The sequence below is a fragment of the Nocardia sp. FBN12 genome (genome assembly GCF_054031145.1).
On sequence record NZ_CM132926.1, the window covers coordinates 1072401 to 1184925 of the forward strand.

Below are 112525 nucleotides of genomic sequence, written 5' to 3' on the forward strand. Positions count from 1 at the left end.
CTGGTCCCGGTGTGCTCGACGATGTGCACGATCAGCTGGCGCGGCTCAGCCGCACCGGGCTCGGCGCGCTGCTCGAGCGTCGACGCGTCTGCCCGGCCGATGTCGCCTACGCCAGGCAGGCCGCGGCGCGACGGGCCCGCACCGGGCTGCCGCTGGTCGACTACATCGCCGCCTTCCGCCTCGGCCAGCGGGCTATGTGGAAGACGTTGCTCGCGCACGCGGGCGATTCCGAGACCGGGCAGGCGGCGGTGTTGTCGCTGGCGGGGCCGCTGGCGCGCTATACCGATCTGATCAGCACCCAGGCGACCGACGCGTATCTGGAATTCCAGCAGTACGTGGCCGCCGAATCCGGTCGCGACTCCCAGGCGTTGATGGACGCGCTGCTCGACGGCGCGCTGCCCGCGAGCGGTCCGCATCTGTCGGTGGCCACCGCGCACGGCATCGGGGCCGAGCGCACCACGCCCGTGGTCGTGGTGACCGCGGTGGTACTCGACCGAGCGGAGCGCACCGAGGATTCGACCGAAAAGCTCAGTGAAGCAAGGCAATTGGTGTCCGCGGCGCTGGCGCGGTGCACGGTCAACGGGTTGCGGACGCTGTCGGTGGTGCGCGGCTCGGAGATCGTCGCCGTGCCGGCGCTGCGTCCGGGCGCGGCGGCCGACGGCTTGTGTGAGCGGCTGCGCGCGATACAGGACGAACTGGGCGCGGAGGGCATCACCTTGGCCGTCGGTGTGAGCACCGCGGTCACCGAGGTCGCTCAGATCCCGCGCGCCTACCGGCAGGCCCAAGCCGCGCTCGAACTCCTGCCCGAAGGGGGAGGGGTACTCGCGTTACCGCAGCTCACCCCCTTCAAATACTTGCTCCTGCGCGCCGATGACACCACCCGACAGCTGGTCGACCCGCGCATCGGCAGCGCGCTGGCCGAGGACCGGGTTCGCGGCGGCACGCTGGCGGAGACGATCCGCGCGTTCGCCGCCGCCGACATGAATCTGCGCGAGGCCGCCGACACTCTGCACATTCACCTCAATACCGCCAAGTACCGGCTCGGCCGGATCGCCGAGCTCACCGGTCGCAACGTGCGCAGCGTGAACGACCTCGTCGAACTGCTGGTGGCGATCGAACTGGCTGCTGTTATAAACGAGGCATGAGCCTCGACCCTGCCATCGCCGCCCGCCTCAAGCGCACCGAGGACGGACTGATCGCCGCGGTCGCGCAGGAGAAGGCGACCGGCGACGTGCTGATGATGGCGTGGATGGACGACGAGGCGCTGGCCCGCACGCTGGAAACCCGCAAGGCGACCTACTATTCACGATCGCGTCAGCAGTACTGGGTCAAGGGCGAGACCTCGGGCCACACCCAGTACGTGCACGAAGTGCGCCTGGACTGCGACGGCGACACGCTGCTGCTGATCGTCGATCAGGAAGGCGCGGCGTGCCACACCGGCACCCACACCTGCTTCGACACCGACGTGCTGCTGGCCGCCGATTAGTCGGCGTCGTCGACCAGGGCCCGATTCAGCCGGTCCGACAGCGCTTCGCCGAGCACCGCGAGTTGCGCGGTCTGCTTATCGGTGAGACCGTCGAGAACGAGGCTGCGTACGGCGTCCACATAGCCGGGGGCGGCCTCGATCACCTTCTCGAAACCCGCGTCGGTGAGGACCGCGTACACACCCCGCCTGCCCGCGGTGGTGTCGCGTCGCGCCCAGCCGAGGCGTTCCAGCTTCGACACCACGTGCGACAACCGCGATAGCGACGCATTTGCTTTGTGGGCGAGATCACTCAGTTGCAGGCGATGGCCCGCCTCTTCCGACAGCAGGCTGAGTACCCGGAATTCGAAATGGGTGAGCCCCGACTCGCGTTGCAGCCGGGTGTCCAACGCGCCGGGAATCCGGGTCATGAGCGCGACGATCGCCTGCCATGCGCGCTGTTCGACGGGGTCGAGCCACTGAGTCATCGCCGGAGCTGCCTCGCGGCCGGACGGCGGACATGGTGGAGTGAGGCGCGCACAGCACAGAGTTTGCCACGACGTCGCTGTGACGTCCGCGAGTTGGCGGTGGTCGTGAGGTCACTCACATCACCGCGGGAGTGCCGGTGCGGGTTACCGGTCGCCGGTCATCGGCGGCACGGTGGGCTCCGGCGGCGGTGTCGCGGCCTTGGCGGCCTTGTGACGGCTGAGTCCCCGCTTGCCCATCAGCGCGACCACCACGACGAACAGCACCGCGGCGATGATGGCGCCGACCAGGCAGGCGCCGCGGAAGGCGGGCGCGTCGACATCCAGAATTCGCTGACCGGCGTGTGCGGCGTTGTTGCCACCGAGCACGATCGTCAGAGTCATCAGGTTCGGCAGTGCGCAGGCCAAGGCGATGATCACCGCCGCGCCCGCCATGAACTTGCCGCCCTTGCGTTTCCAGACCCGCACCGCGAATATCACCAGCAGCAGCGGTAGCAGGGTGAACACGATCCCGTACACCAGACCCCACCAGATGCCCGCGCTGAAACTGCCCTGCACGGTGTTGGCCAGCCGCTGGGCCCACCATCGGGGGATGAACGAGGACAGGATGAAATAGGCGATCACCAGGACCGCCACCGTGGCGAGGGCCAAGATGGCCCGGTTACGCCACACGACAGCGGTGGACTTCTGACCGCTCGACTGCACCTCGCCGGTTGTCATCTGCCCAGCGTAAGTGCGCCGGAACGCCGGGCGTCGGTCCGTCGCCCGGCGATTCGCCGACCGGTGTGGTCACTAGTCGAAGTCGCAGCCGTGTGGCCGAGGAGCGATAAATCGCCGCGCCCAGTTCAGGAAGCCGGGGAGTGCCAGTCCTGCTGTGCTGCCCACTGTTCGAGGGACGTCGTGGTCAGGCCGTAGCGGGCGGCGTGGTGGGGGCGTGCGGGGTAGCCGACGCGGTCGGTCCACGTATCACTCCACGCCGTGGGCGTACCGGCGCGTTTTTCCTGCTCCTGCGAGGAGATGAACACGGCAGTGATCTCGCGGCCGGTGGCCTTGGCGAGAATGTCGGCGATTTCGTTCTGCGTCAGCGCGTCGCCGCCGAGTTCGATCTCAGCTTCGTGGAACGTGTCGGGATCGGCCACGGCAGCAGCGACCGCCGCGCCGAAGTCGTCGGTGTTGGTCATCACCAACACCGCCTCTGGGCTCGCCGAGGTGACCAGCTCGCCCTGCGGCAGCTCGGGGAATATGAAAGCGATTTTGGAGGGAAGGAGGTAGTTGTCCATGAAGAAGGCGGGCTTGAGGATGGTCCAGCGCTCCAGGCCTGCCTGCCGGATCGCCTCTTCGGCGGCTTCCTTCTCGTCCCAGTACGCCTCCATCCCGGAGTCGGTGATGTCGATGTCGGGGTATTGAGTGCGCCACCCGGTCGCCGAGACGGAGGTGTGGATGATCTGAGTCACGCCGGCCCGCTTGGCGGCGGTGGCGATATTGCGAGCCTGGCGCTGCTCGGCGCCGGGGTCGGCCGGGTCGACGCCCGGCAGTTGCACGGAGAAGACCGCATCGTGTCCGGCTGCGGCGGCCTCGAGCGACGCGGGGTCTTCCAGGTCTCCGGTCGCGAGGGCAACGCCCTGCGCGGCGAGCGCCTGGGCGGGGGCCGAAGAGGGGTCGCGCACGAACGCGGTCACGGGATGACCGGCGCGCAGCAGCGCCTGGGCAGCGGCGCCGCCCTGCATTCCGGTTGCCCCGGTGATCAGCACTTTCGCCTTGTCGTTGGTCGGCATACCAGGTCCTGCTTTCTGTTGGTCACGATTCATCGGCACGCGGGCGCGAACGGCCATCAACTAGAGACTCTACAGTATCGAGTCTTCGGTGTACCTAGTTGATGGGCATGCCTGAGCGCAGGCCGAGCGACAATCGGCCGAACAGATATGACGTGGAATCGATGAACCGGCGGGTAGGGCCTCAGCCGGTGGAGGTGGTGCCGACGAGGGGCAGCATGACCTGGTCCACCAGGCGCGCTATCCCCTCGACGTCGAGAACGGCACCGAGCAAGTCCTCCTGCAGGACCAGCACGCCGACGGCCGCGGCGATCTCCAGCCTGTGCGGCGCCAGCAGACGCTCAACCCGGTCCGCGGTGATTTCGCCGCGCTCTCGAGCTCGGTGCAGACAGGAGACGATCCCCTCGCGCTGCACGGCGATGTACCGCTCGCGCAAGGTGTCGGCGATCTGTGGGTGAGACGCGGTCGCCGCGGCCAGCACCGCCGAGAAGCGACGCTCCCGGGGCCGCAGGCACGCGGAACTGTTGGTCAGCGTGGCGATGAGGTCCTCGCGCAGTGTCCCGGCGGTCGGCACCCCGGCCGGGACAGCCGGGATCATGATGCTCTCCAGGGCGTCGGCGACGAGGTCCTCGCGCGAGGCCCATCGACGATAGACGGTGGCCTTGGCCACCCCTGCGCGCGCGGCGACCGCACCCATGGTGAGGTCGGCGTACCCGCTCTCGACGATCAGGTCCAAGACCGCTTCGATGATGCGAGCATTCCGGGTCTCGTCACGGACCGGCCCGAAAGCGCCACTGGGACGTTGGCGTCCGGTGGGGCGGGTCGACCTGGTCATACGCACGACGGTACTGCATCCGCTTCGCCCGTTCGGCCGCCATCCTGCCCTGTCCGGGGAGGCCGCGGGGCGGACCATGGACAGGTGTTACTCGGGCGTGGTGCTGCGTTCGCGCAGGAAGGCCAGTGCCTCGTCGGCATGGACGTTGGCACGCAGTTCGCCGGTGACGATCTTCAGGATCGTGCGGTCGGTGTCGATGATGAAGGTGTGTCGCTTGACCGGGGCGAGTTTGCCGAGCAGGCCACGTTTGACGCCGAATTCGGCGGCCACCGCGCCGTCGTGATCGGACAGCACCGGGTAGTCGAGGCGCTGCTTGCTGGCGAAGCCGGCCTGCACCTCGGTGCTGTCGGTGCTGATGCCGACACAGGTGGCGCCCAGCGCGGCGAATTCACCACTCAGGTCGCGGAAGTGGCAGGCCTCGGCGGTGCACACGGGGGTATTGGCGGCGGGGTAGAAGAACAGCACCAGCGGGCCGTCGGCGAGCAAGCCGTCGAGCGAGCGGAGCTGGGCGGACTGATCGGGGAGCTCGAACTGCGGAGCGCGCTGGCCTGGCTGCATGCCCAGACAGTAACGACCGGCGGCCGAGTAGGGAAGATCCCCGCTCGCGGGCGCGAACGGGGACCTGCGGGCCTACTGCCCGAGCAGTGCCGCGACGTCGGGATTGCGGATCTGCATCACGTCGAGGATGCCGTGCGCGCGCAGCAGCGGTTCTAGCTCGCGGATGCGGTCGCTGTGCCCGGCGTACTCGTCGGGGAAGTTCTTCTTGTCGAGATCCTGGATGGCTTTGGCGTAGGTGACGAACGAATTGAGCGCGCTCGTGGCCGACTGCTGGCCGGGGCCGTAGTGCTGCTGCGACGGGATGGCCAGCCGGCCCTCCTGTGCGCCCTGGTGCGAGGGGTACAACATTGCTCCTCTCGGAAAGGGGATAACCGCATGCGACATGGAACGCGCGCGAGTGTAGTGATGCCGGTCACCGCCCGATTCGGCGCGGGGGTCGGGTCCGCGCGCGTCGGCGGCGGCACGCCTGGGATGATGGGGCCATGCAGGGCGCGTCGACACCAACCACCACGACCCGCGAACAGTTCCGGCTGCTCGCCGCCGAGCACCGGGTCGTCCCGGTGACCCGAAAGGTGCTGGCGGACTCCGAAACTCCGCTCTCGGCCTATTCCAAACTGGCGGGCGACCGGCCGGGGACCTTCCTGTTCGAATCCGCCGAGAACGGGCGCTCGTGGTCGCGCTGGTCGTTCATCGGCGCGGGCAGTCCGTCGGCGCTCACCGTGGTCGACGGCGAAGCCGCCTGGCTCGGCACGGTGCCCGTCGACGCGCCCACCGGCGGTGACCCGCTGCGCGTGCTGCACGAGACCCTCGAATTGCTGCGCACCGAGCGGCTGCCCGGCCTGCCGCCGCTCACCGGCGGCATGGTCGGCTATCTCGGCTACGACGCGGTACGCCGGATCGAACGGCTGCCCGAACTCGCCGCCGACGATCTGCAACTTCCCGAACTGGTGCTGATGCTGGCCACCGACCTCGCCGCGTTCGACCACCACGAAGGCGCGATCACCCTCATCGCCAACGCGGTGAACTGGGACGGCACCGACTCCAGGGTCGACGCCGCCTACGACGACGCCGTCGCCCGGCTCGACCGGATGACCGCCGCGCTGGCCACCCCCGCGCCCTCCACGGTGTCGGTCTTCGACCAGCCCGAACCGCGATTCCTGCGCAGGCGCACCACCGAGGAATTCGGTGCGGGCGTGCACCGCCTGATCAAGGAGATCGAGGCGGGCGAGGCCTTCCAGGTGGTGCTCTCGCAGCGCTTCGAAATGGATTACACCGGGTCGCCGCTCGCGGTCTACCGGATGCTGCGAGCCTCGAACCCGAGCCCGTACATGTATCTGATGCACATTCCCGACGGCGAGGGTGGCACCGCGTTCTCCATCGTCGGCTCGAGTCCCGAATCGCTGGTCACCGTGAAAGACGGGGTGGCGACGACACATCCGATCGCGGGCACCCGCTGGCGCGGCGAGAGCGCCGAGGACGACATCCTGCTCGAGAAGGACCTGCTCGCCGACGAGAAGGAGAACGCCGAGCACCTGATGCTCGTCGACCTCGGTCGCAACGATCTGGGCCGGGTCTGCCGTCCCGGCACGGTGAAGGTCACCCAGTACCGTCACGTCGAGCGCTACAGCCACGTGATGCACCTGGTCTCGACGGTGTCCGGGCTGCTCGCCGAGGGCAAGATCGCGCTCGACGCGGTGCGTGCCTGTTTCCCAGCCGGCACGCTGTCGGGTGCGCCGAAGGTGCGCGCGATGGAACTGATCGAGGAGCTGGAACCGACCCGGCGCGGCGTCTACGGCGGTGTGGTCGGCTACCTCGACTTCGCGGGCGACGCCGACACCGCCATCGCCATCCGCACCGCCCTGCTCAAGAACGGCACCGCCTACGTCCAGGCGGGCGCGGGCGTGGTCGCCGACTCCGATCCGGTCTACGAGGACACCGAGGCCCGCAACAAGGCCATGGCGGTACTCAAGGCGATCGCGGCGGCGCAGACCCTGCGCACCTACGAAGGCGGGCACCTGTGACGGCCGAATCAGGAGAAGAACGCACCGGTCGGCCCGTCGGCGCCGAGGAGTCGGCTGCGCCGGAAGTCCACCCTGATGGTCCGAACACGTCCGGCGATACGTCACAGCCTGCCGACCGCACCGACTCCACCGCGGCCACGGGTGTGGCGCCCGCTCCGGCCGCGAAGCCCGTCGTCGCGGTCGTATTGCTCGCGCTGGCGGCAGCCGGGCTGTGGGCCTCCTCGCGGATGACGTGGGTGACGGTGCACTCGGCCGACGGGCTCACCGAACCGCGCACCGACGACCTCAACGGTGGCGTGTGGTTCGGCGCGCTCACCCCACTTGCCCTGGTGCTGGTCGCCTCGATCGCGGCGGTGTTCGCGGTCAAGGGAGTGCTGCGGCAGCTGCTCGGGGTGGTGATCTCGGTGGTCGCCGCCGCGGCCGCGGTACCGGGCTTCGCGCTGGCGGTCGGCGCGGGCAAGACCGCCGAGCGGGCGGGCACGCTGGCCGAACTGCCGGTGCGCGCGGTGGTCAGCGGCGCCGACACCCACCTCGGTCCCGCGATCCTGTCGATCTTCGCGGCGTGCCTGGCACTGGCCGCGGGCATCCTGCTCACCCGCCGCACCGGCGAACGCGCCGAGGCCTCCGACAAATACGACAACCCGGTGTTCCGCCGGGCCGACGCCAGCGCGGCGGTGAGCAAGCAGCACACGGAGACCGGATCGGCGGCGCCACTGTCGGACCGAGTGCTGTGGGACGCGCTCGACGCGGGGACCGACCCGACCGACACCTCCGATACCCCCGGCGCCTACCACGGTCCGGCCGGAGAGAACAAGTGACCAGCAGCACCCCCGCCGCAGTGACACGCGCGGCGGGCATTTATTCTTTACCAGCATCGGTGAGACAGCGCCCGAGGGGACTCTCGGGCGAGAAGTGCGTCTCCCCAGAAAGGATTCGAGCCAGATGACGGTACTCGACTCGATTCTCGACGGGGTCCGAGCGGATGTTGCCGCTCGCGAAGCCCTCCTCGATTTTCAAGCGATCAAAGCTGCTGCCGCCGCGGTCAAGGGGCCGCTGGACGCACACGCCGCGCTGCACGAGGACGGAATCGGTGTCATCGCGGAAGTGAAGCGAGCCAGCCCCTCCAAGGGCGCGCTCGCCGACATTCCCGATCCCGCCGTACTGGCCAAGGCCTACGAAGACGGTGGCGCGCGGATCATCAGCGTGCTCACCGAGGGTCGCCGCTTCGGTGGCTCGCTCGACGATCTCGACGCCGTGCGCGCCGCCGTGAACATCCCGGTCCTGCGCAAGGACTTCGTCGTCGGCCCGTACCAGATCCACGAGGCCCGTGCCCACGGCGCCGACGTGATCCTGCTGATCGTGGCCGCCCTCGAACAGGACGTGCTCGCCTCGCTGATCGACCGCACCGAATCCCTCGGCATGACCGCCCTGGTGGAGGTGCACACCGAGGAAGAGGCCGATCGCGCCCTCGAAGCCGGTGCGACGGTGATCGGCATCAACGCGCGCAACCTCAAGACCCTCGAGGTCGACCGCGATGTGTTCGCGCGGATCGCGCCCGGTCTGCCCTCGGAGGTCATCCGGGTCGCCGAGTCCGGCATCCGCGGTACCGCCGACCTGCTGGCCTACGCCGGTGCGGGCGCCGACGCCGTGCTCGTCGGCGAAGGCCTGGTGACCAGCGGTAACCCGCGTTCGGCGGTGTCGGAACTGGTGACCGCGGGCACGCACCCGTCCTGCCCGAAGCCGGCTCGCCGGAGCATTCGGTGACAGTGCTTCCCCCGGCGAGCGCCGGCGTCGCGCAGCACTCCGACTACGAACCCGACGCGGGCGGCCACTTCGGCGTCTACGGCGGACGGCACGTCCCCGAGGCGCTGATGGCCGTGATCGAAGAGGTCACCGCCGAATACGACAAGATCCGCACCGACCGCGGCTTCCTCGACGAGCTCGACCGGTTGCAGCGCGACTACACCGGTCGTCCGTCGCCGGTGTTCGAATGCACCCGGCTGGCCGCGCACGCGGGTGGCGCGCGGATCTTCCTCAAGCGTGAGGACCTCAACCACACCGGCTCGCACAAGATCAACAATGTGCTCGGCCAGGCACTGCTCGCCAAGCGGATGGGCAAGACCCGCGTCATCGCCGAGACCGGTGCGGGCCAGCACGGCGTCGCCACGGCCACCGCGTGCGCGCTGCTCGGCCTCGATTGCGTGATCTACATGGGCGCGGTCGACACCGCCCGCCAGGCGCTCAACGTGGCCCGCATGCGGCTGCTCGGCGCCGAGGTGATCCCGGTGACCTCGGGTTCGCAGACGCTCAAGGACGCCATCAACGAGGCACTGCGCGACTGGGTCACCCACGCCGACGACACGTTCTACTGCTTCGGCACCGCCGCGGGCCCGCACCCGTTCCCGCTGCTGGTCCGTGATTTCCAGCGCGTGATCGGCCTGGAGGCGCGCGAGCAGATCCAGCTTCCGGCGCAAGCGGGCAGACTGCCCGACGCGGTCGTGGCCTGCGTCGGCGGTGGCTCCAACGCCATCGGCATCTTCCATGCCTTCATCCCCGACGCGGGTGTGCGCCTGGTCGGCTTCGAGGCGGCCGGTGACGGCGTCGAAACCGGCAGGCACGCAGCCACTTTCACCGGTGGCACGCCCGGTGCGTTCCAGGGCGCCTACTCGTACCTGTTGCAGGACGACGACGGCCAGACCATCGAATCGCATTCGATCTCGGCCGGTCTCGACTACCCGGGCGTCGGCCCCGAGCACGCCCACCTCAAGGACATCGGCCGCGCCGAGTACCGGCCGATCACCGACACCGAGGCGATGGACGCGCTGCTGCTGCTCTCGCGCTCCGAGGGCATCATCCCGGCGATCGAGTCCGCGCACGCGGTGGCGGGTGCGCTGAAACTGGGTGTGGAGCTCGGTGAGGGCGCGGTCATCCTGGTCAACCTGTCCGGTCGTGGTGACAAGGACATGGACACCGCGGGCCGCTGGTTCGGTTTGTTCGACGAGGATGCTGAGGAGCACAAGCAGTGAGCCAGCAGTCCCGCCTCGCGAATACCTTCGCCGCCGCGCGTAGCGAAGGACGGGCCGCGCTGATCGGCTACTTGCCCGCCGGTTATCCCGACCTCGCCGGTTCCATCGCCGCGGTCCGCGCCCTCGTCGAATCCGGTTGCGACATCGTCGAAGTCGGCGTCGCCTACTCCGATCCCGTGATGGACGGCCCGGTCATCCAGGCCGCCGCCGAGCAGGCCCTGCGCAGCGGTGTGCGGGTGCGCGACGTGTTCTCCGTCGTCGAGGCGATCACCGATGCCGGTGGTCAGGCCGTGGTGATGAGCTACTGGAACCCGGTGCTCAAGTACGGTGTCGACAACTTCGCCCGCGACCTGGCCTCGGCCGGTGGCGCCGGCATCATCACGCCCAACCTGATCCCCGACGAGGCCGACGACTGGTTCGTCGCCTCCTCCACCCACAACCTGGACCGCATCTTCCTGGTCGCACCCTCCTCGACCGAAGAGCGACTGGTCAAGACCCTGGAAGCCTCGCGCGGCTTCATCTACGCGGCCTCGACCATGGGCGTCACCGGCGCCCGCGACGCGGTCTCCTCGGCCGCCCCCGCGCTGTGCTCGCGCATCCGCGCCCATTCCGACATCCCGATCGGCGTCGGCCTCGGCGTGCGCTCGGGTGCCCAAGCCGCCGAGATCGCCGCGTACGCCGACGGCGTGATCGTCGGCTCGGCACTGGTCTCGGCCGTACCGGAAGGCCTCGACGCGGTCCGCGCGTTGACTGCCGAACTGGCCGAAGGCGTGCGCTCGGCAACCGTTCGGTCCTAGCGGTTCCCGCGATGGGCCCGGCCGCTGATCAGTGGCCGGGCCCATCGCTCGTCACCGGCCCGTCGTCCGCCGTCCGGGTCGCGGCAACACGGCCGTAAGCCTCTCCACTAACGTGGGGCGCGTGAACTCAGTCCTGGCCTATATTCCGAGTCCGCCCCAGGGGGTCTGGCAACTCGGACCCTTCCCGCTGCGGGCATACGCGCTGTTCATCATCCTCGGCATCGTCGTCGCCATCTGGTGGGGTGAACGGCGGTGGCGCGAGCGCGGTGGTCAGCCGGGCGCCGTGCTCGATGTCGCGATGTTCGCGGTGCCGTTCGGCCTGGTCGGCGGCCGGATCTATCACGTCGCCACCGACTGGCAGAAGTACTTCGGCGCGGGTAAGCATCCCGTCGAGGCGCTGTATATCTGGCAGGGCGGCCTCGGCATCTGGGGTGCGGTGTTCTTCGGCGCCATCGGCGCCTGGATCGGCTGCCGGATGTACAAGATCCCGCTGCCCGCGCTCGGTGACGCGGTCGCGCCCGCCGTGCTGCTTGCCCAGGCCATCGGCCGGCTCGGCAACTACTTCAACCAGGAGCTCTACGGGCGCGCCACCGACCTGCCGTGGGGTCTGGAGATCTACGAGCGGTTCGACGCCGAGACCGGCGCGCGCGACATGATGAACGGGGTGTCGACCGGGCGGGTGCTCGAGGTCGTGCAGCCGACGTTCCTCTACGAGCTCGTCTGGAACGTGCTGGTCGTCATCGCGCTGGTGCTGCTCGACAAGCGCTACAAGATCGGTCACGGGCGCCTGTTCGCGCTCTACGTCGCGGGCTACAGCTTCGGCCGGTTCTTCGTCGAGTTGCTGCGCAGCGACGAAGCCACCCACATTCTCGGCATCCGGATCAACTCGTTCACCTCCGCTCTGGTCTTCCTCGGCGCCATGGCCTACTTCGCCTTGGCGACCAAGGGCCGCGAGACGCCCGCGCAGCTGCAGCCCGACGGTGAACCGCGCCCATGGCCGTGGCAGTTCGCCGCGCTGCGCGCCGCCGGTGCGGCCGACAACGCCGCCGCGGCCCCGGCTGCCGAGGCCACGGCCGTCGACGTGACGAAGAAGCCGGATTCGGCTGCGGCCGAAGGTGATTCGACGGACTCCGGCGAAGCGGCCGCGGTGGCGGACGATACCGCCGAGAAGCAAGCCGATGCCGCCGCGCAGCCGACGAAATCAGCGGCGAAGAAGTCCTGATCCACGACGGTTTTCAGGGAATCGACGGGCGCCCGGCAACATCGCGGGCGCCCGTCGCGATATTTCGAATGTGTGGCGAGGCCGGATCGGGTGGTACCCGACAAGACAACGGCGGGCAGTACCGGCAACAATGGCCCGTGATCGTCGCGCGCGCACCGCCGTTCGGCCGATCACCACTGGCCGGGGGCCACGACGGGTACCCGCACGAATGATGGAGGACATGAGTGACCGACCCCTATAACCCCAATCCACAGTACGGCCCTGACCTGAACAAGCCGCAGAACTCCGGTTCGCAGCCGCAGTACGGTCAGCCGGCCTACGGTCAGCCGTCCGATCCGTACGCCCAGCAGCCCGGCTACGGTCAGCCGCAGTACGGTGCGCCGCAGCCGCAGTACGGTCAGCCCGCAGACCCGTACGCCCAGCAGCCGGGTTACGGTGCCGCGCCGTACGGGGCGATGCCGCAGGGCTTCAACCCGAACGACCCGGAGGCGCCCTACGGCCGGGACATGTACGGCGTGCCGTTCTCGGACAAGCAGAAGCTGATGGCCGGTCTGCTGCAGATCTTCCTCGGCAGCTTCGGCGTCGGCCGCTTCTACCTCGGCTACACCGGTCTCGGCATCGCCCAGATCGCGGTCACCTGGCTGACCTGTGGTCTCGGCGCCATCTGGCCGCTGATCGACGGCATCATGATGCTCACCGGCAAGGTGCCCGACGCGCAGGGTCGCCCGCTGCGCGACTGACACGTCATCACACGGGGATGAACGGGTGCTCTGCTCACGCAGGGCGCCCGTTTCGCGTTTCCCCCCGGTATTTGCGATCACGGTGAGCGATACTCTGTGTCGGTCTGTGGTGGCGCCGTAGCGTCGCTTGGCCTGCGCGTGCCCCCTACGCGCAGCGGAGAAAGGGATGTCCGTGCGCAAATTCATTGCCGCCGCCGTACTCGCTGTCGTCGCCGCGACGGGCCTGTCGGCCTGCTCGTCCGCGTCCGACCCGAACGTGCTGAAGGTCGGTACCGAGGGCACCTACGCGCCGTTCAGCTACCAGGAGGGCGGCACGCTCACCGGTTACGACGTCGAGGTCGCCAAGGCGGTCGGCGAAAAGCTCGGCAAGCGGGTGGAATTCGTGCAGACCCCGTGGGACTCGATCTTCGCCGGGCTCGAGTCCAAGCGTTTCGATCTGGTCGCCAACCAGGTCACCGTGAATCCCGAGCGCACGGCCAAGTACGCGCTGTCGCAGCCGTACACGACGTCGGAGGGCGTGATCGTCACCAAGGCCGACAACACCACCATCACCTCGCTGGCGAGCCTGTCGGGCAAGACCACCGCGCAGTCGGCCACCAGCAACTGGAGCAAGGTCGCCGCGGGCGCCGGCGCGAAAGTCGAAGCGGTGGAAGGGTTCGTGCAGGCGGTGCAGCTGCTGAAGGCCGGTCGGGTCGACGCCACCGTCAACGACACCCTGGCCGTGGGCGAGTACACCAAGAAGACCGGTGACACCGGTATCAAGATCGCGGCCGAGACCGGCGAGACCAGCAAGCAGGCCTTCGCCGCGCGCAAGGATGACACCGGGCTCATCACCGACGTCGACAAGGCCCTCGAAGAGCTGCGCGCCGACGGCACGCTGGCCCGTCTGTCGGAGAAGTACTTCGGCACCGACGTCAGCAAATAGCGGATGGATCCGGCTACCTGGGAGCTGATCCGGCACAACCTGGTGCCGATGCTGAAGGCCACGGTGACGATGACGTTGCCGCTCACCGCCATCAGCTTCGTCATCGGCCTGGCCATCGCGGTCGGTGTCGCGCTGGCCAGGATGTCGACGCGGCGGGTGCTGTCGGCGCCCGCCCGCTTCTACATCTCGATCATCCGCGGCACCCCGCTGCTGGTGCAGCTGTTCATCGTGTTCTACGCGCTGCCGCAGTTCGGGATCGTCATCGATCCGTTCCCGGCGGCGGTGATCGCGTTCAGCCTCAATGTCGGCGGCTACGCCGCGGAGGTGGTGCGCTCGTCGATCATGAGCGTGGCGCACGGGCAGTGGGAGGCCGCGCAATCGCTGGGCATGACCTACGTGCAGACGCTCTGGGACATCGTCTTCCCGCAGGCCGCCCGGATCGCGGTGCCGCCGCTGTCGAACACGTTGATCTCCCTGGTCAAGGACACTTCGCTGGCCTCGACCATCCTGGTCACCGAACTGCTGCGCACCGCCCAGCTGGCCGCCGCCCCCACCTTCGACTTCTTCGCCCTCTACGGCGTCGCGGCGCTCTACTACTGGGTGATCTGCCTGATCCTCGGGTTCGGTCAGAGCCGTCTCGAAACAAGACTTTCCCGGCATGTGGCTGTTCGCTAGCAACAGTTTTCGTGAACACAAGTCGAACTAAACGTGCAACCCGACAGGCGAAAAGACTCGGCGCTGCCCGAGTACTAGGCTGGGGGCCGTGATGCGACGGACGAAGATTGTGTGCACCTTGGGCCCGGCCACTGCTACCCAGGATCGTATTCGTGAGCTCGTCGAAAGCGGCATGGATGTGGCCCGGCTGAACTTCAGCCACGGCGACCACGCCGACCACGCCGACAACTACAAGATGGTCCGCGCGGCCTCCGACGAGACCGGCCGCGCGGTCGGCATCCTCGCCGACCTCCAGGGACCCAAGATCCGCCTCGGCCGCTTCGCCGACGGCAAGACCGTGTGGGCCAACGGCGAGCAGGTGCGGATCACGGTCGACGAGGTCGACGGCACCCACGACCGTGTCTCGACCACCTACAAAGAGCTCGCCCAGGACGCCAAGGCCGGGGACCGGCTGCTCGTCGACGACGGCAAGGTCGGCCTCACGGTGGAATCCGTCGAGGACAACGACGTCGTCTGCCGGGTGACCGAGGGCGGCCCGGTGAGCAACAACAAGGGGCTGTCGCTGCCCGGCATGAACGTGTCGGTGCCCGCTCTGTCCGAAAAAGACATCGCCGATCTCGAATTCGCCCTGGAGCTCGGCGTCGACTTCATCGCACTGTCCTTCGTGCGCTCGCCGTCCGACATCGAACTCGTGCACGACATCATGGATCGCGTCGGCCGCCGTGTGCCGGTGATCGCCAAGCTGGAGAAGCCAGAGGCGATCGACAACCTCGAGGCGATCGTGCTCGCCTTCGACGCGGTGATGGTCGCCCGCGGTGACCTCGGCGTCGAGCTGCCCCTCGAGCAGGTGCCGCTGGTGCAGAAGCGCGCGATCCAGATGGCGCGCGAGAACGCCAAGCCGGTCATCGTCGCCACCCAGATGCTCGAATCGATGATCGAGAACTCCCGGCCGACCCGCGCCGAAGCCTCCGACGTCGCCAACGCGGTGCTCGACGGCGCCGACGCGGTGATGCTGTCGGGGGAGACCTCGGTGGGCGCCTGGCCGATCGACGCGGTGCGCACCATGGCCCGCATCGTGACCGCCGTCGAGTCCGAGACGTCGCGGGTGCCACCCCTGACCCACGTGCCGCGCACCAAGCGTGGCGTGATCTCCTACGCCGCCCGCGACATCGGCGAGCGGCTCAACGCCAAGGCGCTCGTCGCGTTCACCCAGTCGGGTGACACCGTGCGCCGCCTGGCCCGCCTGCACACCCCGCTGCCGCTGCTGGCGTTCACCCCGCTGCCGGAGGTGCGCAGCCAGCTCACGCTGACCTGGGGTACCGAGACGTTCATCGTGCCCATGGTGGACACCACCGACGCGATGATCCACCAGGTGGATCAGGCGCTATTGTCGCTGGAGCGTTATCGCAAGGGTGACCTGGTGGTCATCGTCGCCGGCTCCCCTCCGGGTACCGTCGGTTCCACCAACCTGATCCACGTGCACCGCATCGGCGAAGAGGACCACTAGTAGTGAGCAGTTCGATCGACATCGAGACCACCCAGGGCGAGCCGACACCTGATCTGCGGGTGTTGCTCGACCTGCTCGACCTCGAGTCGATCGGCGAGGACACCTTTCTCGGGAACCACCCCGAGAAGGTGTGGAGCCGCACCTTCGGCGGCCAGCTGGTGTCGCAGGCGATCATGGCGGCAGGCCGCACGGCGGGCGACCGGCCGCTGCACGCGCTCAACGCGCATTTCGTGCGTGGCGGCGATGTGAAGAAGCCGATCGAGTACCACGTGCAGCGCCATCGCGACGGCCGCGCGCTCGCCAACCGGACGGTGACCGCCAGTCAGGACGGCCAGGAGCTGTTCGTGATGCTGGCCGCGTTCCAGGACTGGGGCAAGGGCCTCGAGCACGCGCACGAGGGTCCGGACGTGCCCGACCCCGAAACCCTGCCCCGGGTGGAGGAGAGCTTCGCCGGCTTCGAGGACAAGCTGGAGATGTTCATCAAGGCGCCGCACCCGATCGATATGCGCTACACCAACGATCCGTCGTGGATCCTCAAGGGCACCGGGGAGAAGCTCAACCACAACCGGGTCTGGATGCGTACCGACGGCCGGTTGCCCGATGATCAACTGCTGCACGTGGCCGCGCTCGGCTATTCCTCCGACACCACCGTGCTCGATTCGATCATCACCACGCACGGCTTGTCGTGGGGGCTGGACCGGATTCTCGCGGCGACGGTGAACCACTCGATGTGGTTCCACCGTCCGTTCCGGTTCGACGACTGGGTGCTCTACTCCACCGAGTCACCGGTCGCGGCCGGTTCGCGTGGTCTGGCGACCGGCCGGTTCTATTCGCGCACAGGCGAATTGATCGCCACCACCGTGCAGGAAGGTGTCATCCGGCACTTCCCGGCCCGCTGAGGTTCCTCAGCGCAGTTCGCGGTCGAGTTCGGGTGCGACGACATCGGTGCGCTGATGCGCGCGCAACGTGAACGGCACACCGCACGTGGGCTGCGCCTGCGTCGCGCCGTACACGGCCAGCGCGAGACCGTGTTCGAGATCGGCGATGTCGGCGTCGGTGAGTTCGGCCGACTCGCCGACCAGGCTCAGCGCGATCTCGTAGGTGCTCTCCGCGCTCGGGTCGACGCCGGGACAGCTACTGCGCCACTGGGATTCGAGGTGGTGATGGACCGGATCGCTCGTGTCGACCGGCAGGGTGAACCGCCAGGCATAGACGTTGCGGTCGTGTACGTGGTCGTCGAGGACCGTCCGGACACTGGCGACGATGCGGTCGAGGGTCTCCGGTGTCACGTACACATGGAGCGAAACATCCGAAATGCGTTTCGGCAAGTCTGTGGTCCCGTCGTGTGTCGAACCTGCAAGGGGTAACACCCACGTCCGCGCCGAAGTGTAATCCCTGCGCGCCGTGGCGAACAGTCCTACGGGTGGACTCGGCCCGGCTCAGCGTCCGCGCTGGGCGGCGAGGAACGCCGAAAGGGGGCGGGGCCCGCCGGGAGCGATCACCAGGCCGGGACGATCGCCGTCGCCGGAGAGTTTCGTCTGCTCGTGCGGTGCCAGCGCTCCCAGCACGGGGAACAGCAATTCGGCGATGCGGTCGCCGACCTGGAGGAACGCCTCGGCCGAAAGGCCGATCGGGTCGGCGATGTTCTCCCGCCCGACATAGGCCAGGTTGTTGCGTGCGTGATGCAGTGCGGCAATGGATTTCGCGCCGGTGACCTTGGCGATCCGATGCGCCTCGGCGAGGGTGAAGGTGCGCGGGGCGATACCGAAGGCCAGTTCACCGACCTGGTCGCGTAAGGAATCGGTCATCGTCAGCACCAGGTCGGCGCGATCGACCATCTCGGGCTTGAGTTTTCGGGCCTTGAAACCACTGGTGTCGCCGCCCAGGCCCTGGATCGTCTCCACGGCCAGCGGCTCGGGCGGAAAGCCGACCAGTGCCCTGGTGCCCGCGCTCTCCGCGGTGAGGCCGGGTAGACCGTGCTCCGCCGCGAATGCCAGGGTGAGCCGTTCGGCGATCACCGAACGGCAGACATTGGAGTTGCAGACGAAGAGCACGTGCATACCGACACCGTAATCGGGTCGATTGTCACGGAGTAGGCCGGAATTGTAACCATCACAAGCGCGGTACTACTTATTCACCTTTCGGTTGAACGCCGTACATCATTCACGATGCGCAAATCCGTTGTGTGTGACCGTGATACCCACGAGATATGGCGTGGAAACCTCGCGATGATATGTGTCGATCGTCACTCGTTCGGATCATAATAATTCGATTCGGTAATAACCGGTGGCACGCCCGGTGGGGTGCCGTGCACCCGGCCCCTGGTGGAGAACATCGGGCCACGCGCGGGCACGACCGGCGCGAACGCCGCCAGCCCCGTCGCCGCGGACATGTCGTCATAGACCGCGTCGATGCCACCGCGGCGGAAATAGGCCTCGTGCCAGAAACCGGTGCCGCCGGAATCGCGCAGGAATTCGCGCCACCACTGCCGGTGTGGTTCCGAGCGTGTCCAGCGTTCGAGCGAATCCAGATCGCGCCAGTATTGCCGGGCGCCCCAATGCGGCGGCAGCATCGACCACACGACGTCATCGTGGTGCAGCAACCCGTCGGGCCGGTCGGCATGTGAGCGATACAACTTCGGGCCGACGCCGAGCAGTCGCAGCAGCCCTCGCGGCGTGCGCACCCGCATGCCGAGCAGGATCATCACCAGGTCGGGGTAGGCGTCGAGGTCGACCGTGGTCCTCTTTACGCGCATGATCGCAGCCCCTTCCGTGGTGCCCTCTGGGGGTACTACGGGGCAGCTGGGCCTCCGGTTCGACCGGCAGTTCGCTTCCCGGCGCGCCGAGACGCTATAGTGACCGCGGTGCGCCGGGTTGGCGGAACTGGCAGACGCGACGGTCTCAAAAACCGTTGTCCGAAAGGACGTGTGGGTTCGAGTCCCACACTCGGCACCACGGCGGCAGCGCGGCACATGCCGCGCTCCGCGGGGGAGTATCCGGCGCAGGGTGTGCGCGATCTCATCGCAGGCGCATTCTCCGCGCGGAGGTGAAAGGTACTCTTTACAACGCCGGTCGTGGTGTGATCGACGGGCACCGGAATCCAGAGGGGTCGAACCTATGAGCACGAATGCAGCCGGCGCCACGCGTGAGGCCGCGGCCAAGCGGGTCGTCGTCGCCGAGGATGAGGCCTTGATCCGGATGGACCTGGTCGAGATGCTCAAGGAAGAGGGCTACGACGTCGTCGGCGAAGCGGGCGACGGGCAGCAGGCCGTCGAGCTCGCTGAGGAACTTCGCCCGGATCTGGTGATCATGGACGTGAAGATGCCGCGCCGTGACGGCATCGACGCCGCCGCCGAGATCGCGTCGAAACGCGTTGCGCCCGTGGTGATTCTGACCGCGTTCAGTCAGCGCGACCTGGTCGAGCGCGCACGCGACGCGGGCGCGATGGCCTATCTCGTGAAGCCGTTCACCAAGTCCGATCTGGTCCCCGCGATCGAACTCGCGGCCAGTCGTTTTCACGAAATCACCGCGCTGGAAACCGAAGTCGCGAATCTGTCGGATCGTTTGGAGACGCGCAAACTGGTCGAGCGGGCCAAGGGTGTGCTCATGCAGACCCAAGGCCTCTCGGAACCGCAGGCGTTCAAATGGATTCAGCGCACCGCGATGGATCGGCGCACGACGATGAAGGCGGTCGCCGAAGTCGTGCTGGAGAACCTCACTCCGCAGTAACTCGGTTTCGCTCTTACTGTCGCGCGGGCCCAAAGCCGGAAATGTTTACGGAAGCGAAACAATAATGTGAACTATTGCTTGGACAAGAGGCATCCGACATGATGCGAATGTGATGCGGATCTAACAAAGCGGCGATATGTTCTCTGCGGGCTGAACGTGGTCGGCCCCCTCGGTGAACCCGGGGAGCACAGGACATAGAGGTGAGACGTGCTCAGTTCGACATGGCGCAGTCGGTCGACGCGAGGAGTTCTGGTTATCGGAGCTGCCGCGTCGTTGGTGTTGTCCGGATGCAGTGACAAGTCGTCAGATGGCGGCGGTGGCGGCAACACCGATCTCTCCATCCAGCCGGTGGTTCAGCTCGATACCCAGGGCAAGGCCGTCGCGACAACCGATGCCGGTGCGGCCGCGGACCCCGCAGGCGACGGTAAGGCCAAGTGCGCGCCGCTGACGCTCGGCATGGCGGGCCCGCTGACCGGTGGCAACGCCGCCCTCGGCATCAACATCATCATGGGCGTGAAGCTCGCGCTCGACAAGCACAACAAGGCCAACCCGGACTGCCAGGTCTCGGTGAAGCAGTTCGACACCGAGGGCAAGCCGCAGATCGCCAGCCAGGTGGTTCCGACGATCGTCGCCGACCCGAACATCGTGGCACTGGTCGGCCCGACCTTCTCGGGTGAGACCAAGGCGACCGGCCAGATCCTCAGCGAGGCAGGCATGCCCACGCTGACCGCATCGGCCACGAACCCCACGTTGACGGCCAACGGCTGGAAGACCTTCTTCCGCGGGCTCGGCAACGACGATTCGCAGGGTCCGGCCATCGCCAACTACCTCACCGGCGAGAAGGGCTTCAAGAAGCTCTGCGTCGTGCAGGACAACACCGACTACGGCGCCGGTCTGGCGAAGGCGTTCATCACCGCGGCCGGCCCCGCGGCTGACCCGTCCTGCGCGGTGAATGTCAAGGAAGGTGATAAGGACTTCTCGGCCGCCGTGTCGTCGCTGAACGCGGCCAAGCCCGACGCCATCTTCTACGCCGGCTACTACGCCGAGGCCGCGCCGTTCGTGCAGCAGCTGCGTTCCGGTGGCGTGACCGCCACCTTCGTCTCCGCCGACGGCAGCAACGATCCCGAGTTCGTCCGCCAGGCAGGCTCCTCGTCCAAGGACGCATTGCTGTCCTGCCCGTGCAGCCCGGCGCCGGAGAAGTTCTCCGCCGACTACAAGGCGCTCAACGGTCAGGCGCCCGGCGTCTACTCCGTCGAGGGATACGACCTCACGACGATCCTGCTCAAGGGCATCGACTCCGGAAAGGTCACCCGCGCCGAGCTCGTCGACTACGTCCGTAACTACAGCGGAACTGGTGTCGCCCGCCAGTACAAGTGGGGCGAGACCGGCGAACTGGCCAACATCCAGATCTGGATGTACCAGGTCAAGTAGTTCCGATGACGTGTGCGCGGTGCGCGTGGTGATCCCACGCGCACCGCGCGCCTGACGCGAGAGTAACCATGACATCAGCGGCTTCGCTCGGTGTGACCCTGTTGGCCGAGGGGTCCATCGATTTCAACGTTTCCGGGGTGATCGACCAGTTCTGGCGATTGACCGTGGACGGTCTCACCTACGGCTCGATCTACGCCCTGGTCGCGGTCGGCTACACGCTCGTCTACGGCGTGCTGCGACTGATCAACTTCGCGCACTCCGAAATCTTCATGCTCGGCATGTTCGGCACCTATGTGGGTCTGGAACTGCTCGGCTTCGCGCCCAGCGGCAATGTGTACTCCCAGGGTGTCCTGCTGACGGTGCTCTATCTGGGTGTCGCGATGCTGTTCGGCATGCTGGTCTCCGGCATCGCCGCGGTGGGGCTCGAACGGGTCGCCTATCGCCCGCTGCGCAGGCGTGGCGCGAAGCCGCTGGCCTTCCTGATCACCGCGATCGGTATGTCGTTCGTGATCCAGGAGTTCGTCCACTACATCCTGCCCAAGATCAAGCCGGGCCTCGGCGGCTCCAACGCCCAGACCGGCATCCGGCTCGTGGAGCCGAAGGTACAGTTCACCTTCCTCGGCGCGTCGGTCACCAATGTGGCGCTGGTGATCTTCGCCGCGGCCGTCGTGCTCGCGGTGACCACCGAAATCGTCATCAACAGAACCAAATTCGGCCGCGCCATCCGCGCGGTGGCACAGGATCCCGACACCGCCACGCTGATGGGTGTCTCGCGCGAGCGGGTCATCGTGCTGACCTTCCTCATCGGTGGTCTGCTGGCAGGCGCCGCGGCGATGCTGTACACCCTCTACATTCCCACCGGCATCATCTTCTCCGGCGGATTCATCCTCGGTATCAAGGCGTTCAGCGCCGCGGTGCTCGGTGGTATCGGTAACCTGCGCGGCGCGCTGCTCGGCGGGTTGATCCTCGGCATCGCCGAGCAGTACGGGTCGATCCTGTTCGGCAACGAATGGCGTGACGTGGTCGCCTTCGTGCTGCTGGTGACCGTGCTGATGTTCCGGCCGACCGGCATCCTCGGCGAGAGCCTGGGGAGGGCACGCGCATGACAGACCTGACGAAGACTCCGAAAACGCCTGTCGCGCAGCAGGATCGGCGCGGCCTCGGCGATGCTATCCGGACCTGGTGGGACGGGCTGTCGCGGCCGGGCCAGTGGGCCGTCGGCGTGCCGATCATCGCCGCGCTCGCGATCCTGCCGCTGTTCCCGCCCCCGCTGCTCAACACTCCCGGCGTGAGTTTCGGTGGCGTGATGGCGCAGTTCGCCATGTACGCCCTGATCGCCATCGGCCTGAACGTGGTGGTCGGCCAGGCGGGTCTGCTCGACCTCGGTTACGTCGGTTTCTACGCCGTCGGCGCCTATACGGTCGGCCTGCTCACCAGCCCGAACAGTCCGTGGAACCAGACCGACGGCGGGTGGCTCAGTTCGGGTTGGGCGTGGGTGGCCTGCCTGCCGCTCGCGGTCGCGCTCACCGCGCTGGCCGGCCTGATCCTCGGCGCGCCCACCCTGCGGTTGCGCGGTGACTACCTCGCGATCGTGACGCTCGGCTTCGGTGAGATCGTTCGGCTGATGGCCGACAACCTGGGCGAGGTGACCAACGGCAGCCTCGGGCTGTCGAAGATCGCCTACCCCGAGGTTGGGGAATCCGAAGCGCACCCCGGTGGCTTCTTCTCCCCGGGCAACCTCGGCGACACCAGCAGCTGGAACCCCTTCACCCGAGCGAACAACGGCACCTGGTGGTTCTGGCTCGGCATGGTCTTCGTGATCGTGGTGCTGCTGATCATCGGCAACCTCGAGCGCAGCCGGGTCGGCCGCTCCTGGGTCGCCATCCGCGAAGACGAGGACGCCGCCGAGATCATGGGCGTGCCGACCTTCAAGTTCAAGCTGTGGGCGTTCGTGATCGGCGCCTCGGTCGGCGGCCTTTCGGGCGCGATGTACGCCGGTCAGGTCACCTACGTGAACCCCAAACAGTTCGACATCATCCTGTCGATGCTGTTCCTGTGCGCGGTCGTGCTCGGTGGTTCGGGCAACAAGCTCGGCGTGATCGTCGGCGCGTTCCTCATCGCCTACCTGCCGATGCGGTTGCAGTCGGTGCAGCTGGTGTCGAGCGAGTCGACCGGCTACCTGCTGCTGGGCCTCGATATCGCACTGCTGATCGGCCTCTGGCTGCTGTGGCGGTGGAAGAAGGACGCGCTGGGCACGTGGGTCCGGCGGGCGGTGATCGGAACGGCGATCGTCGCCGTGATCCTCGGATTGCTGCTGTTCGGCAGTGTGTTGCTGTTCCGTCCCGGCGGCGCGCAGAACCTCGGTGACCTGAAGTACCTCTACTTCGGCATCGCGCTCGTGGTGATGATGATTCTGCGGCCACAGGGTCTGTTCCCGGTGCGGCAGAAGCTGCTCGCCTACGGCAGACAGGTGTACCAGGCGGTCGTGCGCAAGCCGGCGGCCGAATCGATCGGAGCAGGGCGATGACGGGGCCAGGCGCGGGAGACGCGCTGTTCGACAACGAAGACATGAAGGCCGGCTACCAGCCGCCGCCCGAAGTCGAGCCGACGGGCGACGTCGACGTCACCGCGGTGATGCCCGAACTCGCCGATGCCGAGACCGTCGCCGAGGTGGTCGCGCCGCATCGCGCGATCGAGACCGCGGTCGGTGAGCCACTGCTGCGCACCGATGGTCTGACCGTCAAGTTCGGTGGTCTGACCGCGCTCGACGGCGTCAGTTTCGAGATCCGCCGCGGCGAGATCCTCGGCCTGATCGGCCCCAACGGCGCGGGCAAGACCACCTGCTTCAACGCGATCACCGGCGTCTACAAGCCCGCGTCGGGCAGTGTGCACTTCGATGGTCAGCCGCTGGCCAAGACCAAGCGCAACGAGATCACCCGGATGGGTATCGCGCGCACGTTCCAGAACGTGCGGCTGTTCGGCGAGATGACCGCGCTGGAGAACGTGGTCGTCGGCACCGACGCCCGCCACACCACCTCGGTCCCCGGCGCGGTCTTCCGCACGCCGAAGTTCAAGCGCGAGGAGCGTGATGCCATCGAACGTGGCATGGCGCTGCTCGAGTTCGTCGGTATCGCACCGCGCGCGGTCGAGAAGGCGCGCAACCTGTCTTATGGCGATCAGCGCAGGCTCGAGATCGCGCGTGCGCTGGCCACCGAGCCCAAGTTGCTGTGTCTGGACGAACCGGCTGCCGGGTTCAACCCCAGCGAGAAGTCGGCGCTGATGGACCTGATCCGCAAGATCCGCGACGACGGCTACACCGTGCTGCTCATCGAGCACGACATGCGCCTGGTGATGGGCGTGACCGACCGGATCGTCGTGCTCGAATTCGGGCGCAAGATCGCCGACGGCCTGCCCGCCGCGGTCCGCGAGGATCCGGCGGTGATCGCCGCCTACCTCGGCGTGCCCGACGCGGACACGATCGAGGAGGTTCGCGAGGAATCGGTGGCCGCCGCGGAAGAAGGGGCGACCCCGACGCCGGTGGCCGACGCCGTGGTGGTGCAGTCGCGCGATGAGCCGGAGGCCGTGGTCGAGACCGCGACCCCACTGCTCGAGGTGCAGGACATGGTCGTGAACTACGGCCGGATCGAAGCGCTGCACGGCATCTCGCTCTCGGTCGCCGAGGGCGAACTGGTGACCCTGCTCGGTGCCAACGGCGCGGGCAAGACCACCACCATGCGGGCGATGTCGGGGCTGCTGCCGCTCACCTCGGGACGAATTCTGTTCCAGGGCAAAGACATCACCACGATGAAGGCGCACGACCGGGTGGTCGAGGGTCTCATCCAGGCGCCCGAGGGTCGCGGCGTGTTCCCCGGCATGACGGTCGCGGAGAATCTCGACATGGGTTGCTACGGCAGGCCTTTCGAGAACAAGTCCGAGTACCAGCAGACCTTGGACTGGGTCTTCGAACTGTTCCCCCGCCTGGCCGAACGCCGCAAACAGATCGGCGGCACGATGTCGGGCGGCGAACAGCAGATGCTCGCCATCGGCCGCGCCCTCATGGCCCGCCCGAAGCTGCTGCTGCTCGACGAACCGTCGATGGGCCTGGCGCCCATGGTGATCCAGCAGATCTTCCGGATCATCAGTGAGATCAACCGTCAGGGCACCACGGTGCTGCTGGTGGAGCAGAACGCCCAGCAGGCGCTGACGCGTAGCGATCGTGCCTACATCCTGGAAACCGGCGAGGTCACCAAGTCCGGTCCCGGGGCGGCTTTGCTGACTGATCCTGCGGTGATGTCGGCCTACCTGGGTGTCGACTGAATTGCCGACGGCGCGGGCCCCTCGACGATGCGGCTGGCAGTCGCGGGTGCGAGGGTGACCTGCGTTCGGTAGTCCCAGGCAGGTTTGACGCTGTGTTTATTGGAGCGCTGGCGCGCTCGAGTCGCGGCCCCGAGGGGCCGCCGGTTAGGCACCGGGGCTTGCTCCTTCGTCGCCTACGCCCCGGCGCCTAACCGGCGACCCGGCCGCGACCGGCCACTTCGTGGCCGCCGCTCCCTAAGGGTCGCGGGTGGGGGCTGGGAGTGCGGTCATGGCGGATCGGGGGTAGGGCTTCGTCGCCTACGGCCCGGGGGCTGAGCGGTGACCCGGCCGCGACGGGCCACTTCGTGGCCGCCGTTCCCTTGGGGTCGCGGGGGGGTGACTGGGTTTTTGGAGGGTTGTTGAAGACGGGGCAGTCTGGTTTGGGATGTGGTGATGGCGGTGTTCGTGTCTGTCAGAGGGTGTCCCTAGACTCTGTCGGGTGAGTTCACCGACGACTGCGCAGGCATCGACAACGACCACTGCCCCCGAGGGTGAGCGGCCTACGCTGCTGCTCCTGGACGGGCATTCGATCGCCTATCGCGCGTTCTTCGCGCTACCGGCGGAGAACTTCAAGACCGTCACCGGTCAGACCACCAACGCGGTGTACGGGTTCACCTCGATGCTGATCAATCTGCTGCGCGACGAGAAGCCCAGCCATGTGGCCGCGGCGTTCGACGTGTCGCGCAAGACTTTCCGCACCGAGGCGTACCCGGAGTACAAGGCCAATCGCAGCGCCACCCCCGACGAATTCCGTGGGCAGGTCGAACTCACCAAGGACGTGCTCGGCGCGATGGGCATCCCGGTGATGGCCATCGACGGCTACGAAGCCGACGATGTGATCGCCACCCTCACCACCCAGGCGATGGCCCAGGGCTACCGGGTCCTCATCGTCACTGGCGACCGCGACGCGATCCAGCTGGTCAACGACGACGTCACGGTCCTCTACCCGAAGAAGGGCGTCTCGGATCTGACCCGGTTCACCCCGGCCGAGGTGGAGACCAAATACGGCCTCACTCCCGCGCAGTACCCCGACTACGCGGCGCTGCGCGGCGACCCGAGCGACAATCTGCCCGGCATTCCCGGCGTGGGGGAGAAGACCGCCGCCAAGTGGATCCGCGAATACGGCGATCTCGCCACTCTGGTCGACCGCGTCGACCAGGTGAAGGGCAAGGTCGGCGACTCGCTGCGCGCGAATCTGTCCAGCGTCGTGCTCAACCGGCAGCTCACCGAGATGGTGCGCGAGGTGCCGCTGCCCTACAGCCCCGATCAGCTGATCAAGGCGCCGTGGGACCGCGACAAGATCCACCAGCTCTTCGACGACCTCGAGTTCCGGGTGCTGCGCGACCGGCTGTTCGACACGCTCGGTTCCCCCGAGCCGGAAGCTGAGTCGGGTTTCGAGATCAGCGGTGGTGCGCTCGATCAGGGAGCGGTCGCCGACTGGCTGGCAGAGCACGCGAAAGCAGGTGTGCGCCACGGTCTCTCGATTGTCGGGACCGGAACGCCGATCCACGGCGACGCGCGGGCCCTGGCAATCGCCGCCGCCGACGGTGAGGGCGGCTACATCGACCTGACCGTCCTCACCCCCGAAGACGAGACGGCCCTGGCCACCTGGCTGGCCGATCCCGAGGTGCCCAAGGCGCTGCACGAGGCCAAGTCCGCCGGGCACGCACTGCGTGGGCGCGGCTTCGCGCTGGGCGGTCTCACCACCGATACCGCCCTGTCCGCCTATCTGGTCCGCCCCGGCCAGCGCAGCTTCAACCTCGACGATCTGTCCCTGCGCTACCTCAAGCGCGAACTGCGGGTCGAGACCGGCGACACCGGCCAGCTCTCCCTGCTCGACGACGAGGACACCGTCGCCGCCGACATCGCCCGCGAGGAAATGCTGCGCGCCCGCGCGGTCGCCGACCTGGCAGTCGCCCTCGATACCGAACTCGAGGCGATCGAATCGACCCCGCTGCTCACGGAGATGGAGTTGCCGCTGCTCGGCGTGCTCGGCCAGCTCGAGGAAGCGGGCATCGCGGTCGACGTCACCCAGCTCGAGAACCTGCAGCAGCAGTTCGCCGACCGCGTCAGCGAGGCCGCGAACTCCGCCTACGAGGTGATCGGCAAGCAGATCAACCTCGGCTCGCCCAAGCAGCTGCAGGTGGTGCTGTTCGACGAGCTCGACATGCCCAAGACCAAGCGCACCAAGACCGGCTACACCACCGACGCCGACGCGCTGGAATCACTGTTCGAGAAGACCGGCCACGCGTTCCTGGAACACCTGCTGGCCCACCGCGACGCGACCCGGCTCAAGGTGACCGTCGACGGCCTGCTCAAGTCGGTCTCCGACGACGGCCGCGTCCACACCACCTTCAACCAGACCATCGCCGCCACCGGTCGCCTGTCCTCGACCGAGCCGAACCTGCAGAACATCCCGATCCGCACCGACACCGGCCGCCAGATCCGCGACACCTTCGTCGTCGGCCCCGGCTTCGCCGAACTCATGACCGCCGATTACAGCCAGATCGAGATGCGCATCATGGCGCACCTGTCCGGTGACGCCGGCTTGATCGAGGCCTTCAACTCCGGCGAGGACCTGCACACCTTCGTCGCGTCGAAGGCCTTCGACATCCCGATCGCGGAGGTGAGCCCCGAGTTGCGCCGCCGGATCAAGGCCATGTCCTACGGTCTCGCCTACGGTCTCAGCTCCTACGGTCTGAGCGCCCAGCTGAAGATCAGCACCGCCGAGGCCAAAGAGCAGATGGACGTCTACTTCGACCGCTTCGGCGGCATTCGCGACTACCTGTCCGATGTCGTCGACCAGGCCCGCAAGGTCGGCTACACCCAGACCCTGTTCGGCCGCCGCCGCTACCTGCCCGACCTGGATTCCAGTAACCGTCAGCGCCGCGAATCCGCTGAGCGGATGGCCTTGAACGCCCCCATCCAGGGCACTGCCGCCGACATCATCAAGGTCGCGATGATCAACGTGCAGAACGCGATTCGCGAAGCGGGCCTGGAATCGCGGATGCTGCTGCAGATTCACGACGAACTGGTCTTCGAGGTCGCCGACGGCGAACGTGCGGCGCTCGAAGCCCTTGCGCGCGAACAGATGTCGGCCGCGATCGAACTCTCGGTCCCGCTCACCGTCTCCGTGGGCACCGGCCGCAGCTGGGACGCGGCCGCGCACTGACCTGCTCCACACAGCACGATGGGCACCGACCCGGGGTCGGTGCCCATCGTGGCGTGCGGGGACGCGAGTTACGCGTTGACCGTCACGGCGTCGTCAGCGATGTTGTAGCTGATCGAACCGTTCTCGAAGTGGCTGATCTTGCCGCCTTCGATGTCCTGCTCGTCGGAGGTGGGGTAGCCGAACCGGCCGCCCGCGCCGCCTTCGGCTTCCCATGCCTGACGGATGGCGCCGTAGACGGTCTTGGCTCCGGTCGGGAGCTTGAAGTAGATGACGCCGCCGGTGAATTCCTGGAACTTGCCACCGTTGGGGGCGTCCTGCTCTGCCGAGGTCGGTTCACCCAGCGGGCTGGACGCACCACCGGCTTCGTTGTAGTGATCGCCGATAGCCCCAGTGACTTCGAATGCCATGTAGAACATGTCCTTTCACGCAGTAACAATTGGCCTAGCGGCCGCGACGCTACCGTGCGATCGGTCGTTCTCGGCGGCGACTCGCGGGAGATTCACGATCTGGTCACAATATGTTAGCCAACGATTTGCTCGTGCCCGATCATGGCGACCAGCGCACCGTCAGCTAGCGGAAACGCAGGCGGATGGCTTCGGCGATCGTGGCCGGCTCGTGTTCGGGGATGAAGTGCTTGGCCTCGGGAAGTTCGAGGACCTGGTGATCGGTGAACGTCTCGCGCATTCGCGGCAGGAACGCCGGAGCGCGAAACGCCATGTCCTTCATGCCCCAGACCAGCAGGGTCGGTGTGGCGCCGAGCCGAGCCGGAACGTTCGTGGCCAGCTGCTCGAGCAAGGGCCGGGCCGCCAGGATCTGTCCGGGCATGGCGGCGATGCCGCGCCTGGCCGCCGGCGATGGCTGCACCTTCCGGTAGTGATCGGCCTCGGCGTCGCTGATCGTGTTCCGCAGCTCACCGAGCAGAAATCGCTCGACCAGCAGGTTGTCGCGCAAGATCCGCCGCTGCATCGGCGCACTGGCCATGACCCGGCTGAATGCCTTCTGCGGCCAGGTGTCCGTCGGCCACAACAGGGTGTTGCCGAGAACCAGTCCCCGAACCCGGTCGGCCCGCTCGGTGCCGACCGCGGTGCCGATCGGCCCGCCCCAGTCCTGCCCCATGATCACGAACTGATCCAGCCCGAGGTGGTCGACGAGTTCCCCGACCACGGCGGCGTGTTCGGCGATGGTGTAGCCGTAGCCCGCCGGCCGTTCCGACAGTCCGAACCCCAGGTAATCGACTGCTACGCAGCGGAACCGATCGCGCAGCTCGTCGATGATCTTGCGATAGAGAAAGCTCCACGTGGGGCTGCCGTGACAGAACAGGATGGGGATCCCGGAGCCCTCGTCGATGTAGTGCACTCGGCCTGCGGAGGAGTCGAACCACTGGGATTCGAAGGGGTAGAGCGCTTTGTCCGGTAGGAAATCGATCAGCATCGCGTCCATCCTGTCTGAGGCGTCGAGCTGACCATACGGACGAAAAGAGCTGCGGTTCAACGTCTTCGGTTGACGTTTCGGTGAGATACTCGACACGCCGGAGGGATGCCGCACGACTTCCTCGGTTGCGTGTGTTCGCTCGGCGGCGCGCCGGCCGGGTGGTGCTGTCGGCGCCCGACCGGTCCACGGCCGGTCGGATCGGCCCTGGCGCGGCGAACTGTGGCAGCATCGGCCGTATGACTGCTGACGTCATCGCGACCCCGCTGCCCGACTGCCCCGACATCGAGCAGGCCTTCGCGATGTCGTGGCCGGTGCGGCTGGGCGATACCGACGGCGACGATCGGCTGCGGCTCGACGCGGTCGCGCGGTATCTGCAGGACATCGGGTTCGATCACCTCGACGCGGTCGAGGACGGGGATCTCCATCAGGCGTGGATCGTGCGGCGCACGGTGATCGACGTGTACGAGCCGATCATGTTCGGCGATCGCGTCCAGTTACGCCGCTGGGCCGACGCGCTCTCGAACCGATGGTGCGACATGCGAATTCAGCTTCGTGGAGAGCAGGGCGGGCACATCGAGGCCGCGGCGTTCCTGATCCACATCGACCCGGTCGCGGGCCGCCCCGCGCGGATGAGCGACGCGTTCATGGCGCCGATGCTCGCCAGCACCACCGAACACCGCCTGCGCTGGAAAGCGGCCCTCGCCGAACTCGACGATCCGCACGTGGAGGCAGTGCCGTTCCCGCTGCGTGTCACCGACGTCGACCGGCTGGGCCACGTCAACAACGCCGTCTACTGGGAGGCCGTGGAGGAAGCGCTCGCCGCGCACCCGGACCGTCATCAACTTCCGTACCGGGCGATCGTCGAACACGTCGGACCGGTGATGATGCGCGACAAAGTGGTGTTGCGGACGAGCTCGCGACTCGACAGCCTGCGCGTGCAGCTCGACGTCGACGGTTCGGCCCGCGCCCTCGCCTCGGTAGTTCCGCTGCCGAAGAACTGATCCGAACAGCACTGGCGATGTAGTCGAAAGCTCAGGCGCACTGGGACTTTCGACGAATCCGAGCTGCGAACGGCGTCAGCGCTCGCGGGCGACGAGTCGCGCCGACCCACCTGTCAGATCCACCTGGTCCCGCGGCGGCGCGCCCTCGGACGGGTCCTCGCGATGCATCAGCGTGCTCTGCCGCTGCTCGAACTCGTGATGCTTGGACCCCTGGAACATCGCGGTGAGATGTTCGAAGCCGGTCGCCGCGGCCACCGTGCCCCCACGCTTGCGCGTCCACGGCAGAAATCGTGTCCCGGTCGCGCGATTGATCGCCACCTCGATGAACGCCAACAGGATCAGCAGACACGCGAGACCCGGAATCGTCATCGCCATGAGCAGCCCCATGCCCGCCACGATACCCATCGCCGCGCCCGCGCCGACTGTTACCGATCCTGAGCTGCGGTGATGGTACTCACCGGTAGACACTCCGTGCGGTAAACCAGGTTGCGATCTCGCGACGATCGCCCTATCCTCGACTGCGTGCCGAATCCCGCCCGCTGTGCCGCGCTGCTAGTCGCTGACCGCGACCTCGCGGTCGCTGCTGCGCAGACCGCGCAGGAAGCTTCACGGCGAATTCTTCTCGTAGTAATCCGCCGTAGCGGGGTCTGATTCGGACCAGCCCCTACGCTGCGGGCTGTATCTCATCGTTCTGCTGGTCCCACCTGCCAACGAAGACATCTTCGGGAAGACCTCACCTGCAATGACGCTGACACTGGACCATGCCCTGTTCGCCGCTGCCCCCAAGGGCCTGCGCGCCGAGCTCACCGACCTCGACCCCGCCGCATTCCTCGACCGGTACACCCGCGCCGACGGGTCCATCGCGCTTCGCGAATGGTCCTGTTCCGGAACGGATTTCACCGCCACCCTGGAATTCGCCGACCACCTTCGCACCGTCATCGCCACCGGCAGCCCGGTCGCGGCGATGACGTCGGCGCTCTACGACGAGGGCTACCCCCTCGAGATCCTGCACTTCCATCAGCGCCCGACCACCGACGGCACCGCCACTTTCATGCAGTGCGAGTTCAACGGCAGGCGCGGCTGGGCGGTGGCCACCGCCGCGGGCAGCGCGGAATCGACCGTGCGCGCCATGATCGCCGGCGTCAACCTGCTCGCGGGCTGACACCACCCGAACACGCAAGGGCCCGTTCACCTTTCGAGGTGAACGGGCCCTTGTATGTTCGGCGTTGGGTCGCAGCAGCCTACTCGGCGGGAGAGGACTCCTGCTGCTCGGCGATCTGCTTGCGCACCTCGTCCATGTCCAGATCCTTGATCTGGGTCACCAGGTCCTCGAGCGCGGCGGGCGGCAGCGCGCCCGGCTGGGCGAACACGAGCACGCCCTCACGGAAGGCCATGATGGTCGGAATCGACTGGATATTGGCGGCAGCGGCGAGCCCCTGCTCGGCCTCGGTGTCGACCTTGCCGTAGACGACGTCGGTGTGCTTCTCCGACGAGGTCTCGTAGGTCGGCGCGAAACTGCGGCACGGACCGCACCAGGAAGCCCAGAAATCGACGAGGACCACGTCGTTTCCGGTGATGACTTCGTCGAAGTTCTGCTGGGTCAGCGTCTGGGTGGCCATGACGTCCTCTCCTTGTCGGTGTCCCCGGCTGTAACGCCGCGGCGTTCCTATATCTTCCCCCGGTCGTTCGACGCTCCCGGGCCCACCGTCCGCGCGGGCCGTGAATCCCCACTACAACGGCCAGAAATTCGGTACCGGCCGCGTGTCAGGGCGCACCACGTGCCCGGCGCCCGACGGGCGCGCGCGAAGATAGCGGGGTGAATGCGACGAAGGCGAACCTGCGACTCGGAGTGATCGACGGCGACGGAATCGGCCCCGAGGTGGTGTCCGCGACCAGAGCGGTCGTCGACGAAGCGATCGGCGCGGCCGGGCTCGCCCCGGTGGAGTGGGTGCCGCTGCAGATCGGGCACGACGCAATCGCCGCCTGCGGCGACCCGCTGCCGGAACAGACGCTGTCGGCGCTGGAGGATCTCGACGCCTGGATCCTCGGCCCCCACGACAACGCCTCCTATCCGTCGGACATGCGAGTGGCGCCGGGCGGCGTGATCCGCAAACGCCTCGAGCTCTACGCCAACATCCGCCCCGCCGCCGCGTTCGCCGGGGTGCGCGCGATGGCGCCCGACATCGATCTGGTGATCGTCCGGGAGAACAGCGAAGGCTTCTACGCCGACCGCAATATGTTCGCCGGGTCGGGGGAGTTCCGCCCCACCGAGGACGTGGCGATGGCGGTGGCGGTGATCACCCGCAAGGCGTGCGAGCGGATCGCGCATCAGGCGTTGCGCCTGGCCATGGGTAGGCGCAAGCGGGTCACCGTGGTGCACAAGGCCAATGTGCTGCCGATGACGACCGGCCTGTTCCGTGATGTCTGCTACGAAGTGGCCGAGCAGTATCCGGAGGTGACCGTCGACGACGCACACGTCGACGCGATGGCCGCGCACCTGGTCCGCGCACCCGCCGAGTTCGACGTGATCGTCACCGAGAACCTGTTCGGCGACATCCTCTCCGATCTGGCCGGTGAGCTCAGCGGCTCACTCGGCATGGCCGCCTCACTCAACTGCTCCGACACGCGCGCGATGGCGCAGGCCGTGCACGGCGCGGCGCCCGGTCTGGCCGGGCACAATCGGGCCAATCCCGCCGCGCTGCAATTGTCGGCGGCAATGTTGTTGCGCTGGTTGGCGGTTCGCGCCGAGAACCGTTTGCTACACGATGCCGCCGACCGCATCAGCCACGCTGTGGCGGCCACGCTGGCCGCCGGAATCGCGACCGCGGATCTCGGCGGTCTGGCTTCCACCAGCGAATTCACCGAGCAGGTACGGGCCCGCGTGCACCGGAGGTGAAGGTACCCCTTTCACATTCGCTGATTAATCTTCGGTTACTGTCGCACCACGCTGTGTCCGGTTCGCATACATTGCCAAACAGGCGCTGACACGTGGCCGGCGTCGACGTGAAATGTGGAGGCTCCTTTGTCTGTTCGAACTGTCCTCGGCCGTGGCGCCGTGCGACTGCTGTGTACCGTCGCCGGCGGTGCGCTGGTCCTCACCGGCTGCGCCGACAACACCGAGGGCGACGGCGCCTCGGTGAACAAGGTGTCTGTGGAGAAGGTCGACGCGATCGCGGCGACCCTTCCGGACAAGGTCAAGCAGGCAGGCAAGATCGTCGTCGGCGTGAACGTGCCGTATCAGCCGAACGAGTACAAGGACGCCAGCGGCAAGATCGTCGGCTTCGATGTCGACCTGCTCGACGCTGTCGCGAGCACCCTCGGACTGAAGGTCGACTACGTCGAGTCCTCGTTCGAGAAGATCATTCCGGCCATTCAGGCGGGCACTTACGACGTGGGTATGTCGTCGATCACCGATTCGCGCGAACGCGAACAGCAGGTCGATTTCACGACCTATTTCTCCGCGGGTATCCAGTGGGCCCAGCAAACCGGTAAAGCGATCGATCCGAACAATGCGTGCGGCCTGAAAGTCGCCGTACAGGCCACTACGGTCGAGCACACCGACGAAATTCCCGCCAAGAGCGCCAAGTGCGTCGCCGAGGGCAAGCCCGCCATCGATATGAAGGCTTTCGATGAGCAGAGCGCCGCGACCAATGCGCTGGTGCTCGGTCAGGTCGACGCGATGTCGGCGGACTCCCCGGTGACCGCGTACGCGATCAAGCAGAGCGAAGGCAAGATCGAGTCGGCGGGCCCGCTGTTCGACTCCGCGCCCTACGGCTGGGCCGTGCAGAAGACCTCGCCGCTGGCGGTGTCGTTGCAGAAGGCGCTGCAACATCTGATCGACAACGGCAAGTACGGCGAGATCACCACCAACTGGGGTGTGCAGGACGGTCAGATCAAGACCTCGGTGATCAACGGTGCAGTGAGCTGACGTGACCGACAAGAAAGACACGGTGGAGGTGCCCGGACCGGGCACCGAACCCGAACCGATCAAAGCGGTCCCGCTGCGCAGGCCGGGCCGCTGGATCGCGGCGGCAATCATCCTGATCCTGGTCGGATTGTTCGTCTACGGTGCTGCTACCAATCCCGCCTACCGGTGGGACACCTACGGCAAGTATCTGTTCGACAGTCGCATCACCCAGGGCGCGATCGTCACCCTGGAGCTCACCGTGCTCGCGATGGCGATCGCGGTGGGTCTCGGCACGGTGCTGGCGGTGATGCGCCTGTCACCGAACCCGGTGCTGCGTACCGCCGCGTGGATCTACCTGTGGATCTTCCGCGGCACCCCGGTGTTCGTGCAGTTGGTGTTCTGGGGCCTGGTCCCGTCGCTCTACAAGCAGATCGACCTCGGCGTGCCGTTCGGTCCGCAGTTCTTCCACTTCGACGTGCAGAACCTGCAGGCAGCGTTCATGTTCGCGGTGATCGGCCTCGGTCTCAACGAGGCCGCCTACATGGCCGAGATCGTGCGCGCGGGTATCAACTCCGTCGGCGAGGGTCAGCGCGAAGCGTCGGTGGCGCTCGGCATGTCGTGGACGCAGACCATGCGCCGCACGGTGCTGCCCCAGGCCATGCGGGTGATCATCCCGCCCACCGGCAACGAGCTGATCGGCATGCTCAAGACGACCTCGCTGGTCACCGCGATCCCGTTGAGCACCGACCTGTTCGGCCGCGCCCGTGACATCTACGGCGTGAACTTCCAGCCGATCCCGCTGCTGCTCGTCTGTGCCACCTGGTACCTCGCGATCACCAGCATCCTCATGGTCGGCCAGTACTACTTGGAACGCTATTACTCGCGCGGTGCCACCCGGCAGCTGACAGCCAAGCAGCTGCAGGAACTGGCCACGGCGCAGGCGGCGGTGAAGGCGAAATGACCGAACCAGAAGTGGCAGTTCCGCCGATGGTCCTGGCCGACCGGGTGTGTAAGAGCTTCGGCGCGCTGCAGGTGCTCAAGGGCATCTCGCTCGAGGTGCAGCGCGGCAAGGTGCTCACCCTGGTCGGGCCGTCGGGCTCGGGCAAGTCGACGTTCCTGCGGTGCATCAATCACCTCGAGCAGGTGAACGCGGGCAGGCTCTACGTCGACGGCGATCTCGTCGGCTACCGGGAGAAGAACGGCAAGCTCTACGAGATGCACGAGCGCGATGCCGCGGTCCAGCGTCGCGACATCGGCATGGTGTTCCAGCATTTCAACCTGTTCCCGCACCGCACGGCGCTGGAGAACGTGATCGAGGCACCGATCCAGGTGCGCGGGATCCGCAAGTCCGAGGCGATCGCCAGGGCCGAGGAGCTGCTCGAGCGGGTCGGGCTCTCGGCCAAGCGCAACGCCTACCCCGCGCAACTGTCCGGCGGTCAGCAGCAGCGGGTCGCCATCGCGCGAGCGCTGGCGATGGACCCCAAGCTGATGCTGTTCGACGAGCCGACCTCGGCACTGGACCCCGAGCTGGTCGGTGAGGTGCTCGCGGTGATGCGGGAGCTGGCCGATTCGGGCATGACCATGCTGGTGGTGACCCACGAGATGGGCTTTGCCCGTGAGGTCGCCGACGAACTGGTGTTCATGGACGCCGGTGTGGTGGTGGAGTCGGGACCGCCGCGTGAACTGCTGGCCAACCCACAGCACGAGCGGACCCAGGCGTTCTTGTCACGTCTGCTCTGAGATACGCCGAAACGGCCCCGCGGATTCTTGGGTTCACGCGGGGCCGTTTCGCGTTCAGGGGGTGTCCGGGTTCTTCAGCCGTTCCAGCGAGACCTGCGCCTGGGCGATGCGGCGGATGGCGGCCAGTGCGGTGTCGCCGAGGACGGTCAGTACGACGACCGCGTCGATGATGTCGTCGCGCCCGCCCGCGGACAGGGCGGAGGCCACGTCGGTTTCCGCGACTGCGCGGGTGCTGTCGAAATAGGTGGGCAGGGTGGTGGTTGCCCAGTCGCGGTAGCCGAGTTGCGTGAGGCGAACGATCACTCCGGTGAGCGTGTCGATGGCCTGCGGGCTCGGCTTCATGTCCCAGCCGCGCCGGTCCATCTCCGTGCGCACGGCCTCGTACGCACGGTCCCAGTCGGCGTCATGGGCGGCGGGCACCGGGGTGGACAGGCTGTCCTGTGCCACTCCGAGCACATGGAACAGCGGCATCTCGGGGGAGTCGATCGCGGCGAGAACGTCGGAGACGGTGGCAACCGGGATGCCGCCCACCTCGATCAACGCGCGGATCAAGCGCAGCCGGCGCAGGTGGGTTTCGCCGTAGCTGGCCTGGTTGGGGCTGGTGCGTTCGCCCGGGGGCAGCAATCCTTCGCGCAGGTAGTACTTGATGGTCGCCAGCGCGATGCCGCTGCGTTCACTCAACTCCGAGATTCGCACTCTTACCTCCGATTTCGTTCCTACCCCTTGCCTACGTCACCCATAGCGGATAGTCTAGCTATCCATAACGGATAGTATAGCTATCTATCTCTGGGAGATTCGCATGTCTGTCCTGACCGTCCCTTCGCTGCCCCGCCCCAACGCCCCGCTGCATCGACCGCTGATGTATTTCGCCGCCGTCAACGCTGCGCTCGTAGTGGTCGGACTGATCGGGATGCTGGTCGACGACCGCGTGATCGCCGGGTCGACCGCCTGGTTCAAGCCGACCAAGTTCGCGATCTCGTTCGTGTTCTACAGCGTGGCGCTGGCCTGGTTGATGTCGTTGCGGCCCAAGCCTTCTCGGCTCACCTCGTGGATGGCCACGGTGATCGTGGTGACCGGCGTGATCGAACAGGTGATCATCTTCGGGCAGGTGATCCGCGGCACGCGCAGCCACTACAACATGACCACCGCCTTCGACGGCGCCCTCTGGGTGATCATGGGATCCAGCATCGTCATCCTGTTCCTGGCAACCCTGGTGATCGGCATCGGGCTGATGCGCGCACGTCTCGGCGACGCCTCGGTCACCTGGTCGATTCGTCTCGGCATCGCGATCACGTTGGTCGGGTTGGCACTGGGAAATCTGATGCCGCAACAGGAATCCGGCGTCGAGGGTATCGCGGGCGCGCACACGGTCGGAGCCCCCGACGGCACACCCGGCATGCCGCTGACCGGGTGGAGCACCACCGACGGTGACCTGCGCATCCCGCACTTCTTCGGCATGCACGCCCTGCAGGCATTGCCCCTGCTCGCCGCACTACTGGTGTTCTCGGCGCCGCGGATCCCCTTGTTGCGGTCGGTGCGCGTGCGACTCGGCTTGATCATCACCGCGTCGGCGGGTTACGCGGCGGTCCTCGCCCTGGTCACCTGGCAGGCACTGCGTGGTCAGCCCCTGATCCACCCTGATCAGGCCACCCTCACCGCCGCGGCCGCGATTCTCACCGGAGTCGTTGTCGGAGTATTGATCTCGGTCGCGAGCGCGACCGACCTTCGAAAGGTAGCCACCGCATGAGCACCCTGTTCGATCTGTCGTTCTTCGTCACGGTGCCGTTCTGGGCCTTGATGATCTTCGCCCCGACCTGGCGCTTGACCCGCGCGATCATCTCGTCACCGTGGATTGTGCTGGTGCCCTTGGTGGTGTGGGCGATTGTCGCAGTCCCGGTGCTGGGTGCGCTGTGGTCGCTGGTGACCTCGCCGTCCTTGGCCGCCATCACCGACGCCGTCGCCGACCCCGCTGTGCTGACCGCGCTGTGGGCGCAGATCATCGCCTGGGACCTGTTCCTCGGGCGCTGGATCTACCTCGACAGCCGCGAGCGCAACGTCCACCCACTGCTGATGGGCCCGCTGCTGGTCGGCACGATCCTGTTGTCGCCCATCGCCTTCCCGATCTACCTGCTGGTGCGTGAGGTCACCCAGCGTGGTACTTCACCGGTGCCGCAGACGAGTTCGGTCAGCGCGTAGCATGCCGAAGTGTCGAGCACCGAGGAAGACCTACGAGGCACTGGTCAACCTCGACGGCATCGTCCTGCTCGCCACCGGCAACGCCGCGCTGGTCGCCCACGACGGCGTGGTGACCAGGCCGGTCACCGGCCTGAGCCCGTGCGAACTCGCCCTGGCCTGGCGTCGCGACGACAACCGCCCACTCGTGCGGGGCTATGTGGCAGCGTGCGTACTGGCCACCTCGCGGTGACCAGCCGCTACAACGGCATCAGGCGATGTTTGCGCGGGGCCTGCTCGATGTGTTTGTCGCCGAGCAGGCGCAGTGCCTTGCGGATTTCCAGGCGGGTGGTCGAGGGCTCGATGACCGCGTCGATATAGCCGCGTTCGGCGGCGATCCACGGGGTGGCGACGGCGGCGTTGTAGAAGTCGACCATCTGCTGACGCACGGCGGGCCGCTCGGCCTCGGGGACGGCGGCGAGCTGTTTGCGCTGCGTCAGGCCGACCGCGGCTTCGGCGCCCATCACCGCGATGCGCGCGGTCGGCCAGGCGAGGTTGATATCGCCGCCGAGCTGCTTGCAGCCCATCACCGCGTAGCCGCCGCCGTAGGCCTTGCGAACCACGACGGTGATGATCGGGACGGTGGCCTCGACGACCGCGTAGAAGAACCGGCCGCCGCGTTTGATGACGCCGATCTTCTCCTCCTCGACACCCGGCAGTACGCCCGGTGTGTCGACCACGAACACCAGCGGAATCTCGAACGCGTCGCAGAGCCGGATGAAGTGCGCGGCCTTGTCCGACCCGCGCGCGTCGATCGCGCCGCTCGCCACCAGTGGCTGATTGGCGACGACACCGACACTGCGTCCGTCGACCCGTGCGAATCCGGTGATCAGATTGCGCGCGGCGCCGTCGCCGACCTCGTGGAACTCGCCGTCGTCGAAGATCCGCAGCAGCACCTCGTACATGTCGTAACCCATGCGGTCGGAATCCGGTATGAGCGAATCCAGTTCGCGATCGGAGTCGGTGATCTCGGGCTCGAGACCGGGATTGACCAGCGGTGCCCGCTCGTAGCAGTTCGACGGCATGAAGCTCAAATAGGTTCGCGCCCACTCGAATGCGGCCTTCTCGTCCACCGCCACATGGTGGATGTTGCCGTTGTGCGCCTGGTTGAACGCGCCGCCGAGCTCGTCGAGAGTCACTTCCTCGCCGGTGGTCTCGCGGATGATCTCGGGACCCGTCACGAACATGTACGCGGACTCGGTCGCGATCAGCACATCGGTGTTGATCGGCGAATACACCGCGCCCGCAGCGCATTTGCCCAACATCACCGACACCTGCGGCACCACCCCCGACAGCCGGGTCTGGCGCCTGCTCATCTCCGCGTACCAGGCCAGCGAGGTGACCGCGTCCTGCACCCTGGCGCCACCGGAGTCGTTGATCGCCACGAACGGGCACGCGATATCGGCCGCCAGATCCATCGCCATCGCGACTTTGCGCCCGAACATCTCACCCACCGAACCACCGAACACGGTCTGGTCGTGCGCGATTACCACGACCGGGCGCCCGTCGATCCGGCCGTGCCCGGTGACCACACCGTCACCATAGAGACCGTCGGCCGCACCCGGCTGCTTCACCAATGCGCCGATCTCGGTGAAACTGCCCTGGTCGAGCAGTATTTCGATGCGTTCGCGTGGGCTGGGAATTCCCTTCGCCGCCCGCTTGGCGATCCCCGCGTCCCCCGCGGGTTCCCGCGCGGCCGTCAGATTGTTCCGAAGCTCTTGCAGTTTCGCAGCAGTAGTCGACTCCACCACGCACGCCCTTCCTCGTCCTGGTCGAGCTCTCCTTCATCGGTTCGCTAGAGCGTAGCGCCGAGGGGCGCGCCGCCGTCAGCGGCACGTCGGCGGCGGTACCTGACGAATCATGCCGGATCGTCGCCGGTGTCCGCGGTGTGGCCGCCGAACGCGATGCGCAACTGGCCGAGCAGCACCTTCGCGGCCGGGTTGAGTGGGCGGTCGGTGCGCCACACGAGTGCCAGCCTGCCGTGGATTCGCGGGGCGACGATGTCGAGTGTCCGCACCGCGAAGTTTGCTGCCTCGGCGAGGGTGAGCGCGGGGACGATCGCGGTGCCGAGACCGCGCGCGGCGAGTTCGAGCAGGAACGGTGGAGCGGCCGCCTCGAAGGCGATGTCGGGGGTGAAACCCGCTGCCGTGCACGACCGTTCGAAGACACCACGCAGGCCGGTGCCGCGGGTGAGACAGATGAGGCGCCGGTCGGCGAGGTCGGCCACGGCGATGGTGCCAGCCGACTCGGCGGGATCGACGGGTGCGTCGCGAGCGACCGCGGCGGCGAGGGTGGTCTCCAGGATGACCTCCACGCCGACCCCGGAACCGATTGGGGCGCCGGTCAATCCGGTCAACGCGATATCGAGCTCGTCGTTTTCGATGGCGGCGAGCATCCTTTCGGTGGTGTCCTCGGTGAGGCTGATCCCGACCTGTGGATGATCGTGATGGAAATCGGCGAGTACTCCTGCGACATCGAACATCTCGAACGCCGCACCGGAGATCATTCCCAACCGGACCTGACCCCGCAGCAGCCCCGTGAACTCCTGCACGGTCTCGCCGATCCGGTCGGCCGCGGCCAATGCGGCCCGCGCGTGTTCGAGGACGGCGGCGCCGATTTCCGTGAGCGTCACGGTGCGGGCGCCTCGGTCGAGTAGCGGCTGCCCGAGCTCGCGTTCGAGCTGACGGATCTGGGTGCTGAGACCCGGTTGGGCCAGGTGCAGGCGTTCGGCGGCCCGGGTGAAGCCGCCTTCGTCGACGACCGTTACGAAGTAGCGCAGCTGCCGCAATTCCATAACTATCGATTATACGTATCAGAAGAACTATCTCTTTTACTTACTTATCGATCCCGCGCACAGTCGAAGACATGACCGATATCGCGACGCAATCGACCTTCGCAGGCCCTGTCTTCACTCCCGGCGACACCGGGTACGCCGAGGAGATCGCCGGCTTCCAAACCGCCTATACCCACCGTCCCGCCTTCGTGGTCGGCGCCCTGCACGCCGAGGATGTGCGGGCGGCGGTGGAATTCGCCGCGCGGCACGACCTTCCGGTCGCGGTGCAGGCCACCGGGCACGGACTGTCCGTGGCTGCCGATGGCGGCGTGCTCATCACGACCGGCCGGATGGACGCCGTCACCGTCGATCCCAGGGCCCGCACCGCGCGCATCGGTGCGGGAGTGCGGGCGGGGGCACTGGTCGAGGCGGCCGCTCGGTACGGGCTGGCGCCGTTGAACGGGTCCTCGCCGTCGGTGGGGATGGTCGGGTATGTGCTCGGGGGTGGGCTCGGGCTGTTGGCTCGGGAATTCGGTTATGCGGCAGATCATGTGCGCTCGTTGGACCTGGTGACTGCCGATGGCAGGATGCGCACACTCACGCCCGAAGACGAATTGTTCGGGGCGGTACTGGGTTCGGGCGGGAACTTCGGTGTGGTGACCGGGCTCGAACTCGATCTCGTGCCCGTCACCGAAATCTACGGCGGGCAGCTGGTTTTCGATACGCCGCTGGTCGATGCGGCGCTGGAGGCCTGGCGCATTTGGACCGCGACCGTGCCGAGCGAACTGACTTCCACGATCGCCGTGGTGACCTATCCCGATATCCCGCCCGTGCCGGAATCGTTGCGCGGCCGCCACGTTGCCTCGATCCGGATCGCCTTCGACGGGCCGGACGAGGAGGGGCAGCGGTGGGTCGCGCCGTTGCGGCAGCTCGGACCTCGGCTGAGTGATGACCTGCGCACCATGCCCTACGCCGAATCGCACACTATCCACAGTGATCCGCCTTTCCCGCATGCTTACGCCGCGACCAACGCCTTGCTCTCGGAGCTGACTCCAGAGGGGCTGTCCGCGCTGCGCACGTTGACCGCGCCGGGCGGGTCGGTCGACGCGGTCATCGACATCCGTCATCTCGGTGCGGCTCTCCGGCACGGTGGCGCGGCGTCGATCGATCATCGCAACGCCGACTACATCGTGCGGGTGATCACCGCGCCCGGCGAGGGCGACTCCGCGCCCGAAGGCCTCGCGGCGGTCCGAGAGGTGTTGGCGCCGTGGATGATCGGGCACAGTCTCGCGTTCCTCTACGGCGCGGGCGGTGCGGCCGACGATGCGCAGACCGCGGCCGGATACTCCCCGGACACCTACCGCTGGCTGGCTGCGGCCAAGGCGAAGTACGACCCGCGGAACATGTTCCGCGCCAACCGGAATATCGCTCCCGGCTCCTAGCGCGGCTTGCTCAGCCTCCCGATATCTACTATCTTAGTGATATCACTCAGATATCGGGAGGATGTCATGAAGCTTCGGTCCGCATTCCGCGTCAACGGGTTCGCTGTCTTGCTGGGGTGGCTGGTGTTCACCTTGTTGCTCGGCGCCGCCACCGTTCTCGCGTTCATTTCCGCCACCAAGAACGACGGTGGCGCACTGGCTTGGACCGGCGCGGTAGCCGCCATCGTCGCGATGCTGGTCGTCTCGTTGCTCGCCACCGGGCTGATCATCGTGAATCCCAACGAGGCCAAGGTCGTCACCTTCTTCGGCCGCTACATCGGCTCGGTCAGTGACCCCGGGTTCTTCTCGGTGGTCCCGCTCACCGACCGCAAAACCATCTCGCTGCGGGTACGTAACTTCGAGACCCAGAAGCTCAAGGTCAACGACGCCGACGGCAATCCGGTCGAGATCGCGGCGGTCGTGGTCTACAAGGTGGTCGACAGCTTCAAGGCGGCCTTCGCCGTCGACGACTACGAGGAGTACGTCGAAACCCAGTCCGAGGCGGCGGTGCGCCACCTCGCCACCACCCACCCCTACGATGCCCACGACGACGCCCGCACCAGCCTGCGCGACGGTGCCGAGGTCGCCGAGGAACTCACCGTCGAGCTGCGTGAACGCACCCTCACCGCGGGCATCGAGGTGATCGAGGCCCGCATCACCCACCTCGCCTACGCCCCCGAGATCGCCCAGGCGATGCTCGTGCGCCAGCAGGCCGCCCAGGTCGTCGCCGCCCGGGTCCAGATCGTCGAAGGCGCCGTCGGCATGGTCGCCCTCGCGCTCGACCGCCTCGCCGAACAGGGCACCGTCGAACTCGACGAGGAACGCAAGGCCAACATGGTCTCCAACCTGCTCGTCGTACTCTGCGGCGACCGCGCCATCCAGCCGGTAGTCAACACCGGATCCCTCTACGCCTGAGCCGCCCCGTGACCCAGCCGAAGAAGGACCCCAAAAAGATCCTGCTGCGGCTCGACCCGGCCGTCCATGAGGCAATAGCCAAGTGGGCGGCCGACGACCTGCGCAGCATCAACTCCCAGATCGAATACGCCCTGCGCCTCGCCCTCGACCAAGCGGGCCGAAAACCCAAGCGCGACTAGCGGATCGATCCCGCCGTGTCAGCCGACCCCGAGAACGCGGGAGAGGAGGCGCTGGCGGGTTCGGGTTCCGGATTTGGCCAGGATGGCCTTCACGTGATCGTTGATCGTGTGTTCGGAGAGGAACAGTTCCGCTGCCAGTTCGCGGGAATCCAGGCCGGTGGCCAGGAGGGTGAGGACCTGGGATTCCCGGGCGGAGAGGGCGTGGGCTCGGGCGAACAGGTCGAGGCGTTCGGTGGCGGTGCTCGGTTCGAGGGACACGGCGATGTCGGTGCCGATACGGTCGGCTTTCACGGTGAGCCAGCGGTTGCCGCCCAGGTGGACGCGGGAGGTCGCGGGGCCGACGGGGGTGCCCGCCTCGGTGGCGAGGAGGGCGGCGGCCGCGTTGTAGACCGAGGCGGGGACGGGGGGAATCGGTTCGTCCGGGGGGAGTAGGCGGAGCAGCGAATCCGCGGCGGCTGCCGTTTGGGAGCGCACGCGCAGGGTGTCGTCGAGGAGTACGACGGCGGGACCGAGTGGCGCGAGCCGGGCGTCGGTTTCGACGAAGGTGGCGCCGACAGTGTGGCGCAGGCCGGCGGTGACTGTGGTTGTCAGCGCACTCAGTGCGGCGAGTTCTGCTGCGGTGAAAGGGGATTCGGTGCAGCGGAGAAGTTCGAGGAAGCCCCAGCAGCCGTAACGGTCGGCGAAGGTGATGGTGGCGGAGTCGGTGATGCCGAGATCGCGCTGCGCGGCGCGCCACAGCAGGGAGCGGTCGGGGTCGCCGTCGGTGGCGCCGAGCAACGAGTGGGCACCGGTGCCGCGCAGTGTGTCCCAGCGATTCAGTGGGGTGAGGTAGCGGGCGCGGATCAAGTCCGGCAGGAGCCCGAGATCGAGACCGGGGACATCGGCCAGTGGTGCCGTCGCCACCGCGGTGACGGGATCGGTGAGGGCGAAGACATGACCGGCGAACGGGATCGTCGCGCGGATCTCGATCAGCACGAGTTCACGGAGTCGTTTGGCGGAGTGATCGGTGCGGCACAGACGGCCGATCCGGTCGGCCAAGGTGCTCGGCACTTTCCCAGTCTACGGCGGAAGACCCCCAGGATCAGGGATGTCGGCGATGCATCGGACCGGTCGACCATGGAGATACCCATTCGGCACGACAACGGAGGCCATCATGACCGTCACCCTGCACATCGACAACACCGTGCGCGACTACGACGACTGGAAGGCCGCGTTCGACCAGTACGAGCGCTTCCGTGCCGACAACGGCGTACGCGCCTACCGCGTCGGCCGGCTCGACGGCGCGCAGGCACGCGTGCTCATCGACCTGGATTTCGACGACCGCGCCGCCGCCGAAGCCTTTCGCACCGCCTTGGCGACCGTGCTCGCCACCCCGCGCAGCCGCGCGATGGTGATCAGTCACGAAGCCTTGCTGGTCGACTTGGTCGACGAGCGCGTTTCTCCCCTGATCGGCGCGCCGGGCGCCCCAGGGGGACAACCGAACTCGTAACCGCCGGTAAATTGATCCGGTGCCCATCTCGTTCGACATTCCTGGAATGCAACAGTTGGACGACACGACCTGGGGGAATCCGGCCACTCGTGACGTCGTCGCGCTCAACTATGTCAACGGCACGCCCGATCTGCCCGCCCGCCTGCACGACCTGAAACGGTTGCGCAGGCGGCTGGCCGAGCATCACGCGCGCACCGGCTGCCTGATCGAGGCCTTCGTGGTGTGGGTCGACCAGTTGCCCGCCTTGCTCCGGGTGGAGAAGACACAACTGCCGGGTCCGCGCGGTGAACTCGTTTTCGCCGCGTCGATCGTGGTGCCCAAGGACCGGTGCTCGGCGGTGTTCCAGATCATCTGCCCCGAGACCGGGGTGCCCGGCGCGCGCGAGACCGCGATCGGGCGGCAGGTCCGTCGCACCGAGATGTGCCCGCCGCACCCGTACGCGCCCGGGCTGCGCGGACGGTTGCCGTATCTGTTGTCCGACGACGTTCGTTTCGATGCCGAGTTCCCCGATCACGCGCTGACCAGGGCGCGCCGCTGGATCGCCGACACGGTGCCCAGCGTGCGGGTCGACCCGTCCTTCGCGGTGCTGCCGGAGTTCTAGGGCTTCTCGGCGATGAAGATGGCGGTCCCGGGGAAGATCTGCCCACGCAGGGGCGACCACTGACCCCATTCGCGGTCGAGCCACTCCGGCCAATCCGGTTCGACGATGTCGACCAGGTGCAGGCCGGCGCCGACGATCTCGCGGACCCGGTCGCCGATCGTGCGATGGTGCTCGACATAGGTCGGTACGCCGTCACCGTCGACCTCTACATAAGGAGTGCGGTCGAAATAGGGGATCGTGGCCGTGAGACCCGCCTCGCCGGGGTCGTCGGGGAAGATCCAGCGCATCGGATGGTTCACCGAGAACACCCAGCGCCCACCCGGCCGCAATACCCGCGCCACCTCGCGCATCACCAGCGCCGAATCGGCGACGAACGGCACTCCGCCGAACGCCGAGCAGGCCAGGTCGAACGTCGCGTCGGCGAAGGGCAGCGCCTCGGCGCCCGCCTGGACAAGGGGTACCCGCGGTCCGCCCTGATCCATCGCGGCCACGCCACGCTCCAGCATCCCCATCGATATATCGAGCCCGACCGGGAACGCGCCGTGCCCGGCCAGCCACCGCGAGCACGGCGCCGACCCGCAGCCGATCTCCAAGATGGTCTTGCCGGTCACGTCACCGAGGAACCCCATGTCACCCTCGTGCAGACCCTCCGGGCACCACACGAACTCGCCGCCGGGGGAGTCGACGCCGAGGAAGTCGGCGTGGGTCTGGTGGTACTGCTCGGCGTCGGCGTCCCACCAGCGGCGATTCGCGCGCTCGCTGTCGCGCGAGTCGATCTTGGTTCGGGTGGTCGCTGAGGTACCCAGCAGCGCGTTGGCCTGCGCGTGGCGTTCGTCGTCGGACACGCCGCACAGGGTATCGGCGCGGCGCGGGGGGTGGTTTGCCCGGCTCCGCGCCGGTCGCGTAGGCTGATGCACGCTGTAGAGGGACGCTGAATTTGATCAGCGGCAAGTGCGACGGTCCGTGCGATACTTTACCGGTATCCCTTCGTCGCGTCGTCGCGGTGATCTCGCAGCGTACCGAAAGATCCAATGTCCGCAACCGACCACAATCCGTCCGGAGCAAACCCACATATGCCCACCACCGTCACCTCGCCGCAGGTAGCCATTAACGACATTGGCTCCGCCGAGGATTTCCTGGCCGCCATCGACGCAACGATCAAGTACTTCAACGATGGTGACATCGTCGAAGGCACCATCGTCAAGGTCGATCGTGACGAGGTCCTGCTGGACATCGGTTACAAGACCGAAGGCGTCATCCCCTCCCGCGAGCTCTCCATCAAGCACGACGTCGACCCGAACGAGGTCGTTTCCGTGGGCGACGCGGTCGAGGCCCTGGTCCTCACCAAGGAGGACAAGGAAGGCCGCCTGATCCTGTCCAAGAAGCGGGCGCAGTACGAGCGCGCGTGGGGCACGATCGAGGAGCTCAAGGAGAAGGACGAGGCCGTCAAGGGCACCGTCATCGAGGTCGTCAAGGGCGGCCTGATCCTCGACATCGGTCTCCGTGGCTTCCTGCCCGCCTCACTCGTCGAGATGCGTCGTGTCCGCGACCTCCAGCCGTACGTCGGCAAGGAGATCGAGGCCAAGATCATCGAGCTCGACAAGAACCGCAACAACGTGGTTCTGTCGCGTCGCGCCTGGCTCGAGCAGACCCAGTCCGAGGTCCGCAGCGAGTTCCTGCACCAGCTCCAGAAGGGCCAGGTCCGCAAGGGCGTCGTGTCCTCCATCGTCAACTTCGGTGCCTTCGTGGACCTGGGTGGCGTCGACGGCCTGGTGCACGTCTCCGAGCTGTCCTGGAAGCACATCGACCACCCGTCCGAGGTTGTCGAGGTCGGCAACGAGGTCACCGTCGAGGTTCTCGACGTCGACCTGGACCGCGAGCGCGTCTCCCTGTCGCTCAAGGCGACCCAGGAAGACCCGTGGCGTCAGTTCGCCCGGACCCACGCCATCGGCCAGATCGTGCCCGGCAAGGTCACCAAGCTGGTTCCCTTCGGTGCCTTCGTGCGCGTCGAAGAGGGCATCGAGGGCCTGGTCCACATCTCCGAGCTGGCCGAGCGCCACGTCGAGGTCCCGGACCAGGTTGTGGCCGTCGGCGACGACGCCATGGTCAAGGTCATCGACATCGACCTCGAGCGTCGTCGTATCTCGCTGTCGCTGAAGCAGGCGAACGAGGACTACAACGCCGAGTTCGACCCGTCGAAGTACGGCATGGCCGACAGCTACGACGATGCGGGCAACTACATCTTCCCCGAAGGCTTCGATCCCGACACCAACGAATGGCTCGACGGGTTCGACAAGCAGCGTGAAGAGTGGGAAGGCCGTTACGCCGAGGCCGAGCGTCGCCACAAGATGCACACTGCCCAGATGGAGAAGATGGCAGCCGACGCTGCCGCCGAGGCCGCCGCTGGTGGTCCCGTCGCGGGCAACTACTCCTCCGAGACCGGTGGCAGCGCGCCTGCGTCCACCTCCGGTGCGGCCGAGTCCACGGGCGGCTCGCTGGCCAGCGATGCCCAGCTCGCGGCTCTGCGGGAGAAGCTCAGCGGCAACGCCTGATTCAGCGGCAAACGCCTGAATCGACAGCTACACAACCGAAGGCCCTGGTCCACATGGACCGGGGCCTTCGGCCTTTTCCGGGGTGATCGTGTTCAGCGGCCGACGGTGAAGCGTCGCTGGAGGTGACGCGGGTTGTCGACCTCGTCGAGGAGCGCGACGGCGAGGTCCTCGGCCGAGATATCGGTGTCGGAGTCGAGAAGCTGATCGCCGCCGAGTCGATAGCGACCGGTGCGCGGCCCCGGTTCGATCCGCCCCGAGGACGGGCTCAGATAGGTCCAGTGCCGATTGGACTGACGATAGACATTCAGCGCATCGCGGCCGGCGAGTACGGCTTCGCGATACTCGGCCGGTACTCGCAGTTCCTCGGTGAGCACCCGGGTGAAGTCCGGTGTGTCGACCAGCTGCAGGCCGGGGGCGACCTCCAAGCTGCCGCCACCACCGACGACGACCAACCGGATGTCCGGATGTTGTTGCAGCGCACCGACCATCGCCCGCGCGCCGACGACGAAGTTGCCTGCCTTGGCGATGGTGTCGGCGATGCCGTGCCCCGCGTTGACCGCGCTGATCACCACGTCGAGCCCCTCGATCGCGGCGGCGATGCTGTCGGTGTCGAGCCAATCGGCGGCTCGCCACGTGGTGTCGCCCTGCTCGGCGGGAAAACGGGCGCCATCGCGGGTGAACGCCGTCACCCGGTGACCTCGATGCTGTGCTTCGGCAACCACTCGGGAGCCGATGACGCCGGTCGCGCCGAATACTCCGATGTTCACAATGACCTCGGTTTCTCTTCAGGGTTCGTTTACTACACGCCGTTCAGTAACAGCACGGCTGATAGTAGACGAACGCTGTAAGGTGTCAACCGTGGTCGAGGTGAGGAATCGGCGTGAGCGATTGCGCGAAGAAGCGACAGCGGAGATCAAGGCGATCGCGTTGCGGCTGTTGGCCGACGGTGGTCCCGACGCGATTTCGTTGCGCGCCATCGCCAGAGAGATGGGGATGACCGCCGGGGCGCTGTACGGATACTTCCCGGCTCGGGACGACCTGATCACCACCTTGATCGCCGATGTCTACACCTCGCTCGTCGACCGGGCCGAGGCCGCGCGCGATGCGGTGCCCGAGGCCGATCCGGCGGGGCGGATCGTGGCCTGGGGCGAGACTGTCCGGGAGTGGGCGGTCGCCAATCCCGCTGGGTTCAAGTTGATCTACGGCGATCCGGTCCTGGGTTACCAGCCGCCGTCGGAGGGGCCCGCTCGCGAGGCGGAGCTGCGTGCGTGCAGCGGATTGGTCGGCCTGGCCGCGGCGGCCTGGCCGCACGCGGCGGCCTCGCAGACCATCGGCGCACCGGCGTGGCCGGATTTCGATCCCGCGCTCGTCGATCACGTGCGCGGTGAATTCCCCGATCTGCCACCCGCGGGATTGGCTCTCGCGCTGCGGATGTGGGGGCGCATGCACGGGTTGCTCGCATTGGAGATCTACGGTCATCTCGGGCCTCGGGCGCAACAACCGGACAAGCTCTATCGAGCGGAGATGCTCGATCTGGTCCGTTCACTCGGGTTGCGGGAGTAGGGCACTGGACCCGGCTGCCGGCGGATCACCGGCGGTGCGTTCGCCTCGCGGGCGGTCCTCAGCTCGCGGCGGCGGGTGACCAGTAGCCGGCGGGCATGCTGGGTCGTTTGCGTATCGCGGCGAAGCTGTGTCTGGCGGGGGAGAGCAGGGCGGTGAACCAGGAGCGCCGGTATTCGGCGAGAGTTGCTGCCACAGCGGGGAATTCGATGCAGTGCACGCCGCCCGGCATACCGAGGCGGTGGCGAGCCGCCCGGTGGTTCCTGGTACTCATGATCATCCTGTCGGTAGTCGTGCGGCCTTCTCGCCCGCGCGGAAGATTAATCCACGCGACGCGCCCGGCCCGGGATCTTCCGCCGCTCCGGGCATGGGCGTGTCGCAGGTGCTGCCCCGGCGCGGCGGTTGGGATGCGAGACTGGGCCCATGTTGCGGATCGGCCTCACCGGAGGCATGGGAGCGGGTAAATCCACAGTGGCGCGGACACTGGTCGAGCTCGGGGCGGTACTCGTCGACTCCGACGCGATCGCCCGTGAAGTCGTCGCCCCCGGCACGCCGGGTCTGACGGCGCTGGTCGAGGAATTCGGTGCGGGGATCCTGAGCCCTGACGGCAGTCTGGACCGGCCCGCGCTGGCCGCGGTCGCCTTCGCTGACGATGTGTCGCGCGGCAAGCTCAACGCCATCACCCACCCGCTAGTCGGTGCTCGCCAAGCCGAACTGATCGGTGACGCCCCCGTGGACGCCATTGTGGTGCAGGATATTCCGTTGCTCGTGGAGAACGGGCTCGCACCGCTGATGCAGCTCGTCGTTGTCGTCGGAGCAGAAGAACAGACGCGGCTGCGCAGGCTGGTCGAACACCGCGGTGTGGCCGAAGCGGACGCACGGGCCAGGATCGCCGCGCAGGCCACCGACGATCAGCGTCGCGCGGTCGCCGACGTGTGGCTCGACAACAACGGCGCGCCGGAGATGGTGCAAGCGCAGGTTCGTGAGCTGTGGGAGCGGCGCTTGGTGCCGTTCGAACGCAACCAGCGCGAGGGCGTCCGCGCGCGTGCCGAGTATCGCCTCGTCACCGACCCGGAATGGGATGTGCAGGCGCGCCGGATCATCGCCAGGTTGCACCTGGCCTGTGGTGCGTCGGCGGTGCGCATCGATCACGTCGGATCGACCGCGGTCCACGGACTGCCTGCCAAGGACATCATCGACATCCAGGTCACGGTGGCCGACATGGCCACGGCCGAATCGCTGGCGGACGCGTTGACGGCGGGCGGATTTCCCCTGGCCGCGCACGTGACGCACGACAATCCGAAGCCGAGCGCGAGCGATCCGGCGGGCACCGACCTCGCCCGGTGGGGAAAACGCCTGCACGGCAACGCCGATCCCGGTCGGCCCGCCAATGTCCATCTGCGCGTGCAGGATTCGCTCGGTCAGCGGTTCGCGCTCGATCTGCGCGACTGGTTGCGGGCGAACGAGAGCGCGCGAGCGGAGTACCTGGCGATCAAGCGTGGGGCCGAACTCGCGGCGGCGGATCTGGCCGCCGACGCGGCAGGCGACGCCTACTACGGCGTGAAGGAACCGTGGTTCGACGCGGTCTATCCGGTGGTCACCGAGTGGGCTCGCGCCCGCGGGTGAACCACGCGGAAAACTGTTAAACATCAATGTTTCGGAAAACGGCCGAACGGTGTCGTGCGCTGGGTACATTGTGCGAAGTCACTACCGGGTGACTCGAATCACAGGGGAAAGTTGTAGCGCGTATGACAACACATCACCGTCAGTTCGGCCGTGCGAGCTTCGGCATCACCGCACTCGGTGCCGTCGCCGCCAGTATCGTGCTGGCCGCTCCGCAGGCCTCGGCCTGGGTCGGCAACCTCGGCGTGGCCGGAACCGACCACAAGGTCGGTTGCAGCTACAAGTTGACCGCGAGCGTCGAGGTCGATCGACTGACCTCGGTGAAGTTCACCGACAACGGCGTTGACATCCCGGGCAGTCCGGTCTCGCCGTCGCTGCTGTCGGGCACGGTGAGCATCACCTGGAAGCCGACCACGGCGGGCCAGCACAAGCTCGAAGCGCGTCAGCTGCTGATCAGCGACTCGATCACCGTCACCGTCGGCCAGGCCGGGAGCACCGGCAGCGCGTCGTGTGGCGGCGGCCTCGCGGATCTGTTCCCGAGCCTGTCGGCCGGCTGACTCCGCCAATTCGCACCGCCCGGACCGCTACCGAGGTCCGGGCGGTGCGTCGTTTCGGCGCCAGGTCAGCGTCATGGCGTGGGTGTTCAGCCAGCGCTCGAGTGAATACCCGTGCGCGGCGATCCCGTCGACCGCGGCGGTCGCGTGCTCGATCGCGGCCTGGCATTGCGCGGAGTCGAGCAGGGCGGCACTGTGGGCGGCCATCAGCTCGTCGACATCGACGAGCCGGACATCGCGTCCAGTGCGGACGAGCAGATCGAGGTAGTGGTCGACCCCGCGGATCAGAGTCGGAGACTCCCAGGTGAACGAGCCGACATCGACATAGATGTCCTGCCACTGCTCGACGCCGGGGTTGTAGTGCAGCTTCGACGCTCGCAACGACAGCTCGGGCAGCACCCACGATTCGAGGTAGTGGAAGTGCGCGTGATCGGAGTGACGGCCCATGTACAGGCCCCACGGCTCCACCCGGTAGACCTCCACCGCCCGGACGAACCCCTTGGGATCGGTGTTCGTCTTGGCCGCGACGTCGAAGTACTCGACCTTGGGCGGATGCACGTGCACGGTGGATGCCTGCGTCATGAGCGCAGAATCTACCGGCTGACCGCCAGGGACGCGTCCGATGGCCGCTGGGCTGACGGTTCGTGGAAGCGAATGTGTCAGTGGTCGCGCTTAAGCTTGATCCATGGCATTCGCAACCGAGATCCCGACGGAAGGGTACGAAGAGCGGGGTCACCCGATCGCCCATTCCGAGCACCGCCCCGTCGGCACGATCGAGCGCACGGGCGCGCGCTTCGAGGTGGTCAGCGAGTACTCGCCCGCAGGCGACCAGCCCGCGGCCATCGCCGAGCTGGAGCGCCGGGTGAACGCGGGGGAGAAAGATGTCGTGCTGCTCGGCGCCACCGGTACGGGTAAATCGGCGACCACCGCCTGGCTGATCGAGAAGCTGCAGCGCCCCACCCTGGTGATGGCGCCGAACAAGACCCTCGCCGCCCAGCTCGCCAACGAATTGCGCGAGATGCTGCCGAACAACGCGGTGGAGTACTTCGTCTCGTACTACGACTATTACCAACCCGAGGCGTACATCGCCCAGACCGACACCTACATCGAGAAGGACAGCTCGATCAACGACGATGTCGAGCGGTTGCGGCACTCGGCGACCTCGAGTCTGCTCTCGCGTCGCGATGTCGTCGTGGTCGCGTCGGTGTCGTGCATCTACGGTCTCGGCACCCCGCAGTCGTATCTGGATCGGTCGGTGCAGCTCGAGGTCGGCGGCGAGATCGACCGCGACGCGTTGCTGCGTTTGCTCGTCGACGTGCAGTACACCCGCAACGACATGGCATTCACCCGCGGCTCGTTCCGGGTGCGCGGCGACACTGTCGAGATCATCCCGTCCTATGAGGAGCTGGCGATCCGCATCGAGTTCTTCGGTGACGAGATCGAGGCGCTCTACTATTTGCACCCGCTCACCGGTGATGTTGTGCGCCAAGTAGATTCGGCGCGCATCTTCCCGGCCACCCACTACGTGGCCGGACCGGAGCGGATGGAGCGGGCGGTCGCCGACATCGAGACCGAATTGGCCGCGCGGCTGGCGGAGTTCGAGCGGCAGGGCAAGTTGCTCGAGGCGCAGCGGTTGCGCATGCGCACCGAATACGACCTGGAGATGATCCGTCAGGTCGGCTTCTGCTCGGGCATCGAGAACTATTCGCGCCACATCGACGGGCGTCCGGCGGGTTCGGCGCCTGCCACGCTGCTCGACTACTTCCCCGACGATTTCCTGCTGGTGATCGACGAATCGCACGTCACGGTGCCGCAGATCGGTGGCATGTTCGAAGGCGACATGTCGCGCAAGCGCAACCTGGTCGATTTCGGATTCCGGCTGCCCTCCGCGGTCGACAACCGCCCGCTGACCTGGGAGGAATTCGCCGGACGGATCGGTCAGGCGGTGTATCTGTCGGCGACCCCCGGCAACTACGAGCTGGGTCAGGTCGGCGGCGAGGTGGTCGAGCAGGTCATTCGCCCGACCGGCCTGGTCGACCCGAAGGTCGTGGTCAAGCCCACCAAGGGCCAGATCGACGACCTGGTGCACGAGATCCGAGAGCGCGCCGAGCGCAACGAGCGCGTCCTGGTCACCACGCTCACCAAGAAGATGTCCGAAGACCTCACCGACTACCTGCTCGGCCTAGGGGTGAAGGTTCGCTACCTGCACTCCGAGATCGACACGTTGCGCCGTGTCGAGCTGCTCCGGCAGTTGCGCCTTGGCGAATACGACGTACTCGTCGGCATCAACCTGCTGCGCGAGGGCCTCGACCTGCCCGAGGTGTCGCTGGTCGCGATCCTCGACGCCGACAAGGAAGGCTTCCTGCGGTCGAGCACCAGCCTCATCCAGACCATCGGCCGCGCGGCGCGCAACGTGTCCGGCGAGGTGCACATGTACGCCGACAAGATCACCGACTCGATGCGGCACGCCATCGAGGAGACCGACCGCCGCCGGGCCAAGCAGATCGCCTACAACACCGAGAACGGTCTCGACCCGCAGCCGCTGCGCAAGAAGATCGCCGACATCCTGGACCAGGTGTACACCGAGGCCGAGGACGAGGTGGCCGTCGGCGGATCGGGCCGCAACGCCAGCCGCGGCAGGCGCGCGCAAGGCGAGCCGGGCCGGGCCAGTGCGGGTATCTACACCGACCGCGATGTGAAGTCGATGCCACGTGCCGAACTGGCCGCCCTGGTCACCGAACTCACCGCGCAGATGATGAACGCGGCCCGCGAACTGCAGTTCGAGCTGGCGGGCCGCTTGCGCGACGAGATCGCCGACCTGAAGAAGGAGCTGCGCGGCATGGACGCCGCGGGGCTCAGCTGATTCGGATGTCGAACCGAGCCCCGCGGCACGCGCCGTCAGCCTTGCTCGGCCATCCAGGCCGCGACGCGGCGGTCGGCCTCCTCCTTGGAGACGTCCTCGACGCGGGTGATCACCGCCCAGCGGTGGCCGAAGGGGTCGATCACCACGCCGAAGCGGTCGCCGGTGACGAAGGTCTGCGGCTCCTCGGCGCTGCGGGCACCGTGTTCGAGCGCGCGGGCGATCACCGCGTCCACGTCGGGGCAGTAGTGCACCACCGAGGTGTGCACCCAGTCCGCGGGGGCGCGAACATTGTTGTCGGGGATGGGCATTCCGAGCTGCAGGGTGGAATCACCGATGAGCAGTTCGGCGTGCGCGGGCTGTCCGTCGGGCAGGTCGGCTCGGCTGATCAGCTTCGCCTCGAAGACCGCGGTGTAGAAGTCGATGGCCGCGTTACCGTCCGGCACGGCCAGGAAGCAGGTGATGGAGTGGTAGCCCTCCGGAATGGGCGCAACGGGATTGGTCATGACTACGATCCTCGTCCGCCGATGACGGACCGTCTTGTAAGAACGCGACAGTTCGGCCGGTGATGACAGCGGCACCGGATCCCGGTGATATGAAAGGCATCCTGCACCCGGAGGAGCAGGCCAGGCACCGGTCGCTGAACCGGCTCGGCGTTGGGCCCGCGCTGGCCGAGTTCGCGGACCGGTACTGGGTGGTGCGATGGGATCTGCGTGGTCTGCCCAGCTATTCGGCCGAGGTGCTGTCGTTTCCGTGTGTGAATGTCACCTTCGAACGCAGCACCACCCGCACCGGCGGTTTCGTCACCGGAGTGTGCACGACGAAGTATGTGCGCGAACTCGAAGGGGAAGGCGAGACCTTCGGCATCCGGTTCGCCCCCGGCGGCTTCGGTGCCTTCACCGGCATGGATGTCGGAGCGCTACGCGATGATTCGGCGCCGTTGACGTCGGTGCTGCCTGCGGCTCTCGGGCTGGCTGAACGGGTGTTGGCCGAACCCGACGACGAACGCAGACGGACCATCGTCGAGGAATTCTTCGCGGGCCGCGGGCGCACCGACGATCCGCACTACGCGCTGGTGACCCGCATCGTCACGGCCATGGCGAACGATCAGGAACTGACCAGGGTCGACCAGGTCACCGATCGTTTCGCGATCCCGATCCGCACCCTGCAACGCCTGTTCCGCCGCTACGTCGGCGCAGGCCCGAAATGGGTGCTGTGCCGGTTCAGGCTGCAGGACGCCGCCGACCTGCTCGCACACGGCCGCCCCGACCTCGCGGTCCTGGCCGCCGACCTCGGCTATTTCGACCAGGCGCATTTCAGCCGCGAATTCACCGCCGAGATCGGGATGTCGCCGACGGAATACGCCCGCAGCGCACAGGCGGCTCCCGTCACTGCCAACGGTTGACCCTGACGCAAGGGCAACCCCGCAGCATGGTCGGCATGAATACGACAGCCGATCAATTCACCGTCCGCCACAACGGCGTCACGATCCCGGTGTCTCGCGGCGGCACCGGGCGACCGTTGGTGCTGTGCCCCGGTCTGACTTCGACGCAGGCCGAGCTGCACGAACTCATCGACGCGTTGCGGCGCGACTTCGATGTCGTGACCTTCGACCTACGGGGCCATGGCCTTTCGTCCGCCGCCGACCGATACTCCTTCGAGGCGTTCCTCGGCGATTTCGTCGCGGTGATGGCGGAGCTGAGACGCCGCGGCCTGCCCTCGGCGCCCATCCTCGCGGGCCACTCGTACGGCGCGGACCTGGTCGTGCATTACGCCTGCGAGTATCCCGACTCCGTCGGCGAACTCGTCGTGATCGACGGCGCGAATCCGATACCCGCACCGTTCATCACCGCGGCCGACCTGCCGGATTTCCGGGCGCTCTGGGAGAACCTGGAGACCGTCGATGACATTGCGCGCCAGGTGCGGCTCACCGGCCGGCAAATCCTCGACCTCAATCTCGAGCTCGATGTGCTCCGATCCGGGATCGATCTCGAGCTCGATGTTGTCGGGGCCGGAATCCTCGACCGGTACCGCGGGATCGACCATCCGATCCACATGATCATGTCGACCTCGATGGCCGGCGACAGCGGTGAAGGGCGGGCGCCGCGGCACAATCGGCTCTGGCGTGCCGGCATCGATCGGCTGATCCACGAGCGGCCCGGCCTCTCGATCTCCTGGCTCGACGCCACTCACGCACTGGTCGTCACCCACGCCCCGGAAATCGCCCAGATCATCCGCCGTGCGCAGACTCCCGCCGACCGTGCGACTTCCTGAACCACTCCATGCTGAGGAGACTGGTCCGATGCTGACAATCGGCGAGCTCGCGCGGTATGCCGGCGTCACGGTGCGGGCAGTGCGGCATTATCACGCCAAAGGGCTGCTGCCCGAGCCGGAGCGCGACCACTCCGGCTATCGCAGGTACGACCCGGGCGCCGTGGTCGAGCTGATAAAGATCCGGACCCTCGCCGCAGCCGGGGTCCCGTTGGCGCGCGTGCGGGAGTTGCTCCAGGCAGACGCACAGGAGTTCGCTACGGCGGTCGCGGACATCAACGAGCGGCTACGGGCGGAGATCTGGCAGCGGCAGCGGCACCGCGAGCAGATCGCCCGCCTCACTGCGGGCGACAGTTTGGCCCTGCCACCGCAGGTGGTCGAGTTTCTCGACCACCTGCGGGCGTTGGGTGTCGACGAGCGAATCGTCCGGGTCGAACGCGACGGCTGGATCCCGCTGGCCGCGCACTCACCCGAGCGAGTCTCGGAGCTGATGGCACGCAAATGGGAGGAAATCGCCCATCCGCAGCTCGTGGACTTCTATCTCACCCTCGGCCGCGCCCTCGACCGGACCGACAAGGACCCGATGCTGATCGAGCTGGTCGACAAGATGGCCGTCTATCTCTCGAAGCTGGCTGACGAGCGGGGAGCCGATTACGTCGGCGGCGATATCGAGCCGTCTTTGGCCGAACTGCTCGACGCGCTGGCCTTCGATACCGCGCCGCCTGCCCGTCGGCTGATCGAGTTACTGAAGCAGCGGGGTTGGGCAGGCTGGACCAAGCTCGAGCGCGTGGATCCGAGATAAGTGTCGATGTGAGCAAAGTCCCAGTCGCCCAGCACCGTTGATGATGTTGTGATAGGCCACAAATTCCTCGACCTGCGATCTTATCGACGCAGGTGGATGTTATCGACTGTCGCGAAGGCCACCGTGAAAGCGGATACCCGCGCCAACACTCCCGGTGTGATCTATTGCGAATTGTCGATAAATCGGCCTGATTTGGCGTTAGGGTCGAGCCAATTGCCGCGCTGACGCTCGATTCCCGAGTGATTCGGTGCTGGCACCGACCAAGTTGGAGGAGAGATGACCGCCTACCGGACCATTGTCGTCGGTACTGATGGCTCGGATTCGTCGTACGTGGCGGTGGAGAAGGCCGCGGCGCTCGCCGGGGACGCGGAGGCAACTCTCGTGCTGGCCTGCGCCTACTTCCCGACCGACGACCGCGACGTCGCCGCCGCCGCCGATGTGCTCAAGGACGAGGCCTACCAGGTCCGTGGCTCGGCCCCGACCAACGAGATCCTGCACATCGCGCGGGAGAAGGCCACCGCGGCCGGCGCGAAGAACATCGTCGACCGCGCCATCGTCGGCGAGCCCGTCGATTCGCTGCTCGACCTCGTCAACGAGGTGGACGCCGACCTGCTCGTCGTCGGCAACCGAGGCCTCAACACCCTCACCGGCCGCCTGCTCGGCTCCGTTCCCTCGGACGTTGCCCGCAAGTCCCGCTCGGACGTCCTGATCGTGCACACGGTGCGCTAGTTCGACACAACGAAGGCCCCTGACCGACCGTGGTCAGGGGCCTTCGTCGCGTTTCAGGCCGGTTCGAGCGAGGACAGCACCTCGGGAAGCTCCTCGGTGTGCACCACGGCCAGCCGCTGGGTGGCACGGGTCAGCGCGACGTAGAGGTCGTTGAGGCCGCGCGGGGACTCGTCCAGGATCGCCTGTGGCTCGACGAGATACACGCGGTCGAACTCGAGGCCCTTCGCGTCGTGGACGGTGAGTACCTGAACGGATTCACCTGCCAGCGAAGACAATTCGGGCACAAGGGCCGCGGGCGCGAGTACCGCGGAGGTGCCAGGGCCGTTCTCGGCGTCGAGCAATCGTGCCACCTCGCCCGCGACGTCGGCGGGCGCCACCCGGTGGGCGGGTGGCGGATTGCCGGTCTCACGGACCGAACGCGGCACCTTGGTTCCCGGATCGATCGCCGCGAGAACCTCGGCCGCGACCGCCATGATCTCGGCGGGGGTGCGGTAGTTCACCGTGAGCTCGGTGAGCTTCCAGCGTTGTGCCACATACGGTTCCAGCACGCGCTGCCAGGACGACGCGCCCGCCGGGTCGCCGGTCTGGGCCACATCGCCGACGACGGTGATCCAGCGATTCGGGATGCGCCGCATCACCATTCGCCAGGCCATTTCCGAAAGCTCTTGTGCCTCATCGACGATCACGTGACCGTAGGTCCAGGTACGGTCGCCCGCGGCGCGTTCGGCGGTGGTCTGGCGGTTGCCGAATTCCTGTCGCTGGGCCAGCTGGGAGGCGTCGATCAGGTCGTAGGCCATCAGGATCTCGGGGTCGAGTTCGTCTTCGATGTCCTGCGGTGCGGAGCCGGTGAGAATGTCGAGGGCGTCCTGCGCCTCCTCGATCTGGGCCCGCCAGCGACGTCGCGATCGTTCGCGTTCCTCGGTGTCGTCGACGCCGAGCAGTTCGGCCAGCTCGTCGAGCAGCGGGGCGTCGGCGGCACTGAAGTTGCCGTCGTCGGAGCGAACCAGTTCGGCGCGATCGCCGGCGCTCAGGTGCTTGGCGGCACGGTCGAGGCGGGCCGGGTCGGCGAGGAGGTCGGCGAGCACGTCCTGGGGCGAGAGCACCGGCCACAGCGCGCTGATCGCCGCCTGTACCTGCGGGTCGGCGCGCATCTCGTCGCCGATCTCGCTGAGGTCGGCGGAGCTGAGCAGACTCGTGCCGCCGGACAGGTCGGCGCCCATCGTCGCGGCGAGCTGATCGGTGAGCGCGTCGATCACCGACGACGCGAAGATCGGCCGGGCCAGGTTGTGCGGGCGCCGCGAGGACCGGGCCCGGCCGCGCGCCCGGGTCGCGATCTTACGATCCAGGGTCACCGGATAGCCGTCGAAAGCGAGGCGGACCGGCTCGGACGGCACCTCCTGGCGATCGCGCACCGCCTGCTTGAGCACCTCGAGCATCTCCAGCGAGCCTTTGATCTCGCCCGCGCGCAGCGAATCCTCGCGCACCGCCTTCACACCCGGATACAGGTCGCCGATGGTCGAGAGCAGCACACCGGTCTCGCCGAGCGAGGGGAGCACCTGGCCGATGTAGTCGAGGAAGGTGGCGTTCGGGCCGATGATCAGCACGCCGCTCTTGGCCAGCTGCTGACGGTAGGTGTAGAGCAGGAACGCCGCGCGGTGCAGCGCGACCGCGGTCTTGCCGGTGCCCGGCCCACCCTGCACCACGAGCACGCTCTTGTGCTCGGAGCGGATGATCGCGTCCTGCTCGCTCTGGATCGTCTCGACGATGTCGTTCATGTGCCCGGTACGGGCGGCGTTGAGCGCCGCCAGCAGCGCGCTCTCGCCACCGACACCGTCGTCGGTGCCGACCACACCGTCGCGTCGGGCGGCGTCGAGGTCGAGGTATTCGTCGTTGATCGCGGTCACCGCGCGGTTGCGCGAGCGGATGTGCCTGCGGCGGGTGACGTCCTCGGGATTGGCGGTGGTGGCCAGGTAGAACGGGCGAGCCAGCGGGGCGCGCCAGTCGAGCAGCAGCGGCTCGTAATCGTTGTCCTCGTCGAGGATGCCGAGCCGGCCGATGTAGCGCGCCTGTTCCTCGGTGCCGTCGAGGTCGATCCGGCCGAAGCACAGACCGTGCTCGGCGGCGTCGTACTTGGACAGGTCCTCGCTGTAGAGCTGGGTGAACGACTCGCGCTCACTGCGCGCCTGCGGTGTGCCATCGGCCTCGAGCAGCACGGTCTTGAGCCGGTTCTGCGCGTACTCGCGCATGCCGTCGAGCCGGTCGTAGAGCACCGAGAGGTACTTCTGCTCCTGTTCGATCTCGCGGTTGTGCGCGGCCGGGGAGGCGTCGGCGAGGCGGTCGGGCAAAACAGGACTCCTTTGTCACCGCGTTGAGAACAAGGTTGTCGAGTCTACGTGTCCGCGGGCAGGGCCGCCGCGACCGGGAAGACTTCGTCGCCGTGAACCGGGGTGAAGTGTTCGACCACCGGGAACGGCTCATAGAAGTGGTGCAACAGCGCACGCCAGCGCTGATATTCCGGTGACTCACGAAATCCCACGGTGTGGTCGGCCAGCCGCTCCCAGCGCACCAGCAGCAGATAGGCGTCGGGCCGCTCGACGCAGCGTGACAGCGACAACCCGCCGAACCCCGGCATCGCGGCGATGATCGGATACGCCTGCGCGAAGGCGGCTTCGAAAGCGGCGGCGGCACCGGGGCGAACGGGCAGCAGCACGTGCTCGACAATCACGTCGACCAGTCTGTCAGGAGGCGTGGGTGTTGTTCGAGCGTCGATTCTGACCGAGACCGAGGTCACGATGGGCCGACGGCTTGTCGCGGTACATCGCCAGGTCGGCGTCGTGCAGCACGGCCTCGGGGGTGCGGTGTTCGTGCGGGCCGAGTTCGGTGATGCCGACCGAGGCGCTCACCTCGAGACGATGACCGCTGGCGATGATCGGTTCCGACATCGTGACGCGCAGCCGCTCCACCAGCGCGGGCAGGTCGGCGCGCTGCGGATGACCGGCCAGCAGCACCAGGAACTCGTCGCCACCGAGTCGTCCGACCAGGTCTTCGCTGCGCAAGGCCTGCTGCAGTCGCTGGGCGACGATCTGCAACACGGTGTCGCCGATGGCGTGCCCGAGTGTGTCGTTGATCGCCTTGAATCCGTCGAGGTCGATGAACAGCACGGTGGTCACCAGGGTGCCGCCCTTGTCGGCGAGCGCCGCCGACAGTTGCGACAGGATCAGCGAACGATTCGCCAGCCCGGTCAGCGCGTCGTGGGTGGCCTGGTACTCGAGCTCACGTCTGCTCGCCCGGTACTCGGTGATGTCGGCGAAGGACGACACCCCCGCCGAATCCGGGTTGTCCGGATTGAGCAACCGGCAATTGCACGACAACCACACCTGCCGACCGTCGGCGCGCTCGACACCGAAGACGAACTGGGTCACCGACTCGCCCGTCGCGAGGGTGTGTGCCATCGGATGCCTGGTCGGCGCGAGCGGCTGACCGTCGCGGTCGATCATCCTCGCGGGCAGATCGTTGATGTGGACGCCGAGCACCGGCTCCGCCTCGTCGATGCCGAGTATGCGTTTGCCCGCGGGGTTGATCGATTCCAGGCGACCGCGCCGATCGACGACGAGCACCCCTTCTTCCAATTGCGACACCACGGTCGTGAAATACGCTTCCGCCCGACGGGCCGACGCCTCGGCGGCGCGCTGTGCGGTGAGGTCGTGCACGACCACCTGGAACGCCAGTTTCTCCTGCCACGCCGTGAGGACCGAGACGGTCTGCACCGGCACCGTGCGCCCGTCCACCCGGACGAGATCCATCGCGGTGGGCGGCGAGGCCGAACCCTCGGCGGTCAGCTGGTTGATCCGCTCCAGCATCGGCCCGACGGAATCGGGATGGACGAACACGGTGATCGACAAGCCGAGCAGGTCGTCGGCCGAGCGGGCGCCGAGCAGTCGCACCATCGCCGGATTGACGTAGACGATGGTCCCGGCCTCGTGCACACAGATGGCGTCGGGGGTGTGTTCGACCAGCGATCGGTAGCGCTGCGCGAGCTGCTCGGCGCTCGCCGCGTCGGTCCTTCCTTCTCCCACTGCGAAACCCCCGATCTCGGCCTGGTCTGCGAACGGCATCCCGGACTAGTCTGGTGATCCTTCATGAAGATCCGCGAGGAGCGATGTGACACCGGACGTGCTCACGGGCGGCATGGCCCACCCCCTCGATTCTATGTCGATCGCCGGCATCGGTGTCGTCTCCGGTTACGGGTGGGGGCGCGAATTCTTGTGGCAGGGCCTGATGGGGGGCAAACCGGCCGCCCGTTTGTACCCCGGTTACGGGCCTGGACGCGATGAGCACGCCTGGGTCGGACGGATTGCCGACGGTGGTGACCCGGCGGACGGAACCGGCCTGTTCGGGCGTGCCGTGCACGTCGCGGCCACCGAGGCGATCGCCGACGCGCAGGCGCGCGGGTGGCGCCGGGAGGGTCGCACCGTCGGCCTCGTCCACGCGTTCACCCTGGGCGATGTCGCCGACTGGCGAGATTTCTACCTGCGCGACGGCGGCCACCGCCGGTCCCGCGACTACCTGCGGCTGTTGCCGTCGACGCCCATCTCGGTGGTGATGCAGGAATTCGGTTTCCACGGACCCGCGATGAACGTTTCGGCGGCCTGCAGTTCGGGCAATGTCGGCCTGTTGACCGCGGCGATGTGGCGTGCCGCGGGCTTGGTCGACGATGTGCTGTGCATCACGACCGACGTCTCGGCGACGCCCGACATGCTCGAACATTTCGTCAACATGGGCGCCGCGGTCGGCGACGAGGACCCGTTCACCGCGTGCAGGCCCTTCCAGGAGAACACGCTCGGTTTCACCATGGCCGAGGCGTCGGTGGCGCTGCTGCTGACCGACGCCGTCGCGTCGCCGTACGCGCGCGTCCTCGGCGGCGCGATGACCAACGACGCGTTCCACGTGGTCTCGGTGGACCCCACCCACGCCCAGATCATCGCCTGCGCCGAGCGCGCGCTGACGAACGCAGGCATCGATGCCGCCGAGGTGGCGTATTTCAACGCACACGGCACCGGCACCCGGCAGTGTGACGCCGCCGAACGTGATGTGCTGACCACCGTCTTCGACGACCGCCCCGCCGTCACCGCACTCAAACCGCTCGTCGGGCACTGCCAAGGCGCTTCCGCCGCAATCGAAGTCGCCGCGGTCGCCCTGTCCTATGAGCGCGGGATCGCCGCCTCGGCGCCGATCGTCGCGCCCGCGCATCCGCGACTGCTCAACGGCCCGACTCCGATGATCGACGGGCCGACCCTGAAATTGTCAATGGGTATGGGGGGCAACAACGCCGCGGTGATCCTGGCCCAGGTCTGAGGTCAGTCCTCGCCGGTTTCTGGCCCGCCCGCCAGGGCGAAACCGCCGGTCGTCGGCGCGTCCTGGGGCAGCGGCACCGCCCAGCGCAGCTGCGTGCCCGGCATCTCGGGGTGGTTGCCGTCGGCGTCGGGGCGCTTGGCCGGGCCGATCTCGAAGTGCCCGCCCGCCTCCTGCGCGCGTTGTTCGAGATTGCGCAGCCCGCTGCGGATCACGTGGTTCGGAATGCCCCAGCCGTTGTCGGACACCGTGATCACCAGATCGTCGGCCACCTCGATCACGATGGCGACCGTGTCGGCGCCGGAATGGCGGACCGCGTTGCTCACCGCCTCGCGCACCACCGCCTCGGCATGGTCGGCCAGCTGCGGATCGAGCACCGACAGCGGGCCCGACACCTGGATCGTCGCACGCAGGGCGATGTCGGCGGTCTGGCGCCGGATCGCCAGCTCGAGGCGCTGCTGCAGGCCCTCGCTGTGGCCCGAGCCGCTGGCGTGCAGGTCGAAGATGGAGGTGCGAATCTCCTGCACCACCTCCTGCAGATCCATGATCACTGTCGAAAGGCGTTGCCGCACTTCGGGAACCACGGCTTTGGGTAAGGTCGCCTGCACCGTGAGGCCGATCGCGAACAGCCGCTGGATCACATGATCGTGCAGATCACGGGCGATCCGATCGCGGTCGGCGACGAGGTCGAGTTCGCGCATCCGCTGCTGCGCGTCGGCCAGTCGCACCGCCAGCGCGGCCTGATCACAGAAGGCCGCCGTGAGTTCGAGCATCTCGTCGGAATACGGTGCGAAACCCGGCGGCCGGAAGGTCACCAGGACGCCGAGGGTGGCATCGGGTGTGCACAGCGGCAGCACGAGAGCCGGTCCGGCACCGGGCAGTTCGGCCACGGGGAACTCCACGCCGAGGGTCACCTTCGACACATCGTCGAAGCGCAGTGGTGTCCGTCTGCTGAACGCGTCACCCACCACCGTGCCCGCGATCGGAATGGTCTGCCAGTCCTGGCCCGCGTCGGGGCCGGTCCACTGCGTGACCACCAATTCGCTGATTTCGCCCGGCAATTCGTCGGGCACCGGCACCGAGGCGAGGAACGCCTGATGCGATCCGGTCAGCCCGCGCGCGTGATCGACCACATGGCCGAGCACCCTGTCGGATTCGGTACCGGCCAGGAATTCCGTCGCGATATCGCGGGTGGCCTCGATCCAGGCCTGCCTGGTGCGTGCCTGCTCGTAGAGTCGCGCGTTGTCGACCGCGATCCCCGCCGCGGCCGCCAGCGCGAGGACCAGGACTTCGTCTTCCTCGGTGAACGGCTGACCGTCGGACTTCTCGGTCAGGTAGAGGCTGCCGAACACCTCGTCCCGGATGCGGACGGGCACACCGAGAAACGTGTGCATCGGCGGATGTCCCGCCGGAAAACCGATCGAGGATTCGTGCTGGGTGAGATCGGCCAGCCGCAGCGGCGCCTTGTGCGCGAACACCGCGCCGAGGACGCCGTGGCCCGCGGGTAATCGCGCGATCCGGTCGCGGATCTGATCCGGCATACCCTCGTCGATGAACTGCGCGACCTGCTGATCGTGGCCGCGCACCGCCAGCGCTCCGTAGCGGGCGTCGACGAGATTCATCGCGGTGCGCACGATGGTGCGCAGGGTTTCGTCAAGGTCGAGACCTGCGGTGACCGTGAGCATGGCCTCGACGAGACCGTCCATCCGATCACGCGAGCCGATCATCACCTCGACCCGATCGGCGACCTCGCCGAGCAGGCTGCGCAACATCTGCCGCGATGCCGTCTGGTCAGCCGAATAGCGGCCGCCCCGACCGTCATTCGCCATCGCAGTATCCCGTCTTCGCAGCTCCTCGAGTGAGTCGCAACAAAGTCTAGTCCGCAATGAGGGGACTTTCGGCCCTTCACTCGCACCGGCGGTAGTGGTGGCATTGGGCACCGGGAATTGGGATCGAGAAGTGGGGCACATGATGAATTCGTTGTCGAGCACCCAGCACTGGACGACCGCCGCGGACCCGGAGCTTGCCGTGACCACGCGTGGCGAAGTGCCGGCCCAGGACGTCACCCGCGCTGTCCGGGCCATCACGCGCGTGATGCGCAGGCATCACCTCGACAGTCCGGCCAGGGTGCGTGTCACCGCGCCGCAGGGTTTCGACGAGCCGACGCTGGTGCAGGCCAACATCCGGACCAACGACACCTTCACCCGAGTCCAGGTCACCGGCCCCGGCGGTTTCGCCGTCACCTTCGCCGCCGAGCGGCTCGACCGTCAGCTCGCCCGCCGTGCGGGTAAGGAAGCGCGCGGCGCGTGGCCCGATCCGGCCCGTCGTCCGCTGGCCCAGATCACCGAGACGCGGCCGATCATCCGCCGCAAGGACTGCGCCCTGATGACCGGCACCCCGCTGGAAGCCAGCACGGTGCTGGACGCGATGGACTACGACGCCTACCTGTTCACCGACGCCGACACCGGCGAGGACGCCATCGTCACCTGGGCCGATCCGCACGGTGTCGCGCTGGCCAGGCAGCGGCGCACCGCCGCGGCGGGTGCGTCGGCCGAGCTGCCGCTCACCGCGAGCGCGATGCCGGTGCGGGTGGTGCAGGACGCGGCTCCGGTCTTCGCCGAGGACGAAGCCTCCGACGCGCTGTGCGCCGCCGGGCTGCCCTACCTGTTCTTCACCGACAGCCACACCGGCCGCGGGAACCTGCTCTACCGTCGCTATGACGGGGATCTCACCATCGTCGTCCCGTCCTGAACGGTCACGGCTCGCGAAGTTTGGTCGCCAGGACGGCGGCCTGGGTGCGACGTTCGACACCGAGTTTCGCGAGTAGCCGCGACACGTAGTTCTTGACCGTCTTCTCCGCGAGGAACATGCGCGCGGCGATCTGCCGGTTGGTCAGGCCCTCACCGAGCAGTTCGAGTAGCCGGCGTTCCTGGTCGGTGAGCCCGGCCAGTGGTCCCGACGGTTCGGCGCTGCGGCGCAGCCGGGCGCGCAAGGCGTCGGCGGCGCGGGTGTCGAGCAGCGAGTGGCCCGCGCCGACCTGTTTGATCGCGTCCGCCAGCTTCATCCCGTCGATGTTCTTGACGACATACCCGCTGGCTCCGGCCAGGATGGCGTCGAGCATGGCGTGCTCGTCGGAGAACGAGGTCAGGATCAGGCAGTGCAGGTCGTCGAACTCGGCGAGCAGGTTTCGGCACAGTTCGATGCCGTTGCCGTCGGGTAACCGCACATCGAGCACCGCGACATCGGGGCGGGCCTCGCGGATGCGCACCATCGCCTCGGCGACGCCGCCTGCCTGACCGATCACAGTGAGTTCTGGATCACCTTCCAGGAGGTCGATCAACCCGCGCCGGACGATCTCGTGGTCGTCGACCAGGAACACCTCGAGCACGTCGGCTCCTTCATCATGTCGAACGATCCACCCTTGTGGTCCAACATAATCCGCGCATCTCGGTTGTGGGGCGGGTCGGTGAACCAGAAGTGTCACGCCCCCTGTGCAGCGCGCACGGTCGAGGGGGCATCGCGGCCGCGCACCGAAACTTGTCGGACCCCCCGCCTAGCATTGACGACGGGGGAATATGTCCGGTCGGCGGATGACGATGGAGAAGGGATTCACCAGGTGGCGGAACGCCTCACTGTGCGCGGAGCTCGGGAACACAACCTGAAAGGTGTAGACCTGGATTTGCCGCGCGACAGCCTGATCGTGTTCACCGGTCTGTCCGGTTCCGGGAAGTCGAGCCTGGCGTTCGACACGATCTTCGCCGAGGGGCAGCGCCGCTACGTCGAATCGCTGTCGGCCTACGCGCGACAGTTCCTCGGGCAGATGGACAAGCCGGATGTCGACTTCATCGAGGGTCTCTCGCCCGCGGTGTCGATCGACCAGAAGTCGACCAACCGCAACCCGCGGTCCACGGTCGGCACCATCACCGAGGTCTACGACTACCTGCGCCTGCTCTACGCCCGCGCGGGCACGCCGCACTGCCCGGTCTGCCATGAGCTGATCGAAAAGCAGAGTCCGCAGCAGATCGTCGATCAGGTGCTGGCCATGGACGACGGTCTCAAGTTCCAGGTGCTCGCGCCGGTGGTGCGCACCCGCAAGGGCGAGTTCGTCGACCTGTTCGACCAGCTCAAGACCCAGGGTTACTCGCGTGTGCGGGTCGACGGCGTGGTGTATCCGCTCACCGATCCGCCGAAGCTGAAGAAACAGGAGAAGCACGACGTCGAGGTGGTCGTCGACCGCCTGTCGGTCAAGGCCGCCTCCAAACAGCGCCTCACCGACTCGATCGAGACCGCGCTGCGCCTGGCCGACGGCATCGTCGTGCTCGATTTCGTCGACCGCGACGAGCACGCCCACGATCGTGAGCGCCGCTTCTCCGAGCGGCTGGCTTGCCCCAACGGCCACCCCCTCGACATCGAAGACCTCGAGCCCCGCTCGTTCTCCTTCAACTCGCCCTACGGCGCCTGCCCTGACTGCACCGGCCTCGGCATCCGCAAGGAGGTCGACCCGGAACTGGTGGTGCCCGATCCGGACCTGAGCCTGGCCGAGGGTGCGATCGCACCGTGGTCGCGCGGGCAGACCGCCGAATACTTCAACCGGCTGCTCTCGGGCCTGGCCGAGGCGGTCGGCTTCTCGATGGACACCGCGTGGCGCGACTTGCCCGCGAAGGCGCGCAAGGCGGTGCTGGAAGGCAGCTCCGACCAGGTCCATGTGTCCTATACCAACCGCTACGGCCGCAAGCGCTCCTACTACGCCGATTTCGAAGGCGTGATGCCGTTCCTGCAGCGGCGCATGGACAACACCGAGTCCGAGCAGATGAAGGAGCACTACGACGGCTACATGCGCGATGTGGCCTGCCCGGTCTGCAACGGCTCGCGGCTGCGCCCGGAGATCCTGGCCGTCACCCTTGCCTCCGACGGCACCGACAAGTCGATCGCCGAGGTCAGCGAGCTGTCCATCGGCGACTGCGCGCACTTCCTGAACTCGCTCACGCTGGGGGAGCGCGAGACCGCGATCGCCGGCCAGGTGCTCAAGGAGATTCAGGCCAGGCTCGGGTTCCTGCTCGACGTGGGCCTGGAGTACCTGACGCTCTCGCGCGCCGCCGCGACCCTGTCCGGTGGTGAGGCCCAGCGCATCCGATTGGCCACGCAGATCGGTTCGGGTCTGGTCGGTGTCCTCTATGTTCTCGACGAGCCGTCGATCGGTCTGCACCAGCGCGACAACCGCAGGCTCATCGAGACGCTGCTGCGGTTGAAGAAACTGGGCAACACGTTGATCGTCGTCGAGCACGACGAGGACACCATCCGCGCCTCGGACTGGGTGGTCGACATCGGCCCCCTCGCCGGCGAGCACGGCGGCCGCGTGGTACACAGCGGCCCCTACGAGGAGCTGCTCACCGAGCCCGAATCCCTCACCGGCGCTTACCTTTCCGGCCGGGAGCAGATCGAGCTGCCGCTGGTGCGGCGGGCGATCGACAAGAAGCGCAAGCTCACCGTCGTCGGGGCCACCGAACACAATCTGCAGAACGTCGACGTGGCGTTCCCGCTGGGTGTGCTCACCGCGATCACCGGTGTCTCGGGTTCGGGCAAGTCCACCCTGGTCAACGACATCCTGGCCACCGTTCTCGCGAACAAGCTCAACGGCGCCCGCCAGGTGCCGGGCAGGCACACCAGGATCAACGGTCTCGACAACCTCGACAAACTGGTGCAGGTCGACCAGTCGCCGATCGGCCGCACCCCCCGCTCGAATCCGGCCACCTACACCGGCGTCTTCGACAAGATCCGCACCCTGTTCGCCTCCACCACCGAGGCCAAAGTGCGCGGCTACCAACCCGGGCGGTTCTCCTTCAACGTCAAGGGCGGCCGCTGCGAAGCCTGCTCGGGCGACGGCACGCTCAAGATCGAGATGAACTTCCTGCCCGATGTGTACGTCCCCTGCGAGGTCTGCCACGGCGCTCGCTACAACCGGGAAACCCTCGAGGTGCACTACAAGGGCAAGACCATCGCCGAAGTCCTCGACATGCCGATCGACGAGGCCGCGGATTTCTTCGAGGCGATCACCTCGATCCACCGCTACCTCAAGACGCTCGTCGAGGTCGGCCTGGGTTACGTGCGTCTCGGCCAGAGCGCCCCGACATTGTCCGGTGGTGAGGCCCAGCGCGTGAAACTGGCCGCCGAACTGCAGAAGCGATCCATGGGCCGGACGGTCTACATCCTCGACGAGCCGACCACCGGTCTGCACTTCGAGGACATCCGCAAGCTGCTCAAGGTGATCAACGGCCTGGTCGACAAGGGCAACACGGTGATCGTGATCGAGCACAACCTCGATGTCATCAAGACCGCCGACTGGGTCATCGACATGGGCCCCGAGGGCGGTTCCGGCGGCGGCACCGTGGTCGCCACCGGCACCCCGGAAGACATCGCCGGGGTGTCGGACAGCTACACCGGACAGTTCCTCAAGGAGGTGCTGGCGGCACCCGCGCCGAAGAAGCCCGCCGCGAAGAGGGCAGCCAAGAAAGCCGCCCCCGCGGCGAAGAAGGCACCGGCGGAAACACCGGCGGCCAAGCGGTTGGCGCGAAAGGCGGCCGCGCTGCGCTGAGTCCGGATACCTTTCCTTCGAGATCGCGGCAGGGACTTTCCGAAACCTCCACGAAGTGAAACAGCCGTAGGTAACATTCGCCTCACCGTCCCCGGACCACCGGGTAGTAGCGGTTTGTCGGCGGCTCGATCGTCGTGTAGTTCGAAAGGAACGTCCTCATGGATGAAGCCACCACGGCGCTCATCGCCCAGATTCTCGGTTTCCTCGCAGGCGGGTCGTCGTTGGCTTACGAGCCCACCAAGCCGACCGCCTGACCTGGAAGTATCGAAAGGAACACCTGTCATGGATACCGGAAGCGCGGCGCTGTTCACCGCCCTCGCCAACATGCTCGCCACTGGCTCGGCCGTGTCGGTCACCCCGGGCGGCCCCACTCCGACCCCCACTGTCTGAGTCGCGGCTCCAGTTCGCAGCAGACGAAAAAAGATCCGCCGGCGCACTAGCGCCGGCGGATCTTTTCATCGGTGGAACTGTCAGTGCACCGGACCTGTGTACTTCTCGCCCGGGCCCATCCCCGGCGCGTCCGGCACCGAGGACGCCTCGCGGAACGCGCGCTGCAGCGCCTGCAAGCCCTCGCGGATCGGGCCCGCGTGCGGGCCGAGGTACTCCACCGACGACGTGACCAGCCCGGCCAGCGCGGTGATCACCCGGCGCGCCTCGTCGAGATCGACCCCCGCGCCCGAATTCGGGTTCTCCCCGGCCAGGCCCAGCTTCTCCGCCGCCGAACTCATCAGCATCACGGCGGCCCGGCTGATCACCTCGACAGCGGGGATGTCGGCCAGGTCGCGCACAGGAGGATCGAGCTCGTCAGTCATGCTGATCAGGCTATAGCGAGCCCGATCGTCGATGATCGGGCCCGGCCGATTCGGTGATAGCCCAACGCCATGCTAGACTTTCCGCTGACGACCGCCCCTGGATGTGTCATGCATCTGTGGGGCAGATAAGTGGAGCCCGACTCCCACCGTTACCGGCGAGCAATCGTTCGGATCAACGGTCCCGGTCACCCGTTCATTGTGATGGGTTTCCCGTGTGCCTCGGCATGCGGGGGTCGACAACCGAGCTCGTGAGGGCATCGGCTGTGGGCGATCGGTCGACATCGGGCCCCGTCGCGGAGAAATACCGCAGCGGGGCTTTCGTGTTGAAACAGGGGTTGCAGTTATTGCGTGCGGTCGTTAAGACGACACCGCTTGACCTAGGAGGCCCCATCAGCACTGAGACCCGCATCAACGATCGCATCCGTGTTCCCGAGGTTCGACTCATCGGACCCGGCGGCGAACAGGTTGGGATCGTGCGTGTTGAAGATGCACTACGCGTCGCGCTCGAAGCCGACCTCGACCTCGTCGAGGTAGCACCCGATGCCCGTCCGCCGGTCTGCAAGATCATGGACTACGGCAAGTTCAAGTACGAGACCGCGCAGAAGGCGCGCGAGTCCCGTAAGAACCAGGTCCAGACCGTGATCAAGGAGCAGAAGCTCCGTCCGAAGATCGACGACCACGACTACGAGACCAAGAAGCGCAACGTCGTTCGCTTCCTCGAAGCCGGGTCGAAGGTCAAGGTCACGATCATGTTCCGCGGTCGTGAGCAGTCGCGTCCCGAACTCGGCTTCCGGTTGCTCCAGCGTCTGGGCTCCGACGTGGCCGATCTCGGTTTCGTCGAGACCTCGGCCAAGCAGGACGGCCGCAACATGACCATGGTCCTCGCGCCCCACAAGGGTGCGAAGACGCGGGTGAAGGCCCAGCAGGACTCTTCGGCCCCGGCAGCAGTTCGCCAGCCGACCGGTCCCGCGAGTGCCGAACCGGCCGCGCCCGTCGAGTCGGCCGCACCGGTCGAGCAGGCCGCGCCTGCCGAGCAGGCTGCGCCGGCCGACCCGCAGTAAACGATTTCAACGACTAGATAGAGGAATCCATGCCGAAGAACAAGACCCACAGCGGCGCCAAGAAGCGATTCAAGGTGACCGGCCGGGGCAAGCTGCTTCGCGAGCAGGCGAACCGTCGCCACCTCCTGGAGCACAAGTCCTCTCGCCGGACTCGTCGTCTGGAAGGCACGGAGTCCGTCGCTTCCGTCGACGTCCCCCGCGTGAAGCGGCTGCTCGGTCTCGCCTGACCTTTCCGGTCAGCTCGACCGTCGCAACCCGACGATTCCGCGGCCGGGATAACCGGACGCCGACAACTACCGAATTCGGGCGCCGCCGCGCCCCCCGATGATCAAGGACTACCAAAGTGGCACGCGTCAAAAGGGCCGTCAACGCTCAGAAGAAGCGCCGTTCCATCCTCGAGGCCTCCAAGGGCTACCGGGGCCAGCGTTCGCGCCTGTACCGCAAGGCCAAGGAACAGCAGCTCCACTCGCTGACCTACGCCTACCGCGACCGCAAGGCGCGCAAGGGTGACTTCCGCAAGCTGTGGATTGCTCGTATCAACGCCGCCGCGCGTCTGAACGACATCACCTACAACCGCTTCATCCAGGGCCTCAAGGCCGCTGGTGTCGAGGTGGACCGCAAGATCCTCGCCGAGCTCGCCGTCTCGGACGCCGAGGCCTTCGCCGGCCTGGTGGCCGTCGCCAAGGCCGCGCTGCCTGCCGACGTCAACGCCCCGGCCACCGCTGCCTGAGCTTGACGACACACAGCGATCTGTCGGAACGACCCGTGGACGCGCTCTCCGAGCGCAATCCGCGGGTCGTTTCCGCTGTCAAGTTCCAGCGCGCGGCCCAGCGCCGCAAGTCCGGCCTGTTCCTCGCCGAGGGCGCCAACGCCGTCTCCGCTGCTCTGGAGACCGGCCGCGTCCGCGAGATCTTCTACTCCCTTGCCGCCGCTGGTCGTGACAACGCGCTGATCGCCGGTGCCACCGCCGACGGCGTCCGCACCACCTTGGTCAGCGATCGCGCCGCCGAACATCTCGGCGAAACCGTCACCGCGCCCGGCCTCGTCGCCGTGTGCGAACTGATCGACGTGCCGCTGGGCGAGATCCTCGACGGCGGCCCACGCATGCTCGCCGTCCCCGTCGAAATCGCCGAACCCGGCAACGCGGGCACCCTGATCCGGGTCGCCGACGCGGTCGGCGCCGACGGCGTGGTCCTCGCGGGCGACACCGTCGACCCGCACAACGGCAAATGCGTTCGTGCCAGCGCGGGCTCGCTGTTCCACGTCCCGATCGCCCGCAGCCGCGACATCACCGCCACGCTCGACGCGATCTCCGCCGCGGGCGTGACGATCCTCGCGACCGCCGCCACCGGCGAAGTGGATCTCGATTCCGCCGACGAGATCCTCAGCGGCCCGGTTGCCTGGCTCTTCGGCAACGAGGCGCACGGGTTGGATCCCGCCGTCGCGGCGCGCGCCGACCACCGCATCCGCATCCCCATCCACGGCCGCGCCGAGAGCCTGAATCTGGCTGCGGCAGCGGCTATCTGCCTCTACGCGAGCGCCCGCGTGCAGCACGCGACGTAGTCCTCACGACGGTGCGCTCCGGCCACGGAGATGGTCGATCTGGGTATGGCTGAGCTGTTCGGCCCTGCGCATGTGCTCGGTGATCACCGCGAGCTCGTCCTCGGTGTGGGTGTCGAGTAGCGCCTCCCAGCCTGCGCCGAGGTCGTCCCATACGGCGGTGACGCGCGCGACGCGCTCGGGCACGGGGGAGACCAGGACCCGACGGCGGTCGTCGGCGTCGGGTTCGCGCACCACATAGCCGTCGCGCTCGAGCCGGTCGACCAAGCGGGTGGCGGAGCCGGTGGTGAGTCCGGTCATGTCGGCGATCTGTTTGACGGTGAGTGGCCTCGGCTCGGCGGTGAGCAGGCTCAGGCACTGCAGATCGGTGGGGTGCAAGCCCAGATGGTCGGCGACAGCCTGGTTGAACAGGACATACGAGGCCATGTACTGCCGCGAGACGCGCGACAACTCCGCGTAGCGGGCCGATCTACTCTGCTCTGTAATTCGGATCACACTCCTAATTAGCTGCGCGACGCAGTTAAGACGGTTAGATTACTGCATGGCGCAGTTAATGCGCCGCACAGCAAATCATACCGGAGGTACATCGTGCTCACCATCGCCGTTACCGGCGCCACCGGCGCACAGGGCGGCGCCACCGCTCGCGCCCTGCTCGCCATGGGTCACCGCATCCGCGCGCTCACCCGATTTCCCGACAGTCCCGCCGCCGTGGCGTTGTGCGAGCTCGGCGCCGAGGTCCATTACGCCGACTTCGACGACCGTGAATCCCTCGACGTCGCCCTGGTCGCTGTCGATTCGCTCTTCCTCGTGACCACGCCGTTCGGCACCGACACCGTGGTCGAAACCCGCCAGGGGGTCACCGTGGTCGACGCCGCCGTCGCCGCGCGCGTCGGCCACATCGTCTTCACCTCCGCCGCGCACGCCGACCGCGCCACCGGAATCCCGCACTACGACAGCAAATTCGCGATCGAAGAGCACTTGCGGGCGAGCGGCGTCGCGTGGACCGTCATCGCGCCCGCCGCGTTCATGGACAATTACGCCACCGGCTGGACCCTCGACGCTCTGCGCGACGGCACCTTCGCCTGGCCGATGCCCGCCGACCGGTCGCTCACCCTCATCTGCGCCGAGGACATCGGGGCCTTCGCCGCGCTCACCCTCGATCGCCGGGCCGAATTCGCGGACCGCCGCATCGATCTCGCCGCCGACGAACTCACCCCGGCCCGACTGGCTGCCGCACTGGCCGTCGCCATCGATCGCCCGATCGCCCACCACGAAGTCCCGCTCTTCGTTGTCCGCCGCCACTCCGAAGATCTGGCCGCCATGTTCGAATACTTCGCCACCGTCGGACTCGATGTCGACGTCAGTGGCCTGCGCCGCGACTATCCGGACGTCGCCTGGCACTCGTTCGCCGACTGGGCCCGCGCGCAGAACTGGCCCGCGCTGCTCGCCCGCTGAGCGGTCTCAGCACTCGGGCGTGGTGGCGCTGCGCAGGTCGGTGAGGATTTCAGTGGCCCAGGGGAGTTCGATGGCATCGCTGCCCGCGACTTGCATCGCGGTCATGATTGTCAGCAGCATGCCGGTCGCGACAAAGCGGCGTGATTCGAGGGTGTCGGCGCCGGTGAGTTCGCCGATCAGGCGATACATCCGTCCGAACCGCTCCCGCATGTGGTCGCCGATCACCGGATCCGCGCTGGCGGCGGCGCCGTGCAGCAGGACGAGGGGCAGTTCACGCTCGGCCAGGAAGACGTCGTAGCCCTGGCCGAGGGCGCGCAATGCTGCCGCGGCATCGGCGCCGGGGGCGATCTCCGCGTCGCGGAACACCTGCTCGATGCGGGTGCACACCTCGAGCAGGCAGGCGATGAACAACTGCTGCTTGGTCCCGAACAGCCGGATCACATAGGGCTGCGAAACTCCCGCCAGCCGCGCGATCTCATCGGTTTTCGTTGCGGCGTAACCAGATTCGGCAAACGCGCGGATCGCCGCTTCGAGCACCTGGGCGCTGCGCTCCGACGCGGTCATCCGGGTTCTGGTCATGGCGGCGCTGCCTCCTCGTCGATTGCCTCTTGACATGTTATCAGTCGATGCATAAACATGAACGGAGAAGTTATCAGTCAATAACAACTAAGGGCTCGGCATGACGCAAACACTCGAATCCGGCGACGCGCGAGCCGCCGTGACGCCACTGAATTCCGGGGTGAAGCCCAAGCCGCTCGGTGCGGTCATCGCCGCCGTCGGCATTCCGATGTTCATGGTGACGTTGGACAACCTGGTCGTGACGAACGCCCTTCCGGTGATCAAAGCCGAACTGGGAGCTTCGCTTTCGGATCTGCAGTGGTTCATCAACGCCTACACGCTGTCCTTCGCCGCGCTCTTGCTGTCGGCCTCGGCCCTGGGTGACCGGATCGGCCGTCGCCGGGTGTTCCTGGCGGGCATCGGCATCTTCGTCGTCGCCTCGGCGGCGTGCGCGCTGGCCACTGAACCGTGGCAGCTGATCGCTGCCCGTGCGGTGCAAGGCGTCGGCGGTGCGGCGGTGATGCCGTTGTCGCTCACGCTGCTCGCCGCCGCGGTGCCCGCCAAGATGCGCAGCGCCGCGATCGGCATCTGGGGTGGCATCGCCGGCCTGGGTGTCGCGGTCGGCCCGGTGGTCGGCGGCGCGGTGGTCGACGGACTGAATTGGCAGTGGATCTTCTGGCTCAATGTCCCCATCGGCCTGCTGGCACTGCCCTTCGCCGCGCGCATGCTCGTTGAATCACGGGGCACCGCGAGGAAACTCGACTACCTGGGCGTGCTGCTCTCGGCCGGTGGCGTGCTCGCGCTGGTGTGGGGTGTCATCCACGGTGCCGACGACGGCTGGACCGCACCGCAGGTTCTCACCGCGCTGATCGGTGGCGCCGCGCTGCTTGTCGCGTTCGTCGCCTGGGAAAGCTACGTCGCCGACCCGATGCTCCCGCTACGCATGTTCACCTCCCGCGGCCTGAGCCTCAGCTTCATCGTGTCCTTCGGCTTCTCGTCCGGTGTCTTCGGCTCGATCTTCCTGCTCGCTCAGTTCTTCCAGGTGGTCCAGGGCTATTCGCCGCTGGAATCCGGCATCCGCACGATGCCGTGGACGATGGTCCCGATGGTCGTCGCCCCGCTGGCCGGCCTGATCGTCGACCGCGTCGGCGCTCGTACTCTCATCGCGATCGGTCAACTGTGCCTGGCGGTCTCCCTGGCGTGGATGGCGATGATCACCACCGCAGACGTCCCCTACCTCGCCTTCGTCGCCCCCTTCGTGCTCGGCGGTATCGGCATGGGCCTCACCTTCGCCCCGTCCTCCACCATCGTCATGGCCAGCGCTTCCCCCGCTGACCAGGGCATGGCGTCGGGAATCAGCAGCACCGTCCGCGAAGTCGGCGTCGCCATGGGCATCGCCGTCCTGGCCTCGGTCTTCGCCTCCTACGGCTCCTACACCGACCCGCAGGCCTACGTGGACGGCCTGGTGCCCGCGGTCTGGGTGGGCGCCGCGCTGGTCGCCTGTGCCGCGGTAGTGGCCGCGTTCCTGCCCCGGCACAACCACCCCGCGGAATAGCTGCCTGCCGCAGGTTCCCGGAGCAGGTGGTTGTCGCCGAAGGGCACGACAACCACCTGCTCGTTGTCGTCGTAGATGATGTCTCCCGGCGCCTCGGAATCCAACCGCGCCCACGCGACCCCGTGCGCATCGAGAATCGCGAGATACCCCTCGACCCGCTCGATCATCGACACCGCACCCGCCTTGAACCACGAGGCCGCACCCGGATTCAGTGCCCGGTCGTACACCCGTGGATCCACATCGCTCGGATTCGTCAGATTCTCGCTGAACCAATCATTGCCGGTCCGGCGGAACCGCACCTCCCGAGCACTCAACTGCCCGGCCGCCCACAACCCGTTCACCAGGCCGAACACGCCCGGATACCGTCCGTGTCGATGGGGCTGGGCAGCCTGGAATCGAACAAACGAGAGTGCACCGGCCGACACGACCCGACGGTCACCGAGCCCCGTCATCCGACACCGTCCGGATGCTGCCCCTGCGCCTGCTGTTCGGGCCGGTTCGCGCACAACCCCGCTGCACGCGGAAACGGCCGCCGCCCCACCGGTCGAATCCCGAAGCCACACAACGCAAGCCCGCTCCCCGCCGCGGTAACCCGACCACGTCGCCCCTGCGGCGAGGTCGGATCGCAAGTCTGTTCAGCCATCGAGTCATCCTGTTCTCGAGTCGAACACGCCGGTGTATTTGCTCAGTTGGACGCACCCCGAACCCATTCGGTTCCCTCGAATTCAGAAAGTTTCCGATTCCCCTGAGAAACAGCCGATTTCGGGCACAACACCGATGCCGCGCACAGATCCGGTATCGCGCGGTACGGCGCCTCGACACCGCACCCGACTCGATCTTGCTGCCATGGAGCTCCGTGCAGGGGTTCCGGCTACACCGCCGACTCGGTCGAGAGCTGCTCGTCGTGGATCTGATCCCGGGAGTCGGCCCGAAACCGCCGGTGCTTGCCAGGTCACCGCGATGAGCCGGTTGATCACTGGCTCGACCAGGTCAGCCTCCCGAACCCCTGGGGTTGTCCCTCGACACTGCGTGCCTGCCGCGATACGACGAGTAGCCGCGCCGCGACCCCCGACCTGATCGGGCAGTCCGCGATCGCGGGATCCCGTACGAGGGTTATGCGGGTGACGGTCGTGACCGGCGCGCCGGCGTGGATGCCGCCGACACAGACCTCATAGGCGCCGGGTGTGAGGTCGGCGCATGTGCGCTGATCGGTCCACCACCCGACCCCTGTCGACCTGCGCTGATCGTGTCGCTAGTAATCCGGATGAATCGCGTCAGCACCATCCCATAGGATTTACGCAGCACCGATGCGGGATGGCAATGACGCGCCCGCGAACCGATCCCCAGGGGAGAGTCGAACAATCGTGGCCGACGACAATAGTGGAGTCGAGCAGAGCGCCTCGCTGACCGAGGAGGCACTCGCGGCAGCGGCGGCCGAGGCCGAGAAGGCGTTCGCGGCGGCGGGCGACCTGGATGCGCTGGCGGTTGCCAAGACCGACTACATCGGCGGTAAGTCGCCGATCGCGCTCGCGCAGCGTGGGCTGGGCAGTGTGCCCAAGGAAGAGAAGGCCGAGGCCGGTAAGCGGGTCAACGTCGCGCGCAAGCGGGTCTCCGACGCGTTCGAGGCACGCCGTGCCGCGCTCCTGGCGGAGCGTGACCAGGCGGTGCTCATCTCCGAGAAGATCGACGTCACGCTGCCCGCGCGCCGTCAGCCGGTCGGCGCCCGGCACCCGATCACCGTCATCTCCGAGCAGATCGCCGACTTCTTCATCGGCATGGGCTGGGAGGTCGCCGAGGGCCCCGAGGTGGAGACCGAGCACTACAACTTCGACGCGCTGAACTTCCTGCCCGATCACCCCGCGCGCACCATGCAGGACACCTTCCACATCGCCCCGGAGGGTTCGCGCCAGGTGCTGCGCACGCACACCTCCCCGGTCCAGGTGCGGACCATGCTCACCCGCGACGTGCCGATCTACATCGCGTGCCCCGGCCGCACCTTCCGCACCGACGAGCTCGACGCCACCCACACCCCGGTGTTCTCGCAAGTGGAGGGCCTGGCGGTCGACAAGGGTCTCACCATGGCGCACCTGCGCGGCACCCTTGACGCGTTCGCGCGCGCCATGTTCGGCCCCGAGACCCGAACTCGTATGCGCCCCAACTACTTCCCCTTCACCGAACCCTCGGCCGAGGTCGACGTGTGGTTCCCGAACAAGAAGGGCGGCGCGGGCTGGATCGAGTGGGGCGGCTGCGGCATGGTCAACCCGAAGGTCCTGATCGCCAGCGGCATCGATCCCGAGGTGTATTCCGGGTTCGCGTTCGGCATGGGCATGGAGCGCACCCTGCAGTTCCAGACCACCATCCCCGACATGCGCGACATCGTCGAGGGTGACGTGCGGTTCACCCTGCCCTTCGGTATCCGGTCTTAAGAGAGAGCGAAACGTCAAGTGCGAGTAGCGCAGTCCTGGCTGACCGAGATCCTGCAGCGCACCACCCCCGAGTGGTCGGTGTCGGCGGAAGAACTCGACGCGGGCTTCGTCCGGGTGGGTCTGGAAGTCGAAGAGGTCGACAAGCTCGAGCCGATCGGCGGCAGTATCGACAAGCCGCTGGTCGTCGGCCGCGTCGCCGAGATCACCGAGCTGACCGAGTTCAAGAAGCCGATCCGCTTCTGCAAGGTCGACGTCGGCAACCCCGAATTGCAGGAAATCGTCTGCGGCGCACGTAATTTCGCCGTGGACGACCTCGTGGTGGTCGTGCTGCCCGGTGGTGAGCTGCCCGGCGGGTTCAAGATCTCCTCGCGCAAGACCTACGGCCACACCTCCAACGGCATGATCTGCTCGGTCGCCGAACTCGGCATCGGCAAGGATCATGACGGCATCCTGGTGCTCGAGCCCGGTTCGGCGCAGCCCGGCGACGACGCGAATGTGCTGTTGGGCACCGATGACACGATCATCGAACTCAACATCACCCCCGATCGTGGCTACTGCTTCTCGGTGCGCGGTCTGGCTCGCGAGCTGGCCTGCGGCTTCGACCTCGAATACGCCGACCCCGCCGTGCGCACGCTGCCCGAGGCCGACGCGCAGGCCTGGCCGGTGCGGTTGGAAGACGATTCCGAGTGCACCCGCTTCGGCGTGCGCCGTGTCACCGGGATGAACCCGAACGCGGTGAGCCCGCTGTGGTTGCAGCGCAGGCTGATGCTGTCGGGGATGCGCCCGATCTCCCCGGCGGTCGACGTCACCAACTACGTGATGCTCGAACTCGGTCAGCCACTACACGCCTTCGATGCCGCGAAGTTGCACGGCGGCTTGGTGGTTCGCTCGGCGCACAAGGGTGAGACCCTGCGCACCCTCGACGACACCGAGCGCACCCTCGACGCCGAGGACGTGGTGATCGCCGATGATTCCGGCGTCATCTCCCTCGCCGGTGTCATGGGTGGCGCGAGCACCGAGGTCGGCGCCGAGACCACCGATGTGGTCCTGGAAGCCGCCGTCTGGAACCCGCTGCGGGTGTACCGGACCGCGCGCCGGCACAAGCTCTCCTCGGAAGCGGGCAAGCGCTACGAACGCGTCGTCGATCCCGAGATCAATATCGCCGCGCTCGACCGCGCCGCGACCCTGCTCGCCGACATCACCGGCGGCACCATCGAATCCGCGCTCACCGATATCCGGGTGCCATCGGAACCGGTCGCGCCGATCGCGATGGACATCGACCTGCCCGATCGCGTCGCCGGTGTCACCTACCCCGCCGGTACCTCGGTGCGCAGGCTCGCCCAGATCGGCGCTGGCGTCGAGATCGAGGTCAACGACGCGGGCAAGACCCAGCTGCTCGTCACCCCGCCGAGCTGGCGGCCCGACCTTTCGCAGCCCGCTGACCTGGTCGAAGAGGTCCTGCGGCTGGAAGGTCTCGAGCAGATCCCGTCCATCCTGCCGACCGCGCCCGGTGGCCGTGGCCTGACCGCGCTGCAGCAGCGTCGCCGTGCGGTGAGCCGGGCGCTGGCCTTCGCCGGTGCCGTCGAGGTGCCGCCGCCCGCGTTCCTGCCCGGCGGTGTGTTCGAGGTGTGGGGTCTGGATGCCGACGACCCGCGCCGCAACACCACCCGGGTGCTGAATCCCCTCGACAGCGACCGACCGGAACTGCCGACCACGTTGCTGCCGGGTCTGCTGGAAGTGGCCGCCCGCAACATCTCTCGCGGTGCGCGCGACCTCACCATCTATGGCATCGCCCAGGTGGTCCAGCCCGGTTCCGAGACCCACGCGGTCGAGGCACTGCCGGTGGACCGGCGTCCCACCGACGAGCAGATCGCCGAACTGAACGCGTCGCTGCCCGCGCAGCCGGTGCACGTGGCCGCGGTACTCAGCGGCAAGCACGATCCACGCGGGCCGTGGGGGCCGGGCCGTCCGGCCGAGGCCGCCGACGCCTTCGCGCTGGTCGACGACCTCGCCGACGCGGCGGGCGTCACCATCGAACGCCGGTCCGCCGCCTACCTCCCGTGGCACCCCGGTCGCTGCGCGGAACTGCTCGTCGACGGTGTGGTCGTCGGCCACGCGGGCGAACTGCACCCCGCCGTTCTGGAGCGCGCGGGCCTGCCCCCGCGCACCTGCGCGCTGGAAGTCGACCTCGACGCCCTGCCGCTGAACGTATCCCTGCCCGCGCCGACGATTTCGGCGTTCCCGGCCGTCCTGCAGGACGTGTCGATCAGCGTCGAGAAGGCCGTGCCCGCCGCCCAGGTGGAAACGGCACTGCGCACCGGCGGCGGCGACCTCCTCGAGAGCATCACCCTGTTCGACGTCTACGAAGGCGCCCAGGCAGGCGAGGGCCGCAAATCCCTCACCTACGCCCTGCGCTTCCGTGCCCCCGACCGCACCCTCACCGAAGACGAGGCCAGCGCCGCCCGCGACGCCGCCGTCGCCTCGGCCACCACCGCGGTCGGCGCCGAACTGCGCGGCTGATCCTCGCTCGACCCCCGAAGGCCGTCCGGTTTCCACCGGGCGGCCTTCGGTGTTCAGCGGGGAGTGGGGGCGCTGGGTGTGGCGGCGGGATAGGTTGGACGATGTGTCGATGATGAAAGGCGCCAACGTTGCGGTGCCCGCTGCCGTTGTCCGGGTCGAATTGGGTTGGCAGGCGGGGTCGGGGGTGCCTGATGCTGATGCTTCCGCCCTGTTGCTCGCGGGGGCGAAGGTGCGCTCCGACGACGACTTCGTGTTCTACAACCAGGCTGTGCATCCCTCGGGGGCGGTTCGGTACGAGGGCAAGCAGCAGGGGCAGACCGTTGTCGATGCGCTGTCGGTGAATCTCGGGCAGGTCGAGGCGCAGATCGAGACGATCGTGCTGGCCGCTTCAGCGGATGGAGGGACGTTCGGGCAGTTCCGGGGGCTCTACATTCGGGTGATCGATGTGGCGAACGGTGTCGAGGTCGCGCGGTTCGACAGCACGGGGGCGACCACCGAAACCGCGTTCGTGCTCGGTGAGCTGTACCGCCGCCAGGGCGCGTGGAAGTTCCGCGCCGTGGGCCAGGGGTACGACAGCGGATTGGCCGGGCTCGCTACCGATTTCGGCATCTCGGTCGACGACGCCCCCGCTGCTCCCATAGCCCCGCCGCCGCCTCCGCCGCCGGGGCAGCCGAGTCAGACACAGTCCCACATTCCGCCGGCTCAGCCGTTCATTCCTGCGCCCCAGCGCAACCCCCCATTTGCCCCGCCCGCATCACCTCCGGTCAACCTCGCCAAGGTGTCGCTCACCAAGGAGGCCCCGTCCGTCTCCCTGACGAAACACGGCGCCACCGGCGGCGTCATGCGGGTGAACCTCAACTGGACCTCGATGGCCGCCACCGGCCGTCTCTTCGGCAAGCTCCGCGGCAAGAACATCGACCTCGACCTGTGCTGCTTCTTCGAATTGGTCAACGGCGCAATCGGTTCCGTGCGAGCCTTGGACCGCCGCTTCGGCGCCCTGTACGAACCGCCGTTCATCCATCTCGACCAGGACGACCGCACGGGCGCGAGCATCACCGGCGAGAACTTGTCGGTCAACCTCGACTGCACGCAGTTCATCCGCCGGATCCTGGTGTTCGCCTCGATCTATGACGGTGCCAGCGATTTCCGCAATGTCCACGCCACCGTCACCCTGCAAACGGCGAACTCCGCGCCCATCGAGATGACCCTCGACGGCTGCTCCGACAACTCCCGCGACGCGGTGCTGTTCGCGTTGGAGAACGTCAACGGCGAGTTCGTGGTGCGCCGCGAGGGCGCCTTCGTCCGTCCGCCCGCCGGTCAGCCAGGTGGTGGCGTGGTGGAGATCGCCCGCCTCTACAACTGGGACTTCGGCTTCCAGTCGGGCCGCGGCAAGTGATCCGGCACCCCGCGACGCGCGTGCTGAACGCGCTGGTCTATCACCCCGACAAGCACCTCGCCCGAACCCCGGCGGCGCTGGGTCTGGACTACCGCGAGCTGACCATGCGCACCGCCGACGGCGTGGACGTGCACGGCTGGTTCGTGCGCGCCGAGCGCCCCCGCGGCCACATCCTGTACGCGCACGGTAACGCGGGCACCATCGGCGACCGTGTCGCGATCATCGCCCTGCTGGTCGAAGCCGGTTTCGACGTGCTCGCCTTCGACTACCGCGGCTTCGGCCACAGCGCGGGCACGCCGAGCGAACAGGGCACCTACCTCGACGCCAGAGCCGCCCGCCTGGCCCTGCTCGAGCAGCCCGAAGTCGACCCCGATCGGGTCTACTACCTGGGCAAATCCCTCGGCGGTGGGGTACTGCTGGAGCTGGCCGCGCAGCATCCGCCACAGGGCATGATCCTGATGTCGACGTTCAGCGGCATGCGCGCCGCCGCCCGCTCGGTCTACCCGTTCCTGCCCGCCCCGCTGATCCCGAACGCGTATCCGAGCCTGCGCCACATCAAGAACCTGCGCGTCCCCGTCCTGATGATGCACGGCGACCGCGACGAACTCCTCCCGCTGCGCCATGCCGAACGCCTGTACGCGGCAGCACACGATCCGAAACAGCTCATCGTGGTCCCCGGCGCGGGCCACAACGACGTGATCGACACCCTCGGCGCCGAGTGGGCGAAGATCATCGCTGACTGGGCCGACCGATAACGGCCACCTCGACCCTCGCCGATTCTGCGTAGCCTGGCGGTATGAGCGAAACGAGCGAACTCCTCGGCCGCCTGGCTGCGCTGCCCGACGACGAGCTGGTTGGGGTGCTGCGCGCCGCGGTCGCCGGACGCCCCGGGCTCGGCGCGGTCGCCGCCGCACTGGCCCAGGTCGACTTCGGTAATGCCGAAACCGGCACACCTGTGACTCTGGACACGAACGTCATCGACGCGGATGTGGTGCCCGTCGCATCGGGGCAGGTCGGAGGCTCGATCCCGGTACCGCCGGTACCGTCAGGGCTGCCGGGAACCGGCGCACCCACCGCCACCGGCGGCTATTCCACTTCCGGAGTGCCGACATTCGACTCGGTTCGGGATAAGGTCGAGCAGCGTTTCGGCACCGCGCAGGGAATGGACGAGCTCGACCGGCAGACTCCCGCGGGTCGCAGCGTCGACGAACAATGGGAGGCGCGGGAGAAAGCCGCGCGGGAGCGGCTGGACCAGATCCGGAAATCGGTGCAGGGCAACGATCCCGGCGACACCTAGCCCCGCGTCCTCCCTTCGGGCAACGACCGTGATGGGTGGACACAGAAGATGACGCAGGCGCGCCAGATCGCCGACCGACTGCTCGACGCGCAGGTGGAATTCCTGCTCGCCGAGGTGACCGGTGAACGGTTCGCCGAGGTGATCGCGCGCGACGTGGCCGCTGTACTCGCCGTCGGTGAGACGATCCGGTTCGGTGACGTGGTCTCCCTGGAACAGGGCGAACAGACGGTGGCCACGGTGTTCGATCGTATCGGCGGTGCGCCGGTGATCGCCGATACCGTCGGCATCTTCTCCGACGCCATCTACGACCACATCGCGGCCAACACCGAGTACACCCTCGGCGACGTCGTCGACCGGGAACCGGTGGAAGCGTTGCTGGAGAAGATCTTCGGCATGCACCAGGCCCAGGAGCGGATCCTGGATCGACTCACCGAGAGCCCGCTCGTCGCGACGGTCGCCTCGCGTTTCGTCGACAAGCTGATCGGCGACTTCATGCAGGCCAATCGTGAACGCGCCGAGAAGATTCCGGGCGTGTCCTCGCTGATGTCGCTGGGGCAGTCCGCGGCCAACCGGGCCAAGAAGGTCGCGGCCGACAGTACCTTCGTCGGTGATCTCGCGGGCAAGGGCGCGTTGTTCGCGCTCAAGCGCACCAACAACGCCATCCGCGACATGCTGCGCGACGCGCCGGTGCACTCGGCGGCGATGGAATTCTGGGACCTGCACGCCGACGAACCCGTCGCGGGCCTGCGCGAATACCTCACCCAGAAAGACCTCAACGAGCTGGTCCAGATCTGCTACGAGATCGCGGTGACGACCAGGGAGAAGGAGTACTTCGGCCTGCTCGTGCGCGAGTGCGTCGAGGTGTTCTACGCGAAGTACAGCGACCACACGCTCTCGGCGATGCTGCCCGAGCTCGGCCTCGACGCCGACGACGTCAGCACCGAGATCCTGCGCTACGGCCCCGCGGTCATCGAGTCGGCCAAGCGCAACGGTGTGCTGGCCGGGCTGATCCGGGAACGCCTCGAACCCTTCTTCTACTCGGATCAGGTGCTGGGAATTCTCGGCGGCGAGTAATTGCGCGAATTCGTTCGGTAATGCGAATTGATCGACACGAATTCCTTTCTCGATGTGCGCGACATGGACTCGACCGGTAGTGATGTCGAGCATTCGAATAGCGGCTGCTGATCGCCCGCATCAAATGTGTTGCAGGTCACGCTCTCTGAGCGGCGGTATGTATCCGGCAGTGAACCGGCTGGCCAACTCGCGGCCGGTTCGGGTGTGAGCATTCGGCTACACAAAGCCTGTTGCATTTCCGGCATGTTTAGATCAGCGCACGAATAGCTGCTTTACACCGTTCCGAATTGACCGCGTCGCGCGCGGCGTGCAAGTTTGCACCTGACTTTCCGTGGGTCACCGCGAATGACGTTGCGGTGGCATTGCAAAGGAGCAGGTGTGCGTGCACGTTCCCGGCCGAACCCGACCGGAACCCGAACCGACCACGGGGTGGCCGGCGCCGGGTTGATCCGGCCGCGCACCATTTCCGGGCAGCTCGCCAGGATCTTGGTGGTGTCGCTGGTTCTGGTGCTCGCGCTGCTGGGGCTGACCATGTCGACACAGGTCGGCGCCTACCACCGCAGCGGTGAGACCGTGGACGCCGTGGCGGTCGCACTGGCCGCGCAAGACCTCGTGCAGCAGGTGCAGCGCGAGCGCGGCCTGAGCAACGGACTGCTCGGCGGTGATCAACGTCTGCGTCAGCCCGTCACCGACCAGCGCGCGGACGCCGACGCCGCCCTGCGCGCGCTGGTGAACGCGGTCGCAGGTGGTCCGCCCGGTGCCGACGAGGTGCGGTCGGCGCTGGGTCATCTGGCGGGGATGCCCGCGATCCGCTCGCAGATCGACAATCGCAATGTCACCCGGCAGGCGGCGTTCCAGTTCTACACCGACGGCATCGACGCGCTGAACCGTCTCTCACTCGGTCTCGACCAGGCCCGCGACCCGGCCGTCCGGCACGGCCTGCAAGCGCTCTACGCCCTCGGCGACGCGAAGGAATTCGCCGCCCGCGAGCGCGGCTTCCTCAACGGTGTCTTCGCCGCCGGGGAGTTCGCGCCGGGGGAGTACGTGCAGTTCCTCGACATCCGCGCCGCCCGCAATGCCGCGCTCACCGCGTTCGGCCACGACGCGACCCCCGCCCAGCAGGCTCGACTCGACGCGGTGCTGGCGAGCGAGAATGCCACGCGGGCGACCGCATCGGAGAACGTCGCGATCGCCTCGACGCTGGGACCGCTGGTCGCGCCGGTCGACCCGGCCGTGTGGTGGGCGCAGATGACCGCCGTCATCGACGAGCAGCGCGTCGTGCAGCAGGTGATCGGCGACGATGTCGGCGCGCGCGCCGAGAAACTCCGCCGCGACGCCGCGCTGCTACTTGCCGGATTCGCGCTGGCCGCGCTGCTCGCGATCGCCGCCGAATTCGCGCTGGTCATCGCCAGCATCAGGGCCATCGTCCGCCCGCTGGCGCGCCTGGCCACCGAGGCCGACGACGTCGCCTCCACCCGCCTGCCCGAGGTGATCGCGGCCTGGCACAGTGGCGCCGACGCCCAACCCGATCCGCCCGCCCCGGTTCGTACCCCGTCCGGCGCCAGTGTCGAGATCGCCGCTGTCGCAGGTGCTTTGGATCGCGTGCAGACCACCGCGTTCGACCTCGCCTCCGAACAGGCGCTGGTGCGGCGCAACACCACCGAATCGATGGCGAACCTGGCGCGGCGCAATCAGAACCTGGTGCGCCGTCAGCTGGGATTGATCAGCGAGTTCGAGCGGGAGGAACTCGACCCGAAGGCGCTGTCGAATCTGTTCGAACTCGACCATCTCGCCACCCGCATGCGGCGAAACGCCGAAAGTCTGCTGGTGCTCGTCGGCGAGGCGAGCCCGCGCCGGTGGGCCGAGCCGATCGCGCTCACCGACGTGATCCGGGCCGGGCTGTCCGAGGTCGACGACTATCGGCGGGTGGTGCTACGCCGGATCGACGACATCGCGGTGACCGGCGCCGTCGTCAGCGAAATCGCGCACATCCTGGCCGAACTCATCGAGAACGGGCTGGCTTTCTCCCCGCCCGATCTCGAGGTCGAGGTGTACGGCCGCAAGGTCGCGGGTGGCTACCTGCTCGCTGTCGTCGACCACGGCGTCGGTATGCCCGCCGAGCAACTCGCCGAAGCCAACGCCCGGCTGCGCGGCGAACAGGACTTCATCGTGGCCTCCACCCGCTACCTGGGCCACTATGTGGTCGGTCGGTTGGCGGGCCGTCTGGGCATCGACGTGGAACTGAACACGTCACCGGTCAGTGGCATCGTGGCCCGCCTGCTCCTTCCGCCGGCGCTCCTCGCTGACGAAAAGTCCAGGCAGGCAACGGATTCGAGAAACGTTGGGGTCCGCGGCTCCGGGGACGACGTGAGTCCGGCCTCGGCTTCCCTCGCGCACGACGGCGCCGCCGTCGTGGACTACTCGCTCGTGCCTGCGCGCAACGGCGCCACGGTCGGGCCGGAGATGCCGCGACATGACGGGGTCGAGCCAGGTTCGGAGTGGGCAGGCAGTCGGCCGGTCGGCTCGTCCATCCGCGGCGGCGGCACACCGCGGCCGGCCGATGCCGATGGTCGATCCCGGCACACCCGAAGTGCGGAATCCGGCTCGAGCAGGGGCACTGACGGCGATTCCCACCCTGACGGCAGTGGTCAGGTGTCGGTGAACGGCTCGGCCTACGCGCAGTTCCTCAGCAGCACAACCGATTCCGTGTACCCGCCGCGCAACGGTGCGGTCCGCGACGGTACATCGGCCGAGGAACACCACGGCGCGGCAAACCCGGAACGCTCCGGTGGAGCGGCGCGAGGCCACAACGGCTCGCGGGTACCGCGATCACGTGAACTACCCGCCGTGGAATCCCTCGGCACCCCCGCCGTCGAACGCACCCGCAACGGCCTCGTCAAACGCAGCAAGCGCACCAAGATCACCGGTGCGCCGGAGCGGCCACGTCGCGATCCGGCCCTGCGGCAGGACCGGCCCGCGATCGTCGAACGGACCCCCGACCAGACCCGAAGCATGCTCGCCTCGTTCCGCACCGGCCACCAGCGCGGCGAGACCGAATCCACTTCCACACCTATTGATCCCACCCGCTGACCGATCGGACAAGACACCAGGAGACCCGGTGACCACCCACCTTCCGACCGCCGATCCGCACACCTTCAACTGGCTGCTCGGCAATTTCGTCCGCAATACCGACGGCGTGCGCGACACCGTCGCCGTCTCCTCCGATGGGCTCCTGATCGCGATGTCGGACGGGCTCGACCGCGCCGGCGCCGACCGGCTCGCCGCGATGGTGTCGGGGCTGTCCAGTCTCGCCCGGAGTGCTTCGCGCAGTTACGATTTCGACGGTCTCGAGCTGATCATGATCGAGATGAAGCGCGGGTTCCTGCTTGTCTCGGCGCTGGGCGACGGCAGCTGCCTCGGTGTGATCGCCGACGGTGGCTGCGATGTCGGTCTGGTCGGCTACGAGATGGCCATCCTCGCCGAACGTGCCGGGTCGCTGCTCGACCCGTTGCTGATCAGCGAACTGCGAGAGTCGTTGCGCAGATGAGAGATCCCGATCTCCCACGGTTGCCCGACCCGCGCATGATCCCGATGAACCAGCCGACGGGATGGCGTGGTCCCGTCCCGCCGATTCCGGTGACCCTTTCCGGCCACGACGATGCCGCCGACCGTTTCGTTCGTCCGTTCGTGGTCACCGCGGGCCGCACCGTTCCGGTTCTGGACGGCCTGCGCATGGAAACCCTCGTCCAGGCACCGCCTTCCGCGCTGTCGGCACCGCTGCGGTTCGAGGAGCGCACCGTTGTCCAGCTGTGCCTGACACCGCACTCCATCGCCGAAATCGGTGCCGCCCTGCGGGTTCCGATCGGTATCGCCAAGGTGATCGTCAGCGATCTGGCAGCGGCGGGGCATGTCACCGTCCGTGACGCGCCGGAACTGTCGACCGCCGCCATCGAGAGGATCCGCGACCTTGTCCGCGCACTGTGAGGCACCAGCTATGCCGTCCTCGGTGAAGATCGTGGTCAGCGGCGGCTTCGGCGTCGGTAAGACCACCTTCATCGGCGCCATCTCCGAAATCGAACCGCTGGTCACCGAGGCCTCGATGACCGAAGTCTCCATCGGCATCGACGACCCCGGCCGCCGCGCCGAAAAGACCGCCACCACAGTGGCTTTGGACTTCGGCCGGATCACCCTCGACCAATCCCTGATCCTCTACCTCTTCGGCACCCCCGGCCAGGACCGCTTCGTGTTCCTCTGGGACGACCTGGTCGACGGCGCCCTCGGCGCGGTCATCGTCGTCGACACCGGCCGCGTCGAGGACTGCTACCCCGTCCTGGACTACTTCGAAGAACACCACACCCCCTTCGTCGTAGTGGTCAACCGCTTCGCCGACGCTACCCACTTCGACCTCGGTGAAGTTCGTGAAGCCCTCGGCCTCGACGACTGGATCCCGGTCCTGGACTGCGACGCCCGCAACCGCGACTCCGTCCGCGACGTCCTGGTCGCCCTCCTCGAACAGGTCCTGCTGCACCGCGTCCAACCCCGTCACCGGGAGGTGAGCTGACCGTCCCCGGTGCCCGCGCGCAGCGTTCGCGCGGGCCGCGGTCTCGTTCTACCGCTGGGCAATCGTCAGCGGCTGCCGAGCGGCATTCCGAAGAGGGACGCGAACTTCGCGGAGAGTGCGTCGCCGAGGAAGCCGAGGGCGCCCGGGGTGGCGGCCATGGTGCCCGCGTCGGAGATGGTGCAGCCGGCGGGGGCCGGGACGCCGTCGAGGCGGTCGCGCAGCCAGAGCAGGGCGGCCGGGCCGCCGACCACTTCCGCGACGATGTGCTCGCTGGCGTGGTCGCGGGTGTAGGTGAGTGAGGTGTTCGGATCGCGGCAGTAGGTGTCGACCAGGGTGTCGGTGGCGGCGAGGGGCAGGATCTCGTCCCACGCGGAATGCCAGACGAACAACGGCATGCCGGGTACCGACTTGCCCATGCGGGTGTCGGCGATCATGGTGGCGACCGGCGGATCATCCAGGGGATTGCCGTCGGAGCCGATCATGCCGGTCAGGTTGAGGAAGGGCAGCAGCGCCGACTGATACTGCACGCACAGCGGCGATTTGATCGCGAACAGCGCCTTGCCGAGCGGGTCGAGCCGCTGATCGAGGTAGGCGGCGAAATCGGGGTACTCGCGGGTGAGTCCGAGGACGGCGGCGAACACGAGACCGGAGGTGAGCTGATTGTTCGACATCTGCAGTGCCGCACCGAGATCCGCACCGACGCCACCTTCGGCGGCACCCACGATGTTCAGTTCGGGTGCGTAGGAGGCGTGCAGTTCGGCGGCGTGGCCGGTCGCGATGGAACCGCCGGAGTAGCCGTAGAGCCCGACCGGCCCGTTCGCGCCCACCTCGAGCGGTGCGAACCCGGTGGCCGCGCGAATGCCGTCCAGGGTGATCCGGCCCGCCAACGGCCCGGCCGCGTAGGCCGAATACGGACCCTGATGATCCGGGACCACCACGGCCCAACCCTGCGACAACGCGGCCTGTGCGAACAGGAATTCGGCGGGCACCACGATCTGGCCCGCCAACGGGGCGACCGAAAGGTGCTGTAGCGCATAAGAAGGCGCGCAGTACCCGGCGGTCGAGTCCTCGGCCAGCTGCACCGACAGCAGTTTGCGCGGCGACGGCGCCTGCCCGCGCGGCTTGATCACGGTGGCGACCGCGGGGATCGCCTCGTCGCGGCTGTTGTTGGAGCGATACGACACCTGCCACGCGTCCACATCGATCGGCAGCAGCCCGAAATCGGCGACCCGAACCTGCCGGACCGCGATGATCGCACCCGGCTCCGTCGCCGCCACCACGTCGGCGGGTGGCAGGTAGAAGCCCGGATCCAGTTCCGGTGGCAACGGAATCACCGGTGCGGGTGCGGGCGCCGCCGGCTCGGCCGGAGCGGGCCCGGCTGTCACAACCGTCGCGGCCGCGAGCAAACCGGTGGCAAGGGCGAGCCATCGTCGAACGAAGGGAGATCTCATCGCGCACAGTCCTCACATGAATTGAGACTCCTTCGTCTCAATAGCGGCAACTATGACACGGGTGTGGTGTGGATCGCAATCACCCGGCGGGAGTTCCCGCCGAAATCAGGGCGTTCAGGATGGTGGAGAAGACCTCTACCAGCTCGTCGACGGGCGGACGCGGGTCGTCGAGGCTCCACTGGTGCACCGCACCGTTCACGGCGCCGATGAACGCCGCCATCGGTACCCGCCAGCCGCCGGGCGGCATCCGCACGCCGTCGCGCCCGGCGGCGATCGCGGTGACCACCTCGCCCCACCGGTCCCTGACCTGCGCCCGGTACGCCTCGATCTCGGGACTCACGCCGACGATGTCGACGAACGCGACTTTGGCACACCGGATGTCGTCGGTGATCGCCTTCGCATAGGCCCGCACTGCCGCATCGATGAGCGTGCGCAGCTCGTCGGACTCCGCCGCCGCCAGCGCCGCGGCCACCGCAGCCCCGGCTTTGTCCTGCACGAAGTCGTACACCGCGACGAGCAATTCCTCGCGCCCGGCGAACTGCTCGTAGAACTGCCTGCGCGACAACCCCGCCGCCGCGCACACGTCGGTCAGCGAACTGTTGGCATAGGATTTCTCCGCGAAAACGGTCAGCCCCGCGTCGATGAACAGTGCCCGGCGCTCGACCTGTCGCTCGGCGACCGAGGTGCCGGTGTAGTTGTGTCGGGTCCGTGCAGATGTCACCCCATGACCCTACGAGGTCGTGGCGTCCACGGGTCCGATCGGGACCACCAGCGGGGTGCCGGTGACCGGGTCCTCGATCACCTTCGCGCGTAGCCCGAACACCTCCGCCACCACGTCTTCGGTGAGGACTTCGGCGGGCGTTCCGGCGGCAACCACGCGGCCCGCTCGCATCGCGACCAGTCGATGGGCGTAGCGCGCGGCGAGGTTCAGATCGTGCAGCACCATCACCACCGTCCGGTCCGCTTCGGCGTGGAGGCGCCGGACCAGGTCGAGCACCTCGATCTGGTGCGCGAGATCGAGGAAGGTGGTGGGTTCGTCGAGCAGGAGCAAGTCGGTGTTCTGGGCCAGCGCCATCGAGATCCAGGCGCGCTGGCGTTGCCCGCCGGACAGTTCGTCGAGCGAGCGGTCGGCGAACTCGACCATGTCGGTCCAGGTCAGTGCCTCGGTGATGGCGGACTCGTCGTCCTGTGACCACTGGCGGTACCAGCGCTGGTGCGGGTGCCTCCCGCGGGCGACCAGATCGCTGACGGTGAGACCTTCGGGGGCGAGCGGTGATTGGGGCAGGATGCCGAGCACGCGCGCCACTTCCTTGGTCGACATCCGGTCGATGCGTTTGCCGTCGAGGTGGACATGACCGCCCGCGGGGCGCATCAGCCGGGCCATCGCGCGCAGCAGCGTGGATTTTCCGCACCCGTTGGGTCCGATCACCGCGGTGATGGTGCCGCCGGTGACGTCCAGGTCGAGCCCGTCCACGACAGTGGTCGGTCCGTAGCCGAGGGTCAAGTCGCTGGCTTGCAGCCGAACGGTCATCACACGCCCGCTTTCCCGGCACGATTGCGCCGCATCAACAGATAGATCAGATAGGGCGCGCCGAGCACGGCGGTGATCACCCCGACGGGGAGTTCGCCCGCGGGGAGCAGCGTGCGGGCGACGAGATCGGCGGTGACGGTGAAGGCCGCGCCGAGCATCGCCGAGGTGAGCAGCGGTGGTTGCGCCGAACCGGTGAGCCGCAGCGCCACCTGCGGTACCGCGAGCGCGATGAAGATGATGGCGCCCGCCGAGGCCGTGGCGACGCCGGCGAGCAGCACGGCCAGTACCAGCAGTGTCAGGCGGGCGGCGTTGAGGCGCACGCCGAGCGAGCGGGCGGTGTCGTCACCGAAGTGCAGGGCGCCGAGTAGATGGGTGCCCGCGAGGACCACCGGAACCAGGACGGCGAGGGCGATCGCCACCGGTGTCACCTGGATCCAGCCGCTGCCGTTGAGGCTGCCGGTCAGCCAGGTCACCGCCCGCGTCGCGATATCGACCTCGCCGACGCTGAGTAGCCAGAAGGTCACGCTGGAGAGCAGTGAACCGGCGCCGAGGCCGACGAGTACGAGTCGATAGCCTTCGATCCCGCCGCGCCAGGCCAGCACGAAAACGCCGAGCGCCGCGAGCAATCCGCCGAGCATGGACGCGACGGGCACCCCGATCTCGGCCACGGCGCCACTGATCTGGCCGCGGCTGCCGGACAGGGCGATCACCGCGACAGCGGCGACGCTCGACCCGGCGGTGACGCCGAGAATATCGGGACTGGACAGCGGGTTTCGCGCGATGCCCTGGGTGATCGCGCCGGACAGCGCGAGGGCCGCGCCGACCAGCGCGCCGGTGAGAATCCGGGGCAGCCGCAGATCCCACACCACGTAGGCGAGACCGTCGTCACCACCACCGGTGAGCACCGCGAGCACGTCGAACGGCGTGACCGCGCCGCCGTCGGGCATCGTGTAGGTGCCCAGCGCCAGCGCGACACAACTCGTGGCGCCGAGGATCGCGACGCCGAGCAACAGGACCGCCGTCGTGCGCATGCGCAGCTGCCAGGACACCGGCCCCAGCCGGACCGCCCGGACGGTACTCATATGCTCACCAGCTTCCGGCGGCGGACCAACACGATGAAGAACGGGACGCCGACGAAGGCGAGCATGATGCCCGCGGGCAGTTCGCCCTTGTCCAGCACCAGCCGGCCCGCGATGTCGGCGACCAGCACCATGACCACACCGAGCAGTCCGGCGACGGGGACGAGCCAGCGGTAATCGGGTCCGGTGATGCCGCGCGCCAGGTGCGGAACGACGAGGCCGACGAAGCCAAGCGGTCCGGCGATCGCCACGACCGCACCGGTGAGCAGCACGATCGAGCCGATGCCGACGGTGCGAGCCAGGGTCACGCGATGACCGAGTGCGCGGGCAGTGTCCTCGCCGAGGCTGAGCGCGTTGAGCGCGGAGGTATTGGCCAGGGCGAGCGCGATCCCGACCGCGACGAACGGTGCCGCCTTGCCGAGCAGATCGAGATTGGACCCGACCAGCGAACCGGCCTTCCAGAAGCGGTAGATGTCGGTGACATCGGTGTCGAACAGCACCACCGCCGAGATCAGGCCCTGCAGCAGGTAGCTGACGGCGGCGCCGGCCAGGGCCAGGGTCACCGGGGTGGGACCGCCGCGCCCTGTCGTGCCGATGACGAACACGGTGATGGTGGCGATCAGCGCACCGGCGAAGCCGAACCACACATAGCCGAACAGGCTGGAGATGCCGCCGACCATCACCGCCAGGACGATGCCGAGTGCCGCGCCCTGGGTGATGCCGAGCAGTGCCGGGTCCGCGAGCGGGTTTCTGGTGTGACCCTGGATCACGGCCCCCGCGACGCCGAGCGCGAGCCCGGCGAGGATCCCCAGCAGGGTGCGCGGCAGACGGAGACCGTTGACGATCGCGCCGGTCTCGGTGTCGGTCGTGCCGCCGAGCGCCTGCAAAACATCTAGGGGGGCAATGAATTTGGAGCCGATGGCCAAGCTGAGCAGGACGGCTGCGAGCATCGCGGCCGATAATCCGGCGATGAGTAGCAACCGGCGAGACCGCGTGTTGGCGAACACGGCTCCGGGCGGCGGTGCGGTCACTATCCCTCTTCGTAGTTGGTAATTAGGTAAGGCTTCGCTAGGTTAGCAACCCTACGAACATCTGAATCACTCGGGAGACGTCGATGAATACCCCTCTGAGCCGCCGGCTCGCCGCCGCCGCGGTAGTCGCCGCAGCCGTACTGAGTCTGTCCGCGTGTGGCCAGGACCGGGCAACCACCGGCGCCGCGGGCAGCGATTGCGATACCGCGAGCAACCTCGACGGCGGTGCCTACCCGCGCACCATCGAGAAGGGCGCGGTCAAGGACGCGGCGGGTACCGATGTCGGCACCGTGGTCGACCCGGCAACCATCACCACCCGCCCGGTCCGGGTCGCGGCCCTGGACCAGACGTTCGTCGACGCCGCCCTGGTGCTGAACACCGAACTGGTCGCGTACACGACGTACCAGTCCATGGGCGAGAAGCTGCCCGCGTTCCTCGGTGCCTCGGCCCAGACCTGCGGGGGCCGCGCGGTGAACATCGGCAACCTGCAGACCCCCGATATCGAGAAGCTGGCCGGCGCTCGCCCGGACCTGATCGTGTCGGCGAAGGTGCGCCACGAGAAGCAGTACGAGCAGTTCAAGGGCATCAAGCTCGGTTCAGGCACGGTCCCGGTCGTGTTCAGTCAGACCACCGGCGCCACCTGGAAGGAAAACCTCCTGCTGCTCGCCAAGGCGGTCGACAAGGAGAATCTCGCCAAGGCCAAGCTCGCCGCGTACCAGGACCGCGCCGCCAAGATCGGCGCGGCGATCAAGGAGAAGAACGGCGGCACCGCGCCCACCGTGTCGCTGCTGCGCTTCCTGCCCAAGGAAGACCGGCTGATGCAGCGGGTGAGCTTCGTCGGCGACATCTTCGCCGACACCGGCCTGAACCAGCCGGACAAGTCCACCGACCCGAAGAACGACTTCTCGATCACGCTGAGCCCCGAGCGTCTCCTCGACGCCGACGCCGACTACGTCTTCCTCACCAGCAACGGTGAAGACGCCGCCACCCAGCGCAAGGCGGCCGCCGAGGCCAACCCGCTGTGGAACCAGCTGCGCGGCAAGGTAACTCCGGTCGACGACCTGGTCTGGCTGACCTCCGTCGGCCTCACCGGCGCCCACTCGGTCCTCGACGACATCGCCAAGACCTTCCAGGTCGACCCGGCGAAGTAGGCCGACCGCTGCCTGTTCGCCCGCCCCCATCCTCGGCGAGGCGGGCGGACAGCAGCGAACGCGCGACTCCGGTCGGCGGCCCTACACTCGGCGAGATGGGCGAACAGAAGCAGCGGATGCTGGCGGGGGAGCTGTACAAGGACAACGATCCAGAGCTCGTGGCCGAACGGCAACGGGCGCAACGGTTGTGCGATGAGTTCAATCGCACCGGGCCCGACGAGACCGGTCGGCGGACCGAGGTGCTCGGTGATCTCCTCGGCAAACTGGGGGAGGGGTCGTGGATCATGCCGCGCTTCCAGTGCGATTACGGGTATCTGATCGAGATCGGTGCCAACAGTTTTCTCAACTACGACGCGATCCTGCTCGACTGCGCGTCGATCACCATCGGGGACGATTGTTCGATCGGGCCCCGGTGTCAGCTGCTCACCGCGCTGCATCCGATGGACGATCACGAAAAGCGCAGGCAGCGTTGGGAATCCGCCGCACCGATCCGGATCGGGAACAACGCCTGGTTCGGCGGCGGCGTGATCGTGTGCCCCGGCGTGACCATCGGGGACGACGTGGTGGTCGGCGCGGGCAGTGTGGTGACCCGTGATCTGCCGGATCGGGTCTTCGCGGCGGGCAATCCGGCGCGGGTGATCAGGCAACTCTAGGTCGCGTGCGACATGCGGGGCGCGGTGTCGGGTCGCGCCCGCGGGTCCGCGGCCATACTGTCTGACCATGGGCGAATCGCGAATCGAGATGGAACCCGAAGCAACCAGGCCGCTGCGCGAGGACATCCGCTTCCTCGGCGGCATCCTGGGCGACACCATCCGCGACCACGAGGGTCCCGAGGTGTTCGATCTGATCGAGCGCGTCCGCATCGAGGCGTTCCGGGTGCGCCGCGAGGAGGTTGAGCGCAGCGCCGTCGCCGACATGCTCGACGGCACCCCCACCGAGGTCGCGATTCCGCTGATCCGGGCGTTCAGCTACTTCGTGCTGCTGGCCAATCTGGCCGAGGACATCCAGCGCGATCGACGCCGTGCGGTGCACGTGGCGGCGGGCGAGCCACCACAGGACTCCTCCTTGGAGGCCACCTACGACAAGCTCGACGCGGCCGGTCTCGACGGCTCGACGGTGGCCGATCTGCTCACCGACGCACTCGTGTCCCCGGTGATCACCGCGCACCCGACCGAGACCCGCAGACGCACCGTCTTCGACGTGCAGTCCAAGATCACCGAGCTGATGCGGGTGCGCCGCCGCCTCGAACCCGGCGAGCCCGGCCTCGACGAATCCGAACTGCGGATCCGCCGCGAAGTGCTCACGCTGTGGCGCACGGCGCTGATCCGGTTGGCGCGCTTGCGGATCCAGGACGAGATCTCCGTCGGCCTGCGCTACTACGACCTCACTCTCTACGACGTGATCCCCGCGATCAACGCGCAGGTGCGTGCGGCGCTGCGGGCCCGCTGGCCCGCCGAAGATCTCCTGCCGCGCCCGATTCTGCGCCCCGGCTCGTGGATCGGCGGCGATCGCGACGGAAACCCGTTCGTCACCGCGGAAGTCGTGCACACCGCCGCCGAACAGGCCGCCGCGTACGCCTTCGGCCGGTACCTCGAAGAGCTGGTCGAACTCGAGAAGACCCTGTCGCAATCGGCTCGACTGGTGCAGGTGACGCCCCGGGTCGCGGAGCTCGCGGCAGCCGGTTATCCCGACCCCGGCCTGTTCGCCGATGAGCCGTACCGCCGTGCGCTGCACGCGATTCGGGCCCGCCTCAGCGCCACCGCCGAGCTCGCACTCGGCGAACTGCCCGAGCACGGCCTCGATGACGAAGCCGCCCCGTATCCGACACCCCAATCCGTCCTGGACGACCTCGACGCGCTCGACGAATCCATGCGCGCCAGCGGCGACGGACTGCTCGCCGACGACCGCCTGGCCGCCCTGCGCCACGCCATCGAAACCTTCGGCTTCCACCTCCAGGGCCTGGATATGCGCCAGAACTCCGAGGTACACGAACAGGTGGTCACCGAACTGCTGGCGTGGTCGGGTGTGCACGCCGACTACCCGAGCTTGTCCGAAGCCGGACGTGTCGAGTTGCTCGCCGCTGAATTGCGCACGCGCCGACCACTTCTCGGCCCCAACGCCCAGCTGAGCGAGCTCGCGACCAAGGAACTCGGCGTCCTCGGTGCCGCCAAGGAGGTCATCGATACCTTCGGCGCGGCCGCCATCCCGAACTACATCATCAGCATGTGCACGTCGGTCAGTGACATGCTCGAAGCGGCCTTGCTGCTGAAGGAAGCAGGCATCCTCGACCCCGGCACCGCCGACACCGCGCCGAGCTGTCCCGTCGGCATCGTCCCGCTGTTCGAAACCATCGAGGATCTGAGCGCCGGTGCGTCGACTCTGGCCGCGGTACTGGAGGTTCCGGTGTATCGCGAGCTGGTCGAGGCGGCGGGCATGCGCCAGGAAGTCATGCTCGGCTACTCCGATTCCAACAAGGACGGCGGGTATCTCGCCGCGAACTGGGCGCTCTACCGCGCGGAACTCGATCTGGTGGAGGTGGCCGGGAAAGCGGGCATCCGGTTGCGGCTGTTCCACGGTCGCGGCGGCACCGTCGGTCGCGGCGGCGGCCGCAGCTACGACGCCATCCTGGCCCAGCCCGCGGGCGCGGTGCGAGGTTCGCTGCGGCTGACCGAGCAGGGCGAGGTGATCGCCGCGAAGTACTCCGAATCCGGTGCGGCACATCGCAATCTGGAATCGCTGATCGCGGGCACGCTGGAATCGACGCTACTCGACGTGGAGGGCCTCGGCGACGACGCCGAACCGGCGTATGAACTTCTCGACGACCTCGCCGCCCGCGCTCGCGCCGCCTACGCGAACCTGGTGCACGACACCCCCGGCTTCGTCGAGTACTTCCGCGAATCCACCCCGGTCGCCGAGGTCGGCGACCTCAATATCGGCAGCCGCCCCGCCTCCCGCAAACCCACCAATTCGGTCTCTGACCTGCGCGCCATCCCCTGGGTGATGGCCTGGAGCCAGGCCAGAGTCATGCTGCCCGGTTGGTACGGCACCGGCACCGCACTCGAAGACTGGGTCGGCGACGACCCGGCCCGCCTCGCCCGTCTCACCGACCTCTACCAGCGCTGGCCGTTCTTCAACACCGTGCTGTCGAACCTGGCTCAGGTGATGGCCAAGAGCGACCTCGACATCGCCGCCCGCTACGCCGAACTCGTCACCGACGAAACCCTGCGCGCGAACATCTTCGCCATGATCGCCGACGAACACGCCCGCACCATCCGCATGTACCTGGCAGTCACCGGCCACACCGAACTCCTCAGCGACAACCCGTCACTGGCCGAGTCGATCCACAACCGCTTCCCCTACCTGGAGCCGCTGAACCAGCTCCAGGTCGACCTGCTGGCCCGGCTGCGCGGCGGTGACGATGCCGAACTGGTGAAACGGGGCATCCTGCTCACCATGAACGGCCTGGCCACCGCCTTGCGTAACTCGGGCTAGCTCGCCCGCACGGTCACCGCGCCGACCGCAGTCGCGCCCGGCGTCACCCGGCATTCGCGAACGAAAGCCTGATGCAGGCCGACGGTACTGCTGTAGCCGACAGCCTCCGATATCTGCTCGAGCGGCAGCGTCGTCTCCGCCAGGAGGCGCTTGGTTCCAGCAGTCTGCGGGCGCGCAGATAGGCCGCGGGGCTAGTGCCTACCGTGGCGGTGAACTCGCGGGTGAAACGTCGATTCGGACATGCCGCTCAGGCCGGCGAGTGTCGGCACGGTCCATGACTGCTCGAAGTGAGTGTTGATCGCCACCAGGGCCGGGGCCAGTCTGGGATTGCGGATCGCCCGCCCGAGCCCGGTGTCGGTGGTGGCGAGCGCAAGTCGCAGCCCGAGCACGGAGGCCAGCTCGAAAGCGCGCAGTCGCACTGTCTCTGCGCCGGCTCCCGGGCTGTCGGATTCGTCGAGAATTCCCGCGAGGAGGTGCTGGAGCAACTGCTGGCCTGCCAGCTGATGCGCTCGCACGATCAGGACATCGGGCAGTAGCCGGTACAGGAGTTGTTCTGCGGTGGGGTCGTAATCCAGACCCGCGCACAGCATTCGACCCACCGGGTTCGCCGTGGCGTCACCGAGCGTGAGTACCCCGGACGCACCGGGCGACCGGTCGGGCAGCAAGGCGCCGATGTCGTCGTGTACACCGCTCCGTTGGACTACACCTCCGCGGTCGCTGAGTTCGCGGCGAACGTGGCCGCGGCCGCAGCCGCGGCCGGGTCCGCCGGATCGTGTACAACGCCAACACCCGCATCCCCGATGTGCCGACCGGTGCGGCCGGGTTCGAGTCGCGCCGCGACACGTGGCGGATCCTCACCGCCGGCCGGGCGAACTCGAGTCGCCGGCTACAGGCAGACGCTGACGGTGAACGGCCCGATCGGGATGCCGGTGCAGATCGACACCGAGCCGACGACCGGCTGCGCGGGGGCGGCCGATGCGGTTCCGGCGCCGATCGCGGTCACGGAAAGGGCGAGGGCGGCGACGGCGAGCGGGCGGGCGAACGTGGCGAACATAGGCTGATCCTCGGGTAGGACGGGGCGAACACCCCCGTGCGGGGGTGTCCCCATCTCAACACGCACGGGCCGACGACGTCTACGACATGGCGGGAATCGTGCGGGTTCAGGCGGTGACGACGGCGATCGCGTCGATCTCCACCAGCATCTCCGCGCGCGGCAGGCCGGTGAATACGGTGGTGCGTGCGGGCAGCACGCCGTTGCTGGTGTGCTTGGTGACGAACTCGCCGTACGCCTCGTTCATGATCGCGAAGTCCTCGCGCTTGGTGAGGTAGACGCGCAGCATCATCACATCGTCGAAGGTGGCGCCGGAGGCGTCGATGATCGCCTTGACGTTCATCAGGGTGCGGGTGGTCTGGGCGGCGACATCGCCCTGGTGCAGGTACTCGCTGGTCTCGGGATCCACCGGGCCCTGGCCGGAAACCTGGACGAACGGGCCCTTGCGCACGCCCTGGGAGAAGGTGTGGGCGGGCGCCGGGGCGTCGGAGGTGCGCACGGCGGTCTTGTCGGACATGTGGTTCAGCCTTTCCTCGCGGTGACGTCTCGGCGGGGGTCCCAGCCGAGTTCGGTGGAGATAGCGTCGGCCGTCGCCCTGACCTGCGGCAACAGTGCCAGCACCTGATCATGGTCGAGCAGTACATCGGGAACCGAGACCGACACGGCGGCGACCACGGAACCGATTCCGTCGCGCACGCCGACGCCGATGCAGTTGACGAAGCTCTCGTGTTCCTCGTGGTCTTCGGCGAAACCCTGCGCGGCAACGAGTTTCAACTCGGCCAGGTACTGCTCGGGGGTGCGCAGGGTGCGGGTGGTGAAGGGGTGGTAGTCCAATCGTGCTGCCACCGCGGCCCATTCGCCGCGTGGCAGGGCGGCGACGAGCACCTTGCCGACCGCGGTGCAGTGCAGCGGTGCCGGCCTGCCGATGCGCGAGTACATCCGCACGGCCTGCTCGGCGTCGACCTTGTCGATGTAGACGGCGTCGCCGGATTCGTAGGCGGCCAGGTGTACGGTCTGCCCGGTGGCCGCGCCCAGCGCGCTCAGGTGCGGGCGGGCGACGGTGCGTACATCACGGTTCTCCAGTGCGCGACTTGCCAATTCGAACATCCGGGTGCCCAGCGAATAGCGGTGCGCGTTGTCGCGCACGACAAACCGATCGGCCTGCATGGTCTGCAGCAGGCGCAGCACCGTCGACTTGTGGACGCCGAGCCGGACGGCGAGCTCGTCGAGCGACTGCGAGTTCTCGCCGAGGGCGATGAGAATGGACAGGGCCCGCGACACGCTTTGACTCATGCGCTGATCGTTTCATCCAGCGCCGCCGGGTAGCGCAGAGTGGCCCAGGTTGCGTCCGCGAGCATCGCGAGGCGTTGAATATCCTGGGGCGGCGGCAGTTTCGCCGAATCGCCGGTGGCGGTCAGCGCCGCCGCGGCGCACAAGTGGCCGTATCTGAGCCTGGTGCGCAGGTCGGCGCCGTGCAGGAGGGCGGCGAGGTAACCGCCGGCGAAGGCGTCACCGGCGCCGATGCGTTCGGTGATCTCGAGGGTCAGCGCGGGCACGTCGATCGAGGACGCGCCCTCGAAGCCGGTGACCGTGTGCTTGTCGTTCTTGACGATCAGCTGAGCGGGCTCGGGGAACAAGGCGCGCAAGGCGGCCGGGTCGCCGGTGCCGAAGATCTCCTCGGCCTCGTCGGCGCCGAGGAACACCACATCCGCGCTCCGGATATGTGCGTCGAGCTGGTCGGCGGCCTCGTCGATGCGCGAACCCCACACTGCCGGACGGTAATTCAGGTCGAAGCTGACCATCCCGTGCCGTGGCCGCGCGAGCAGCGCGCGGGTGAGTTCGCTCGCCGATCCCGAGAGTGCCGGGGTGATACCGGTGAAGTGCACGAGATCGGCGCCGTCGAGCAAGGCGGCTTGTGCCCCGAGGTCGGCCGGGGACAGCGCGCTGGCCGCCGAACCCGTGCGGTAGTAGTGCATGCGGCTGGTCTCGGCACCCAGGTCGTTGGCCGCGCCGGAGCCCGCGCCACGCTCCTTGACGTAGAGGCCGGTGGGCCGCGCCGGATCGACCGCGACTGCTGTGACATCGACCCCCTGCGCGCTGAGTTCGGCGACCAGGTACCGCCCGAATCCGTCGTCGCCGACCCGTGACAGCCAGGCCGCCGAGACGCCGAGTTGGGCGAGCACCACGGCCACATTGGCCTCCGCGCCGCCCGCCCCGCGATCGAACTGCGCGGACTGTTCCAGCGGCCCCGCGCCCGCGATCAGCACGGCCAATCCCTCGCCCACGGTGACCGCCCTGGGCTGAGTGGTTGTTGCCTGGGTCACCTTATTCGCCCTTTCGTGCTTGCGGTCACTGCCTTCTGGATGCACAATAACGAGCAGAAACATTCAGCGCAACCGCCGTTGCATATCGTGCAATGTTTAGTCGATATAACTGATCGGCCCGCCAATCCGGGTTCGGTCGAGAAGAAAGGGATGCTGTGATCATCGACAACGACGTCGTGGACGCCCTCGCCGACGAGTTGCTCGGACCCCGTGACAAGAGCGCGCCGCCCGCGGCGTGGGGGAGCACCGTGCGCGAATATCTCGCCGGCGCACCGCGACTCGATCAGTGGCAGACGCCGTTGCTCACCCTCGATCGCGGCAGGCTCGACGCGAACCGTGACCTCATGGCCGAGTGGACCGCCGCGGCGGGTGTCGCGCTCGCCCCGCACGGCAAGACGACAATGGCACCGCAGCTGTGGCGCGAGCAGCTCGTAGCCGGGTCGTGGGGGATCACCCTGGCCACCGCGTGGCAGGCGCAGCTCGCGCGCTCGTTCGGGGTCGGCCGGATCATGCTCGCCAACACCCTGGTCGATCCGGTCGGATTGGCGTGGGCCGCGGCGGAATCGGCGCGCGGCGCCGACTTCGAGTTCTACTGCTGGGCCGACGGCGTCGCCACCGTGGAACTGATGGACAAGATCCTGCGCGAGACCGCCGCGGGTCCGCGGGTGCGAGTGCTGGTCGAGCTGGGTGGACCGCACGGCCGGACCGGCGCCCGCACCCGTACCGAAGCGCATGCGGTCGCCGCGGCGATCGGCGCGAGTGAGCGTCTGAGCCTGGCCGGTGTCGCGGGGTACGAGGGCGCACTGGCTCACGATCGCAGCACCGAGGGTGTCGCGGCGGTGCGCGGCTACCTCGGTGAATTGGCCGCGTTGCACACCGAACTCGGTGCGGCGGGCGCCTATTCGGGTCCGGCGGTCCTCACCGCGGGTGGCAGCGCCTATCCCGAACTCGTCGTCGAGGAACTCGCCGGACTTGCTGGTTCCAGCAGTGTGGCGACCACCGTGGTGCTGCGCAGCGGCGCCTACGTCGTCCACGACGACGGCTTCTACGCGGGCATTTCCCCGCTCGCCGCGCCCGCGAAGGATCCCGGCCTTCGTTCGGCCATGCACGGCTGGGCCCGGGTGGTCTCCCGGCCCGAGCCGGAACTCGCCCTGCTCGACGGCGGCAAACGCGACTTCCCCTTCGACGAAGGTCTGCCGGTACCCCAACTCGCCCTCGGTGGCGCGCTCCCGCCGAACGCCGTGGTCACCGCGCTGAACGACCAGCACACCTTCCTGCGGATGCCCGGTGCCGATGCAGGCGATCTCCCGGTCGGCTCGGTCGTGCGCCTCGGTCTCTCCCATCCCTGCACCGCGTTCGACAAGTGGCGCCGCATCCCCGTGATCGACAGCGCCGACGCGACCGACCCGCGCGTGGTCGACCTGATCCGCACCTACTTCTGACGGATGACCATGACGCACTTGCTCTTTCGTGACATCGATATCATCGACGGCACCGGCGCCCCACGAACCCGCGGCGACGTCGTGGTCCGCGACGGCCGCATCACCGAGATCGCACCTCCAGGCACCGTCGAGTCCGACGCGAGAGTCGTTGCGGTGCAACCGGGGTCGGTCCTCACGCCCGGGTTCATCGACATGCACGCGCACTCCGACCTCTACCTGCTCACCCACCCCGACCATTTCCCGAAGATCACCCAGGGTGTCACCACCGAGGTGATCGGCCAGGACGGCCTGTCCTACGCACCCATCGACGACGCCGCCCTCGCGGTGGTGCGCAAGCAGATCGCGGGCTGGAACGGCAACCCGGCCGACTTCGACTTCAGCTGGCGCACCGTCGCGCAATACCTTGACCGCCTCGACCAGGGCATCACGCCCAATGCCGCCTACCTGGTACCGCAGGGCACCCTGCGCATGCTCGTCGTCGGCAGCGAGCAGCGGGTGGCCACCGCCGCCGAGATCGACCGGATGTGCGCGCTGCTGTCGGAGGGGTTCGAACAGGGCGCCGTCGGCATGTCGAGCGGTCTCACCTACACGCCCGGAATGTACGCCGACACCGGCGAACTCGCCGCGCTGTGCGCCGTGGTCGCGTCCTATGGCGGCTTCTACGCACCGCACACCCGCTCCTATGGTGCAGGCGCGCTCGAGGCCTACGCGGAGATGATCGGTCTGGCGAAGGCCACCGGGTGCGCACTGCACCTGACCCACGCCACCATGAACTTCGGCGTGAACCGCGGCCGCGCACCCGAATTCCTCGCGATGATCGCCCAGGCCCGGACCGACGGTTGCGACATCACCCTCGACACCTACCCGTACCTACCCGGCTCGACCACCCTGTCCGCGCTGCTGCCCAGTTGGGCGATGTCGGGCGGTCCCGACGCCGCACTGGCCCGCCTCGACGATCCGGCCGAGCGCGCCAGGATCACCGAAGATGTCGACGTCAACGGGTCCGACGGCTGCCACGGCGTCACCGTCGAATGGGAGACCATCCAGATCAGCGGGGTCGGCGACGACGCGCTGTCGGACACGGTGGGCCGCACGGTGGCCGAGCTCGCCGCCGAACGCGGCATCGCCCCGGCGGAAGTGTTCTTCGACCTGCTGCGCCGCGATCAGCTCGCCACCACGATCCTGCAGCACGTCGGCCACGAGGAGAACGTGCGCGCCATCATGGTCGACCCCGGCCACATGGGCGGCAGCGACGGTCTGCTCGTGGGCGCCCGACCGCACCCGCGTGCCTGGGGCACCTTCCCGCGCTACCTCGCGCGCTATGTCCGGGAGCTGGGCGTTCTCGAACTGGAGGACTGCGTGCACCACCTCACCGGCCGTCCGGCCGCCCGGCTGCGACTGGCCGAACGTGGCCTGATCCGGCCCGGCTACGCCGCCGACCTCGTCGTCTTCGATCCGACGACGATCCACGACACGGCAACATTCGACCACCCCCAACAGCAGGCCCGTGGCATCCAGCACGTGCTGGTCAACGGCGAATTCGCGCTGGAGGACGGCACCGCGACCGGAGCGCGCGCCGGTCGCGCCCTGCGCTTGGACACCACGAAGGAGCAAACCCGATGAACCCGATGCTCAGCTCGTCGTCGGAGGCCATGGACGTGATTCGCGCGGACCGCGCCCTCACGGTGGTCCGCGCCCCCGCGATCCCCGACCCGGCCGCGCTGGCCTCGGCGCTCGCGGGCGCCGGTCTGCGGGCGGTCGAACTGACCTTCACCACCCTCGGTGTGCTCGACGCGATCAGCAAGGCGACCGCTGCCACCGATGCTGTGATCGGCGTCGGCACCGTCACCACCCGCGAGCAGGCCGAAGCCGCCATCGAGGTCGGCGCCCGGTTCCTGGTGACACCCGCGCTGCGCCCAGAGGTCGCCGAAGTCGCTGCGGCACACAGTGTTCCGGTGATCATGGGCGCCTTCACCCCGTCGGAAGTCCTCGCCGCGGCGGAGATGGGGGCCGCGGCGGTCAAGATCTTCCCGGCGCGCGCGCTCGGCCCGCAGTACTTCAAGGATCTGCTCGGGCCGTTCCCGCACATGTTCCTGATCCCCTCCGGCGGCGTGAATTCGCACAACGCCCGCGATTTTCTCCGAGCGGGCGCGATCGCCGTCACCGCGGGCACCGAAGTGGTCGCCCCGACCGACGTCGAGGCCGCGCGCTGGTCCCACATCGGCTCCAAAGCCGCGCACTTCGTCCATTCGCTTGATTGAGAGGTTTTCCATGGGCGCCACCATCGACTGGTTGCGCACCACCACCCCCGGGTTGCTGGTGCTGTGCGGTCTCGCGATCGCTGTACTACTCATCGCCATTATCAAGGTCAAACTGGAGCCGTTCGTCGCGCTGCTGCTGACCGGGCTTCTCTTGGCGCTGGCCGCCGGGCTGCCGATCGCCCAGATCGTGGGCACACCGCTGAAAGCCGGTGAGTCACTACTGGAAACAGGATTCGGTGGCATCCTCGGCCATATCGCGGTGATCATCGGCTTGGGCACCGTACTCGGCGCCATCCTCGAAAGATCCGGTGGCGCCGACGTTCTCACCGACAAGTTGCTGAAGATGTTCGGCGAGAAGGGCGCTCCCGTCGCGATGGGCCTGCTCGGTCTCATCTTCGGCATCCCGGTGTTCTTCGACATCGGCATCTTCGTGCTCGCGCCGCTGATCTATGTCGCCGCCAAGCGCGGTGGGCGTTCGCTGGTGCTCTATGCGATGCCGATGCTGGCCGGTCTGTCGATGACGCACGCGTTCCTGCCGCCGCACCCCGGTCCCGTCGCGCTCGGTGGCCTGCTCGGGGTGAGCCTCGGTTGGTTGATCGTGATGGGATTCGTCTGCGGCATACCGGGTTTCATCGCCGCGGGCATCGTCTGGGGCAGCTATATCGGTAAGCGCGTGATGGTTTCGGTGCCCGAGGAGTTCGTGCCGCTGGAACCGGAACCCTCCGACGATTCCGGCGATCCCGACGGCTCCGGTGCGACCGCCGTGCTCACCAAGTCGCCGCCCTCGGTGGCCTTGATCGGGGCGATCATCGCGATTCCGCTGGTGCTGATCCTCGGCGCCACCTTCGGTTACCAACTCCTCGACAAGGATTCGGCGCTGCTGCAGGTGCTCACCTTCTTCGGCACCCCCGCGGTCGCGTTGCTCATCACCGTGCTCGTCGCGTTCTATCTGCTCGGGATCCGGCGCGGTTCGACCGTGCAGGAACTGAGCACCATCACCGCCGAATCGCTCAAGCCGGTCGGCATGGTGCTGCTGGTGGTCGGCGCGGGCGCCTTCTTCGGCAAGGTCATCTCGGCCACCGGCATCGGCTCGGCACTGGCCGACACGATGTCGGCGGCGGGTCTGCCGATCATCGTGCTGGCGTACCTGATCAGCTGCGGACTGCGCATCGCGCAGGGTTCGGCGACGGTCGCCATCGTCACCACCGGCGGCATCGTCGCCCCGTTGGTCGCCGAGCAGGGCTACTCGCAGATGTCGATCGCGTTGATCGCCATGGCGATCGCGGCGGGCTCGATCATTCTCAGCCACGTCAACGACGGCGGTTTCTGGATCATCGCGAAGTACTTCAACATGACGGTGAAGCAGACGCTGCAAACCTGGACGGTGCTCGAAACCATCCTGTCGGTGGTGAGTTTCGCGGTCGCGGCCTTGCTGTTCTCGATCGTCTGACGACGGTCTTACCGCGCCGGGCTGTCCCCACGGGACAGTCCGGCTTCGTATGCCAGGATCGCGGCCTGCACCCGGTTGTCCACCTGGAGCCGCCGCAGGATCGCGCTCACGTGGAATTTCACCGTCGCCTCGGCGAGGAACAGCGCGCGGCCGATGTCGGCGTTCGACAGCCCACGCCCGAGCAGAGCGAGCACGTCTCGTTCACGGTCGGTCAGCGTCTCGACGCGACGACGCGCCGCGGCGACGGTGGGCGCGGCGTGACCGGAGCGGGCGATGACCTTCTGCGCGATGCGCGGGGACAGGTAGGCCGCGCCGCCCGCCACGGCCCGGATGCCGAGGAGAAGTTCGCGAGGGTCGGCGGCCTTGAGCAGGAAACCGTCGACGCCGTGCGTCATGGCGGCGTCGACGTAGTCGTCCTCGTCGAAGGTGGTCAGCAGGACCACCTTCGTCGCGGGCAGGGTGGTACGTAGTTCTGCGGCGGCGCCCAGTCCGTCCGATCGTGGCATCCGGATGTCGAGCAGCGCGATATCGGGACGGTGGTGGCGGGCCAGCTCGACGGCCTCGCGCCCGTCGCCTGCCTCGGCGATCACGTCGATCTCCGGGTCGGTCGCCAGGATGGCCTTGACTCCGGCGCGGATCAACGGTTCGTCATCGGCGAGCAGCACCCGGATCGTCATCGGCTTCTCTCGTTTCGGTCGAGTGGGATCTGGGCGCGGACGACGAAACGGCCGTTCTCGGCGTTCGCGTGCAGGGTGCCGTCCAACAGGCGAACTCGGTCACGAAGGCCCGTGAGGCCGTTGCCGGTTCCCAGCGCAGAGTCTGTTGCCGCGCTCGGCGTGTCGATCCGTGGGTTGTCGATCGTCACGACGACCAGCGTCGGTGTGCGCTCCACGCGGATCGCGACTGCGGCGCCGGGGGCATGGCGCGCGGCATTCGTCAACGACTCGCGCACGATGTAGGACATGGTCCGCTCGATGTGCGCAGGCATCGGCGGTCCATCGAAACCGTGTGTGGTGACGACCATTCCGGCGCTGCGGGCACTGTCGACAACAGTGGTCACGTGCTCGATGTGCGGGTCGATCGGGCCTGCCTGCCGCAGCACCCCGATCGTGCTCCGGAGCCGATCGGTGGCCGTCGCCGCGGCGGCACGGAGCTCGGCGGCCGCTTGCCGGTTCTGCTCGGACAGATCGCCCGCCAGTTCGAGCGCACCGGCCCGCAGTGCGATCAGTGCCAGATCATGGCCGAGGCTGTCATGGATGTCCGCGGCGATCCGGGTGCGTTCGCGCAGTTCGGCCCGCTCGGCGATCAGCCGCTGCTCGTGTTCGAGATGGGTCACGCGCTCGGCGCTCGCCGCCAGCAGTTCGGCCTGCTGGCGCCGGAACCGGCCCGCCGACCACGGCAGCTCACACGCGAGAACGAACGACCCGAGCACACCACTGCCGATCGAGAAATCGACCAGCGTCGACACGACTGCCGGCACCGCCAGCGCGGCGAGCACCGTCCATTCGCGCGGGAACGGCAGCCGTCGTCCGTGCAGATACGCGAGCACGCCGAGCGCCGGATACAGCGCCTGTCGCCACATCGGAAGATCATCGAGGAACAGTCCGTTGATCTGCGCTGCTGCCGCGAGCAGCACCAACGCGACCCCGTTCCTCATTCGCCCGACCTTACCGATCGCAGCTGATACAGCCGAGCCACCGCGGTGACCAGCCCGGCCACCGCGGCGACGCCTGCCGCGATCGGAAGCGGCGCGTAGTAGCTCAGTTGCGCCCAGGTGACCGTTCGCCCGCTCATGATGATCGAGATGACCACGGGGAAACCGGCGAACAGCAGGACCGGAGCCAGTGCGGGCAATAGCCGTGCACCGGTCGACCAGATCGATGTCGCCAGCCTGGCGCGCGCCCACCGTCGCGCCCGGACCGCGCCGAGTACACCGAGCCCGAGCGCGGCCACCGCGGTCGCCGCGAGCGCGAACTCGGTCCACAGTCGGGTGTGCCCGGGCACTGCGGGCGTCTCGCCACGGCTCATCGCGGCCAGGCCGAGCATGATCGGGTAGGTGTCCTCGGCGAGTCCGGCGCTGTTGGTCATCACCGCGAAGCCGTATCCGGTGTCCGGGTCGATCGCCTGCGCGGCGTTGTAGGTGAAGAGGTTTCCGGAATGGACGAGAAGATCGCCTTCTTCCTCTGTGCCCCAACCCATTCCGTACCGGTGCAGAACCGGCGTGTGCATCGTGGTCAGGCTCTGCGCGGTGACGAGTCGCGGGCCGTTGCCGGTGTTGCTGATCAGCCAGCGGCCCATATCCGCTGCCGTCGTGATGACCGAGCCCGCTCCGCCACCTTCGAATCCGACGAGATCCGGCCGTGAAATCCACTGCCCGAACAGTGAATTGAATCCGTCAGGCGGTGCGGGGAGGTCGGCGTCGGTGCCGCTGGCGGTCATGCCGAGCGGGCCGAAGACGCGCTCGCGCAGAAAGCCGCCGAAGCTGCGACCGCTCGCCACTTCCACCAGTCGTGCCGCGATGTCGTAGTTGACATTGCAGTAGGCCCACCGGCTGCCCGGCTCGGCCCCCAGTTCGCCGGTGCGCAAGGTCGCGACGTAATCGGTCAGTGACCCCGCCGCGTCGGCGGCGCC

The 112525-nt window shown here is 67.6% G+C and carries 112 protein-coding genes, 1 tRNA gene and 1 pseudogene (2 of these 114 only partly in view); 70 read left to right on the forward strand and 44 right to left on the reverse strand.

The annotated features are described in order from the left end of the window. Both ACWZHB_RS05355 and hisI read left to right on the forward strand, forming a co-directional pair. Positions 1–1145, forward strand: the 3' portion of a protein-coding gene (locus ACWZHB_RS05355; RefSeq protein WP_427906813.1) for a PucR family transcriptional regulator. 145 nt of this gene lie to the left of the window's left edge; the window shows 1145 of its 1290 coding nt (coding positions 146–1290); the start codon falls outside the window, past its left edge; it ends in the stop codon at positions 1143–1145. Beyond that, positions 1142–1486, forward strand: a complete 345-nt coding sequence (hisI, locus tag ACWZHB_RS05360; protein ID WP_427906814.1) for a phosphoribosyl-AMP cyclohydrolase — start codon at positions 1142–1144, stop codon at positions 1484–1486. Before ACWZHB_RS05355 ends, hisI begins: the two co-directional genes overlap by 4 nt. Here hisI and ACWZHB_RS05365 read toward each other — a convergent pair. The 6 genes from ACWZHB_RS05365 to ACWZHB_RS05390 form a co-directional block, all read right to left on the reverse strand. Then, the gene (locus ACWZHB_RS05365; RefSeq protein WP_427906815.1) at positions 1483–1950 is read right to left on the reverse strand and encodes a MarR family winged helix-turn-helix transcriptional regulator; all 468 of its coding nucleotides are present in this window, start codon (positions 1948–1950) and stop codon (positions 1483–1485) included. The genes hisI and ACWZHB_RS05365 overlap by 4 nt on opposite strands. A 144-nt stretch (positions 1951–2094) precedes the next feature. After that, positions 2095–2667 (reverse strand): permease, encoded by a 573-nt coding sequence (locus ACWZHB_RS05370; RefSeq protein WP_427906816.1) that lies wholly within the window; start codon positions 2665–2667, stop codon positions 2095–2097. 125 nt (positions 2668–2792) lie between these two features. Beyond that, positions 2793–3722: an NmrA family NAD(P)-binding protein gene (locus tag ACWZHB_RS05375; RefSeq protein ID WP_427906817.1), complete on the reverse strand. Its 930-nt coding sequence runs from the start codon at positions 3720–3722 to the stop codon at positions 2793–2795. 181 nt (positions 3723–3903) lie between these two features. Beyond that, positions 3904–4554 (reverse strand): TetR-like C-terminal domain-containing protein, encoded by a 651-nt coding sequence (locus ACWZHB_RS05380; RefSeq protein WP_427906818.1) that lies wholly within the window; start codon positions 4552–4554, stop codon positions 3904–3906. 87 nt (positions 4555–4641) lie between these two features. Next, entirely contained in the window at positions 4642–5112 is a 471-nt protein-coding gene (locus tag ACWZHB_RS05385; RefSeq protein ID WP_427906819.1) for a peroxiredoxin, read from the reverse strand. Positions 5113–5184: 72 nt separating this feature from the next. Beyond that, positions 5185–5460: a hypothetical protein gene (locus ACWZHB_RS05390; protein ID WP_427906820.1), complete on the reverse strand. Its 276-nt coding sequence runs from the start codon at positions 5458–5460 to the stop codon at positions 5185–5187. Positions 5461–5594: 134 nt separating this feature from the next. Here ACWZHB_RS05390 and ACWZHB_RS05395 point away from each other — a divergent pair, with 134 nt between their 5' ends. The 11 genes from ACWZHB_RS05395 (at position 5595) to ACWZHB_RS05445 (ending at position 16924) form a co-directional block, all read left to right on the forward strand. Continuing rightward, entirely contained in the window at positions 5595–7133 is a 1539-nt protein-coding gene (locus tag ACWZHB_RS05395; RefSeq protein WP_427906821.1) for an anthranilate synthase component I, read from the forward strand. Further along, on the forward strand, positions 7130–7951 hold the full coding sequence (locus tag ACWZHB_RS05400; RefSeq protein WP_427906822.1) for a TIGR02234 family membrane protein: 822 nt from the start codon (positions 7130–7132) through the stop codon (positions 7949–7951). The genes ACWZHB_RS05395 and ACWZHB_RS05400 overlap by 4 nt, the downstream gene beginning before the upstream one ends. A gap of 124 nt (positions 7952–8075) precedes the next feature. Continuing rightward, positions 8076–8897, forward strand: coding sequence for an indole-3-glycerol phosphate synthase TrpC (gene trpC, locus ACWZHB_RS05405; protein ID WP_056824640.1), 822 nt, complete (start codon positions 8076–8078; stop codon positions 8895–8897). Then, positions 8894–10159 carry a tryptophan synthase subunit beta gene (gene trpB, locus ACWZHB_RS05410; RefSeq protein ID WP_427906823.1) on the forward strand — a complete coding sequence of 422 codons (1266 nt, stop codon included), beginning with the start codon at positions 8894–8896 and terminating at the stop codon, positions 10157–10159. The genes trpC and trpB overlap by 4 nt, the downstream gene beginning before the upstream one ends. Next, the gene (gene trpA, locus ACWZHB_RS05415; protein ID WP_427906824.1) at positions 10156–10956 is read left to right on the forward strand and encodes a tryptophan synthase subunit alpha; all 801 of its coding nucleotides are present in this window, start codon (positions 10156–10158) and stop codon (positions 10954–10956) included. The genes trpB and trpA overlap by 4 nt, the downstream gene beginning before the upstream one ends. Positions 10957–11077: 121 nt before the next feature. Then, the gene (gene lgt / locus ACWZHB_RS05420; protein ID WP_427906825.1) at positions 11078–12178 is read left to right on the forward strand and encodes a prolipoprotein diacylglyceryl transferase; all 1101 of its coding nucleotides are present in this window, start codon (positions 11078–11080) and stop codon (positions 12176–12178) included. A gap of 224 nt (positions 12179–12402) precedes the next feature. Beyond that, positions 12403–12918 (forward strand): TM2 domain-containing protein, encoded by a 516-nt coding sequence (locus ACWZHB_RS05425; RefSeq protein ID WP_427906826.1) that lies wholly within the window; start codon positions 12403–12405, stop codon positions 12916–12918. Between the two features lie 166 nt (positions 12919–13084). After that, entirely contained in the window at positions 13085–13843 is a 759-nt protein-coding gene (locus ACWZHB_RS05430; RefSeq protein ID WP_457204121.1) for an amino acid ABC transporter substrate-binding protein, read from the forward strand. 3 nt (positions 13844–13846) lie between these two features. After that, the gene (locus ACWZHB_RS05435) at positions 13847–14518 is read left to right on the forward strand and encodes an amino acid ABC transporter permease (protein ID WP_427906827.1); all 672 of its coding nucleotides are present in this window, start codon (positions 13847–13849) and stop codon (positions 14516–14518) included. 88 nt (positions 14519–14606) lie between these two features. Continuing rightward, a complete protein-coding gene (pyk, locus tag ACWZHB_RS05440; RefSeq protein ID WP_427906828.1) occupies positions 14607–16025 on the forward strand; it encodes a pyruvate kinase in 1419 nt (472 codons plus the stop codon). Positions 16026–16027: 2 nt separating this feature from the next. Next, positions 16028–16924 (forward strand): acyl-CoA thioesterase, encoded by an 897-nt coding sequence (locus ACWZHB_RS05445; protein ID WP_427906829.1) that lies wholly within the window; start codon positions 16028–16030, stop codon positions 16922–16924. Positions 16925–16930: 6 nt separating this feature from the next. Here the strand turns inward: ACWZHB_RS05445 and ACWZHB_RS05450 are convergent, their stop codons facing one another. From ACWZHB_RS05450 to ACWZHB_RS05460, 3 genes are all read right to left on the reverse strand, one after another. Further along, a complete protein-coding gene (locus tag ACWZHB_RS05450; RefSeq protein WP_427906830.1) occupies positions 16931–17314 on the reverse strand; it encodes a hypothetical protein in 384 nt (127 codons plus the stop codon). A gap of 150 nt (positions 17315–17464) precedes the next feature. After that, a complete protein-coding gene (locus ACWZHB_RS05455; protein ID WP_427906831.1) occupies positions 17465–18085 on the reverse strand; it encodes an arsenate reductase/protein-tyrosine-phosphatase family protein in 621 nt (206 codons plus the stop codon). A 185-nt stretch (positions 18086–18270) separates the two neighbouring features. Then, on the reverse strand, positions 18271–18780 hold the full coding sequence (locus ACWZHB_RS05460) for a monooxygenase family protein (RefSeq protein WP_427906832.1): 510 nt from the start codon (positions 18778–18780) through the stop codon (positions 18271–18273). Between the two features lie 112 nt (positions 18781–18892). Here ACWZHB_RS05460 and ACWZHB_RS05465 point away from each other — a divergent pair. From ACWZHB_RS05465 to polA, 8 genes and pseudogenes are all read left to right on the forward strand, one after another. Next, a tRNA-Leu gene (locus ACWZHB_RS05465) sits at positions 18893–18979 on the forward strand. Positions 18980–19141: 162 nt separating this feature from the next. Further along, complete coding sequence (locus ACWZHB_RS05470; RefSeq protein ID WP_056824610.1) at positions 19142–19753, forward strand: ANTAR domain-containing response regulator; 612 nt, start codon at positions 19142–19144, stop codon at positions 19751–19753. Positions 19754–20026: 273 nt separating this feature from the next. After that, positions 20027–21184, forward strand: a complete 1158-nt coding sequence (locus ACWZHB_RS05475; protein ID WP_427906833.1) for a branched-chain amino acid ABC transporter substrate-binding protein — start codon at positions 20027–20029, stop codon at positions 21182–21184. Between the two features lie 68 nt (positions 21185–21252). Beyond that, complete coding sequence (locus tag ACWZHB_RS05480; RefSeq protein ID WP_427906834.1) at positions 21253–22290, forward strand: branched-chain amino acid ABC transporter permease; 1038 nt, start codon at positions 21253–21255, stop codon at positions 22288–22290. Continuing rightward, on the forward strand, positions 22287–23711 hold the full coding sequence (locus ACWZHB_RS05485; protein WP_427906835.1) for a branched-chain amino acid ABC transporter permease: 1425 nt from the start codon (positions 22287–22289) through the stop codon (positions 23709–23711). The genes ACWZHB_RS05480 and ACWZHB_RS05485 overlap by 4 nt, the downstream gene beginning before the upstream one ends. 107 nt (positions 23712–23818) lie before the next feature. Then, positions 23819–24658, forward strand: a pseudogene (locus ACWZHB_RS05490) (ABC transporter ATP-binding protein); the annotation flags it as partial. Positions 24659–24805: 147 nt separating this feature from the next. Next, positions 24806–25501 carry an ABC transporter ATP-binding protein gene (locus ACWZHB_RS05495; protein WP_427909089.1) on the forward strand — a complete coding sequence of 232 codons (696 nt, stop codon included), beginning with the start codon at positions 24806–24808 and terminating at the stop codon, positions 25499–25501. Positions 25502–25979: 478 nt separating this feature from the next. Continuing rightward, complete coding sequence (gene polA, locus ACWZHB_RS05500; RefSeq protein WP_427906836.1) at positions 25980–28712, forward strand: DNA polymerase I; 2733 nt, start codon at positions 25980–25982, stop codon at positions 28710–28712. A gap of 68 nt (positions 28713–28780) precedes the next feature. Here polA and ACWZHB_RS05505 read toward each other — a convergent pair whose 3' ends face one another. Together ACWZHB_RS05505 and ACWZHB_RS05510 are read right to left on the reverse strand one after the other, a co-directional pair. Then, positions 28781–29119, reverse strand: a complete 339-nt coding sequence (locus ACWZHB_RS05505; protein WP_427906837.1) for an LGFP repeat-containing protein — start codon at positions 29117–29119, stop codon at positions 28781–28783. A 163-nt stretch (positions 29120–29282) separates the two neighbouring features. Further along, positions 29283–30143: a haloalkane dehalogenase gene (locus ACWZHB_RS05510; RefSeq protein WP_427906838.1), complete on the reverse strand. Its 861-nt coding sequence runs from the start codon at positions 30141–30143 to the stop codon at positions 29283–29285. Positions 30144–30379: 236 nt separating this feature from the next. On the opposite strand from ACWZHB_RS05510, the gene ACWZHB_RS05515 reads away from it, so the two are divergent. Next, positions 30380–31144 carry an acyl-[acyl-carrier-protein] thioesterase gene (locus tag ACWZHB_RS05515; RefSeq protein WP_427906839.1) on the forward strand — a complete coding sequence of 255 codons (765 nt, stop codon included), beginning with the start codon at positions 30380–30382 and terminating at the stop codon, positions 31142–31144. A gap of 75 nt (positions 31145–31219) precedes the next feature. Here the strand turns inward: ACWZHB_RS05515 and ACWZHB_RS05520 are convergent, their stop codons facing one another. Next, a complete protein-coding gene (locus tag ACWZHB_RS05520; protein ID WP_427906840.1) occupies positions 31220–31612 on the reverse strand; it encodes a DUF6191 domain-containing protein in 393 nt (130 codons plus the stop codon). Between the two features lie 274 nt (positions 31613–31886). Here ACWZHB_RS05520 and ACWZHB_RS05525 point away from each other — a divergent pair, with 274 nt between their 5' ends. After that, positions 31887–32306: a 2-keto-3-deoxygluconate kinase gene (locus ACWZHB_RS05525; protein ID WP_427906841.1), complete on the forward strand. Its 420-nt coding sequence runs from the start codon at positions 31887–31889 to the stop codon at positions 32304–32306. A 79-nt stretch (positions 32307–32385) separates the two neighbouring features. On the opposite strand, the gene trxA is transcribed toward ACWZHB_RS05525, so the two are convergent. Further along, positions 32386–32763 (reverse strand): thioredoxin, encoded by a 378-nt coding sequence (trxA, locus tag ACWZHB_RS05530; RefSeq protein ID WP_056824580.1) that lies wholly within the window; start codon positions 32761–32763, stop codon positions 32386–32388. 197 nt (positions 32764–32960) lie between these two features. Here trxA and ACWZHB_RS05535 point away from each other — a divergent pair, with 197 nt between their 5' ends. The 4 genes from ACWZHB_RS05535 to ACWZHB_RS05550 all read left to right on the forward strand — a co-directional run bounded on the left by ACWZHB_RS05535 (position 32961) and on the right by ACWZHB_RS05550 (position 36791). Further along, positions 32961–34040, forward strand: a complete 1080-nt coding sequence (locus ACWZHB_RS05535; protein ID WP_427906842.1) for an isocitrate/isopropylmalate dehydrogenase family protein — start codon at positions 32961–32963, stop codon at positions 34038–34040. Between the two features lie 126 nt (positions 34041–34166). Beyond that, the gene (locus ACWZHB_RS05540) at positions 34167–35072 is read left to right on the forward strand and encodes an ABC transporter substrate-binding protein (protein ID WP_427906843.1); all 906 of its coding nucleotides are present in this window, start codon (positions 34167–34169) and stop codon (positions 35070–35072) included. A gap of 1 nt (position 35073) precedes the next feature. Further along, positions 35074–36012 carry an amino acid ABC transporter permease gene (locus ACWZHB_RS05545; RefSeq protein ID WP_427906844.1) on the forward strand — a complete coding sequence of 313 codons (939 nt, stop codon included), beginning with the start codon at positions 35074–35076 and terminating at the stop codon, positions 36010–36012. 26 nt (positions 36013–36038) lie between these two features. Then, the gene (locus tag ACWZHB_RS05550) at positions 36039–36791 is read left to right on the forward strand and encodes an amino acid ABC transporter ATP-binding protein (protein WP_427909090.1); all 753 of its coding nucleotides are present in this window, start codon (positions 36039–36041) and stop codon (positions 36789–36791) included. Between the two features lie 54 nt (positions 36792–36845). Here ACWZHB_RS05550 and ACWZHB_RS05555 read toward each other — a convergent pair whose 3' ends face one another. Beyond that, on the reverse strand, positions 36846–37487 hold the full coding sequence (locus ACWZHB_RS05555; RefSeq protein ID WP_427906845.1) for a MerR family transcriptional regulator: 642 nt from the start codon (positions 37485–37487) through the stop codon (positions 36846–36848). A 103-nt stretch (positions 37488–37590) separates the two neighbouring features. Between ACWZHB_RS05555 and ACWZHB_RS05560 the strand changes: the two genes are divergently transcribed. From ACWZHB_RS05560 to ACWZHB_RS05570, 3 genes are read left to right on the forward strand one after another with little or no spacing between them, the layout of a single operon-like run. Next, positions 37591–38538, forward strand: coding sequence for a hypothetical protein (locus tag ACWZHB_RS05560; RefSeq protein WP_427906846.1), 948 nt, complete (start codon positions 37591–37593; stop codon positions 38536–38538). Continuing rightward, positions 38535–38987, forward strand: a complete 453-nt coding sequence (locus tag ACWZHB_RS05565) for an ABA4-like family protein (protein WP_427906847.1) — start codon at positions 38535–38537, stop codon at positions 38985–38987. Before ACWZHB_RS05560 ends, ACWZHB_RS05565 begins: the two co-directional genes overlap by 4 nt. A 1-nt stretch (position 38988) precedes the next feature. Then, on the forward strand, positions 38989–39216 hold the full coding sequence (locus ACWZHB_RS05570; RefSeq protein WP_427906848.1) for a type 2 periplasmic-binding domain-containing protein: 228 nt from the start codon (positions 38989–38991) through the stop codon (positions 39214–39216). A 7-nt stretch (positions 39217–39223) separates the two neighbouring features. Here ACWZHB_RS05570 and ACWZHB_RS05575 read toward each other — a convergent pair whose 3' ends face one another. Both ACWZHB_RS05575 and ACWZHB_RS05580 read right to left on the reverse strand, forming a co-directional pair. Next, positions 39224–40771, reverse strand: coding sequence for an acyl-CoA carboxylase subunit beta (locus tag ACWZHB_RS05575; protein ID WP_427909091.1), 1548 nt, complete (start codon positions 40769–40771; stop codon positions 39224–39226). 110 nt (positions 40772–40881) lie between these two features. Then, complete coding sequence (locus ACWZHB_RS05580; protein ID WP_427906849.1) at positions 40882–41817, reverse strand: LysR family transcriptional regulator; 936 nt, start codon at positions 41815–41817, stop codon at positions 40882–40884. Positions 41818–41888: 71 nt separating this feature from the next. On the opposite strand from ACWZHB_RS05580, the gene ACWZHB_RS05585 reads away from it, so the two are divergent. From ACWZHB_RS05585 to ACWZHB_RS05595, 3 genes are all read left to right on the forward strand, one after another. Next, positions 41889–43238, forward strand: coding sequence for an FAD-binding oxidoreductase (locus ACWZHB_RS05585; RefSeq protein ID WP_427906850.1), 1350 nt, complete (start codon positions 41889–41891; stop codon positions 43236–43238). A 66-nt stretch (positions 43239–43304) separates the two neighbouring features. Further along, entirely contained in the window at positions 43305–44192 is an 888-nt protein-coding gene (locus ACWZHB_RS05590; RefSeq protein ID WP_427906851.1) for an SPFH domain-containing protein, read from the forward strand. 8 nt (positions 44193–44200) lie between these two features. Next, positions 44201–44371 carry a toxin-antitoxin system HicB family antitoxin gene (locus ACWZHB_RS05595; protein ID WP_143875908.1) on the forward strand — a complete coding sequence of 57 codons (171 nt, stop codon included), beginning with the start codon at positions 44201–44203 and terminating at the stop codon, positions 44369–44371. 18 nt (positions 44372–44389) lie between these two features. Here ACWZHB_RS05595 and ACWZHB_RS05600 read toward each other — a convergent pair whose 3' ends face one another. After that, on the reverse strand, positions 44390–45421 hold the full coding sequence (locus ACWZHB_RS05600; protein ID WP_427906852.1) for a helix-turn-helix transcriptional regulator: 1032 nt from the start codon (positions 45419–45421) through the stop codon (positions 44390–44392). Positions 45422–45524: 103 nt separating this feature from the next. Between ACWZHB_RS05600 and ACWZHB_RS05605 the strand changes: the two genes are divergently transcribed. Together ACWZHB_RS05605 and ACWZHB_RS05610 are read left to right on the forward strand one after the other, a co-directional pair. After that, on the forward strand, positions 45525–45860 hold the full coding sequence (locus ACWZHB_RS05605; protein ID WP_427906853.1) for a hypothetical protein: 336 nt from the start codon (positions 45525–45527) through the stop codon (positions 45858–45860). A gap of 46 nt (positions 45861–45906) precedes the next feature. Next, positions 45907–46461: a hypothetical protein gene (locus tag ACWZHB_RS05610; protein WP_427906854.1), complete on the forward strand. Its 555-nt coding sequence runs from the start codon at positions 45907–45909 to the stop codon at positions 46459–46461. Here ACWZHB_RS05610 and ACWZHB_RS05615 read toward each other — a convergent pair. Then, the gene (locus ACWZHB_RS05615) at positions 46458–47306 is read right to left on the reverse strand and encodes a class I SAM-dependent methyltransferase (RefSeq protein WP_427906855.1); all 849 of its coding nucleotides are present in this window, start codon (positions 47304–47306) and stop codon (positions 46458–46460) included. The genes ACWZHB_RS05610 and ACWZHB_RS05615 overlap by 4 nt on opposite strands. 228 nt (positions 47307–47534) lie before the next feature. Here ACWZHB_RS05615 and rpsA point away from each other — a divergent pair, with 228 nt between their 5' ends. After that, positions 47535–49013, forward strand: a complete 1479-nt coding sequence (gene rpsA, locus ACWZHB_RS05620) for a 30S ribosomal protein S1 (protein WP_427906856.1) — start codon at positions 47535–47537, stop codon at positions 49011–49013. Positions 49014–49105: 92 nt separating this feature from the next. Here the strand turns inward: rpsA and ACWZHB_RS05625 are convergent, their stop codons facing one another. Then, positions 49106–49780 carry an NAD(P)-dependent oxidoreductase gene (locus tag ACWZHB_RS05625; RefSeq protein ID WP_427906857.1) on the reverse strand — a complete coding sequence of 225 codons (675 nt, stop codon included), beginning with the start codon at positions 49778–49780 and terminating at the stop codon, positions 49106–49108. A 91-nt stretch (positions 49781–49871) separates the two neighbouring features. On the opposite strand from ACWZHB_RS05625, the gene ACWZHB_RS05630 reads away from it, so the two are divergent. After that, positions 49872–50576, forward strand: coding sequence for a TetR/AcrR family transcriptional regulator (locus tag ACWZHB_RS05630; RefSeq protein WP_427906858.1), 705 nt, complete (start codon positions 49872–49874; stop codon positions 50574–50576). A gap of 58 nt (positions 50577–50634) precedes the next feature. Here the strand turns inward: ACWZHB_RS05630 and ACWZHB_RS05635 are convergent, their stop codons facing one another. Then, entirely contained in the window at positions 50635–50847 is a 213-nt protein-coding gene (locus tag ACWZHB_RS05635; RefSeq protein ID WP_427906859.1) for a hypothetical protein, read from the reverse strand. 149 nt (positions 50848–50996) lie between these two features. Here ACWZHB_RS05635 and coaE point away from each other — a divergent pair, with 149 nt between their 5' ends. Together coaE and ACWZHB_RS05645 are read left to right on the forward strand one after the other, a co-directional pair. After that, entirely contained in the window at positions 50997–52199 is a 1203-nt protein-coding gene (gene coaE / locus ACWZHB_RS05640) for a dephospho-CoA kinase (protein WP_427906860.1), read from the forward strand. Positions 52200–52321: 122 nt separating this feature from the next. Then, positions 52322–52753 carry a hypothetical protein gene (locus ACWZHB_RS05645; protein ID WP_427906861.1) on the forward strand — a complete coding sequence of 144 codons (432 nt, stop codon included), beginning with the start codon at positions 52322–52324 and terminating at the stop codon, positions 52751–52753. Positions 52754–52780: 27 nt separating this feature from the next. On the opposite strand, the gene ACWZHB_RS05650 is transcribed toward ACWZHB_RS05645, so the two are convergent. Further along, positions 52781–53332 carry a DUF402 domain-containing protein gene (locus tag ACWZHB_RS05650; RefSeq protein WP_427906862.1) on the reverse strand — a complete coding sequence of 184 codons (552 nt, stop codon included), beginning with the start codon at positions 53330–53332 and terminating at the stop codon, positions 52781–52783. Between the two features lie 103 nt (positions 53333–53435). Between ACWZHB_RS05650 and uvrB the strand changes: the two genes are divergently transcribed. Next, complete coding sequence (uvrB, locus tag ACWZHB_RS05655) at positions 53436–55613, forward strand: excinuclease ABC subunit UvrB (protein ID WP_427906863.1); 2178 nt, start codon at positions 53436–53438, stop codon at positions 55611–55613. Between the two features lie 35 nt (positions 55614–55648). Here the strand turns inward: uvrB and ACWZHB_RS05660 are convergent, their stop codons facing one another. After that, complete coding sequence (locus tag ACWZHB_RS05660) at positions 55649–56116, reverse strand: VOC family protein (RefSeq protein ID WP_427906864.1); 468 nt, start codon at positions 56114–56116, stop codon at positions 55649–55651. Positions 56117–56178: 62 nt separating this feature from the next. Between ACWZHB_RS05660 and ACWZHB_RS05665 the strand changes: the two genes are divergently transcribed. The 4 genes from ACWZHB_RS05665 to ACWZHB_RS05680 all read left to right on the forward strand — a co-directional run bounded on the left by ACWZHB_RS05665 (position 56179) and on the right by ACWZHB_RS05680 (position 59412). Then, positions 56179–57015 (forward strand): helix-turn-helix domain-containing protein, encoded by an 837-nt coding sequence (locus tag ACWZHB_RS05665; RefSeq protein ID WP_427909092.1) that lies wholly within the window; start codon positions 56179–56181, stop codon positions 57013–57015. A gap of 35 nt (positions 57016–57050) precedes the next feature. Further along, positions 57051–57884, forward strand: coding sequence for an alpha/beta fold hydrolase (locus ACWZHB_RS05670; protein ID WP_427906865.1), 834 nt, complete (start codon positions 57051–57053; stop codon positions 57882–57884). 28 nt (positions 57885–57912) lie between these two features. After that, positions 57913–58683 carry a MerR family transcriptional regulator gene (locus ACWZHB_RS05675; RefSeq protein WP_427906866.1) on the forward strand — a complete coding sequence of 257 codons (771 nt, stop codon included), beginning with the start codon at positions 57913–57915 and terminating at the stop codon, positions 58681–58683. Positions 58684–58959: 276 nt separating this feature from the next. Beyond that, positions 58960–59412, forward strand: a complete 453-nt coding sequence (locus ACWZHB_RS05680; protein ID WP_427906867.1) for a universal stress protein — start codon at positions 58960–58962, stop codon at positions 59410–59412. 53 nt (positions 59413–59465) lie between these two features. On the opposite strand, the gene ACWZHB_RS05685 is transcribed toward ACWZHB_RS05680, so the two are convergent. The 3 genes from ACWZHB_RS05685 to ACWZHB_RS05695 are packed head-to-tail and all read right to left on the reverse strand — an operon-like array spanning position 59466 to position 63527. Continuing rightward, entirely contained in the window at positions 59466–61757 is a 2292-nt protein-coding gene (locus tag ACWZHB_RS05685) for a HelD family protein (RefSeq protein WP_427906868.1), read from the reverse strand. Between the two features lie 44 nt (positions 61758–61801). After that, complete coding sequence (locus tag ACWZHB_RS05690; RefSeq protein ID WP_427906869.1) at positions 61802–62137, reverse strand: antibiotic biosynthesis monooxygenase family protein; 336 nt, start codon at positions 62135–62137, stop codon at positions 61802–61804. 13 nt (positions 62138–62150) lie between these two features. Next, positions 62151–63527: a diguanylate cyclase domain-containing protein gene (locus ACWZHB_RS05695; protein ID WP_427906870.1), complete on the reverse strand. Its 1377-nt coding sequence runs from the start codon at positions 63525–63527 to the stop codon at positions 62151–62153. Positions 63528–63573: 46 nt separating this feature from the next. On the opposite strand from ACWZHB_RS05695, the gene ACWZHB_RS05700 reads away from it, so the two are divergent. Then, a complete protein-coding gene (locus ACWZHB_RS05700) occupies positions 63574–64767 on the forward strand; it encodes a beta-ketoacyl synthase N-terminal-like domain-containing protein (RefSeq protein ID WP_427906871.1) in 1194 nt (397 codons plus the stop codon). A 2-nt stretch (positions 64768–64769) separates the two neighbouring features. Here ACWZHB_RS05700 and ACWZHB_RS05705 read toward each other — a convergent pair whose 3' ends face one another. Further along, entirely contained in the window at positions 64770–66593 is a 1824-nt protein-coding gene (locus ACWZHB_RS05705; RefSeq protein ID WP_427906872.1) for a sensor histidine kinase, read from the reverse strand. 139 nt (positions 66594–66732) lie between these two features. Between ACWZHB_RS05705 and ACWZHB_RS05710 the strand changes: the two genes are divergently transcribed. Continuing rightward, positions 66733–67515: a sigma 54 modulation/S30EA ribosomal C-terminal domain-containing protein gene (locus ACWZHB_RS05710; protein ID WP_427906873.1), complete on the forward strand. Its 783-nt coding sequence runs from the start codon at positions 66733–66735 to the stop codon at positions 67513–67515. 4 nt (positions 67516–67519) lie between these two features. Here the strand turns inward: ACWZHB_RS05710 and ACWZHB_RS05715 are convergent, their stop codons facing one another. Beyond that, a complete protein-coding gene (locus ACWZHB_RS05715) occupies positions 67520–68152 on the reverse strand; it encodes a response regulator transcription factor (RefSeq protein ID WP_056824462.1) in 633 nt (210 codons plus the stop codon). Between the two features lie 228 nt (positions 68153–68380). Between ACWZHB_RS05715 and uvrA the strand changes: the two genes are divergently transcribed. After that, on the forward strand, positions 68381–71356 hold the full coding sequence (uvrA, locus tag ACWZHB_RS05720) for an excinuclease ABC subunit UvrA (protein ID WP_427906874.1): 2976 nt from the start codon (positions 68381–68383) through the stop codon (positions 71354–71356). A 470-nt stretch (positions 71357–71826) separates the two neighbouring features. On the opposite strand, the gene ACWZHB_RS05725 is transcribed toward uvrA, so the two are convergent. Next, positions 71827–72168, reverse strand: a complete 342-nt coding sequence (locus ACWZHB_RS05725) for a DUF1844 domain-containing protein (protein ID WP_266287438.1) — start codon at positions 72166–72168, stop codon at positions 71827–71829. Positions 72169–72503: 335 nt separating this feature from the next. On the opposite strand from ACWZHB_RS05725, the gene infC reads away from it, so the two are divergent. From infC to ACWZHB_RS05745, 4 genes are all read left to right on the forward strand, one after another. After that, positions 72504–73229: a translation initiation factor IF-3 gene (infC, locus tag ACWZHB_RS05730; protein WP_378909025.1), complete on the forward strand. Its 726-nt coding sequence runs from the start codon at positions 72504–72506 to the stop codon at positions 73227–73229. 29 nt (positions 73230–73258) lie between these two features. Then, positions 73259–73456 carry a 50S ribosomal protein L35 gene (gene rpmI, locus ACWZHB_RS05735; RefSeq protein WP_056824456.1) on the forward strand — a complete coding sequence of 66 codons (198 nt, stop codon included), beginning with the start codon at positions 73259–73261 and terminating at the stop codon, positions 73454–73456. A gap of 116 nt (positions 73457–73572) precedes the next feature. Next, positions 73573–73959 carry a 50S ribosomal protein L20 gene (gene rplT / locus ACWZHB_RS05740; protein ID WP_019046423.1) on the forward strand — a complete coding sequence of 129 codons (387 nt, stop codon included), beginning with the start codon at positions 73573–73575 and terminating at the stop codon, positions 73957–73959. 35 nt (positions 73960–73994) lie between these two features. Continuing rightward, positions 73995–74792: a TrmH family RNA methyltransferase gene (locus tag ACWZHB_RS05745; RefSeq protein ID WP_427906875.1), complete on the forward strand. Its 798-nt coding sequence runs from the start codon at positions 73995–73997 to the stop codon at positions 74790–74792. 3 nt (positions 74793–74795) lie between these two features. Here the strand turns inward: ACWZHB_RS05745 and ACWZHB_RS05750 are convergent, their stop codons facing one another. Beyond that, the gene (locus ACWZHB_RS05750) at positions 74796–75284 is read right to left on the reverse strand and encodes a MarR family winged helix-turn-helix transcriptional regulator (RefSeq protein WP_427906876.1); all 489 of its coding nucleotides are present in this window, start codon (positions 75282–75284) and stop codon (positions 74796–74798) included. 93 nt (positions 75285–75377) lie between these two features. Between ACWZHB_RS05750 and ACWZHB_RS05755 the strand changes: the two genes are divergently transcribed. Further along, on the forward strand, positions 75378–76244 hold the full coding sequence (locus ACWZHB_RS05755; RefSeq protein ID WP_427906877.1) for an NmrA/HSCARG family protein: 867 nt from the start codon (positions 75378–75380) through the stop codon (positions 76242–76244). A 6-nt stretch (positions 76245–76250) separates the two neighbouring features. Here ACWZHB_RS05755 and ACWZHB_RS05760 read toward each other — a convergent pair whose 3' ends face one another. Next, positions 76251–76823 (reverse strand): TetR/AcrR family transcriptional regulator, encoded by a 573-nt coding sequence (locus ACWZHB_RS05760; protein ID WP_427906878.1) that lies wholly within the window; start codon positions 76821–76823, stop codon positions 76251–76253. 100 nt (positions 76824–76923) lie between these two features. Here ACWZHB_RS05760 and ACWZHB_RS05765 point away from each other — a divergent pair, with 100 nt between their 5' ends. Then, positions 76924–78357: a DHA2 family efflux MFS transporter permease subunit gene (locus ACWZHB_RS05765; protein WP_427906879.1), complete on the forward strand. Its 1434-nt coding sequence runs from the start codon at positions 76924–76926 to the stop codon at positions 78355–78357. Here ACWZHB_RS05765 and ACWZHB_RS05770 read toward each other — a convergent pair. Beyond that, the gene (locus tag ACWZHB_RS05770) at positions 78252–78782 is read right to left on the reverse strand and encodes a hypothetical protein (RefSeq protein ID WP_427906880.1); all 531 of its coding nucleotides are present in this window, start codon (positions 78780–78782) and stop codon (positions 78252–78254) included. The genes ACWZHB_RS05765 and ACWZHB_RS05770 overlap by 106 nt on opposite strands. A 939-nt stretch (positions 78783–79721) precedes the next feature. Here ACWZHB_RS05770 and pheS point away from each other — a divergent pair. The 10 genes from pheS (at position 79722) to ACWZHB_RS05820 (ending at position 91631) form a co-directional block, all read left to right on the forward strand. Beyond that, positions 79722–80783 carry a phenylalanine--tRNA ligase subunit alpha gene (pheS, locus tag ACWZHB_RS05775; protein WP_427906881.1) on the forward strand — a complete coding sequence of 354 codons (1062 nt, stop codon included), beginning with the start codon at positions 79722–79724 and terminating at the stop codon, positions 80781–80783. 18 nt (positions 80784–80801) lie between these two features. Beyond that, complete coding sequence (pheT, locus tag ACWZHB_RS05780; RefSeq protein WP_427906882.1) at positions 80802–83303, forward strand: phenylalanine--tRNA ligase subunit beta; 2502 nt, start codon at positions 80802–80804, stop codon at positions 83301–83303. Positions 83304–83412: 109 nt separating this feature from the next. After that, positions 83413–84699 (forward strand): TerD family protein, encoded by a 1287-nt coding sequence (locus ACWZHB_RS05785; protein WP_427906883.1) that lies wholly within the window; start codon positions 83413–83415, stop codon positions 84697–84699. After that, positions 84696–85454: an alpha/beta hydrolase gene (locus ACWZHB_RS05790; RefSeq protein ID WP_427906884.1), complete on the forward strand. Its 759-nt coding sequence runs from the start codon at positions 84696–84698 to the stop codon at positions 85452–85454. The genes ACWZHB_RS05785 and ACWZHB_RS05790 overlap by 4 nt, the downstream gene beginning before the upstream one ends. A gap of 41 nt (positions 85455–85495) precedes the next feature. After that, positions 85496–85996 (forward strand): PspA/IM30 family protein, encoded by a 501-nt coding sequence (locus ACWZHB_RS05795; protein WP_427906885.1) that lies wholly within the window; start codon positions 85496–85498, stop codon positions 85994–85996. A 48-nt stretch (positions 85997–86044) separates the two neighbouring features. Beyond that, positions 86045–87070 (forward strand): hypothetical protein, encoded by a 1026-nt coding sequence (locus ACWZHB_RS05800; RefSeq protein ID WP_427906886.1) that lies wholly within the window; start codon positions 86045–86047, stop codon positions 87068–87070. Between the two features lie 378 nt (positions 87071–87448). Further along, a complete protein-coding gene (locus tag ACWZHB_RS05805) occupies positions 87449–90160 on the forward strand; it encodes a sensor histidine kinase (RefSeq protein WP_427906887.1) in 2712 nt (903 codons plus the stop codon). Positions 90161–90188: 28 nt separating this feature from the next. Further along, the gene (locus ACWZHB_RS05810; RefSeq protein WP_427906888.1) at positions 90189–90617 is read left to right on the forward strand and encodes a roadblock/LC7 domain-containing protein; all 429 of its coding nucleotides are present in this window, start codon (positions 90189–90191) and stop codon (positions 90615–90617) included. Continuing rightward, positions 90614–91054, forward strand: a complete 441-nt coding sequence (locus ACWZHB_RS05815) for a DUF742 domain-containing protein (RefSeq protein WP_427906889.1) — start codon at positions 90614–90616, stop codon at positions 91052–91054. Before ACWZHB_RS05810 ends, ACWZHB_RS05815 begins: the two co-directional genes overlap by 4 nt. A gap of 10 nt (positions 91055–91064) precedes the next feature. Beyond that, a complete protein-coding gene (locus ACWZHB_RS05820) occupies positions 91065–91631 on the forward strand; it encodes a GTP-binding protein (RefSeq protein WP_427906890.1) in 567 nt (188 codons plus the stop codon). A gap of 65 nt (positions 91632–91696) precedes the next feature. Here the strand turns inward: ACWZHB_RS05820 and ACWZHB_RS05825 are convergent, their stop codons facing one another. From ACWZHB_RS05825 to ACWZHB_RS05845, 5 genes are all read right to left on the reverse strand, one after another. Next, positions 91697–93082 (reverse strand): lipase family protein, encoded by a 1386-nt coding sequence (locus tag ACWZHB_RS05825; protein ID WP_427906891.1) that lies wholly within the window; start codon positions 93080–93082, stop codon positions 91697–91699. A 79-nt stretch (positions 93083–93161) separates the two neighbouring features. Further along, a complete protein-coding gene (locus ACWZHB_RS05830) occupies positions 93162–93803 on the reverse strand; it encodes a TetR/AcrR family transcriptional regulator (RefSeq protein WP_427906892.1) in 642 nt (213 codons plus the stop codon). Between the two features lie 9 nt (positions 93804–93812). Further along, positions 93813–94613 carry an ABC transporter ATP-binding protein gene (locus tag ACWZHB_RS05835; RefSeq protein WP_427906893.1) on the reverse strand — a complete coding sequence of 267 codons (801 nt, stop codon included), beginning with the start codon at positions 94611–94613 and terminating at the stop codon, positions 93813–93815. After that, the gene (locus ACWZHB_RS05840; protein WP_427906894.1) at positions 94613–95695 is read right to left on the reverse strand and encodes a FecCD family ABC transporter permease; all 1083 of its coding nucleotides are present in this window, start codon (positions 95693–95695) and stop codon (positions 94613–94615) included. Before ACWZHB_RS05840 ends, ACWZHB_RS05835 begins: the two co-directional genes overlap by 1 nt. After that, entirely contained in the window at positions 95692–96723 is a 1032-nt protein-coding gene (locus tag ACWZHB_RS05845; protein ID WP_427906895.1) for a FecCD family ABC transporter permease, read from the reverse strand. Before ACWZHB_RS05845 ends, ACWZHB_RS05840 begins: the two co-directional genes overlap by 4 nt. Positions 96724–96806: 83 nt before the next feature. Between ACWZHB_RS05845 and ACWZHB_RS05850 the strand changes: the two genes are divergently transcribed. The 3 genes from ACWZHB_RS05850 (at position 96807) to ppc (ending at position 101366) form a co-directional block, all read left to right on the forward strand. Then, a complete protein-coding gene (locus tag ACWZHB_RS05850) occupies positions 96807–97874 on the forward strand; it encodes an ABC transporter substrate-binding protein (protein ID WP_427906896.1) in 1068 nt (355 codons plus the stop codon). Between the two features lie 95 nt (positions 97875–97969). Beyond that, positions 97970–98527 carry a sugar O-acetyltransferase gene (locus tag ACWZHB_RS05855; protein ID WP_427906897.1) on the forward strand — a complete coding sequence of 186 codons (558 nt, stop codon included), beginning with the start codon at positions 97970–97972 and terminating at the stop codon, positions 98525–98527. 67 nt (positions 98528–98594) lie between these two features. Continuing rightward, positions 98595–101366: a phosphoenolpyruvate carboxylase gene (gene ppc, locus ACWZHB_RS05860; RefSeq protein WP_427906898.1), complete on the forward strand. Its 2772-nt coding sequence runs from the start codon at positions 98595–98597 to the stop codon at positions 101364–101366. Between the two features lie 191 nt (positions 101367–101557). Here ppc and ACWZHB_RS05865 read toward each other — a convergent pair whose 3' ends face one another. From ACWZHB_RS05865 to ACWZHB_RS05885, 5 genes are all read right to left on the reverse strand, one after another. Beyond that, the gene (locus ACWZHB_RS05865) at positions 101558–102031 is read right to left on the reverse strand and encodes a cupin domain-containing protein (RefSeq protein ID WP_427906899.1); all 474 of its coding nucleotides are present in this window, start codon (positions 102029–102031) and stop codon (positions 101558–101560) included. A gap of 221 nt (positions 102032–102252) precedes the next feature. Then, positions 102253–102420 (reverse strand): hypothetical protein, encoded by a 168-nt coding sequence (locus ACWZHB_RS05870; protein ID WP_427906900.1) that lies wholly within the window; start codon positions 102418–102420, stop codon positions 102253–102255. 106 nt (positions 102421–102526) lie between these two features. Continuing rightward, positions 102527–102934, reverse strand: coding sequence for a RidA family protein (locus tag ACWZHB_RS05875; protein ID WP_427906901.1), 408 nt, complete (start codon positions 102932–102934; stop codon positions 102527–102529). A 5-nt stretch (positions 102935–102939) separates the two neighbouring features. After that, complete coding sequence (locus tag ACWZHB_RS05880; protein WP_427906902.1) at positions 102940–103710, reverse strand: IclR family transcriptional regulator; 771 nt, start codon at positions 103708–103710, stop codon at positions 102940–102942. Then, positions 103707–104741, reverse strand: a complete 1035-nt coding sequence (locus ACWZHB_RS05885; protein WP_427906903.1) for a sugar kinase — start codon at positions 104739–104741, stop codon at positions 103707–103709. Before ACWZHB_RS05885 ends, ACWZHB_RS05880 begins: the two co-directional genes overlap by 4 nt. 158 nt (positions 104742–104899) lie before the next feature. On the opposite strand from ACWZHB_RS05885, the gene ACWZHB_RS05890 reads away from it, so the two are divergent. From ACWZHB_RS05890 to ACWZHB_RS05905, 4 genes are read left to right on the forward strand one after another with little or no spacing between them, the layout of a single operon-like run. Further along, positions 104900–106183 (forward strand): type III PLP-dependent enzyme domain-containing protein, encoded by a 1284-nt coding sequence (locus tag ACWZHB_RS05890; RefSeq protein WP_427909093.1) that lies wholly within the window; start codon positions 104900–104902, stop codon positions 106181–106183. A gap of 9 nt (positions 106184–106192) precedes the next feature. After that, positions 106193–107806 (forward strand): N-acyl-D-amino-acid deacylase family protein, encoded by a 1614-nt coding sequence (locus ACWZHB_RS05895; protein WP_427906904.1) that lies wholly within the window; start codon positions 106193–106195, stop codon positions 107804–107806. Beyond that, a complete protein-coding gene (locus ACWZHB_RS05900; RefSeq protein ID WP_427906905.1) occupies positions 107803–108444 on the forward strand; it encodes a bifunctional 4-hydroxy-2-oxoglutarate aldolase/2-dehydro-3-deoxy-phosphogluconate aldolase in 642 nt (213 codons plus the stop codon). Before ACWZHB_RS05895 ends, ACWZHB_RS05900 begins: the two co-directional genes overlap by 4 nt. A gap of 10 nt (positions 108445–108454) precedes the next feature. Continuing rightward, on the forward strand, positions 108455–109894 hold the full coding sequence (locus tag ACWZHB_RS05905) for a GntP family permease (RefSeq protein WP_427906906.1): 1440 nt from the start codon (positions 108455–108457) through the stop codon (positions 109892–109894). Positions 109895–109902: 8 nt separating this feature from the next. Here ACWZHB_RS05905 and ACWZHB_RS05910 read toward each other — a convergent pair whose 3' ends face one another. The 3 genes in view from ACWZHB_RS05910 to ACWZHB_RS05920 are tightly spaced (each overlapping or abutting the next) and all read right to left on the reverse strand, a layout consistent with a single transcriptional unit that may run on beyond the window. Then, positions 109903–110571, reverse strand: coding sequence for a response regulator (locus tag ACWZHB_RS05910; protein WP_427906907.1), 669 nt, complete (start codon positions 110569–110571; stop codon positions 109903–109905). Next, a complete protein-coding gene (locus ACWZHB_RS05915; protein WP_427906908.1) occupies positions 110568–111551 on the reverse strand; it encodes a sensor histidine kinase in 984 nt (327 codons plus the stop codon). The genes ACWZHB_RS05910 and ACWZHB_RS05915 overlap by 4 nt, the downstream gene beginning before the upstream one ends. Beyond that, on the reverse strand, positions 111548–112525 hold the 3' portion of the coding sequence (locus ACWZHB_RS05920; RefSeq protein ID WP_427906909.1) for a serine hydrolase domain-containing protein. It continues 438 nt past the right edge of the window; only the last 978 of its 1416 coding nucleotides appear in the window; its start codon lies off the right edge, out of view; its stop codon occupies positions 111548–111550. The genes ACWZHB_RS05915 and ACWZHB_RS05920 overlap by 4 nt, the downstream gene beginning before the upstream one ends.

Bases quoted from the DNA above. Each gene is read 5' to 3' on its own strand.
- rpsA (WP_427906856.1), top strand. From the start codon at position 47,535: ATGCCCACCACCGTCACCTCGCCGCAGGTAGCCATTAACGACATTGGC.
- ACWZHB_RS05485 (WP_427906835.1), top strand. From the start codon at position 22,287: ATGACAGACCTGACGAAGACTCCGAAAACGCCTGTCGCGCAGCAGGAT.
- ACWZHB_RS05470 (WP_056824610.1), top strand. From the start codon at position 19,142: ATGAGCACGAATGCAGCCGGCGCCACGCGTGAGGCCGCGGCCAAGCGG.
- rpmI (WP_056824456.1), top strand. From the start codon at position 73,259: ATGCCGAAGAACAAGACCCACAGCGGCGCCAAGAAGCGATTCAAGGTG.
- ACWZHB_RS05820 (WP_427906890.1), top strand. From the start codon at position 91,065: ATGCCGTCCTCGGTGAAGATCGTGGTCAGCGGCGGCTTCGGCGTCGGT.
- ACWZHB_RS05705 (WP_427906872.1), bottom strand. From the start codon at position 66,593: ATGGCGAATGACGGTCGGGGCGGCCGCTATTCGGCTGACCAGACGGCA.
- hisI (WP_427906814.1), top strand. From the start codon at position 1,142: ATGAGCCTCGACCCTGCCATCGCCGCCCGCCTCAAGCGCACCGAGGAC.
- ACWZHB_RS05395 (WP_427906821.1), top strand. From the start codon at position 5,595: ATGCAGGGCGCGTCGACACCAACCACCACGACCCGCGAACAGTTCCGG.
- ACWZHB_RS05510 (WP_427906838.1), bottom strand. From the start codon at position 30,143: ATGCTGATCGATTTCCTACCGGACAAAGCGCTCTACCCCTTCGAATCC.
- ACWZHB_RS05585 (WP_427906850.1), top strand. From the start codon at position 41,889: ATGACCGATATCGCGACGCAATCGACCTTCGCAGGCCCTGTCTTCACT.
- trxA (WP_056824580.1), bottom strand. From the start codon at position 32,763: ATGGCCACCCAGACGCTGACCCAGCAGAACTTCGACGAAGTCATCACC.
- ACWZHB_RS05760 (WP_427906878.1), bottom strand. From the start codon at position 76,823: ATGACCAGAACCCGGATGACCGCGTCGGAGCGCAGCGCCCAGGTGCTC.
- ACWZHB_RS05725 (WP_266287438.1), bottom strand. From the start codon at position 72,168: ATGACTGACGAGCTCGATCCTCCTGTGCGCGACCTGGCCGACATCCCC.
- ACWZHB_RS05875 (WP_427906901.1), bottom strand. From the start codon at position 102,934: ATGTCCGACAAGACCGCCGTGCGCACCTCCGACGCCCCGGCGCCCGCC.
- ACWZHB_RS05570 (WP_427906848.1), top strand. From the start codon at position 38,989: ATGCCGAAGTGTCGAGCACCGAGGAAGACCTACGAGGCACTGGTCAAC.
- ACWZHB_RS05610 (WP_427906854.1), top strand. From the start codon at position 45,907: ATGCAACAGTTGGACGACACGACCTGGGGGAATCCGGCCACTCGTGAC.
- ACWZHB_RS05695 (WP_427906870.1), bottom strand. From the start codon at position 63,527: ATGCCGTTCGCAGACCAGGCCGAGATCGGGGGTTTCGCAGTGGGAGAA.
- ACWZHB_RS05910 (WP_427906907.1), bottom strand. From the start codon at position 110,571: ATGACGATCCGGGTGCTGCTCGCCGATGACGAACCGTTGATCCGCGCC.
- ACWZHB_RS05785 (WP_427906883.1), top strand. From the start codon at position 83,413: ATGATGAAAGGCGCCAACGTTGCGGTGCCCGCTGCCGTTGTCCGGGTC.
- ACWZHB_RS05710 (WP_427906873.1), top strand. From the start codon at position 66,733: ATGATGAATTCGTTGTCGAGCACCCAGCACTGGACGACCGCCGCGGAC.
- ACWZHB_RS05905 (WP_427906906.1), top strand. From the start codon at position 108,455: ATGGGCGCCACCATCGACTGGTTGCGCACCACCACCCCCGGGTTGCTG.
- ACWZHB_RS05800 (WP_427906886.1), top strand. From the start codon at position 86,045: ATGACGCAGGCGCGCCAGATCGCCGACCGACTGCTCGACGCGCAGGTG.
- ACWZHB_RS05525 (WP_427906841.1), top strand. From the start codon at position 31,887: ATGACGCTGACACTGGACCATGCCCTGTTCGCCGCTGCCCCCAAGGGC.
- ACWZHB_RS05390 (WP_427906820.1), bottom strand. From the start codon at position 5,460: ATGTTGTACCCCTCGCACCAGGGCGCACAGGAGGGCCGGCTGGCCATC.
- ppc (WP_427906898.1), top strand. From the start codon at position 98,595: ATGGGCGAATCGCGAATCGAGATGGAACCCGAAGCAACCAGGCCGCTG.
- ACWZHB_RS05435 (WP_427906827.1), top strand. From the start codon at position 13,847: ATGGATCCGGCTACCTGGGAGCTGATCCGGCACAACCTGGTGCCGATG.
- ACWZHB_RS05660 (WP_427906864.1), bottom strand. From the start codon at position 56,116: ATGACCAATCCCGTTGCGCCCATTCCGGAGGGCTACCACTCCATCACC.
- ACWZHB_RS05455 (WP_427906831.1), bottom strand. From the start codon at position 18,085: ATGCACGTGCTCTTCGTCTGCAACTCCAATGTCTGCCGTTCGGTGATC.
- trpC (WP_056824640.1), top strand. From the start codon at position 8,076: ATGACGGTACTCGACTCGATTCTCGACGGGGTCCGAGCGGATGTTGCC.
- ACWZHB_RS05915 (WP_427906908.1), bottom strand. From the start codon at position 111,551: ATGAGGAACGGGGTCGCGTTGGTGCTGCTCGCGGCAGCAGCGCAGATC.
- ACWZHB_RS05815 (WP_427906889.1), top strand. From the start codon at position 90,614: ATGAGAGATCCCGATCTCCCACGGTTGCCCGACCCGCGCATGATCCCG.
- ACWZHB_RS05495 (WP_427909089.1), top strand. From the start codon at position 24,806: ATGGTCGTGAACTACGGCCGGATCGAAGCGCTGCACGGCATCTCGCTC.
- ACWZHB_RS05670 (WP_427906865.1), top strand. From the start codon at position 57,051: ATGAATACGACAGCCGATCAATTCACCGTCCGCCACAACGGCGTCACG.
- ACWZHB_RS05855 (WP_427906897.1), top strand. From the start codon at position 97,970: ATGGGCGAACAGAAGCAGCGGATGCTGGCGGGGGAGCTGTACAAGGAC.
- ACWZHB_RS05900 (WP_427906905.1), top strand. From the start codon at position 107,803: ATGAACCCGATGCTCAGCTCGTCGTCGGAGGCCATGGACGTGATTCGC.
- ACWZHB_RS05565 (WP_427906847.1), top strand. From the start codon at position 38,535: ATGAGCACCCTGTTCGATCTGTCGTTCTTCGTCACGGTGCCGTTCTGG.
- ACWZHB_RS05375 (WP_427906817.1), bottom strand. From the start codon at position 3,722: ATGCCGACCAACGACAAGGCGAAAGTGCTGATCACCGGGGCAACCGGA.
- ACWZHB_RS05430 (WP_457204121.1), top strand. From the start codon at position 13,085: ATGTCCGTGCGCAAATTCATTGCCGCCGCCGTACTCGCTGTCGTCGCC.
- ACWZHB_RS05515 (WP_427906839.1), top strand. From the start codon at position 30,380: ATGACTGCTGACGTCATCGCGACCCCGCTGCCCGACTGCCCCGACATC.
- ACWZHB_RS05380 (WP_427906818.1), bottom strand. From the start codon at position 4,554: ATGACCAGGTCGACCCGCCCCACCGGACGCCAACGTCCCAGTGGCGCT.
- ACWZHB_RS05895 (WP_427906904.1), top strand. From the start codon at position 106,193: ATGACGCACTTGCTCTTTCGTGACATCGATATCATCGACGGCACCGGC.
- ACWZHB_RS05680 (WP_427906867.1), top strand. From the start codon at position 58,960: ATGACCGCCTACCGGACCATTGTCGTCGGTACTGATGGCTCGGATTCG.
- ACWZHB_RS05825 (WP_427906891.1), bottom strand. From the start codon at position 93,082: ATGAGATCTCCCTTCGTTCGACGATGGCTCGCCCTTGCCACCGGTTTG.
- ACWZHB_RS05480 (WP_427906834.1), top strand. From the start codon at position 21,253: ATGACATCAGCGGCTTCGCTCGGTGTGACCCTGTTGGCCGAGGGGTCC.
- ACWZHB_RS05880 (WP_427906902.1), bottom strand. From the start codon at position 103,710: ATGAGTCAAAGCGTGTCGCGGGCCCTGTCCATTCTCATCGCCCTCGGC.
- ACWZHB_RS05850 (WP_427906896.1), top strand. From the start codon at position 96,807: ATGAATACCCCTCTGAGCCGCCGGCTCGCCGCCGCCGCGGTAGTCGCC.
- ACWZHB_RS05765 (WP_427906879.1), top strand. From the start codon at position 76,924: ATGACGCAAACACTCGAATCCGGCGACGCGCGAGCCGCCGTGACGCCA.
- ACWZHB_RS05795 (WP_427906885.1), top strand. From the start codon at position 85,496: ATGAGCGAAACGAGCGAACTCCTCGGCCGCCTGGCTGCGCTGCCCGAC.
- ACWZHB_RS05650 (WP_427906862.1), bottom strand. From the start codon at position 53,332: ATGACGCAGGCATCCACCGTGCACGTGCATCCGCCCAAGGTCGAGTAC.
- ACWZHB_RS05665 (WP_427909092.1), top strand. From the start codon at position 56,179: ATGACAGCGGCACCGGATCCCGGTGATATGAAAGGCATCCTGCACCCG.
- coaE (WP_427906860.1), top strand. From the start codon at position 50,997: ATGTTGCGGATCGGCCTCACCGGAGGCATGGGAGCGGGTAAATCCACA.
- ACWZHB_RS05870 (WP_427906900.1), bottom strand. From the start codon at position 102,420: ATGTTCGCCACGTTCGCCCGCCCGCTCGCCGTCGCCGCCCTCGCCCTT.
- ACWZHB_RS05635 (WP_427906859.1), bottom strand. From the start codon at position 50,847: ATGAGTACCAGGAACCACCGGGCGGCTCGCCACCGCCTCGGTATGCCG.
- ACWZHB_RS05675 (WP_427906866.1), top strand. From the start codon at position 57,913: ATGCTGACAATCGGCGAGCTCGCGCGGTATGCCGGCGTCACGGTGCGG.
- ACWZHB_RS05835 (WP_427906893.1), bottom strand. From the start codon at position 94,613: ATGACCGTTCGGCTGCAAGCCAGCGACTTGACCCTCGGCTACGGACCG.
- ACWZHB_RS05370 (WP_427906816.1), bottom strand. From the start codon at position 2,667: ATGACAACCGGCGAGGTGCAGTCGAGCGGTCAGAAGTCCACCGCTGTC.
- ACWZHB_RS05590 (WP_427906851.1), top strand. From the start codon at position 43,305: ATGAAGCTTCGGTCCGCATTCCGCGTCAACGGGTTCGCTGTCTTGCTG.
- ACWZHB_RS05560 (WP_427906846.1), top strand. From the start codon at position 37,591: ATGTCTGTCCTGACCGTCCCTTCGCTGCCCCGCCCCAACGCCCCGCTG.
- ACWZHB_RS05645 (WP_427906861.1), top strand. From the start codon at position 52,322: ATGACAACACATCACCGTCAGTTCGGCCGTGCGAGCTTCGGCATCACC.
- ACWZHB_RS05365 (WP_427906815.1), bottom strand. From the start codon at position 1,950: ATGACTCAGTGGCTCGACCCCGTCGAACAGCGCGCATGGCAGGCGATC.
- ACWZHB_RS05840 (WP_427906894.1), bottom strand. From the start codon at position 95,695: ATGAGTACCGTCCGGGCGGTCCGGCTGGGGCCGGTGTCCTGGCAGCTG.
- ACWZHB_RS05580 (WP_427906849.1), bottom strand. From the start codon at position 41,817: ATGGAATTGCGGCAGCTGCGCTACTTCGTAACGGTCGTCGACGAAGGC.
- ACWZHB_RS05605 (WP_427906853.1), top strand. From the start codon at position 45,525: ATGACCGTCACCCTGCACATCGACAACACCGTGCGCGACTACGACGAC.
- ACWZHB_RS05385 (WP_427906819.1), bottom strand. From the start codon at position 5,112: ATGCAGCCAGGCCAGCGCGCTCCGCAGTTCGAGCTCCCCGATCAGTCC.
- ACWZHB_RS05460 (WP_427906832.1), bottom strand. From the start codon at position 18,780: ATGCGCGTAAAGAGGACCACGGTCGACCTCGACGCCTACCCCGACCTG.
- uvrB (WP_427906863.1), top strand. From the start codon at position 53,436: ATGGCATTCGCAACCGAGATCCCGACGGAAGGGTACGAAGAGCGGGGT.
- ACWZHB_RS05505 (WP_427906837.1), bottom strand. From the start codon at position 29,119: ATGGCATTCGAAGTCACTGGGGCTATCGGCGATCACTACAACGAAGCC.
- ACWZHB_RS05550 (WP_427909090.1), top strand. From the start codon at position 36,039: ATGGTCCTGGCCGACCGGGTGTGTAAGAGCTTCGGCGCGCTGCAGGTG.